General features: G+C 32.1%; 83 protein-coding genes and 2 riboswitches (1 of these 85 cut by a window edge). Of the genes, 10 read left to right on the forward strand and 73 right to left on the reverse strand.

Annotation, left to right across the window (positions count from 1 at the left end):
• The 18 genes from B7R67_RS07850 to B7R67_RS07935 all read right to left on the reverse strand — a co-directional run.
• Window positions 1–582 carry the 5' end (the start) of a tetratricopeptide repeat protein gene (locus tag B7R67_RS07850; RefSeq protein ID WP_088069195.1) on the reverse strand. The gene continues 678 nt to the left of window position 1, outside the view, so the window shows 582 of its 1,260 coding nt (coding positions 1–582); its start codon is at window positions 580–582; its stop codon lies beyond the left edge, outside the window.
• Window positions 583–603: 21 nt separating this feature from the next.
• Window positions 604–1,887: a 3-phosphoshikimate 1-carboxyvinyltransferase gene (aroA, locus tag B7R67_RS07855; RefSeq protein ID WP_088069197.1), complete on the reverse strand. Its 1,284-nt coding sequence runs from the start codon at window positions 1,885–1,887 to the stop codon at window positions 604–606.
• Between the two features lie 191 nt (window positions 1,888–2,078).
• The gene (gene aroB, locus B7R67_RS07860; RefSeq protein ID WP_088069199.1) at window positions 2,079–3,161 is read right to left on the reverse strand and encodes a 3-dehydroquinate synthase; all 1,083 of its coding nucleotides are present in this window, start codon (window positions 3,159–3,161) and stop codon (window positions 2,079–2,081) included.
• Window positions 3,161–4,330, reverse strand: a complete 1,170-nt coding sequence (gene aroC, locus B7R67_RS07865; RefSeq protein ID WP_088069201.1) for a chorismate synthase — start codon at window positions 4,328–4,330, stop codon at window positions 3,161–3,163. The genes aroB and aroC overlap by 1 nt, the downstream gene beginning before the upstream one ends.
• A gap of 98 nt (window positions 4,331–4,428) precedes the next feature.
• Window positions 4,429–5,202 (reverse strand): CheR family methyltransferase, encoded by a 774-nt coding sequence (locus B7R67_RS07870; RefSeq protein WP_088069203.1) that lies wholly within the window; start codon window positions 5,200–5,202, stop codon window positions 4,429–4,431.
• 218 nt (window positions 5,203–5,420) lie between these two features.
• Window positions 5,421–5,867 carry a nucleoside-diphosphate kinase gene (gene ndk, locus B7R67_RS07875; RefSeq protein ID WP_088069205.1) on the reverse strand — a complete coding sequence of 149 codons (447 nt, stop codon included), beginning with the start codon at window positions 5,865–5,867 and terminating at the stop codon, window positions 5,421–5,423.
• Window positions 5,868–6,091: 224 nt separating this feature from the next.
• Window positions 6,092–7,054 carry a heptaprenyl diphosphate synthase component II gene (hepT, locus tag B7R67_RS07880; RefSeq protein ID WP_088069207.1) on the reverse strand — a complete coding sequence of 321 codons (963 nt, stop codon included), beginning with the start codon at window positions 7,052–7,054 and terminating at the stop codon, window positions 6,092–6,094.
• 42 nt (window positions 7,055–7,096) lie between these two features.
• A complete protein-coding gene (locus B7R67_RS07885; RefSeq protein ID WP_088069209.1) occupies window positions 7,097–7,807 on the reverse strand; it encodes a demethylmenaquinone methyltransferase in 711 nt (236 codons plus the stop codon).
• A gap of 41 nt (window positions 7,808–7,848) precedes the next feature.
• Window positions 7,849–8,526: a heptaprenyl diphosphate synthase component 1 gene (locus B7R67_RS07890; RefSeq protein WP_158095054.1), complete on the reverse strand. Its 678-nt coding sequence runs from the start codon at window positions 8,524–8,526 to the stop codon at window positions 7,849–7,851.
• 148 nt (window positions 8,527–8,674) lie between these two features.
• Entirely contained in the window at window positions 8,675–9,247 is a 573-nt protein-coding gene (gene folE, locus B7R67_RS07895) for a GTP cyclohydrolase I FolE (RefSeq protein ID WP_088069213.1), read from the reverse strand.
• Window positions 9,248–9,717: 470 nt separating this feature from the next.
• Complete coding sequence (locus tag B7R67_RS07900) at window positions 9,718–9,990, reverse strand: HU family DNA-binding protein (protein ID WP_056466694.1); 273 nt, start codon at window positions 9,988–9,990, stop codon at window positions 9,718–9,720.
• Window positions 9,991–10,444: 454 nt separating this feature from the next.
• On the reverse strand, window positions 10,445–11,923 hold the full coding sequence (gene spoIVA, locus B7R67_RS07905) for a stage IV sporulation protein A (protein ID WP_088069214.1): 1,479 nt from the start codon (window positions 11,921–11,923) through the stop codon (window positions 10,445–10,447).
• A gap of 195 nt (window positions 11,924–12,118) precedes the next feature.
• Window positions 12,119–12,835, reverse strand: a complete 717-nt coding sequence (locus B7R67_RS07910; RefSeq protein ID WP_088069216.1) for a hypothetical protein — start codon at window positions 12,833–12,835, stop codon at window positions 12,119–12,121.
• Window positions 12,836–12,855: 20 nt separating this feature from the next.
• Window positions 12,856–13,053, reverse strand: coding sequence for a DUF2768 domain-containing protein (locus B7R67_RS07915; RefSeq protein WP_088069218.1), 198 nt, complete (start codon window positions 13,051–13,053; stop codon window positions 12,856–12,858).
• 423 nt (window positions 13,054–13,476) lie between these two features.
• Complete coding sequence (locus B7R67_RS07920) at window positions 13,477–13,746, reverse strand: stage VI sporulation protein F (protein ID WP_088069219.1); 270 nt, start codon at window positions 13,744–13,746, stop codon at window positions 13,477–13,479.
• Between the two features lie 128 nt (window positions 13,747–13,874).
• Complete coding sequence (locus B7R67_RS07925; RefSeq protein ID WP_088069221.1) at window positions 13,875–14,912, reverse strand: NAD(P)H-dependent glycerol-3-phosphate dehydrogenase; 1,038 nt, start codon at window positions 14,910–14,912, stop codon at window positions 13,875–13,877.
• Between the two features lie 41 nt (window positions 14,913–14,953).
• Window positions 14,954–16,264 (reverse strand): ribosome biogenesis GTPase Der, encoded by a 1,311-nt coding sequence (der, locus tag B7R67_RS07930; RefSeq protein WP_088069223.1) that lies wholly within the window; start codon window positions 16,262–16,264, stop codon window positions 14,954–14,956.
• Between the two features lie 133 nt (window positions 16,265–16,397).
• Window positions 16,398–16,988 (reverse strand): YphA family membrane protein, encoded by a 591-nt coding sequence (locus tag B7R67_RS07935; protein ID WP_088069225.1) that lies wholly within the window; start codon window positions 16,986–16,988, stop codon window positions 16,398–16,400.
• 127 nt (window positions 16,989–17,115) lie between these two features.
• On the opposite strand from B7R67_RS07935, the gene B7R67_RS07940 reads away from it, so the two are divergent.
• Window positions 17,116–17,253 carry a YpzI family protein gene (locus B7R67_RS07940; RefSeq protein ID WP_088069227.1) on the forward strand — a complete coding sequence of 46 codons (138 nt, stop codon included), beginning with the start codon at window positions 17,116–17,118 and terminating at the stop codon, window positions 17,251–17,253.
• 70 nt (window positions 17,254–17,323) lie between these two features.
• Here the strand turns inward: B7R67_RS07940 and rpsA are convergent, their stop codons facing one another.
• The 14 genes from rpsA to B7R67_RS08010 form a co-directional block, all read right to left on the reverse strand.
• Window positions 17,324–18,445, reverse strand: a complete 1,122-nt coding sequence (rpsA, locus tag B7R67_RS07945; protein WP_088069229.1) for a 30S ribosomal protein S1 — start codon at window positions 18,443–18,445, stop codon at window positions 17,324–17,326.
• A 110-nt stretch (window positions 18,446–18,555) separates the two neighbouring features.
• Window positions 18,556–19,236 (reverse strand): (d)CMP kinase, encoded by a 681-nt coding sequence (gene cmk, locus B7R67_RS07950; protein ID WP_088069231.1) that lies wholly within the window; start codon window positions 19,234–19,236, stop codon window positions 18,556–18,558.
• A gap of 136 nt (window positions 19,237–19,372) precedes the next feature.
• Window positions 19,373–19,558, reverse strand: coding sequence for a DUF5359 family protein (locus B7R67_RS07955; RefSeq protein WP_088069233.1), 186 nt, complete (start codon window positions 19,556–19,558; stop codon window positions 19,373–19,375).
• Window positions 19,559–19,625: 67 nt separating this feature from the next.
• Complete coding sequence (locus B7R67_RS07960) at window positions 19,626–20,288, reverse strand: flagellar brake protein (RefSeq protein ID WP_088069235.1); 663 nt, start codon at window positions 20,286–20,288, stop codon at window positions 19,626–19,628.
• Between the two features lie 317 nt (window positions 20,289–20,605).
• A complete protein-coding gene (locus B7R67_RS07965) occupies window positions 20,606–21,574 on the reverse strand; it encodes an asparaginase (protein WP_088069237.1) in 969 nt (322 codons plus the stop codon).
• 582 nt (window positions 21,575–22,156) lie between these two features.
• Window positions 22,157–23,134 carry a YpdA family putative bacillithiol disulfide reductase gene (locus B7R67_RS07970; protein ID WP_088069238.1) on the reverse strand — a complete coding sequence of 326 codons (978 nt, stop codon included), beginning with the start codon at window positions 23,132–23,134 and terminating at the stop codon, window positions 22,157–22,159.
• 148 nt (window positions 23,135–23,282) lie between these two features.
• Window positions 23,283–24,563 carry a Glu/Leu/Phe/Val family dehydrogenase gene (locus tag B7R67_RS07975; RefSeq protein ID WP_088069240.1) on the reverse strand — a complete coding sequence of 427 codons (1,281 nt, stop codon included), beginning with the start codon at window positions 24,561–24,563 and terminating at the stop codon, window positions 23,283–23,285.
• A 239-nt stretch (window positions 24,564–24,802) separates the two neighbouring features.
• Window positions 24,803–25,411, reverse strand: a complete 609-nt coding sequence (locus B7R67_RS07980) for a genetic competence negative regulator (RefSeq protein WP_088069242.1) — start codon at window positions 25,409–25,411, stop codon at window positions 24,803–24,805.
• Between the two features lie 76 nt (window positions 25,412–25,487).
• Window positions 25,488–26,396: a MerR family transcriptional regulator gene (locus B7R67_RS07985; RefSeq protein ID WP_088069244.1), complete on the reverse strand. Its 909-nt coding sequence runs from the start codon at window positions 26,394–26,396 to the stop codon at window positions 25,488–25,490.
• Window positions 26,397–26,429: 33 nt separating this feature from the next.
• Complete coding sequence (locus B7R67_RS07990; protein ID WP_142289531.1) at window positions 26,430–27,098, reverse strand: metallophosphoesterase family protein; 669 nt, start codon at window positions 27,096–27,098, stop codon at window positions 26,430–26,432.
• A gap of 374 nt (window positions 27,099–27,472) precedes the next feature.
• Window positions 27,473–28,066: a LysM peptidoglycan-binding domain-containing protein gene (locus B7R67_RS07995; protein ID WP_088069248.1), complete on the reverse strand. Its 594-nt coding sequence runs from the start codon at window positions 28,064–28,066 to the stop codon at window positions 27,473–27,475.
• Window positions 28,063–28,647: a CPBP family intramembrane glutamic endopeptidase gene (locus B7R67_RS08000; RefSeq protein WP_088069250.1), complete on the reverse strand. Its 585-nt coding sequence runs from the start codon at window positions 28,645–28,647 to the stop codon at window positions 28,063–28,065. The genes B7R67_RS07995 and B7R67_RS08000 overlap by 4 nt, the downstream gene beginning before the upstream one ends.
• A 10-nt stretch (window positions 28,648–28,657) precedes the next feature.
• Window positions 28,658–30,175 (reverse strand): RecQ family ATP-dependent DNA helicase, encoded by a 1,518-nt coding sequence (locus tag B7R67_RS08005; RefSeq protein ID WP_088069252.1) that lies wholly within the window; start codon window positions 30,173–30,175, stop codon window positions 28,658–28,660.
• The gene (locus B7R67_RS08010) at window positions 30,162–31,235 is read right to left on the reverse strand and encodes a helix-turn-helix domain-containing protein (RefSeq protein ID WP_088069254.1); all 1,074 of its coding nucleotides are present in this window, start codon (window positions 31,233–31,235) and stop codon (window positions 30,162–30,164) included. Before B7R67_RS08010 ends, B7R67_RS08005 begins: the two co-directional genes overlap by 14 nt.
• A 320-nt stretch (window positions 31,236–31,555) precedes the next feature.
• Between B7R67_RS08010 and B7R67_RS08015 the strand changes: the two genes are divergently transcribed.
• The gene (locus tag B7R67_RS08015; protein WP_088069256.1) at window positions 31,556–31,804 is read left to right on the forward strand and encodes a ferredoxin; all 249 of its coding nucleotides are present in this window, start codon (window positions 31,556–31,558) and stop codon (window positions 31,802–31,804) included.
• 445 nt (window positions 31,805–32,249) lie between these two features.
• Here the strand turns inward: B7R67_RS08015 and B7R67_RS08020 are convergent, their stop codons facing one another.
• The 4 genes from B7R67_RS08020 to B7R67_RS08035 all read right to left on the reverse strand — a co-directional run bounded on the left by B7R67_RS08020 (window position 32,250) and on the right by B7R67_RS08035 (window position 34,003).
• On the reverse strand, window positions 32,250–32,630 hold the full coding sequence (locus B7R67_RS08020) for a VOC family protein (protein ID WP_088069258.1): 381 nt from the start codon (window positions 32,628–32,630) through the stop codon (window positions 32,250–32,252).
• A gap of 120 nt (window positions 32,631–32,750) precedes the next feature.
• Window positions 32,751–33,395 (reverse strand): formylglycine-generating enzyme family protein, encoded by a 645-nt coding sequence (locus B7R67_RS08025; RefSeq protein WP_208615637.1) that lies wholly within the window; start codon window positions 33,393–33,395, stop codon window positions 32,751–32,753.
• Window positions 33,396–33,551: 156 nt separating this feature from the next.
• Window positions 33,552–33,752, reverse strand: a complete 201-nt coding sequence (locus B7R67_RS08030) for a cold-shock protein (protein WP_069032402.1) — start codon at window positions 33,750–33,752, stop codon at window positions 33,552–33,554.
• A gap of 95 nt (window positions 33,753–33,847) precedes the next feature.
• Window positions 33,848–34,003, reverse strand: a complete 156-nt coding sequence (locus B7R67_RS08035; protein ID WP_088069262.1) for a DUF3934 domain-containing protein — start codon at window positions 34,001–34,003, stop codon at window positions 33,848–33,850.
• Between the two features lie 185 nt (window positions 34,004–34,188).
• On the opposite strand from B7R67_RS08035, the gene B7R67_RS08040 reads away from it, so the two are divergent.
• Window positions 34,189–35,562, forward strand: a complete 1,374-nt coding sequence (locus B7R67_RS08040; protein ID WP_088069264.1) for a fibronectin type III domain-containing protein — start codon at window positions 34,189–34,191, stop codon at window positions 35,560–35,562.
• 252 nt (window positions 35,563–35,814) lie between these two features.
• Here B7R67_RS08040 and B7R67_RS08045 read toward each other — a convergent pair whose 3' ends face one another.
• From B7R67_RS08045 to rluB, 12 genes are all read right to left on the reverse strand, one after another.
• Window positions 35,815–36,384 carry an ECF transporter S component gene (locus B7R67_RS08045; RefSeq protein ID WP_088069266.1) on the reverse strand — a complete coding sequence of 190 codons (570 nt, stop codon included), beginning with the start codon at window positions 36,382–36,384 and terminating at the stop codon, window positions 35,815–35,817.
• Window positions 36,385–36,602: 218 nt separating this feature from the next.
• Window positions 36,603–36,738: riboswitch (FMN riboswitch) on the reverse strand.
• 275 nt (window positions 36,739–37,013) lie between these two features.
• A complete protein-coding gene (locus tag B7R67_RS22070; protein WP_158095055.1) occupies window positions 37,014–37,160 on the reverse strand; it encodes a hypothetical protein in 147 nt (48 codons plus the stop codon).
• A gap of 298 nt (window positions 37,161–37,458) precedes the next feature.
• Window positions 37,459–38,031 (reverse strand): cob(I)yrinic acid a,c-diamide adenosyltransferase, encoded by a 573-nt coding sequence (locus B7R67_RS08050; protein ID WP_088069267.1) that lies wholly within the window; start codon window positions 38,029–38,031, stop codon window positions 37,459–37,461.
• Window positions 38,032–38,063: 32 nt separating this feature from the next.
• The gene (locus B7R67_RS08055; protein WP_088069269.1) at window positions 38,064–38,849 is read right to left on the reverse strand and encodes an ABC transporter ATP-binding protein; all 786 of its coding nucleotides are present in this window, start codon (window positions 38,847–38,849) and stop codon (window positions 38,064–38,066) included.
• Window positions 38,846–39,898, reverse strand: a complete 1,053-nt coding sequence (locus tag B7R67_RS08060; protein ID WP_088069271.1) for a FecCD family ABC transporter permease — start codon at window positions 39,896–39,898, stop codon at window positions 38,846–38,848. The genes B7R67_RS08055 and B7R67_RS08060 overlap by 4 nt, the downstream gene beginning before the upstream one ends.
• Window positions 39,864–40,823, reverse strand: coding sequence for an ABC transporter substrate-binding protein (locus B7R67_RS08065; protein WP_088069273.1), 960 nt, complete (start codon window positions 40,821–40,823; stop codon window positions 39,864–39,866). Before B7R67_RS08065 ends, B7R67_RS08060 begins: the two co-directional genes overlap by 35 nt.
• A 126-nt stretch (window positions 40,824–40,949) precedes the next feature.
• A riboswitch (cobalamin riboswitch) is annotated at window positions 40,950–41,122 on the reverse strand.
• Window positions 41,123–41,246: 124 nt separating this feature from the next.
• Window positions 41,247–43,031 carry an ATP-binding protein gene (locus B7R67_RS08070; RefSeq protein WP_088069275.1) on the reverse strand — a complete coding sequence of 595 codons (1,785 nt, stop codon included), beginning with the start codon at window positions 43,029–43,031 and terminating at the stop codon, window positions 41,247–41,249.
• A complete protein-coding gene (locus B7R67_RS08075; RefSeq protein ID WP_088069277.1) occupies window positions 43,031–43,750 on the reverse strand; it encodes a response regulator transcription factor in 720 nt (239 codons plus the stop codon). Before B7R67_RS08075 ends, B7R67_RS08070 begins: the two co-directional genes overlap by 1 nt.
• Window positions 43,751–43,988: 238 nt before the next feature.
• Complete coding sequence (ccsB, locus tag B7R67_RS08080; RefSeq protein ID WP_088069279.1) at window positions 43,989–45,155, reverse strand: c-type cytochrome biogenesis protein CcsB; 1,167 nt, start codon at window positions 45,153–45,155, stop codon at window positions 43,989–43,991.
• Between the two features lie 13 nt (window positions 45,156–45,168).
• Window positions 45,169–46,791, reverse strand: coding sequence for a cytochrome c biogenesis protein ResB (resB, locus tag B7R67_RS08085; protein WP_088069281.1), 1,623 nt, complete (start codon window positions 46,789–46,791; stop codon window positions 45,169–45,171).
• Between the two features lie 28 nt (window positions 46,792–46,819).
• Complete coding sequence (gene resA / locus B7R67_RS08090) at window positions 46,820–47,347, reverse strand: thiol-disulfide oxidoreductase ResA (protein WP_088069283.1); 528 nt, start codon at window positions 47,345–47,347, stop codon at window positions 46,820–46,822.
• 230 nt (window positions 47,348–47,577) lie between these two features.
• Complete coding sequence (gene rluB, locus B7R67_RS08095) at window positions 47,578–48,306, reverse strand: 23S rRNA pseudouridine(2605) synthase RluB (RefSeq protein WP_088069285.1); 729 nt, start codon at window positions 48,304–48,306, stop codon at window positions 47,578–47,580.
• A gap of 222 nt (window positions 48,307–48,528) precedes the next feature.
• On the opposite strand from rluB, the gene B7R67_RS08100 reads away from it, so the two are divergent.
• Entirely contained in the window at window positions 48,529–48,807 is a 279-nt protein-coding gene (locus B7R67_RS08100) for a hypothetical protein (RefSeq protein ID WP_088069287.1), read from the forward strand.
• A gap of 67 nt (window positions 48,808–48,874) precedes the next feature.
• On the forward strand, window positions 48,875–49,147 hold the full coding sequence (locus B7R67_RS08105) for a hypothetical protein (RefSeq protein WP_088069289.1): 273 nt from the start codon (window positions 48,875–48,877) through the stop codon (window positions 49,145–49,147).
• Between the two features lie 148 nt (window positions 49,148–49,295).
• Here B7R67_RS08105 and B7R67_RS08110 read toward each other — a convergent pair whose 3' ends face one another.
• From B7R67_RS08110 to B7R67_RS08160, 11 genes are all read right to left on the reverse strand, one after another.
• Window positions 49,296–49,769, reverse strand: a complete 474-nt coding sequence (locus B7R67_RS08110) for an S-ribosylhomocysteine lyase (RefSeq protein WP_088069290.1) — start codon at window positions 49,767–49,769, stop codon at window positions 49,296–49,298.
• A 29-nt stretch (window positions 49,770–49,798) separates the two neighbouring features.
• Window positions 49,799–50,440: a class I SAM-dependent methyltransferase gene (locus B7R67_RS08115; protein ID WP_088069292.1), complete on the reverse strand. Its 642-nt coding sequence runs from the start codon at window positions 50,438–50,440 to the stop codon at window positions 49,799–49,801.
• A complete protein-coding gene (locus B7R67_RS08120; RefSeq protein ID WP_088069294.1) occupies window positions 50,441–51,595 on the reverse strand; it encodes a bifunctional cystathionine gamma-lyase/homocysteine desulfhydrase in 1,155 nt (384 codons plus the stop codon).
• Between the two features lie 4 nt (window positions 51,596–51,599).
• Window positions 51,600–52,520: a PLP-dependent cysteine synthase family protein gene (locus B7R67_RS08125; protein WP_088069296.1), complete on the reverse strand. Its 921-nt coding sequence runs from the start codon at window positions 52,518–52,520 to the stop codon at window positions 51,600–51,602.
• A gap of 185 nt (window positions 52,521–52,705) precedes the next feature.
• Complete coding sequence (locus B7R67_RS08130) at window positions 52,706–53,236, reverse strand: spore maturation protein (RefSeq protein WP_088069298.1); 531 nt, start codon at window positions 53,234–53,236, stop codon at window positions 52,706–52,708.
• Window positions 53,237–53,830, reverse strand: coding sequence for a nucleoside recognition domain-containing protein (locus tag B7R67_RS08135; protein ID WP_088069300.1), 594 nt, complete (start codon window positions 53,828–53,830; stop codon window positions 53,237–53,239). It abuts the gene before it with no gap.
• Window positions 53,823–54,968 (reverse strand): D-alanyl-D-alanine carboxypeptidase family protein, encoded by a 1,146-nt coding sequence (locus tag B7R67_RS08140; RefSeq protein ID WP_088069302.1) that lies wholly within the window; start codon window positions 54,966–54,968, stop codon window positions 53,823–53,825. Before B7R67_RS08140 ends, B7R67_RS08135 begins: the two co-directional genes overlap by 8 nt.
• Before the next feature lie 145 nt (window positions 54,969–55,113).
• Entirely contained in the window at window positions 55,114–56,037 is a 924-nt protein-coding gene (locus B7R67_RS08145; protein ID WP_088069304.1) for a superoxide dismutase, read from the reverse strand.
• Between the two features lie 104 nt (window positions 56,038–56,141).
• A complete protein-coding gene (locus tag B7R67_RS08150; RefSeq protein ID WP_088069305.1) occupies window positions 56,142–57,149 on the reverse strand; it encodes an aromatic acid exporter family protein in 1,008 nt (335 codons plus the stop codon).
• A gap of 778 nt (window positions 57,150–57,927) precedes the next feature.
• The gene (locus tag B7R67_RS08155) at window positions 57,928–59,187 is read right to left on the reverse strand and encodes a helix-turn-helix domain-containing protein (protein ID WP_088069307.1); all 1,260 of its coding nucleotides are present in this window, start codon (window positions 59,185–59,187) and stop codon (window positions 57,928–57,930) included.
• Between the two features lie 320 nt (window positions 59,188–59,507).
• Window positions 59,508–61,214, reverse strand: coding sequence for a M4 family metallopeptidase (locus B7R67_RS08160; RefSeq protein WP_088069349.1), 1,707 nt, complete (start codon window positions 61,212–61,214; stop codon window positions 59,508–59,510).
• A gap of 265 nt (window positions 61,215–61,479) precedes the next feature.
• Here B7R67_RS08160 and B7R67_RS08165 point away from each other — a divergent pair, with 265 nt between their 5' ends.
• The 3 genes from B7R67_RS08165 to B7R67_RS08175 all read left to right on the forward strand — a co-directional run bounded on the left by B7R67_RS08165 (window position 61,480) and on the right by B7R67_RS08175 (window position 63,366).
• Complete coding sequence (locus tag B7R67_RS08165) at window positions 61,480–62,118, forward strand: DUF4047 domain-containing protein (protein WP_088069308.1); 639 nt, start codon at window positions 61,480–61,482, stop codon at window positions 62,116–62,118.
• A gap of 10 nt (window positions 62,119–62,128) precedes the next feature.
• The gene (sipW, locus tag B7R67_RS08170) at window positions 62,129–62,677 is read left to right on the forward strand and encodes a signal peptidase I SipW (RefSeq protein WP_235822118.1); all 549 of its coding nucleotides are present in this window, start codon (window positions 62,129–62,131) and stop codon (window positions 62,675–62,677) included.
• 74 nt (window positions 62,678–62,751) lie between these two features.
• Window positions 62,752–63,366 (forward strand): TasA family protein, encoded by a 615-nt coding sequence (locus B7R67_RS08175; protein ID WP_088069313.1) that lies wholly within the window; start codon window positions 62,752–62,754, stop codon window positions 63,364–63,366.
• Window positions 63,367–63,813: 447 nt separating this feature from the next.
• Here B7R67_RS08175 and B7R67_RS08180 read toward each other — a convergent pair whose 3' ends face one another.
• On the reverse strand, window positions 63,814–65,541 hold the full coding sequence (locus B7R67_RS08180) for a M4 family metallopeptidase (RefSeq protein ID WP_088069351.1): 1,728 nt from the start codon (window positions 65,539–65,541) through the stop codon (window positions 63,814–63,816).
• 244 nt (window positions 65,542–65,785) lie between these two features.
• Window positions 65,786–66,346 (reverse strand): DEAD/DEAH box helicase family protein, encoded by a 561-nt coding sequence (locus B7R67_RS08185; protein WP_088069315.1) that lies wholly within the window; start codon window positions 66,344–66,346, stop codon window positions 65,786–65,788.
• A gap of 377 nt (window positions 66,347–66,723) precedes the next feature.
• Here B7R67_RS08185 and B7R67_RS08190 point away from each other — a divergent pair, with 377 nt between their 5' ends.
• On the forward strand, window positions 66,724–68,076 hold the full coding sequence (locus B7R67_RS08190; RefSeq protein WP_088069317.1) for an Nramp family divalent metal transporter: 1,353 nt from the start codon (window positions 66,724–66,726) through the stop codon (window positions 68,074–68,076).
• 189 nt (window positions 68,077–68,265) lie between these two features.
• Here the strand turns inward: B7R67_RS08190 and B7R67_RS08195 are convergent, their stop codons facing one another.
• The 12 genes from B7R67_RS08195 to B7R67_RS08250 form a co-directional block, all read right to left on the reverse strand.
• Window positions 68,266–69,189: an alpha/beta fold hydrolase gene (locus tag B7R67_RS08195; protein ID WP_088069319.1), complete on the reverse strand. Its 924-nt coding sequence runs from the start codon at window positions 69,187–69,189 to the stop codon at window positions 68,266–68,268.
• 82 nt (window positions 69,190–69,271) lie between these two features.
• Window positions 69,272–69,658, reverse strand: a complete 387-nt coding sequence (locus B7R67_RS08200; protein ID WP_088069320.1) for a YidH family protein — start codon at window positions 69,656–69,658, stop codon at window positions 69,272–69,274.
• A gap of 465 nt (window positions 69,659–70,123) precedes the next feature.
• A complete protein-coding gene (locus B7R67_RS08205; RefSeq protein WP_088069322.1) occupies window positions 70,124–70,915 on the reverse strand; it encodes a sulfite exporter TauE/SafE family protein in 792 nt (263 codons plus the stop codon).
• 62 nt (window positions 70,916–70,977) lie between these two features.
• Entirely contained in the window at window positions 70,978–71,205 is a 228-nt protein-coding gene (locus B7R67_RS08210; protein ID WP_088069324.1) for a sulfurtransferase TusA family protein, read from the reverse strand.
• A 26-nt stretch (window positions 71,206–71,231) separates the two neighbouring features.
• Window positions 71,232–72,359, reverse strand: a complete 1,128-nt coding sequence (locus B7R67_RS08215; protein ID WP_088069326.1) for an MBL fold metallo-hydrolase — start codon at window positions 72,357–72,359, stop codon at window positions 71,232–71,234.
• A 46-nt stretch (window positions 72,360–72,405) separates the two neighbouring features.
• A complete protein-coding gene (locus B7R67_RS08220) occupies window positions 72,406–72,978 on the reverse strand; it encodes a sulfurtransferase TusA family protein (RefSeq protein ID WP_088069328.1) in 573 nt (190 codons plus the stop codon).
• Between the two features lie 52 nt (window positions 72,979–73,030).
• On the reverse strand, window positions 73,031–73,327 hold the full coding sequence (locus B7R67_RS08225; protein WP_088069330.1) for a rhodanese-like domain-containing protein: 297 nt from the start codon (window positions 73,325–73,327) through the stop codon (window positions 73,031–73,033).
• Window positions 73,328–73,347: 20 nt separating this feature from the next.
• Window positions 73,348–73,824: a DsrE/DsrF/DrsH-like family protein gene (locus B7R67_RS08230; RefSeq protein WP_088069332.1), complete on the reverse strand. Its 477-nt coding sequence runs from the start codon at window positions 73,822–73,824 to the stop codon at window positions 73,348–73,350.
• A gap of 119 nt (window positions 73,825–73,943) precedes the next feature.
• Window positions 73,944–74,204 carry a metal-sensitive transcriptional regulator gene (locus B7R67_RS08235; protein ID WP_088069334.1) on the reverse strand — a complete coding sequence of 87 codons (261 nt, stop codon included), beginning with the start codon at window positions 74,202–74,204 and terminating at the stop codon, window positions 73,944–73,946.
• A 265-nt stretch (window positions 74,205–74,469) separates the two neighbouring features.
• Window positions 74,470–75,945: an aminotransferase class V-fold PLP-dependent enzyme gene (locus tag B7R67_RS08240; RefSeq protein WP_088069336.1), complete on the reverse strand. Its 1,476-nt coding sequence runs from the start codon at window positions 75,943–75,945 to the stop codon at window positions 74,470–74,472.
• A 560-nt stretch (window positions 75,946–76,505) separates the two neighbouring features.
• A complete protein-coding gene (locus B7R67_RS08245) occupies window positions 76,506–77,870 on the reverse strand; it encodes a sensor histidine kinase (protein WP_088069338.1) in 1,365 nt (454 codons plus the stop codon).
• A 1-nt stretch (window position 77,871) separates the two neighbouring features.
• Window positions 77,872–78,567 carry a response regulator transcription factor gene (locus B7R67_RS08250; RefSeq protein ID WP_088069340.1) on the reverse strand — a complete coding sequence of 232 codons (696 nt, stop codon included), beginning with the start codon at window positions 78,565–78,567 and terminating at the stop codon, window positions 77,872–77,874.
• A gap of 168 nt (window positions 78,568–78,735) precedes the next feature.
• On the opposite strand from B7R67_RS08250, the gene B7R67_RS08255 reads away from it, so the two are divergent.
• Window positions 78,736–81,852, forward strand: coding sequence for an efflux RND transporter permease subunit (locus tag B7R67_RS08255; RefSeq protein ID WP_088069342.1), 3,117 nt, complete (start codon window positions 78,736–78,738; stop codon window positions 81,850–81,852).
• Window positions 81,853–81,951: the final 99 nt, after the last annotated feature.

Genomic DNA, 81,951 nt, shown 5'->3' on the forward strand with positions numbered 1-81,951 from the left:
TTTTTCATAGAATGTAATAGCATCTTCCCACTCACCTTCTGCACTTAAACATTCCGCAAGTCTTAAATCTTTATTTACACCATTTACTTCAATATCTAAATTAGACAATTTTTCGTAATATGGTATTGCTTTTTTATAATCGTATTTACTAAAATAATACTCCCCTAATGCAAAATCTACTACCGGTTCATTAGGTAAAATTCTTTTAGCTTCAAATAATTTTTGTTCAGCAACTTCATCAAGACCTTGAACTTGATATAAATCTGCCATTAATAATAATGCTTGGACGCGATTTTCGCTATCCTCATTAATTGCTAACAAAATTTCTAACGCTTCGTCTTCTAAATCAAGGTCTAATAGAATTTCAGCATACATTATTTTAAGGTCATCGTCATCATCATATAGATAAACTAAGTCCTCAATAATCGTTTTTGCGTCTTCTATTAATCCTAATGATTGAAATAGTAGAGCAGCCTCGTATTTTTCTTCATCGTTTGCAGATTTTAAACTCTTTTTTAAAAGTTCTAATCCTTTTTCGGTTTGACCGTTCTCAATTAACTGAACAGCTTCATATAAACTCATTCTTACACCTCGTATTCAACACTACTTTATTAAATCATTTAATTGCTCTTTAAAATTTGGAAATGATACAGCGATACAATTTGTGTCTTCAATCTCTGTTTCTCCATCAGCAAGTAATGAAGCGATTGAAAGCATCATTCCCATTCGGTGATCCCCATGAGATTTCACGTTTGCACCTTTTAAAGAACTATTGCCTTGTATTATCATACCATCTTTTGTTGCTTCAATGCTTACTCCAAGATTTGAAAGTTCTGTTACAACTGTCTGAATACGATCAGTTTCTTTTACTCGCAATTCTTCAGCATCTTTAATAATTGTTTCACCGTCTGCCATTGAAGCAGCTAATGCTAAAATTGGTAACTCATCGATACAAGTTGGGATTTCTGCCCCTCCAATAACAGTTGCTTTTAGTTTAGACGATTTCACTCTTATATTCGCAATTGGTTCGCCATTTACCATTTTTTCATCTTCTAACGTTATATTTGCGCCCATTCTTTCTAAAACTGTTAATATGCCAATTCTAGTTGGATTTACGCCTACATTTTTTAACAAAATTTCACTATTTGGAATAATCGAGCCTGCCACTAAGAAAAATGCAGCTGAGGAAATGTCTCCTGGTACAATTACATCTGTTGCAGTAAGTCTTTGGTTGCCGTTAATTGATACTGTATTCCCATTTACATCTAATTCACAACCAAATGCCTTAAGCATTCTTTCCGTATGATCTCGAGACTTCTCTGGTTCTGAAACAATCGTTGTTCCATCTGCAAATAAGCCAGCTAACAAAATTGAAGATTTGACTTGTGCACTTGAAACAGGTGAATGATAAGAAATACTTTTCAGTGAACCTCCTCTAATTGAGATAGGGGTATATGTAGCATCTTCACGTCCATCTATCGAAGCTCCCATTTGTTTTAATGGTTTCGTCACACGTTTCATTGGTCTCTTACCAATCGATGCATCACCGATTAAAACGGAGTGAAATGGTAAACCACTTAATATTCCCATCATCAGTCTTGCGGTTGTTCCAGAATTTCCTACATCAAGTACAGCATTTGGTTCTTTAAGTTCTTCAATCCCCTTACCATGAACAATGACTTCTTCCTCTAATACATCAATATGTACACCTAATTTTCTAAAACATGCAATCGTGCTTAAGCAATCTTCGCCTAATAGAAAGTTAGTAATCCTAGTTGTTCCATTTGCTAATGATCCAAACATAATTGCTCTATGAGATATTGATTTATCTCCCGGAATTATTACATCACCAACTAAACGGATTTCTTCTAATTGAGAATTTCTCATAACCTTATCTAACCTTTCTATATGTATTTACATTCCATTTTTATTAAATCAAACCTTTTTTTTCTCATAAAATCTATTCGACTAATTACCCGAAGTTTTTTATCTTTCTACTCAATCTACTGATCATTTAGAAAAAGAAAATGATATTTTGACTTATTATTTGATCAAAACACCATTTTCAAATGTATTTACTAATTTAGTTGTATTAAAAAGCGCTCTAAACTATCTTTTATGTAATCTTCATCCAATTCATTGATGATTGGACTACCATAATCCTTTAATAAAATATAGTTTATTTTCAGATCTATATTTTTTTTATCTTGTTTCATTAGATTGACGATCGTATTAATGTCTAAATTTGAGTAAATTGGATATTTAAGTTGTTTGTACCAATTTTGGATATCATTATACTTTAAATCAATTTTAAAGTACTGCTCACTCATATAAATAGCAAATAGCGTTCCAAATGCAATTGCTTCTCCATGAGTTGTTTTAGCATATCCTAAGAAAGCCTCAATAGCATGTCCAAGAGTGTGTCCTAAATTAAGAAATGCTCTAATTCCTGTTTCCTTCTCATCTTTTGATACAATCTCATTTTTGACACTTATTCCCAGTGTCACACATTGTTCAACTAAATCTTTATCAATGTTTTCTAGAGATTGTATATTGTTCATTAACCAATTTAATTGAATTACTGAAGAAATCATGGCTTCTTTACTTATTTCTGCAAAACCTGATCTCCATTCGTGTATTGGTAATGTTTTTAAAAAGTCCAGTTCATAAAGAACAAATTCTGGTTGATAAAACGCACCAATGATATTTTTAGCCTTTGGAAGATTAATCGCGACTTTACCTCCGATTGCACTATCGTGAGCTAATAAAGTAGTTGGCATTTGGATGAAACGAACGCCTCGCATATAGGTTGCAGCTACAAACCCTGCTAAATCTCCAACTACTCCTCCACCTAAAGCAATGACTAAACTATTCCGATCTAATTGGAGATCAAAACAATACGTTAAACATTCTTCATAAGTTGAGAAACCTTTGCTTTTTTCTCCATTTGGAATAATAAAATGTTCTATTTTAATTGAGTTACTACAATTAATCTTTACTTCTTCTAAATAAAGTGGAGCAACTTGATCATCGGTAATGATTAAGATTTTCGAAACTTTAGGCACTAAGTTTTCGAGCATAGACTGTAAATGACTTAAGATCCCGTATCCAATACAAACATTGTATTGCTTAGAGTTTGTTTTTACAGTGATTTCTTTCATTAAAACTCCCTCGCGTACTCACGGTAGTCTTCTATATTCTTTTTTAATCGTTCAAGTTGATCTGATTCAAATTGATCTACAATTGCATTTGCGATTTCCCATGCTACAATATGTTCCGCTACAACTGAAGCTGCAGGTACAGCACAGCTATCTGAACGCTCAATACTTGCTTCGTAAACTTCCTTCGTTTCAATATCAACACTTTTAAGTGGTTTATATAGCGTAGGAATAGGTTTCATAACAGCACGAACAACAATTGGCATACCAGTTGTCATACCACCCTCAAAACCGCCTGCACGGTTTGATAAACGGTAATATCCTAACTCTTCTGAATATGCAATTTCATCATGCACTTCGCTTCCAGGGATTGAACCCGCTTTAAATCCAATGCCGAACTCTACGCCTTTAAACGCATTAATACTGACGATTGCACCAGCAATTTTTGAATCTAACTTACGATCATAATGCACGTAGCTTCCAACTCCTGCTGGCATACCTTCAACAACAACTTCAACAATTCCACCTAATGAATCGCCTTTTTGTTTTGCTTCATCAATTAACGTTTTCATATTTTCAGTTGCTTCAGCATCAATGCATCTAACTTCAGAATTTTCGGCTTTATTATGTAAATCTTCCACATTGTGATAATCTATGTTATTCGCCTTTACTCCACCAATTTCGATAACATGACTGGCGATTGTAATACCAAGTTCACTTAATAATTTTTTGGCAATAGCACCAGCAGCAACTCGAACTGTCGTTTCACGAGCAGATGAACGCTCTAATACATTTCGAACATCTCTGAAGCCATATTTTATCGCGCCATTTAAATCGGCATGTCCTGGTCTTGGCTTTGTTATACTTCTTTTTCCTTCATAATCTGGATTTTCCAATGGTTCAGCACCCATTATATTCGTCCAATGTTTATAATCGTTATTCTCAACAACCAATGCGATCGGAGAGCCTAATGTATAACCATGTCGAACACCGCTTGTAATTTGAGCAGTATCCTTTTCAATTTGCATTCTTCGGCCTCTTCCATATCCACCTTGACGTCTACGAAGTTCAACATTGATTTCTTCTGCTAAAATTGGTATGCCTGATGGAACGCCTTCAATAATTGTAGTTAATTGTGGACCATGTGATTCACCAGCTGTTAAATAACGCATGTCAACACCTTCTCTTATGTAAGATTAAAATTATTTAGTTACTACTATACCACATCCTATTCTGAATTTAATATAAAAAAAGAACCATAATCTGGTTCTTAACGTGATTTTTTGTAAAAAAATGTTTCATTCGATGTAAATGAGTATTTTTCTGCGTGGAAAATTTGTTCTGTACTTCCAACAAATAAAATACCATTATCATTTAATGAATTTGAAAAGTTCATATAAATATCAACTTTTGCTTCTTCAGTGAAATAAATTAATACATTTCTACAAATAATAATATCAACATTTTTTTCATATGGATCGACTAACAAATTATGTTTCTTAAATTGGATTAGTTTTTTTAACTCATCATTTACTTTGTAAATTGAGCCCTCTTGTTTAAAATATCTCGTTAAAAGCTCATTTGGTACATCTTTTACTGCTTTTTCATTGTATATACCAATTTTAGCTTTCGCTAACACATTTTCATCTAAGTCTGTTGCAATGATTTGGAATTGATGTGGCTTTAAATATTTCAATAAAATCATTGCAAGCGTATATGGCTCTTCACCAGTTGAACAAGCTGCACTCCATATTTTTAATTTCGAATTATTTTTAAAAAATGTAGGAAGAATGTTATTTTCAAAAATTTCCCATCTATTTGGATTCCTAAAAAATTCTGAAACATTAATTGTCATCCGATCTAGAAATTCAAAATACAAATTATTATTTTTTTCCATACCCTCAAAAAAATCAACAAATGATCGAAATCCCTTTTTCTCATATAAGGATTTTAATCTTCTTTTCATTTGTGATTCTTTGTATTGGTATAAATCGATTCCTGATTTTTTTTTGACTAATTTAATAAAATCATTATAATCTTCCATTTTATTCCCCTAAAATAATAAATTAGATTTTATTATTTATATCGGCTGTTCACTTAAGTTTGTTACTTATTTTAGACAATGAAAAAAAAAGCCAACACGTATATTGGCCTTTGACTATAGACAAACTTTTTTCAATCAGTCAGATCATCTGATTTAAGGACTTTTTCTACACACTAAAAGCCAGCACGAATGCTGGCTTTTAATTTAAATATTAAATATTAGTATACCCACTCTTTAATAAGCTTTGAGTATTCTACTAATTCATTTTCATTGAAGAAAATACCGATTTCACGTTCTGCACTTGCAGGTGAATCAGAACCATGAATAATGTTTTTACCTACAGTTGCAGCATACTCTCCGCGGATTGTTCCTGGAGCTGAATCTTTTGGGTTAGTAGCTCCCATCATTTGACGAGCTGTAGCGATAACGTTTTCACCTTCCCAAACCATAGCAAATACTGGGCTTGAAGTAATGAAATCTACTAATTCACCAAAGAATGGACGCTCTTTATGTTCAGCGTAATGAGTTTCAGCTTGTTCTTTGCTTACTTGCATTAATTTAGCTCCTACTAATTGGAAGCCCTTTCTTTCGAAACGTGAAACGATTTCACCAATTAAATTACGTTGTACTCCATCAGGTTTTACCATTAAATATGTTCTTTCCATTATGCTCTACCCCTCTTGAATTCAATTATGTATAAACAATACAGTAGAATAGTATCATCAATTTATAAAATTATCAATAGTTTAAAATCTTGTTATTTTGTAAAAATTGCAATCGCTTCCAGTTAACATACAATCTAATCATCATTAACAATCGATTCTTATAAAATAATCGAGCGAAAATGCCAAAAGAGGCAGTTCAAAATGCATGTGCATTTTTGCTGCCTCTAATTTTTTCGATTACCTATATTTTTAGCAATTAAAATTAACATTTCTTTCGCTTCGTTATCAGGTAGGTTTTCAATGCTGTTTAATGACTTTTGTAAATACTCTTCACTGACTCTTCTTGCGGCTTTAATGTATGTACTTTTTCGTATCTCATTAATCAGTGGTTTAACTGTTTCTGGATCTATTCCTTCATGAACAGAAACAATTTTTTCTTTAAGTGTTACATCATTCATCGCTAGCAAAACAGGTAATGTAATATTACCTTGTATTAGGTCACTTCCAGATGGTTTACCTAATTCTTTTTCAGAAGCAGTAAAATCAAGAATATCATCCATTATTTGATATGACATTCCTAAATAATAGCCATAATCCTTTAAACATTTTTGAATAGCAGGTGTAGCACCAGAAGCTATCGCACCAATCTCACAACTAGCAGAAATCAACAATGCTGTTTTACGCTTTATACGTCTTAAATAACATCTTAAATTTTGGTCAAAATTATACTTATCTTTTATTTGCTCAATCTCACCTAAACAAATCTCTAATATCGTTTCAGACAATTTTTGATGGGCTGCTGGAATTTCGATTTCCGACATACATTCTAATGCTTTTGCAAATAAAAAATCTCCTGCATACATTGCAACTCGATTATTATATGTTGAGTTAATCGTCGGCTTCCCTCTTCTTAAGCTAGCCTCATCTATAACATCATCATGAACTAATGACGCCATATGTATAATTTCCAAAGTAGCTGCTACGTTTTTAATAGATTGAAGGTTATATTGTCCAAATTTAGCACTTAGTAAAACAAAAACCGGTCTAATTCTCTTACCACCTGATTTAAGTAACTGGATCGATGCCTTTTTTAAAATCGGCTGCGAAGAATCAACTACTTTATGAAGTGTATTTTCAATTTCATTAATGTCTTTTTTTAAATAAGAATATTTCCATTTAACCTTCATTCCGTTCACCTTACTATTCATCCCATACTATTGCTTTTGTAACTAGCTCTTTGGTTTAACACCTAAATGCATAGCTGCTACACCAAAAGTATAAGGTTTAATTTTAATTTTTTCTAATCCTGCCTTTTTGAAAAGCTGTGCTAGTTCATTCATTCCTGGAAATGTACTTGCGCTTTCTTGTAACCAAGAATATTCTTTAAAGCTTTTAGCGAATATTTTCCCGAAAATTGGCATAATGAATGTGAAATATGCTTTATATACATGTCTTATACCAAATGCTGTCGGTTGTGATGTTTCTAAGCAAACAACAATTCCTCCAGGTTTTACAACTCTTGTCATTTCCTTTAAAACTTGATAATAATCAGGAACATTACGCAAACCAAATCCAATAGTAACGACATCAAAATGGTTGTCTTCAAATGGTAATTCCATCGCATTTCCATGTATTAATTTCACTTGATCTAATTGTAGATTTTTAACTTTTTCTTCACCAATTGAAAGCATGTTTTTACTAAAGTCTAGACCTACTACTTCGCCTTCTTTTCCAACAGCTCCAGCCAAAGCAATTGTCCATTCTCCAGTTCCGCAACAAACGTCAAGCGCTTTCATACCTTTTTTTACATTCATAATTTTCATTGTTTGTTTACGCCAAGCGATATGTCGTCTAAAACTAATAATACCATTCATTTTATCATATTTATTATAAATCTTTTCAAACACGTCATGAACGCGTTCTTCTTTTGATTGAGTCATATAAACCCCCACTAGACTAATTACGATTACTTCTATGTAGATTAATTTTGTAATTGTATGATTATTTTTGATAATTCTTCTTTCAAGAGAGCACTATCATTTTGAATACACATTACTTTCTGAAATTGGGACATAAAATCAGAGCCAGTCTCAAAAGTACGAGAATCAAGTTCTTTTTTCAGTCTGGATTTTAAACATTCTTTTTCAACTTGATGGATTGATTCTTCAGATCCAATAAATTTAGCAAAATGAACAAGTATAGTTGATTCAATAACTGTAATACACTTGAACAATTCTTCTAAAGTAGTAAATTGCTGGTGAACTAAGTTTATTTTTTCTTCATTCATTTCTTTAACTGCAAAAGAAAGTTCTCTAATTAAACCAATTTCCCCAGTTCTAGAAAGTGCATCATAATATAGACCACTATAAAAATCCCCTTCTAAAACGGTCAATTGTTTTTTTTCTCGATCTAATGGCGTACTTTCATATGTTGATACTTTTTCATGGGTATCAAGTGCAATCTGATGAATCATTAATGCTTTACAATAGTGAAGAATTTTGTCGTGCGAAAAATTGTTTTGTTTTAATAAATTTATTAATAAAGTAACCTTTACATCATCTATTTGTGGTGTTGAAAGATGTTTACTTAAATAAGGATGCCTAATCGTTTGTAGGATCTCAGAGATTACTTTATTTTTTAACTCGTGAATACTATTCATTATTTCCATCCATTCCATTAATTACTGACTTTTATCATTATACCATAAGTATTTTAGATGGTATAAGTTGATTACTAGTCAACTTGCATATTTTATAATGAATATTTTCAAAAAAAGCAGGATGTCCTGCTTTTTTTGATCAGTTAATCTATTTAGATGAATGAATCATTGCAAGAATTTCATTTCTACCTTGCACATCTTCTTTTAGTGAACCACGTACCGCAGTCGTAACAGTTTTAGAACCTGGTTTTCTCACGCCACGCATAGACATACACATATGTTCAGCCTCTACAACAACCATCGCACCATGTGGCGCTAGTACTTCCATAATAGCATCTACAACTGATGCAGTAATACGTTCTTGTAGTTGTGGTCTTTTTGCAACAGTTTCAACTGTACGTGCTAATTTACTTAATCCAGTGACTCTACCGTTTCTAGGGATATAAGCTACATGCGCAACTCCGTAAAACGGTAATAAATGATGTTCACACATTGAATGGAATGGAATGTCCTTAACAAGCACTAATTCTTCGTGATCTTCACCAAATACTTTATGTAAATGTTCTTTTTCATCTTGGCGCATACCAGAGAATACTTCAGCATACATTTTTGCTACACGCTTTGGCGTTTCGTAAATCCCTTCTCGATTTGGATCATCACCGATAGCTTCGAGAATTTGACGAACCGCTTGTTCAATTTTTTCTAAATTTACTTCATTCATTAATTGATCCCCCATGCAAAAAAATTCTAATATTCATTTCTATCAGATTCGTTTTATTTTAACATAATTCTTTTTTTATAGGCAAAAAAAAGAAGGATACTTTATTAGCATCCTTTCAGACTGCCCGCCAAACGCTCGCTTTCTTCGTTGCTTCGCCTGGCTGCGGTGCTCATTACCGTCTAGGGTAACTCCGCTCCTCGCCTAGCTTCGCGCCTCGAAAGACAAGCGTTTTCAATCAGTCTGAAAATCAGATAAATAAGACTTTGTCTACACAACTGGAAGGATACTTTATTAGCAGCCTTTTATGTGACTGTTCGCTTTCTTCGTCGCTCCTTTCTGTGTGATACACATTCCGGATGATGAGCATAACTTTGACCCTATAAAGCAATGAGGTCAATCAATTTGAATACAGAGACAAAAAAAGAAGGATGCTTTAATTAGCATCCTTCTTTTTCGCTTAAATTATGTAATTATTTTACAGCATCCTTAAGCGCTTTACCAGGTTTGAAAGCTGGAACTTTACTAGCTGCGATTTCGATTTCTTCGCCAGTTTGTGGATTACGTCCTTTACGAGCTGCACGCTCACGAACTTCAAAGTTACCAAATCCGATTAATTGTACTTTATCCCCGTTTTGTAACGCACCAAGAATTGATTCGAATACAGCGTCTACTGCTAAAGTAGCTTGTTTCTTTGTTAATTCACCAGCTTCAGCAACTGCATTGATTAAATCAGTTTTGTTCATGTCTTTCACCTCCTCCCAAAATTTTAAAAATAGTTTCTTAATTTCATTTGTGGCCAAAATTTAAAATTTTATACAACAAATTCCAATTAATTTCTTTGTCATGCCTTATATTATACGATTCTAACGCATATTTCAATATGTTTTATAAGAAAATGTTGGAATTACTCGAAAAAAAGTAGCGATTTTTCTGAAAAATTGTTTTTTTAGTTGAAATATTATATTAAAATCATAAAAAATAACGGTTAACACTGATTAAATCGGCAATATTTTATTTTTTTTAATAATTTACATTTAAAATATTTTTGTTGATTTATGTCGAATTAAAACTTTTTTTATTTGGCTACGTTAAGAGCAGGAACAAGGAAAAGCAGGATCGAGGAGAAAGGAAAAGTTATTAAAAGAATTAGAAGCAAAAAAAAATCAGATGGTTTTTTGCCATCTGATTCACTAAATATTAAAGGATAATCGCAATTAAGCCGCCACTTCCTTCATTGATAATTCTTTCTAAAGTTTCTTTCAGTTTATATCTTGCATTTTCTGGCATTAATGATAGTTTTGCTTGAATCCCTTCTCGAACGATTGAACTTAATGATCGTCCGAATATATCTGAATTCCAAATTGATAGTGGATTATCTTCAAAATCTTGCATTAAATATTTAACCAGTTCTTCACTTTGTTTTTCTGTTCCAATGATTGGTTCAAAAGTTGATTCTACATCAACTTTAATCATGTGGATAGAAGGTGCCACTGCTTTTAGTTTAACACCAAATCTTGAACCATGGCGTATAATCTCTGGCTCATCTAGACTCATGTCTAATAATGAAGGTGCAGCGATTCCATATCCTGTTTGTTTAACCATCCTTAATGCATCTGACACTTGATCATATTCTTGTTTCGCATGAGCGAAATCTTGCATTAACTCTAATAAATGATCTTTACCGCGAATTTCAACTCCTACAACTTCTTTTAAAACTTGGTCATATAATTCATCAGGAGCTGATAAATCGATTTCTGCAACCCCTTGCCCCATGTCAATTCCAGCAAGTTGAGCATATTCAATAAATTCATAATCACTAAATTGACCAACAACATAGTCAACGTCTCTTAATCGTTTAATATCTTTTACTGTTTCTTGTATTGCTTCTTGATAACTTTGGCGTAACCAATGATTTTCTTTCAGTACTAGTACCCAACTTGGTAAGTTTACATTTACTTCTAACACTGGGAATTCATACAGCGCTTCACGAAGTACGTTTAAGACATCACCTTCGCGCATCGCTTCAACACTTAATGCAATGACAGGTATATCATATTTCTCGCTCAATTCTTGTCTTAAAGCCTCTGTATTAGGATGGTAAGGTTGAGACGAATTAATTACCATAATGAAAGGCTTTCCAACTTCTTTTAATTCTGCTACAACACGTTCTTCTGCCTCGATATAATCATATCTGGCAATTTCACCAATTGTTCCATCTGTTGTAACAACTACTCCGATTGTAGAATGCTCTTGAATTACTTTACGAGTCCCAATTTCCGCTGCTTCATTAAAAGGAATTGGTTCTTCATACCAAGGAGTACTAATCATTCTAGGACCATTTTCATCCTCATATCCTTTAGCTCCTGGTACACTATAACCAACACAATCTACTAATCGAATATTTACATCTAAGCCATCTGCTACATGAATTTTAACTCCTTGATTTGGAACAAATTTTGGTTCAGTAGTCATGATTGTTTTACCTGCAGCACTTTGAGGTAATTCATCATGTGCTCTAGCACGATCGGCTTCATTTTGAATATTAGGAATAACAACTGCTTCCATAAAACGTTTAATAAATGTTGATTTACCAGTACGCACGGCACCTACAACACCTAGGTAGATATCTCCTCCTGTGCGCTCGGCAATGTCTTTAAAAATATCTATCTTTTCCATGTGTTCCCCTCCCGATTTATCAATACATGGGAATAATTGACTTGAAGTAGTATACCTATGACAATATCATTCTATGATGTTGTCCTAGTGAGTTATGACAAGATTTTTTATTTTTCTTTTCATCATCTGGGCTTAAAATAAAAAAATCCTTCGATAAAATGTATTCTTTTATCAAAGGATTATGATTTTATTTATTTAATTTTGTTCTAAAAACACTGGTTGTCCATCCTTAATTGTATAAGGAAGTGAATATGCTGGCACGATTGGTGAGTCTTTTACTAAAATAGATCGGATATCTTCACCATACTTGAAATTCTTTGCTTCTTTAATTTTTGCATATAAGTCAGTTGAATAGTCTACATAGAATTCACCATCATTGCCCATCACAATCGGTAAGTTTTTATTACTATATGGACTTACTACATAAGGATCTTCTTTAAATCCCATCTTTTTGTAGTTTAATAGGAACACACCATTTGCAAGTGTTTTTTTAATTGGAGGATATGAGTGCTTATCTAAATAAATATGTGCTTGTAACGAAACATCTCTTAATTTTTCAGCAATCCTAAGGTCGACTAATTTAACAGTAGGATTTTTCTCTGCATCCATTATTACATACTGAAAAATCCCTCCACTTTCATATGAATTACCAGGTGAGTCACTCAAATAACTAGGAATTAACTTCGTAAAATCGATTGGATATTTAATATAATTTGGTGTTTTCATATCCCTCGTTTTAATAGGTAAAAGACCTGAATTGTTTTCTTTAAATTTATTTACTGCTTTTTGAACAGATTGTAATTGGTCATCATAAGGTATTTGATTTTGTGCAAGTTGATTTTGTGGATATAAACAGCCACTTAATATACTAATTACAAAGCATATTAAAATGGAAAGAAATAGCTTTTTCATGTTAGTCCCCTTTTTTGTCATTAACTAGGCCAGCTTAATACGATATATGTAATTAATATTCCAGAAATAATTAACGACATATATGCGATAAATGCTGTAATCATTCTTAAAAATTTTATCTTTATTTTATGCCTGCTTAAAAAGATTAAAAATAAAGATAAAAGCATTAATCCAATACCAACAAAAGAAATTAGTTCATTAATATGTGACGTGCTCATTATGATCCCCCTATGTAATATCTAACATTATTATAGTAACAAAATAGTGTGATGATTTGAATAAAATCTTTTTTATTCTATTTTGTCAGTATTGACTCGATTATTCGAATACTATACTTGTCCATTATGGTACATGACTTTACTAACAGCTTTTCTCCTTAAATAAAATTTCACATTGAGGTTTTTATCAAAGTATCCGAGCCCTTTTTTTAAAAGGAACTCGGAAAATCGTCCCTTATAAAACAAAATAAAAAGAAAGAAAAAGTAGAAAGTTATACTCCTTCTTTCTCCGAAGCGAACTGGGGCAATTGCTTCGTTAATTCATCGACTAACACCCACCAGAATACATCCGGTAAAAGTCATTCTATATTATGCGTAAATGTATGATTATGCACTAAATACATCGCTGAAGAATAAGCCCAATTATTTTTGTTTAAACATATTTGTTAATGATTGAAAATCTAATGGCATATTATTTGTTACGATTGCTTGAACAATCTTATCTTCTTTTTCTTTTGAAACTTGACGACCAGTCATTAATGCAATTTGGCGTACTAGTTTTCTTACAGTCGCCTCATCTTTAAAGTTTGCATCTTTTACTGAATCAGCGACTTTAAAAATATCTGATCTACTTACATTTGCCTTCTTTTCGACCTTATCAAAAAAACCATTTGGATTATTATTAGTCACCATTCAAACCTCCTTCTTTTCTATACAACATATGCTATGCAAAAAAAGAAAAATGGTGAAACGCCTATTATAGTCCACGCAAGAAAAAAGCATTAAAAACGTTCGTTGTTTTTAATGCTTTTCATCACTATTTACTCTGTAAGATCACTAATAAAATTTGAAGTACTTTCTCCTTCATGTCGTTTATCCCTTGACATAAGTGCATCTACAGCTAATTTTGGATTTTTATTTTCAAATAATACAGCATATAGTTCATTTACGATTGGCATTTCAACATTCGCTTGTTTTGCTAATTGATATGCAGCTTTCGTTGTTCGAACTCCTTCAACAACCATACCCATATTATTTAAAACTTCATCTAAAGATTGACCTTTTCCTAATAAGTTACCTGCGCGCCAGTTTCGGCTATGAACACTCGTACATGTTACGATTAAGTCGCCCATTCCAGTCAGGCCAGCAAATGTTTGTGTATTTGCACCCATTGCTTTTCCTAATCGTATAATTTCAGCAAGTCCACGGGTCATTAATGCTGCCTTTGCATTGTCTCCATATCCAAGACCGTCAGTAATCCCAGCAGCAAGTGCGATGATATTCTTTAATGCCCCTCCAATTTCCACACCAATTACATCTTCATTCGTATAAACTCGGAAGTAACCATTTGAAAATAACTCTTGAACTTCTCTCGCTTCTCCCATATCAGTAGAAGCTGAAGTTACTGTTGTAGGGTGTCTTAATGCCACTTCTTCTGCATGACTCGGGCCAGATAATACGACTACCGATTTTAAGAATTTAGGATCTAATTCTTCGATAATCATCTCTGAAACACGTTTTGATGTGTCTGGCTCAATCCCTTTACTTGCATGGATAATTGTAACTTCATTTGACAATTCATTATTTAATCTTTGACAAACTTCTCTAATTGCTTTTGTTGGTACAACAAGTAAAATGTATCGAACACCTGTTACAGCATCATTTAAATTATTTGTTGCTTTTAATGAAAGAGGTAATTCAATTTCTGGTAAATATTTTTTGTTTATATGATGTTCATTTATTTCATTAATTTGTTCAGAATTATTTCCCCATAGAGTAACTGCATGTCCATTATCTGATAAAACCATCGCTAAGGCAGTTCCCCAACTTCCAGCACCTAATACAGCAATCTTTTCCAAACTGTACACTCCCTTTCATAAAGAATCCTTATATAAATTAGTTATGCACGCGCACGACCAATAATCTTAATAGGAGAGCCTTCAAAATCAAATGCATCTCGAATACGATTTTCTAGGAATCGCTCGTAACTAAAGTGAAGCAATTCAGGATCATTTACAAAAACAACGAATGTTGGTGGTTTGATTGCTACTTGTGTAGCATAATATACTCTTAATCTTTGACCATTATGAGTTGGTGTTGGATTCATCGCAATCGCATCCATAATTACATCATTAAGTACGTTAGTTGGAACACGTAAACTATGACTTTCACATGCTTTATTGATCATAGGTAATAATGTTTGTGTTCTTTTTTTCGTTTTAGCAGATAAGAATACAATTGGTGCATAGTCTAAGAATTGGAAATGAGCACGAATATTTTCGATAAATTCATTCATCGTTTTTTCATCTTTTTCGACTGCATCCCATTTATTTACTACAATCACCACTGATCTACCTGCTTGATGAGCATAACCAGCGATTTTTTTATCTTGTTCAATAATGCCTTCTTCACCGTCTAATACAACTAAGACGACATCTGATCTCTCAATTGCTCGTAAAGCACGAAGTACACTATATTTTTCAGTACTTTCATATACTTTACCTTTTTTCCTCATACCAGCTGTATCGATGATTACATAATCTTGACCATCTTTTGAGTAAGGTGTATCTACAGCATCACGTGTAGTTCCAGCAACATTACTTACAATTACGCGGTCCTGACCTAATAATGCATTTACTAAAGATGATTTCCCTACGTTTGGTCGTCCAATTAAACTAAATTTAATTGTCTCTTCATCATAGTTATCTTCTGTATTTTCTGGAAAATGCTTTACTACTTCATCTAGTAAGTCACCTAATCCTAATCCATGAGAACCTGAGATTGGAAAAACTTCACCGAAGCCTAATGCATAAAAATCGTAAATATCGCTTCTCATTTCAGGATTATCAACCTTATTAACCGCTAAAACGACTGGCTTTTTTGTTTTATAAAGAATTTTTGCAACCTCTTCATCAGCTGCTGTTACACCTTCACGGCCATTTGTTAAGAAAACAATAACGTCAGCCTCATCAATTGCGATTTCAGCTTGTTGACGAATTTGCTCTAAAAATGGTTCATCTCCAATATCAATACCACCAGTATCGATTAGACTGAATTCCTGATTTAACCATTCTGCTGAACTGTAAATACGATCTCGTGTAACACCTGGAATATCTTCTACTATTGAGATCCTTTCACCCACTATTCTATTAAAAATAGTTGATTTCCCTACATTTGGACGTCCAACTATTGCAACTGTCGGTTTAGACATTTTATTTCATCCTTCCTAGCATAACTATGTACCATTTAAATCATGTAAATGAGTTTTGGTTTTCGTATTAATTTTGATTTATTTAAATAACTTATCTATTTTAACAAAAAATGTGGAAAAAGACCAATTCCCTTTAATTTTTTACTAATTTTCTATTTTTGATCGATATTTTCGAAAAATAAATTGTAAGGTATTTGATACCTAATAGCAATATAATTGAGAAAAATAAAGTATCAAACCATTTTAAATCTCCAATTATATAGTTGAATTTTATAGAGTCAAATGTAATATAATTAAAAATTTCTCCTTGAATTAACCCAATTAAAACATATCTCAACTGCTCATTAAATGATCTACTTAAGAATGATGCTAATAACAGTATGAAAAACGAAATAATGATCATTTCATTGATAAAAAAACTTGCTGGATCATATATCGCTAGCATTGTAATTATGCTATATACCATTCCAATTATTAATCCTTTAAAAAAACTGCCAATTTGTTCAATTAAACCTAATAAACTTAGTTTATAACTAATGATTAAAATCATTGCCAAATAGGCTACATTTACTTCAATTTTAAATAGTTCAATCGTATAAACGGAACAACAAATTAAAAAAAGTAATCCAGTTAAATTAATAAAATACATTTTTGATTTCTTTTGACTAAAGAGTTGTATAAAAACAAATACCCAAGAAGAAATAATAAATATACTACCTTGCACACGATAACCTCCTACTAACTCTAGTATGTAACAATTACTACTTAAAATAATCAAATACAAAAGAAAGTGTATAAGAAATTGAAAATATAACGAATCTATAAATGAGTATATTTTGGAGGTGAAACCTGTGGGAAAAGATCGTCAAGAAAAGAAACTAAGAGAATCAAGAAGAGTTGAATCAGATCGAGATCAAAGCATTCATAATAAAGGTGCTACACGCCTTGATACACCTGAAGAAGCTAGAGAAACAAATCAGCATAACTAACTATAGGGTAACCTTTTCATCAGGCAAGTAACAAAAAAAATCCTTCAGCTATTACGCTGAAGGATTTTTTTTATTTTTTAAATTTATTTAATTTCTCACCAAGTAGTTCACTTAGTTGGAAACCACTATTTTCATTCGGTTGAATGTATTTAGAGATTTCTTCTTGAAGTTCAGCTTCACCAGCTTCTTTAATACTTAATGATAATCTTTTTTCGGTAGGATTAATTTCTAAAATTTTAACTTTTACTTCCTGTCCAACAGATAAAATTTCGTTTGGATTTTTAATATGTTTATCAGCAATTTGAGAAACATGTACTAATCCTTCTATTCCATCTTGAACCTCAACAAATGCACCAAAATTTGTTAAACGTCTTACTTTCCCTTCAACAACCGCATTAACTTTTAAATTATCATTTAACTGATCCCATGGTCCTGGTTTTGTAGCTTTCATTGATAATGCGATACGATTCGTATCTGTATCAATTGACAGAACTTGCACTTTTACAGTATCACCAACAGATACAACTTCTTCAGGCTTTGTCACTCGATTATGAGACATTTGAGATACATGAACTAATCCATCTACACCGCCAATATTAACAAATGCACCAAAGTTTGTTAATCGCTCAACTTTACCTTCAACAATTTGGCCAACTTTAATAGAAGAAAATGCCTGACGACGATTTTCTATTTCATTCTGTTGTTCAACTGCTTTATGGGATAAAATAACACGATTTTTTTCACGGTCTAATTCTTCTACGACAACTTCAATTGATTGGCCAACATAGCTAGCTAAGTCTTCAACAAATTTTTTCGAAACTAGTGAAGCTGGAATAAAACCACGAACTCCTACGTCAGCAATAAGTCCACCATTCACTTGCTCTGTTACAATTACCTCAAACACTTCTTTATTTGCTAATTTTTCTTCTAATTGATCCCAAGCTTTAACGGAGTCCACTGCTCGTTTAGAAAATACGACAGTATCTTCCTCAACTTTAATAACTTTTAATTCAATTTCTTGTCCAACACTTAAAACGTCGTTTACATTTTCAATATGTACATTTGAAATTTCTTTAATTGGAAGAATACCATCTGTTTTTCCACCAAAACCAACAATTGCTTGTTTATCTTCAATTTGCTCAATTACACAAGAGATAATTTCCCCAACTTCCGGCATTACTTTTTCAACCATGTCATATTCCTCCTTATGATTTAAAAAATTGATAGACCAATTTATGTATTGTCCTCTTTTACCTTCTAATAAATAAATAGAAAAGTCAAGAAATGTGTAAAAGTATTTTTCTAAATATTATCAATTTTTCCTTTTACAATTGACAAAATTTCATCAACTACATCATCAATATTCTTAGAAGTCGTATCCAATGAGATCGCATCATCCGCTTTTTTTAATGGTGAAACTTCTCGTTCTGAATCAATGCGGTCCCTAGTAGCGATTTCCGTTTTTAATTGCTCTAGGTCGCTCTCAAATCCATTTTTTAAATTTTCAATATGTCTTCTTTGAGCTCTTTCATCGACTGATGCAATCATAAATATTTTTACTTCTGCATCAACTAAAACATGCGTACCAATATCTCTTCCATCCATAACAACTCCACCATTAGCCGCATATTGGCGCTGTAATTCAACCATTTTTTCACGAACTAAACTATGTTTCGCAACAAATGAAACATTTCTTGTAACTTCTGGCGTTCTGATTGGCTCTGTAACATCTACTTCATCAATAAATACTTTTTGAATACCTTCTTCAGGAATAAGTTTTATCTCAATCTTAGAAAGTAATTCGTTTAATTCTTTTTCATTATTAACATCAATATTATTTTGAATTGCTTTAAACGTTAGTGCTCGGTACATCGCACCTGTATCAATATAAATATATCCTAATTTTTTGGCAATAATCTTTGCAACTGTGCTCTTTCCGGCAGCTGCAGGACCATCTATTGCTATACTAATTTTTTTACTCATAAATCCTCCTACATAAAAAAAGTGCTACTTAAATAGCAACTTAATCTTATCATGTCCTAAAAATAATAATTCAAATAAAAATAAAGCAGGCTAGCCTGCTTTACTTTATATTACCACATGATTTAGTTGAATTCATCTATTTACCTATATGATTATAGACTTCTCTTGTTACATCCTTGGCTTTTTGAGTAACTCCTTCATACAATTCAATCTTCGTTAAATAGACTGAAAGATTCGGAATTGACAATAAAAATTGACTCAAGACTAAACAAAATAGTTGAATGATAATTAATTTAAAAAGTATTCGCTCAATTCGTTTCATATATAATTCATACCCTTTTTATTAACAGTATGAAATAATCGAACTAATTTTATACACTATTTAGAATTTAATTTTTTATTCCTTTTCTACGATGCTTCAACTGCTGATCAAATGAAAATTGAATTAAAGATTGTCTTTGAATTGGTGATAAACCATCAAATTCCAATGAAATTTTATGCTTATCTTCTACGACTTCTTCATTTACTCGAATAATATGTGCTTTTGTAGTAATATAGCGATTTGTCTCACCTTCAAAGGGTAAAACTAACCATAATAAAATTGTTTTCCCTAAAATCATCTGCTTATCTTTAGGTGCTAACAATGCGATTCCACCTGCACTTATGTCAAGGCTCGTGGATGTAAACGGTGTAAATTCATCAAATAAAGGATGAACCGCTACATCGATTTGACTTGGAACTCGTACAAATCGTCTTCTTTGAGTTTGTTGAAGTGCATCAACACCTGGAAAAGATATCACAATAACAGGTATTTCGATTTTTTTTCTTCCTAATATTGAAGTATAAAATGTAAATACATTATTTTCCTTTGTCACAATGTAAGCTTTTAGTGTTTGATTATTTAATAAAAATGATGTTTTACCTGTACTCTCATCGAATGGGTAATCAATATAAATTTCTTCATTCTTGACTTCGACGATTTTTGATTTGTATCGTTTTACTTCTTTTGCATCAATATCCTCTAATAAAAGTACATCTCCTACATTTAGCATTGCATCCTCCCAAACTACTTTTCACATTAAATCAATTGCATTTTACAAATATGTATTTAGATATAATTCTAGTATAAAGGAAGATTTTGGTTTAGTATATGTAGATTTTTCATAATTTTTCAACCTTTTAATTTTTTCACGAACGAATAGACCTTATATTCACATGTTTAATAGATAAAATGACTTTATATTTCGATTAGCATTCAATCCGAAGCAAACATAAAGAAAAAACGTGCAATGCACGTTTTTCACAAAATGATCGTTAATAAATCCGGCTTTTTCTTACGAATAAACCGAAAATAGGAACAAAGATCTTATTATTTCGTAAAACCTTCATGAATATTTTCGATATCAGATGCTAGCATAACCGTCAATTTAATTCTTGCTTTTTTACTATCATAATCTTTACCAAGAATAACGCCTTTATTAACTAGATCATAAGCACTACCGAAATAGTCATATGTCGGATATACTTCGCCTTCCTCAGAACTTGTCGTAATCACAACTTTTATGCCCTTTTTAACAGCATTTTCAATTTCTTCAGTCATATAAGGAGATACTTGTCCTCTTCCTACTCCCTCTAAAATGATACCTTTGGCACCATTTTCTACTGCTGCTTTAATTAAATAACCTTTTGCTTCAATATAACATTTTATAATGTCAACTTGAGGTAGATTACTTGTAACTTTGTATTTATCTTTCAAAACTGGTTTTTGATAAATATGGACCTTATCATTATCAATAATCCCTAAGTATCCAAAACCAAATACGTTAAATCCTTGAATATTTGATGCATGTTCTTTCTTTACATATTTAGCAGTGAAAATTCGTTCATTAAAAACTACTACCGTCCCAACATTTCTAGCAGATTCATCAGAAGCAGTATAGATTGCATGTCTTAAATTAATAAAAGCATCAGTACCTAGTTCACCTGGTGATCTTTGCGAGCCTGTGATAACTACTGGACGACTATCATCAATTGTTAAATCTAAGAAGTAAGATGTTTCTTCTAACGAATCCGTACCATGAGTTACAACGATTCCATCGATCGTTTCATCTTCAAAGTATTCTTCAATCTTATTTTTTAGATTCATCCAATGTTCAAAGCCTATGTGCATACTAGGAACTTGGAATAAAGAATCTACAATAACGTTGATATCTTTTGGTAAGTTAAGCATATCTGCAATTTCTTGGCCTGATAATGCTCCAGAATCTAGCTTTCCAGATTCTGCGTTTGGTTTACTTGCGATTGTTCCACCTGTTGTTATTAATACTACTTTTTTCATTTCAGCACACCCCGTTTCACAAATAAAATTATATCATTTAAAAATTATCCTAGTAAACAGAAATCCTTTTTATAAATTAATTTAGCACCAAAAAATTAAAAACAGAAAAAATAAAACAAAACAAAAAAAACGTAGCTTTACTACGTTTTACGCTCTTGAAAAATAATCTTGTCAAATAACTATCAAATTTTTGTAAAGGGAGTTGAGTGATGTTCATTTCCACTACAGTATGCTCGCTTTCCATGGGGCGAAACCTGAGCCTCCTCGGCAAGCCTGCGGGGTCTCAGCCTTTCCACATTTCCCATAGGAGTCGAGCATCCTTTCGTTCCAATCAACTCATTCATCAAGATAAGTATTCATTAAGAAACTATTAAATATCCTTTAAATAGAACAAATTACTAATCAGTTTAAAATTCTTTTTTCTAAAAATTAGTATTTAATATTTTAAACTAATGTGAAAAAAATCATAGTAATGATTTGGGTTTGATAGTGTTATAAATATTGCTCAAAACAGATTAAGTTGACAAAGTGTCATAAAAGAAAGAAAACGAAGTAAAGCCAAGTTTATCAATTAAAATCTTTTCAAACAAATTTAGTTGAAAGATGATTTGCAATTAAATCACCATGGAAACGACCATTTTCTATAAAAATCTCGTTTGCATTATTTCCAGCAGCAATTACGCCTGCAATATAGATCCCTTCTATATTTGTTTCCATTGAGTCTGGATTAAATAACGGGCGTCCCGTTTCATCATCGACTTTAACTCCCATACTTTTAATTAACGTATGATCAGGATGGTAGCCAGTCATTGCAAATACATAGTCATTCTCAATTTCGAATTGTTTTCCATTTTGCTCATATACTACTGATTTCTCTTTAATTTCTATAATGTTTGCATTAAATTCCATTTTTATCTCTTCTGAACGGACAAGTGCTTCAAATTCTGGTAATACCCACGGTTTAATACTTGGTGAATAAGCATTCCCTCGGTAAAGAACAGTAACTTCTGCACCACATTTTTCTAATTCTAGTGCTGCATCGACACTTGAGTTCTTGCCACCTATAACAACAACCTTTTGATTAAAATGCTTATGACCTTCAAAGAAATAATGTGAAACCTTATCAAGTTGTTCTCCAGGTACTGATAAATAGTTTGGTTGATCGTAATAACCAGTTGCAACGATTACTGCATTTGCTTCGTATCGTTTTTCCTGGCCACCAGCTGTAACTGATTCAATCACAAAGTTTTGTTGATTTGTGACTTTCTTCACTTCTTCAAATGAATGAATATTTATATTATTTCGTTTTACAACATCCCGGTAATAAGCTAATGCCTGGTGCTTTTTAGGTTTTCTTCCTTCAATAATAAAGGGTATGTTTCCCACTTCCAATTTTTCACTTGTACTAAAAAATGTTTGATGCGTTGGAAAACGACTGAGGGTATGAACTATATTACCTTTTTCAATAATTAATGCAGATATTCCTTTATTTTTCAGAGCTAAATAAGCTGCAATACCACAAGGTCCTCCGCCAATGATTATAGCTTCAAATTTTTCCATTTGTAACATCTCCAATTAACTCAGTCTTAGTTATATTTACTATTTCTATTTTACGGAAAATATTCTTTTTGTCTAATTTTAGCTAATAAAAAAACAAGATGGGAAAATCCCACCTTGTTTCATAATGTATCATATTGAAAAATTTAGTTTATACCCAGCCTCTGAATCTGCTAGCTTCAGCCATTTTACGAGCACCAACCATATAAGCTGCTAAACGCATATTTACTTTTCTATTTACACTTGTTTCATAAATATTATTAAACGAGCGAACCATTACTTTTTCTAATCTTTCTTCAACTTCTTCTTCAGTCCAGTAATAACCTTGGTTATTTTGAACCCATTCAAAGTAAGAAACTGTTACGCCACCTGCGCTTGCTAATACGTCTGGTACTAATAAAATACCACGCTCTGTTAAAATCTTAGTAGCTTCAAGTGTTGTCGGTCCATTAGCAGCTTCAACTACAATACTTGCTTTAATATTATGAGCATTATCTTTCGTAATTTGGTTTTCAATCGCTGCTGGAACTAATATATCACAATCTAATTCTAATAATTCTTTATTTGAAATTGTATTATTAAATAACTTAGTAATTGTACCAAAGCTATCTCTACGATCTAATAAATAATCGATATCTAATCCATTTGGATCATGAAGAGCACCATATGCATCAGAAATGCCGATAACTTTCGCACCAGCATCATGCATAAATTTCGCTAAGAAGCTACCTGCATTACCAAAACCTTGGATCACTACACGTGCACCTTCTAAGTTAATACCTTTACGCTTTGCAGCTTCACGAATTACAATTGTTACACCTTTAGCTGTGGCAGTTTCACGTCCGTGAGATCCACCTAGTACTAACGGCTTACCTGTAATAAAACCAGGAGAGTTAAATTCATCTATTCTAGAATATTCATCCATCATCCAAGCCATAATTTGCGAGTTTGTAAATACGTCTGGAGCTGGAATATCTTTAGTTGGTCCAACAATTTGGCTAATTGCACGAACATAACCGCGGCTAAGTCTTTCTAACTCACGGAATGACATATCACGTGGATCACAAATGATTCCACCTTTACCTCCACCATACGGTAAATCTACAATTCCACATTTTAAGCTCATCCAGATTGAAAGTGCTTTAACTTCATTTTCTGTAACATTCGGATGGAATCGGATACCACCTTTTGTAGGTCCAACTGCATCATTATGTTGAGCTCTGTAACCAGTGAAAATTTTCACTTGTCCATCATCCATACGAACCGGAATTTTAACAGTCATCATACGAACCGGTTCTTTTAAAAGTTCGTACATTTCATTTGAATATCCTAATTTTTCTAACGCTTCTTTAATAACTATTTGTGTAGGCGCTAGTACGTCTAAATGTTCTTCAGTGTTGCTATTTTTCTCTGTAGATTTCTCGGCAACCATTGTAAACCCCCTAGAAATTTGAACTATGAAAAAATTCATTCATTCTGAAATTAGTATACAACTTTCAATCCCATTTTGAAAGTTATAAACACATAGAAAACAAAATATAATATTCAATTGTTGTAAGCGTTTTCTAAGGACATTATACTCCTATTTACAAAGTTTGAAAAGGAAAGAATACTAATAAATACCAGATATTAATAAAAAATTTACAAAAGAAAAAAACCTCTCATAGAAATTTATTGAGAGGTCTTCTTTTTAACGAAATAAAAATGTAATTGTTCAATTGCATTTTCAGAGATTAGCTCTTTACCATATTCAATTATACGATAGATCGTTCTAGTGGAAGGATTTCCATATTCCGCTAATATCGCATAAAACGTCTCTCGATCTAGCCTTCCAATCTCATGCTCTTCAAACTTTAAATAAAATGTATTTTCAAACGAAAACAATCTTCCACCAACAGCATTACATGAAACCAATTTCTCAGAGAGTAGGATTAGATCTTCTAAAGTAGAAAACTCGTACAATATATGTTCGCTTTCATCAAGGATTACTTCCATTGAGATAAAATCGTCTTGAAATTCATCTTCTTCCTCTTCAATTTCATCGGATTTTGTTACAATCACAACCATACCTTGAGCTTGAAGGGAAAATACTTCAACCGATACTTTTCCATCTACTTCGAAACCTAGTTCCACGCTAGCCTCATGCATCATATCTTGAAAAAGTTGTTGAACTTTTGGTGCATTGTACCACAAGTCTTCTTTTGTAAGACCACGTTCTGATAAATCATCAGATGTAAGAAAAACTTTTATTTTATTGTAGTTCAACCGTTCCAACCTCATGAACTAGCCTCCTTGCTGCATTTACCATAGTACAGTTTATGTTTTAATATAATTTTGGTGATTCTAAAGTAAGAAATCATTTATAATTAAAATTCTGCTTTAACCATTCATCCCAGTTTGATTGGTGACTTCCTACATAAAAATCTTGAATCGAATCCATTATCGGACTATCACAAGTCGAAACTGCATGACCACCAATTCCAATGATAATATCTGGTTTTATTTTCTTGATCGTTATTGCTAGATCAATTGTTTTCTTTAGATTTTCTTTTAGTGTACATGACATGATAAATCCTGCTGGCTTCACTTCATTCATTACTTGTTCAACCTCATTTGAATCGATAGAAGCTCCTAAGTAAATGACCTGAAAACCAATTCTTCTTAAATAAATCGTAAAGATTAATAAGCCTAATTCATGTTTTTCTTCTGGTCCACAAACTGCAATTAACTTTGGCAAATGTTTATTATTCGGTAGATTTTGGTAAATCATCCCTAATCTTGTTCTTAAAAATGAAGTTGCAAAATGTTCATGCGCACTAGTAATTTCACCGTTACGAAATTTATCCCCTATTAAAATAAAAACCTTAGAAATTATTTTGAATAGTACTTTATCCACCGAAAATAAACTAAATGCTTCATTCACATAGTTATGGGCATCACTTTCTTCAAAAGTTAATAATGAAGAAACAATTTGATTCACAAGTGCATCCGATTGCAAATTTTCATTGAATGATTGATCTTTTGTTGAATTATGCCCTTTTGCTTCATATAAATTAATTGCTTGTCCAATTGTAAAACCTTCATTCACTTTTTGAACAAGCCACTTTAATATAAATACATGTTCTTCTGTATAAAGTCGATGGCCAGCATCATTTCGTACAGGACTTATAATGTTATATCTTCTTTCCCAAGCTCTTAATGTACCCGGTAAAATCCCTACGATATTTGAGATTGCTTTTATATTGTATTTTCCTATTTGGGCCAATTTACTTTCCTCCTGCATGTAAACAAGAAACAGTTACTTTAGTACTTCAAAGTTTATAATTGATACTGTGTTTTGTTTTCGAATTCCTATTTTGTTATGTAGCTCCAAATATATCGTTTTTTGATTTCGATTTCCATTTAATTGACTACTTTCAAACAGATAAACTTGAATACTTTCAAAATTTTTTGTTTTGCTATCTAATACTTCTGAATGACTTACTAAAATATTAAGATGATCATCATAACAACCATCAAGTGCAAAGTTCAAATTATCTCGATTGGTTTTTATATCATCTAAACCAATGATGGAAAATTTTGTGCCATTTTCTGTTTCAAATGAAGCATTCGAATTTTCTAGAATCGCAACTTTACAATCAAGTAATAGAGCATTTAAATCCCTATAATTTCCACTATAATCGATATCACTCCATATAAAATAGACTGGAGCGATTGATGAAAGGAACTTAATATTTTCATCATTATATTTTTTAGACTTCTTTTTTGAATATCCACTTAAAAGGATAATCGTATTATGATTACAAATTGTTTCAATTTCACTTAATTTACGTTGAAAATCACCTATATTTGGAATCCAAATAAATTGGATTGATTTTAATGATTCATCGATTTCGTTTATTTCTATTTTTTTATAGATTATTTCTAACTGTCTATTTCGATATAACATTAGGATCGTTGCGATCACTATCATTAAACCAATAAATAATATCAATACTACTATTTTAATATCCCCCTTGTTTCAAAACCGTGTCTCTTATCTTAATACTCAGAATGACTGTTATTTTAAACGATTCCCTTCCATCTTTCTCTTTTTATTATTATACAAAAACTAATCGGAATTGAAAAATTTAAACGATAAAGAAAACTTACCGTTTGGAAGCAGCCTTTATGCGAAGATAGAGACTTAGTTGCACTTATACTTAATACTTAAAATCGGCACTACGTCGAGTTTTCTAAACCGCTAAGAATCTATACATTCTAAATGTGTTAAAAAAACTTATGCCCTTAGGATAAATGGACATAAGTTTATTAAAATGATTAGATCACTTAAACTATAACCTATTTATCCATGTCTACATTTAAAGGTATTTTTAAAATTTGACCCGGAGTTAATTGGATACTTTCTAAGTGATTAGCATCTTGTATAATTTCTTCTCCATCTCGATTACCATAATATTTCATCGAAATCGTAAATAATGTTTCTCCTCTTTGTACTTGATGGGTTGTTTCTTTTACACCCTCTGTCTCACTAGAATTTTTTATAGGATTTTCTTCATTTTTATTCGTATTTTTTAAAGGTGGGTTAACTTGATTATTGTTATCATTTTTTTTTGATTTTTCAGTGGTAGCAATTTTTACTTTTTCGAATTTATTTGAAGGGACAATTAAGCTACCTTTTTCAGTAAAAATTTTATCATACTTGCTGTCAACGAACTTAACTACTCCAAAAGGAAGTAAGATAAAAATTAAAACTAATATTGTTATTAATGGATATTTTAATTTCCACCATGGTCTTCGTTCATCTTCTTTTCTTTTGATCGACTCACTTCTCGGTGGTAAGTTTAGGATATCTTCTGATTGCCTTTGATTCTTTTTATTTTTTATTTTTCTACTTAATCCTGATGTGCTTTCATCTTGAAGTTTTTTCTTCATACTTCCTCTTCACTTTCTAAACTTAATTTCATATACATTCCTAAAACATAATCTAGAATAAAATGTGCGATAAATACGACGATAATATTATTTGTTCGCATAAATAAATAGCCGATAAAAAAACTTTCAATTAATACAATAATAAATAATATTGGCTTCTTTACGTAGCGAAAATGAACAAGTGCAAAAATGATTGATGCAATGACAAGTCCAAATTTAGCTTGAAAAAATCCCCTAAAAAATAACTCTTCTGATAAAGCGATGAGAATACAAAGAAGTGTCATTTCAAAAATAGAAAGTGACGTAAAAAATCTTTTATTGAATCCTCCATCATCTAATAATCGTTCTGGTATCGTATAATTTAATAAAATATTAAATAAAACAAGAGAAAACCCAGCACCAAATCCATATAAATAAGTTCGATAATTTTTCAATTCACTTAAGTTATTCATAAATTGATCTATACCAATAAAGAATACGATACAAAAAATAGCAATGACTAAAATGATTAATTGTGTCCCATAAACACTTTTCTTTAAGTTGTTTATCGAAATTTCTTTACGGTTTAATTCACTCTCCATATTCGATTCCTCACAGCCCCAATTTATTTCTCAACTCTTCTTCCCATGAATAAACGGTTAGTTTTTCAAATTTCATTTTATGATTTGTACAATATTCATCAAAAGAAATGCCACATATAGAACAACAATTTTTTGGTCTTTCCAGTAATCTCTCATCAAATACCGAAAGATAGTTTTCTCTATAACAAATCGTTGAATTAAGAAAATCAAGCATTGTTTTTAATTTTAGGTATTTCAATTTTTTCCGCTCTGAAATTAATCTTTTAATAGATTCAACTATCGAACGATTCATTCTATCAATAAACAATTGATCATTTTCAATCATATGATATTTAACCATTTCAGAATAAAGTGAAGTCCATTGTATTTCGCTAAATTGAAAAACTGATTTCCAATTCGAAAGTAAACCATCAGTTAATTTTATCGGATTTTCTTCCATTCTATTTATGTAGGTTAGAAAAGACTCGACTTGATTTACAGTAAGTATTTCATCTTCTATTAATCTCAATGGCAATTCATGATCCTCTTCACTAACAAATAAAATAGCTATACTAGCGTCGCCATCTCGACCAGCTCGACCAATTTCTTGCAGGTAGTTTTCAATATTTGATGGATATTGAAAATGAATAATAAAGCGAACATTGGGTTTATTTATCCCCATTCCAAATGCACTTGTACATACAATAATGTCAATTTGATTTAGAATAAACTGCTGTTGAATTAAAATTCTCTGTTCGTGTTCCATTCCGCCATGGTAATAAGCTACTCGACAACTTAACTTTTCACGTATGATATGTGAAATTTTCTCGCACATAGCTCTTGTTCCACAATAGATGATTCCCGGTCCAGATAATTCAGTTAAATATTCCGTTAATTTATTAATTTTCACTTCATCTGATTCAACTTTTTCGATTTGAATCGCAATATTTTCCCTATTTACAGAATTAATATATTTTTGAACATGTTCTAATTGAAGTGTTTCAATTATTTCATCTCGAACATTTTTTGTCGCAGTTGCAGTTAATGCAAGAACAGTTGGATTATTTAATCTTTGCCTAATATCACCTAAACTTTTATACTCTGGTCTAAAATCATGTCCCCATTGTGAAATGCAATGAGCTTCATCAACAACAAATAAGGAAATAGTTACTTCTGAAAGCTTTTGTATTAACAATTGATTTTGTAACATTTCTGGTGAGACAAATATATATTTGTAACTTTTTATATTATTTAATAAGTATCTTTTTTGTTCAAAACTTCTAAAGCTATTTAAAGCGATTACTCTTTTATCGCCAAATGCTTTAATTTGCTCTACTTGATCTTCCATAAGTGATAGTAAAGGGGAAACAATTATAACAACTCCTGGTAATAGAAGACCCGTCAATTGATATAATAATGACTTACCTCCCCCAGTTGGAAGCATAGCTAGTACATTTTTTGAGTTCAATAAATCAATTATAATTTCCTTTTGATTATTCCTAAATGATGTATAGCCGAACTTTTCATATAATACATTATTTAGGTCCATGTATATCCCCCATTCTTGCAAGCGTTATACGAATTTGAAAATAAGATACTTCATTCAACAAAGCCTCTTTAATGATTTTTAATTTCCTTGTATTTAGCTCTAAAATTTTATTTTTTATCATTGTATACTGTTCATTTGTAATAAATTGGTCAATCGGGAAACGTTTATCACTTATTACACACTCAACAATATGATCTTCAATTGTACTAATCTTTAATTTTCGGATATGTGCGATATCTTGAATTGATTTACCCTCTGTAAATAATCGCTTTGTTTCAATTGAAGTATTTGTTATATTTGCATTTTTATCTCCTTGGACAAAACGACTTAAGAAAGGAAAATCATTTTTATTTTCAATTAATATGAAAAGAATGTGATGTAATACATTTATTGATTTTATATAAGTTGTTTCTACATTTATTTTATTTTCTGATGCAATCTGCTCTAATGTCATTCCATATGAATTTGCTCCAGATAATCGATTCACAAATAACAAAGCATCATCGTCACTTAACTGTTTTAAAATTTTATGTAATTCTTCGTAAAAATGATTAACTAAAATATTCTTACTTCCTTTATAACTTAATAATTCCTTCTTAACCCATTCTTGAGTATCCTGATCCTGAATTACCGCTCTAAAATATTTTACATTCATATTCAAATTTGAAATAGTTTGAAAGAATAATGTGAATCTTTTCCAAAAAACTTTTTGAATACTATTAAAGCGTAGTCCGTTTAAATAAGTATATTCATTAAATTGTAAATCCACATTTTCTAAATACTTAATCCCATTACTATTTATTAAATAGGTATTATTATTTTCATATTGAATGATGTATCCATTTTTCTCTAATCGATAAACTAAGTCACTCATATTCTGTTGAGTAAGGAATTGAAAAAGCCCAAAAAATGATGTTACGCGATAAAAATGTGAGTCTTGAATGATTTGTGCACTTTGTTTACCTCTTAATAAATGTGTAATCCCTTGGATTGTTCGTTCTCCATTATATCGATGAATTAAATAGAGTATGATTTCTTCTAGAACTGATAGTTTAATCATCGTAATCCTCTCAAAAACATTATTCTCATTAATATATTTGAATATTTTTCACTTATAATTAATAGTATAAAGTAGTGGTATTAATTTTTTTCTTCATAGTTTTTATTTCTTCTAGCTTATCATATGTATCAATAAGCTAACCATTTTTATCGAATAAAAAAGATTATTTATTTTATTTGAGATTTCATCATTTCTCGTTTTTTTCAAAACCTGGTACAATTATATTGAAAAGTTTTGGAAACCGTTTTAAAATGTTTACAGGTACATTACAAAAATAGTATCTGTAACAAAAACAGGGAATAATTTGGGAGGTCAACACAATGGCAAAATATACAATCGTTGATAAAGACACTTGTATCGCATGTGGCGCTTGTGGCGCAGCTGCACCTGATATCTATGACTATGATGATGAGGGGATTGCATACGTTACTCTAGATGATAACCAAGGAATCGTTGAAATTCCAGACGTATTAATCGATGACATGATGGATGCATTTGAAGGATGCCCAACAGACTCTATCAAAGTTGCTGACGAAGCATTTGACGGAGACGCTTTAAAATTCGAATAGTAAAAACTGCGACGAAGTTATTTCGTCGCTTTTTTTATTTATCTCTTGCCACTTCATCTAAACCATTAATATGGTTCTTAAGAAAGAAGGTTGATTTCCGTTCCAGGATGCTCGATTTCTTAAGAGCAGGAACAAGGAAAAGCAGGAGAAAGGAGAAGATATAAAAAACAGCTTAAGAGATGTCCTTTATGTTTTCCTGTCTTTCCTATCTTTCCTGCCTTTCCTGCCTTTCCTGTATTTAAAATATGAATAGTACGATTCGAATTAGAAATTAAATAATTAAAAAACATAAACAAGCTATTTTAACTTAATTTAATATAAAAGCTTTAAATCTTCTTTTTGAACCGAATACCACTAACCACTTTATTAAATTAAAATTTTCATTAACATAAAAAAATCGACTAAAAGTCGATTGTGATTTCCAACTAAAGCATGCGTAATTGAATTAGATAGTTAACTCTATCATATTACCTTCTGGATCTTCTATTACACTCTCAAAATATCCATCACCTGTGACACGTGGATTACTAACAATGTGGTATCCATCTTCTTTAAGTCTTGCTGTCATTTGATTAACAGCATCCATACTACCTAAAGAGATAGCTATATGAGCCCAGCCCAATTGTTCACTATTATTTTTTTGATCAACACCTACTTTACGCATAATTTCTAATCTTGCTCCTGTTTTAAAAGTTAGAAAATAAGATTCAAACTTTTTTATACGATTGTGATATTTACTGTTTGATTGGCAGTTAAAATATTTTTCATAAAATTCTTTCATCCGTTCCAAATCATTTACCCAAATAGCTACATGTTCTATTTGCATATTTTTCACACCCCATCTGTTACTTATCTTCCAAACTTAATAGTATCTTTCAATTCATTTTTTAAAATCTATTTGCTCATTAGCGAAGAGAAAAATTTTAAAAATATTTATTATAATCAGTTAGAAAGACTGAGCAATACGGAATCCAAGGTCGTCTATTCTAAATGTTGGATGGCTACGACGGCGACATGTGGCTCCACATCCTCTGGCTACCTCAGCCCAGCTACCACCACGAAAAATTCGATAGGAACCGTATACTTCTTCATCATATAAATCCCAACACCACTCCCAAACATTCCCTAACATATCAAATAAACCCCATGCATTTGGTTCTTTTCTACCTACTTCATTGATCGTACCACCTGAATTTTCTTTATACCAAGCAATTTCATCTAGCTCTCCGTATCTATACCCAGTTGTCCCTGCTTTACATGCATATTGCCACTCTGCTTCTGATGGAAGCCTATAGCCATTAGAACTCCAATCACAAATTATGTTTTCACCATCATTACTCATAAAATAACACTCATCCAAACCAGCCTTTTTGGAAAGTAGATTACAAAAAGAAATAGCATCATTCCAAGAAATATTCACAACTGGTTTAAGATCACTGTCAAAAGAAATAGATGAATCATTTAAAATAGCATTATATAGACTCATATTTACTGGATAACGGGCAAGTAGAAATGGCTTTATCTTTGTTTTCCATTTGCTTTTTATACGATCATCTCTTAATTCAATTTCTCCCTCTGGGATTCTTACCATTTGATCGTCAATGAAACTCTTTATTTCAATTGACACTACTTTCCCCCCTAATTATTATATTTTTGATGATTTTTATAACTACTTTCAGAGATATCTAACCATGAAGAAATAAAAAAAGCCAGATTCTACTTGATAGAATCTGACTTTTTTAGTTAATTATGCTTTTTTAACATTCGTTGCTTGTGGTCCGCGTTGTCCTTGTTCTACTTCAAATGTAACTGCTTGACCTTCATCTAATGATTTAAAACCATCAGTTTGGATTGCTGAGAAGTGAACGAATACATCATCACCGTTTTCACGCTCGATGAATCCAAAACCTTTTTCTGCATTAAACCATTTTACTTTACCATGTTCCATTATTGTTACCTCCTTGTGTGATATACACACTATGTAATAATTTAATTTTAACAATAAAAGCAAAGATAATCAAATTCATCTGAAATAAATTTCAATTATTTGTTCACGTCTTTGCTATCTTCCCTATTTTTAGTGCCCTTACTTACATATGGTTTCGCACTTTTTGCTTTTCTAGCACTTGCTTGCCATCTATTCCAACCTTTCTTATCTGTTCCTCTACCTGTTCCGCCCTTACCTTTAGCTTTACTCATCTAAACACCTCAATCATATTATACACTAAGCAATGAATAGGTTTTAATTTTATCCAAAGAAATGAAGTGCTAAACATGAATAATGCTATTGTCCCCAATTACAAAATCACTATTTTTAGATTAAAAATCCATTAAGAAGTTTTAACAAACTCAAGTAGAATTATGATATATTGATGGAGGAGAGGATGATAGAGATGAAAAACATAAAATTAATCACGGCAGCAGCACTTTCATTTTCATTAATTAGTTTCAGTGGTAAAGTTTTGGCAGAAGAGGGAGACTATGTAAACCCTGGACCAATTAAAAATTTACAAGAAACGCACACTGATCATCAAGTAAAGCTTACTTGGGAACCAGCAGAACACCCTGATGGTGGTTATACTATATACCGAGATGGTGTTTTTTTTGCTAGTACAAACGAAACAACTTATGTAGATGATTCATTGAACGAACAATCATCGTATCAGTTTTCAATTTATGCGGTCGGTCCAAATAGTGAAGCTGGTGAAGAAACCAAAATCAATGTGACGACTAATAAAGATATCACAGCACCTAGTAATGTTGTAAATATCAAATATGATACAATTAATAAAGCAGCATACATAACATGGAATGCACCAAAAGAACGTGATTTTGCTGGATTAGCATTATATGATGAAGACGGAGAATTCATTACAGATGTTGATGCACAAGACAATGAAATCTATTTCTATGATTTAGATCGAAATACTCATTATACATTTTATGGGTTCAGTTTTGATAAATCTGGGAATGAACAATCAGAAGAAGACGGAGTAGTTTTTGAATTTGCAACTACTAATGATTCAATTGCACCAAAAGAAGCAATTCAAACAGGTGCAAGTAGAGTTGGCGAAAATATCGTTTACTCTTGGAAAAATCCAACTGATGCTGATTTCGATGCAGTGAAATTAACATTACCAAATGGTAACAAAGTAGTATTAGACAACGGTGAAACAAGTTATACATATAAGCCGACGAATTTTACAACGATTCAAAGTGTTATAATTCAATCAATTGATTGGAATGGCAATATATCAAAAGGTTCAACAATGATTTGGGAAGATCCAAGTCGCCCACCAGTTGAAGCGAAAAATATCAAATTTAAAGATGTAAATGGTGTGATTACAGTGACCTTTACACCAGCAAATGAGTATGATTACAAACAAACAGAAGTAACACTGCCGAACGGAAAACGAATTTTCGTTCCAAAAGGAAAGTCATCGTTTACTTATAGTGACCCTACTTCTGTCGGAAAAACTTATGCTTTTACATTTAAAAGTGTTGATGCAGTTGAAAACAAATCAAAAGGAATCAAAGCAACATTCACACCAAAAGCAATCACTGTAAATAAAACGATGACAATCAAATCAAATGCGAATATGAGAACAACCCCTTCGGCTACTGGAAAGAAAATGATGGTGGTTCAAAAAAGTAAAAAAGTGTATGTATACAGTAAAGGTTATGGCACGAAACGTGAATACTCATACATTAAATACGGTACGAAAAAAGGTTATGTATTAACTTCTTTATTAAAATAACTTTATTAAAATAAAAAAATGAAATAGAAACCTCTAAATGGTTTCTTTTTTTATACATATTTTTTAAAGTGTATTTTCAATTGACTTAATATTAATTTAGAAAGCCCTTTTGCGAACTTTTTATGACGAGGAGGCTCAGGTCCACGCCCCATGGAAAGCCAGCATCCTGTAGTGGAAATCAACGTTCTTATAATTAAAAATAAAGATAAACAAAAAAGCGTCTACTTTAACTAAGTAGACACTTTCATTTATTTATACGTTATGAACATTCATTCTTTGATTTAACCAAACCTTTAATTTAGGGAATAATACTAAGAATAAGATCATAATTAAAAGTCCCTTAATCGCATTAAATGGCATAATCGAAGTTACGATTACTTCATTTGGTAAGCTAAAATTCATGAAATGTGCATATGCAGGTAAGAAAACAAAATAATTTAATAAGCTTAAAATTCCTGTCATCACTACTGTACCAACAATTAAACCAAGTGTTAATCCTTTTACAGTACGATATTTTCTGAAGAAATAAGAAGCAGGTAAAATGTATAATACTCCTGCACTAAAATTAGCAAATTCTCCAATTGGCACACCCGTCATACTACCATTAATAACGTAATGAAGAATGTTTTTAATTAACTCTACTCCTACCCCAGCTAATGGTCCAAAAACAATTGCACCAATTAAAGCTGGAACCTCACTAAAGTCGATTTGTAGCCAAACCGGAAATGCAGGAAGTGGAAAATCCAGCATCATTAATAGATACGAAATACTACTTAGCATTGCTACTACTACCATTTTATTTACTTTGTTACGTTGTTGCATATTACCTCTCTCCTTTTTCCCGATCTTATCAAGAAAAATGAAAGGTTCGCTTAATTAGCGTTAGCGGAATTTGCATATCCTACAATGATTTCTATTTAATTAAAAGTATAAAAATATAATTATGCAAATAAAATAAAATCCCCTATACAGTACATATAGGGGAGAAATTTCAGTACGCCAAATAAGCGTTCAAAAAGTAAACTTTTGAACTTGCGAACCTCCATCTTCTCCCATCCAGACTATACTGTCGGCTCTAGAATCGCACTAGATCCTGCCCAAAAAACAGGCTCGCGGGCTTATAAGCATTACTTAATTACCGCCGGTGGGGAATTTCACCCCGCCCCGAAGATAGATCGTATATTAAATTACATTTTAATGTTACTAAATTAAATACAGTTTGTAAATAAAAATCTATTTCTAATCAATTAGTGCATTATTCAAATTTTCCTGACAAAATGTTATCAATGAAAAACAAATAGGATTATTAACAAATAAAGTGAGAATAAAAATAAAATAGAACTTCTAAAAAGAATAGCACCGATCCAAAGTAATTGGCTAAGTGCATTTTATTTTTGAGAAGTTCTATTTCTTGAAAATTATGTTTTCATGACAAACTTTGAATCAAGCTTCTAATGATTCGAAACGATCTTTAGCTCATGAAAATTCTTATCTGATAAAATATCCTTCAAATTCTCCCTATTTCCACCAATAAATAAAAGTCCAATCGTTAGTACAAACAAAACAATTAACAAACATCTTCTAATAAAATCTAACATCATAATCCTCCTATTACGGAATGTGGTAGGTGTTTGGTCGGAACATACAAACGGAAAAATGACACAAACATCGAGATTTCATCCTTGGTAGCTATGTAAAAAAAACAGAATAAGCATTTAAATTTAAACCTTTTACGCCAATTCATTTCTACTTAATTGGTACTTTTTTACTGTTTTAATGCTTTACATAACCAATAACCCTGTTTTACTTATCACACCCAACCATTCTATGTCTAAAATTATTTTTTAGTACACAAAAAAGCGATAGATTAAAGAATTAAATCTATCGCTAAGTTTGTTATTTACTTTTATCAGTACGAAATACAATAGCTCCTCTTTCGTACTCTACATCTTTAATGTTTAGACGCGTGTTAATTAATCTTGCAAGGGCAAAGAAATAATCTGATAATCGATTTAAGTATAAAAACACAGGTAAATGGATTGTTTCTTGTTTCATAAGTGAAACGACACTTCTTTCTGCACGTCTTGTTACAGCTCTAGCTTGATGAAGGATTGCAGCTGGTTTTGATCCACCCGGTAAAATAAATCGTTGTAATGGTGGTGTTGCTTCCATATATTCATCAATCAAATATTCAAGCTCTTCAACCATTTTTTCTGTCGTTTTAAATGGCATACCTTCTTTTACGATCGCCAAATCGCCGCCACAGTCAAAAAGTTCATGTTGAATTTTTTGAAGTGCATTGTAAATATCTTTCGTATCATCATGTTCTAAATAGGTCATTGCATAACCTACAATCGTATTTACCTCGTCTATTGTCCCGTAAGACTCAACTCTTAAATCATCTTTGTCAACTCGTTTTCCTATTAAGCTAGTTTGTCCCTTATCGCCTGTTTTTGTATAAATTTTCATGAAAAATTCTCCTTTTTCAATTTAAATTTAGTTTATAATACATTACTTTTATAAATGATGACTTTTTTATTTGTTTCAGGATTATCTAAAATTTGAAATGAAGTATCAAATAAATCTTGTAATACTTCTTCCGTTAAAACAGAGTCTGTTTTCCCTTCGATAAAAAGTTTTCCATCCTTTATTCCTAATAATCGATCACAATAAAGACTAGCTAAGTTTAAGTCATGAAATACAGTTACGATTGTTTTTCTTTCATTTCGTTGTAATTCTTTTAACATATCTAAAATTCTAATTGTGTGCATCAAATCTAAATGATTACTTGGCTCATCTAAGAAAATATATGGCGTTTCTTGAGCAAAACATTGGGCAAGAAAAACTCTTTGTCTTTCGCCACCACTTATTTCATTAATGAGATTGTTTGCCATCTTATTTATTCCTGTCATTGACATAGCATTTTTCACTGCATTTTCATCTACAGAAGTCCAAGTTGGAAAAAAGGAGGAAGAATGAGCAACTCTGCCTAGTTTTACTGTTTCTTTTACTTCGTATGAGAATGTAAAAGAATTTTGTTGAGACAAAACGGCAATCTTTTTTGCGATTTGTTTATTAGACATGCTAGAAACTAATTCTCCATCTAACCTGACTTTTCCTTTAGAAGGTTGAAAAAGTCCACAAAGTAAATTTAAAAGTGTAGATTTCCCACTTCCATTTGGGCCGATAATGCCAAGCCATTCTCCTTGATTAATTGAATAGGTAAGTTCTTCTAAATCATTTTGAATTCCATCATATGAATATGAGATATCGTTACAAGTGATCATACTTTCCCTCTGTTTCTTTTCAAACTTAGTAAAATTAATGCAAAAATTGGCGCGCCAATTAAAGAGGTAATTACACCTATTGGTAATTCTCTAGGTGCCAATACAACTCTTGACAATATATCAGATCCAATTAAAAAGATAGCTCCATTTATCATTGACAAAGGAATCAATTTTTTATGTAGTGGTCCTACAATTGTTCTTGTATAATGTGGAACAACTAATCCTACAAAGCCAATTGTTCCTGAAACAGCTACTGCGGCACCTGATAAAATACTACCTGTAAATAAGATTAAATAAGTTGATTTTTTCACGTCAATTCCGATATGTTTTGCATTCGTACTACCAAAGGTCATCGCATCGAGTTGTCTATTTTGACTAAATAAGATGAAAAACGAGACGACTAAAAATGGGAGTAAACTTAGTGAATATTGTATCCCTCTCCCACCAATATTGCCCATTAACCATCCAATCACCGAACGCAATTCATTATCTGAGAATGTAATAAACAACGATAATAAAGCTGAACAAAAAGAACTAATGATGATTCCACCTAATATAATCGTTTCAATACTTAAAGACCGATCTAATTTTCTAACAAATAGTAATAATAATAAAAGCGTACAAAATCCAAATAATATACTGACAACCGGTAAAGTAAAATAGGTAACCACAGGTAAGCTAATTTGGAAAAACAAGACAAATACTGCACCAACAGATGCACCAGATGAAACGCCAAGCGTAAATGGATCGGCTAAAGGATTTTTAAGTATCCCTTGAAATGCTACACCTGCTAATGAAAGACATGCGCCTACTAAACCAGCCAACAATACTCTTGGCACACGAATATTCATCACAATTGTCTGTATATCTGTAGGAACATAATCAGTTTTAAATAGAGAATCTGAAAAGCTTGAAACGACAGAAGAAAAGGGAATCGATGTTGAACCAATCGAAACCCCTAAAATAAATAATAAGATTAATAAAATAGCTGAAATTAAATAGATAAAAATAGAATTATTTAAAAAGCTCTGGGTAAACCGCCTTTGCAATTTCTTCTACTCCCTCTGCAAGTCTAGGACCTGGTCTGTTTGTTTTATCTGCATTAATATCATAAACACGTTTATCTTTAATTGCAGTTACTGATTGCCAATTTTTTCTTGCCATAACGACTTTTTCTAAATTTGGAGTATAATCACCATATGTAGTTAAAATGACATCTGGATTTGCTTTAATCGCAGATTCCTCACTATACTGTACCCAACCTTTTTCTTTTTCAGCTACATTTTTAGCGTGAACAATTGAAATCATTTCATCTAAAAACGTCCCTTTACCAGCTGTATATATTTCAGGTGGGCCAGATATTTCAAGCCAAACTTTTGGATTAGATGATGCTTTTGCTGTTTTCTTACTAATCTCATCTAATTTGGTCTTCATATTACTCACAACTTTTTTAGACTGTTCAGTTTTACTAGTAATTTTACCTACTTGTAAAATTGTATCATAAACATCTTTAATTGTTGCTGCATTTTTTACAACAAAAACATTGATTCCCGCTTGCTTTATTTGTGCTAATCCGTCTGCAGAAATACCCATCCCTGATTCATGTGCTAACACTAAATCAGGTTTTAGTGAAATAATTTTTTCAACATTAAATGTCATATCAGCATTACTTCCGCCAACTTTATCTACCGATTTTACCTCTTTAGGATAATTGTCAAAATCAGTTACTCCGACTACATGCTTACCATCACCAATAGAATATAAGATTTCTGTATTACTAGGAATTAAAGAAACAATTCTTTTTGGCTCTTCTTTAAAACTAACTTCCTTTTTAGTTGCATCTTTTATAGTCATTGGATATGATGCTTGTTCCGTTTTATTCCCTTTTGCGTCTTTTTGAGCTGTATCATTATTACATCCAAACAACCCTAAACTTAATAAAACAACGAGTAAACTAGATAAAAACTTCTTCATTACAGTCCTCCTATAGATTTGGAGAGCATAAAAAACCCCATTCAATTAGTTTGAACGGGGCTGAAACAACATTAATATACAAGATATCTTGCAACTGCTGCTTCAAATTCTCACTCCCCGAAGAATTGAAAACGGATGAGTTTAGCAGGTCTACTGACTTAGCTTCAACCTACTCCGACCTTCCCATTCCTTCGAACAGTGGTTATTCGTTTCGTCCACATTACAGTTGCGGGGACAGTTCTGGATTATCACCAGATTCCCTTTTAAGCAATTATTGCACTAATCTCATCAATATTTCATTAATTCAATCGTAAGATAAATTGAGTAAGAATTCAATTATTTTATTTTTTATTTCTCATTTCCTAAAGTAATAGTGCATTTTTATTCAATATACCAAATACAAATGTTTTATATGAAACAAGATTACTCTACATGTTTTTCATCCAAGTGTAAATTATGAGGTATTTTCACTTTAAATGTCGTTCCTTGTCCGATCTCACTAAAGACTTGAATTGTTCCCCCATGGGCATTTACGATATTTTTAACAATTGATAATCCTAACCCCGTACCACTACTTCCTCTCGTACGAGCTTTATCAGCTTTATAAAAACGTTCAAATACAAATGGTAAATCTTCATTTGCGATACCTGCACCCGAATCAATAAATTTAAATGTTGTTGAAATTTCATTTTGGAAAACTGAAACAATAATTCTTCCATTTTCATTTGTATGTCGAATCGCATTATCTATTAAATTTGTAAATACTTGCTCCATTCGATCTTCATCAATAAAAATATTTAGATGTGAAATATTGTCTATTTCACCGAAAAGCTTAATATTCTTTTCTTTTGCTAATCCTTTAAACTTACGTAGGATTCGATCTACAAATTGTATAACTGGGACATGGTCTCTATTTAATTCGGTAAAACCACTTTCCATTCTTGCTAAATCTAATAAATCATTTACAAGTCTTCCCATTCTTAGTGATTCATCATAAATAATCTGAGATAGTTCCTGCATTTCTTCTTTTGATTCAGCTACTCCATCTACAATTGCTTCGCTATAACCTTGTAATAAAGAGATTGGCGTACGTAACTCATGTGATACATGAGCTATAAAATCTTTTCTCATCTTCTCAAGACGCCTTTGTTCTGTAACGTCTCTGATTACGGCTACAACACCTCTGATCGTTGTTTGATTATATAATGGAGACATTAAAATTTGCCAATTACCTTGGTCAAGATTTAATTCGATAAACTGTTTTTTCTCACTATCTACGACTAAGTGAAATAATTCTAATAAATCCTTTGTTAAAACAAGTGAATTGTTATCCTCCGGAGTATCATCATTGAGCATTTTTAAAAAACGTTCAGCAGGTGGATTTGTAGTAACAATTATTCCTTCTTTATTTATAGAAATAACACCATCTACCATACTCGTAATAATATTAGAGACTTTTTCTTTTTCTTGTTTTAATGCATTCATATTAAAGTTTAATTGCTTACTCATTTTATTAAAGGAAAAAGCAAGTTCTCCAATTTCATCAGTTGAATGAATCGGCACCCTCGCATCAAAATTACCCGAAGTCATACTTCCTACAACTTCTTTCATTTTTCTAAGTGGTGCCGTTATTTTAGACGAAAGGAAAAAAGAGAAAAATGTTGTTAATACAATTCCTATAGAAGCAGCTAGTAATACAAAATTAGTAGTCTGATGAATCATTACTTTTACTGGTTGTAACGTTTGGTAAACAAATACTGATCCACTTACCTTACTATTGCTTATAGGGATTCCGACTACTAATTTTTCTCTTTCACTATTTTCACCGTAGACTAGTCTTTTACTTACCACTAAATTTTCAGAAAATGTTTTATTTAATACACTATCATTTTTTATTTCTTTAAAAGGTAAATCTTGTATTCCATAAGTATTTTTTGAATACCAAGGTTCTTCACCATCAATTGAAATAATCACTCTCGAATATCTACTTACAATATTATTTGATAAATATTCAATATTTGAAAGTGGTTGCCCGTTTTCAATTAATTGTGCAATTTTTATTCCATCATCTTTCATGTTTTGCACTTGAAGATCGATATAAAACTTTTCAAAGAACCCAATTAATACAAATGTTAGGAATGATAAAACAAGTGAAACTAGTAAAATGATTGTAAGCCATAGCTTACCAACTAAGCTTCTTAAAATCATTACTCCTGACCTACCTCAAATTTGTACCCTACACCCCATACTGTAACAATCATTTTTGCAGCATCTTCAGAGCTTTTACTTAATTTTTCACGAAGTCGTTTTACATGCGTATCGACTGTTCTTAAATCTCCGAAAAAATCATATTGCCAAACTGATTTTAATAATGTTTCACGATCGAATACTTTATCAGGTGATTTCGCTAAAAACAGTAATAGTTCATATTCTTTTGGTGTTAAACTGATATCTTCACCTTCTACGATTACTTTGTGTGCATCATTATCAATTGTTAAATGAGAAAAAACGACGACATCCTTTGCAGATGTATTATCTGAAGTAAAAACTGGAATTGGAGACGAACGTCTCAATAGAGCTTTCACACGAAGTACGACTTCGCGAGGACTAAATGGTTTTACAATATAGTCATCAGTTCCTACTTCAAAACCTTGTACACGATTTGTTTCTTCACCTTTTGCTGTTAACATGATTACAGGAGTTGTTTTCGTTTTGCGTAATTCTCTACAAACTTCTATTCCATCTATTTTAGGCATCATTAAATCTAGTACGATTAGTGAGTAATCATTTTTTTGAGCTAAATTAAGTGCATCTTCACCATTTTCAGCTTCATCAATTAGATAACCATCACGTTCTAAGTACATTTTTAATAATCGTCTAATACGATCCTCATCATCAGCTATTAATATTTTTATATTTTGATCCATGTTTACGACCCCCTCTTCATAATTTTACCTAATAAAAATGGTATATTCTACTATAATTTGTGAACATTTTTACATAATTCTTAGAATTTTATTATTTCCTTAATTTAGAAAAAAACTCAACTCATAGAGCAGTATTTATGATATACAGATGATATAAGGGTGTTAGAAAAATAATAAAAGCCCCATATAGGAAAATCCATCTTATACGGGGCTAGTTATGTTATTAGATTTTATCTTTTTATGCGTATGAATGTAATCCGGCAATAATTAAGTTTACGGCAATCAGGTTAAACATAATAATTGCAAATCCAATTACTGCTAACCAAGCTGAGTTCTCACCTTGCCAATTTCTTTTAAAACGCAGGTGTAAGAATACAGCATAAAACAACCACGTAATTAATGCCCAATCTTCTTTTGGATCCCAGCTCCAGAACTTTGTCCAAGCAATTTGAGCCCAAATCATAGCAAAAATTAATCCGCCTAAAGTAAAGACTGGAAAACCAATTGCTACTGCACGGTATCCAATTTCATCTAATAATTCACTATCAACTTTCTGTACAAACGGCTGTAAAAAAGCACCAATTCGTTTTCTTAAAATTAAACGAATAATTGCATATAAGGCAGCACCAGCAAAAATCGACCAAATGACAGTATTTAGTTTTTTTGCATTAACCATAGCTGGTACTTCTGCAATTGCTTCAAATTTACCTTCTGTTTTTAATTCACCTTTATGTGGACCAACAAGTGACGGCAAATTATAGACCATATCTTCTTGTACTTTGTCTTTATTAATCCAAGTATATTTCGCTTCATATCCAGATGCAGTAAATGCAGTTGAGATCACGATAAACCCTACTACAGTTACTAAGAAATATAAAACAGCTTCTAGCCAAAATGTTTTCTTTGAAGAAATCTTTTGATCTACATTTTTAATTAAATAGATTAAACCTGTAATAAAGCTAATTGCTAATATTGCTTCCCCTAAAGCAGCTGTTGTTACATGAATGTGTAACCAATAACTTTTTAAAGATGGAACTAGTGGTTTAACTTCATGTGGAAATACTGTCGCATAAGCAATAATAATGATTGCCATAGGTAATGCGAAAACACCAATTATATTTAAACGATACATAAAGTAAATCATAATAAACGCAAAAATTAACATCATTCCAAAGAATGTAATAAATTCAAAAAGATTACTTACAGGAGCATGTCCAGCAGCGATCCATCTAGTAACGAAATAAGTTAGCTGCGACAAGAACCCGATAATTGTAACAGTAATACCAATTGTACCCCATTTGTTAGGACCACTATCGTTTATTTTCAGCGAGCCGCCAAAAAAGAAAGTAGCTATTATATAACAAATAAACGCGGCAAATAAAAAATTACTACTTAGCTCGTACATATTTTCCCCCTATTTAAACACTTTTTTCAGCTTGTTGATCGATCGGCACTTCAATTTTAGTGTCTCCCAACACTTTCTTCAATTCAAGTTTTAAGCCGTAATAGTTTTTATTAGTAAATGCTGCAACCCAAATTTCCCCATCTTGATTTTGGATCCAAACACGACGGTGGTACCAATACATCCCTTGAATTACACCAATCATAAAGATTGTTCCACCAAGAGCAAGTAACCAAAGCGTTAAATCTTTACGAACCGTTAATCCAGTCGAATCTTTTGTTTCAATTCCTGCAAATGACATTTTATATTTGTTTTCACCGTTCGGTTCAATATTCTGTCTAATCGCAACAAATGCTACCTCACCTTTTGGTGTTTTAGGTGTAGTCATTTTAAATACAAATGCAGGATTGTTAGGTTTTCTTGTTTTTGTATCAGGTTGCCCATCAGAGTTAAAATAAAAATCAGGGAAATAATTTTTTAGTTCAACTTTATATCCATTTTTTAAATCATAAGTTTCTTTTGGATTTTGTAAATCAACTTTTATCGGACCTAATTTTTCGCCCGTTTGTTTATTTTGTAATGTAAATAAAAATGCGCTAAACTCACCAATTCGATAGTCTACTTGATAAAGAGCAAAATTTTTGAACTTTAATGGTTCATTTACTCTAATACTATAATCCTTAACTTTTTTAAGTTTTGGATCTTCTCCCGGAATCAGGTTCCCTTCTCGTTTGTAAAGTGTTACATCAGCCTGATAGTTCTTCGGAATTTTGTCATTTCCAAAACGCTCTATCGCTTTTTTATAAACTTTGTTTTCTTTTTTTTCATCATAAGTTTCCATATGGAAATCTCTAAGTTTAATATAATAGTTTTGATTTGTACCAACGACTGGTTTTAATTCACCTTCTTGTACCCAAAGAGCTTTATCCATATACATTCCTGGTACATATCTCATCATAACGCCAATTAAAAAGATAATTAAACCGATATGATTTACATAAGGACCCCATCGAGAAAAGCGGCCTTTTTCAGCCAATATATTACCATTTTCTTCGCGAATCTTATAACCTTTTTTTCTTAATTTAATTTTAGCTTTTTCAATTTCCTCAGGAATATTATCAACTCTACTAACACCAAACATCTTTTGTCTTTTTAAAAAGTTTGGATGTCTTGTAACAGTTTGTTTGTTTAAAGCTTTATAGAGTGGTAAAATTCGGTCTAAGCTACAAATGACAAGTGAAACCCCAATAGATGCTACAAGTAACATGAACCACCAAGAGTTAAATGTATTATCTAATCCAATTGCATCGTAAATCTTTCCGAAGATTCCATATTCGTCTTGATAGTACGTTGTAGGATTTGCAGTAGGTGGTAATAAATCTCTTTGTGGAAAAATAGTACCTAATGCTGATGCTACTAGCGTAATAAGAATGATAACCACTGCTACTTTTACAGATGAAAAAAACGTCCAAATTTTATCTACAAAAGTTTGATTATTTACAATTGATCTTCTAGCAGTACCTTCATAACGCATATCAAGTAATTCTGTTGATCCTTCATCTTGAGGTTTACCACAAGACTCACAAATAACAGTACCTACATGATTAAGATGACCACATTCACATTTAAAAGTCTCCATTTTATTTCCCCTAACTAATGTACACGAATCATTTTGGTAAAATTTCTTTAATATAACTTTCAAATGAGTCCGGTGTCATTTGACCAGTTACAATTCTTTTTATTTTTCCATCAGGACTAACAAAAAACGTAGTTGGTAATGGATTAACCCCATATATGTTTAAAACCTCTTGATCTTTATCGATTCCAATCGGAAATTTAAGTTTATAATCGCTTACAAATCTTTCTACTGAAAATTTCGATTCATCAGCGTTCATAGCAAGTAATTCGATACCTTTCCCCTTATATTTCGAATATAAATCGTTCATAAAAGGCATTTCACGTTTACAAGGCTCACACCAAGTTCCCCAAAAATTAACAATTACCCCTTTTCCTTTTTCTTCAGAAAGAGTGTATTTTTTACCAGTCTTTAGCTCTGTCATAGCAAAATTTGGTGCTGTACTTCCTTTAGTAATCACTTCATCTTTCTTAAAGAAATTTATGTAAAAAGTATAACCAATTGCTGCAACCAAAACTAATAAGATGATTGTTCGAATTAACGTTCTATTTTTCTTCATATATGTAGTTCCTCCCATATGATAGAATATCATTAATTCCTATTCTTGAATAGAAATTTGATATGTTTCAAAAAAGACTAAATATTCAATTATTTGCATTTTAAAACGAAAAGTTAATCGAAAAGAAAAAACTCGGTTTTAACCGAGTCTCAGTGTGTATACAAAGTCTTATTTATCTGATTTTCAGACTGATTAAAAACGCTTCTTTAAGCATAGAGAGCTCTTATGCATTAGCGAGGCTTTGCAGACGCCATTGCTCTTAATCTTTTCACTTCATGAGGTGATAATTCTCTAGCATCACCTGGAGTTAGTCCACTTAAATCTAAAAATGCATATCGTTCACGCTTTAATTTCATAACTGGTGTTCCAATTGCCTCAAGCATTCTCTTTACTTGACGGTTTCGACCTTCATGTATAACTAATCTAACAATTGCTGTATTCTTCTGTTTATCAAGAGAAATCATTTTTACTTGAGCAGGAGCTGTTTTACCATCTTCAAGCATAATTCCTCTTTCTAATTTACGTAATTGCTCTTTAGATGGTATACCTTTTACTTTAGCAATATACTCTTTATCGATTTCATATTTCGGATGTTGAAGTAGATTCGAAAATTCTCCATCATTTGTTAAAAGAATGATGCCTGACGTATCAAAATCTAATCTCCCGATCGGGTAAATACGTTGTTTAATCATTGGAAAAAAGTCTGTTACAACCTTTCTACCTTTATCATCTGACACACTAGAAATGACACCACTTGGTTTATATAAAAGAAAGTACACTGGTTCTTCTTTATCAATTGGAATTTCATTCACTTCAACTTGGTCATTACCACTTACTTTAACTCCTAATTCAGTAACAACCTGACCATTTACTTTTACTTTTCCTTCTTTAATTAATTCTTCTGCTTTACGACGAGAAGCAATTCCCGCTCTAGCAATAACTTTCTGCAATCTTTCCATTCGATCAATTCACCTCTTCAACCATCATACAGATTTATAACCATGAAAACAAGTGGTAGGAATAAGGTTTTACGGTAAAAGAATAAAGAAGCTCAAAACAGACTTCCGCTTTACCTATTTACTTTTACTATAATTTCTTATCACTCCTATTCTTTTCCTCTTAACATATTTCCAAAAATCTATCATATAATTTACTAGATTTGCAGAAATGAGGTAATAGATATGAATTTAACTTTAAAACATTCTTCAGCATTTGATCGTTCTAGAGTAATAACGCCCGGTAGCGTATTAATTACAAAGAAACATGAGACGATCTATATGCTAGTTTTTGAAGAAAACGAAGACGATTATCCATATGTACTTATCTCTTTAACGGATGCTAGACTTGTACAAAATTATGACATCATGCCAACATTAGGAGATATTGAAGATTGGATAGGTGAAGTTACAATGGTTACACAAAAAAACAAACTTTCTATTACAATCCAGGCCAATTACTAGTTTGCTGTTTAAGCGATTAAAATTCGGTCAATAATATAATAAGTAAATTTATAAAGGAGCTTACTATATGAATTATTCTTTTAATCCTGCAATAAAATATAATTCAGTTGGTTCGTTTAAATTAGGTGATGTATTTTTTACTGCTGATAAACCTGCAAAAGCTTACAAATTAATCTATGATTCTACAGAAACGAATTTCCCATATATTTTATTATGTCTTGATGATGCTATCTCAATTCAGAGCTTCGATGATATTCCTACGATAGAGGATATTGAAGAAAATATTGGTTCAATTAAGTTCACAGTTCCAAAAGAGAAATTATTACTTGTTATAAATTAACAGCAGGAACAAGGGAAGGCAGGATTGAAGGAGAAAGGAAAATAAATGTAATATCCTCCTTTATCCTTTCCCAGACTTCCCTGCACTTCATTTTAAAAGTGGAGAAAACAAAAGAAAAACGTCATCAAGATGACGTTTTTTTATTTCCTTATGCAAATACACTTTCAAGCGTTTCGTCTGATTGCTCGCTCCAATATTTTAACCATTTTTTAGCACCTTCAAGGTCATGTAGTTTCGCTTGACCGCATTGTAGCTCATTTGCAGCAGGCACTTCTTCAACTTCTAAACCAAGTTCAGCAGTTTTACGTAATAAAGTGATAACTTCTGAAATTGATGGTGTGCCTGCAATAATTAAATAAAAGCCAGTTTGGCAACCCATTGGTGATAAATCAATGATTTTAAATGGTTCACCAGCAGGTACTGCTTCACGAACATTTAATGCTAATAAGTGTTCTAAAGTATGAATTGTAGCAGGTTGAAGAGCTTGCTTATTCGGTTGGCAAAAACGAATATCGTATTTTGTAACAACTCCATCTGTACCAACTGCATGTGTTCCACAATGTCTTACATACGGTGCAACAACTTTCGTGTGATCTAATTCAAAACTTTCAACTGATGGCATATTCTTTGTTCCTCCTAAAATTCTTCTCTCTATTTTTTAATAGCTTCAACGATCCATACAAAATCATTATATTGTTCAAACTTCACATCAAAACCATTTTTTTCAAAATGTGAACGAACAGTTGGAATTAATGGATAATATTCTCTTTTTAAATCATCTCGTAAATTTATATAATTTGCATTTTCTGCTTTTGTTATTTCATTTTCATATTCAGTTTCAGTTAAAAACATTGTATCAGCAAACACAATTTTTCCACCTGGTTTTAATAATGAGTTGTATAGTTTAATAGCTTCATATTTTTCTTGATCAGTAAGGTGATGAAAAACATATGAGCTTACGATTGTATCGATTTGAATAGTCGGTTTCGGAAATTCAATTAAATCGCCATCATAAATTTTAATATTTTCACCTAATTTTTTTGAAGCAAGTACTCGCATTTCAGGTGATGGTTCAATTGGATAAACATTTCTCCCTGAATCAAGAAGTAGTTTCGTCAAATTACCTGTACCTATTCCAAATTCAAGAACGTTTTTTCCACTTCTGTTAACAATTTCCCCAAGTATTTCACTGTAGCGACGGAATGCCTCTTTATACTCTGGGTCATGTCCTTGAACAAATGAATCATAACTTTCTGCCCAACCAGTAAAAACATCTAAAAACTCTCTACCCATTTATCTCACCTTTGATGTTTGAAATATTAACGCCTGCTCTAAGTCTTCAATTAAATCTTCTAAATCTTCAAGACCGATTGATAATCGAATTAATTCGTCAGATATACCAGATTGGATTCTTTTATCTCTTGGGATTGAAGCATGTGTCATTTTTGATGGAATGCCTACTAGACTTTCTACTGCTCCTAAACTTTCTGCTAGCGTAAACCATTTTAACTTTTCTACAAATTCCTCTGGATCTAATCCTTCTTTCAATTCAAAAGATAACATTCCACCAAATCCACTACTTTGTTGTTTAGCTAATTCATGATTTGGATGTGTCGATAATCCAGGATAAAAAACTTTATTTACATTTGGATGATTCGATAAGAAAAATACAATTTCTTTCGTATTTCTTTCGTGTTCTTCCATTCTTATTCCAAGTGTTTTAATACCACGTTGTAATAGCCAGCTATCGTTCGGCCCTAGTACACCACCGATTGAATTTTGATAAAATGCGATATCTTCAGCTAAATCATCTCGATTTGTAACAGCAATACCAGCTACAACATCGCTATGACCTCCTAAATACTTCGTACCACTATGCACTACAATATCAGCGCCTAATGTTAATGGTTGTTGCCAATAAGGTGTAGCGAATGTATTATCAACGATTGTTAATAGGCCGTACTCTTTTGCAAGTTTTGCTATACCTTTAATATCAGTAATTTTTAATAATGGATTACTTGGTGATTCAATAAAAATCGCTTTAGTATTAGGCGAAATAACATTTTCAACTAAAGTAATATTACTTGTATCAACAAACGTAGCTGTAATCCCTAAATTCGATAATACTTTAGTAAGTAATCGATAAGTACCGCCGTACACATCATCACCAACAACAATGTGATCGCCTGTCTTGAATAAACTAAATACTGTATGAATTGCTGCCATTCCTGAAGCAAAAGCAAATCCAGCAACACCGTGTTCTAAGTCTTTCATTAACTCTTCAAGAGCATGTCGTGTTGGATTGCCTGTTCTGGAATATTCAAAACCTCTATGTTTGCCAACAGCATCCTGTTTATAAGTACTCGTTTGATAAATAGGAACACTAACCGCACCTGTTGTTTCATCTCTACTAATTCCCCCGTGAATTAACGCCGTCTTTTTCTTCATTTTTTTAACCCTCTCTATAAATATTTTTGCTTAAATATCTTTCGCTACTATCTGGGAAAATCGTTACGATTGTACTCCCTGGTTTTGCTTTTTCAGCTTCTTTTAAGCTCGCATACAATGCAGCTCCAGATGAGCTCCCTACAAGGAGTCCCTCTTTCGTTGCCAGTTCTTTTACTAAACTAAATGCATCAGTATCAAATACTGTATAAATTTCATCAAATAAACTTGTTTCTACAAATTGAGGAATAAACTCCATTCCTATTCCTTCTGTATCGTGAGAACCTGGTTTGCCACCATTTAAAATTGATCCTTCAGGTTCAACAATTACTGTTTTTACATTTGTTAAATTATCTTTTAAGTATTGAGCTGTTCCTGTGAATGTGCCACCGCTTCCAGCTCCAGCAACAAAAACATCAATTTGCCCGTCAAGTTGTTCAACTAACTCAGGACCTAATGTTTTGTAATAGGTTCTTGGATTTGCTTCATTACTAAATTGAGAAGGTACAAATGAGTTTGGAATCTCTTTAGATAGCTCATTTGCTTTTTTGATCGCACCAGTCATTCCATCCGCTGTCGGTGTGTTTACAATTATTGCACCAAGTGCCCGCATTAACGTTTGCTTTTCTAAACTGAATTTTTCAGGTACGACAAATATTACATTTACGCCATATTTTATAGCTGCTAGTGCTAAGCCGATACCTGTGTTGCCAGCAGTTGGTTCGATGACTGTGCCACCTTTACCTAACTTCCCTTCAATGAACGCACTTTCTAATAATTCCATTCCAAGTCGATCTTTCACACTTCCACCTGGATTATAGAATTCTAATTTTGCAAATAATCTAGTTCCTTTTGGTAAAGGGAATGATGTAATTTCAAGTAATGGTGTTGATCCGATCAGCTCGTGTACTGACTTTACAACTCTCATAATTTCAAACTCCTTTATGTCACAAAAAGGTTAGTATCTTCCAATCCATTATATGCAACATGGGTAAAATTGAATGTTGTCTTAATACCAACTATTCTTATTGGTATTATAAGATATAAAACTTTTTACTGCAATAAAAAAATACTTTTATTTCTACCAAACATAGAAATAAAAGTACTTTTTAATTAGTTGAAAAACATCGATACGAAAATAATTGAAAAAATGATACTAAATGCATCAGCAATTAAACCTACTTTTAATGCATCCCCCATTTTACGAATACCGACTGCTCCAAAATATACTGTTAGTACATATAAAGTCGTATCGGTACTCCCTTGCATAGTGGATGCCAGCCTTCCGATAAATGAATCTGGCCCATAAGTTTTAATTAAATCTGAAGTAATACCTAGCGCAGCTGAACCTGAAATTGGTCTTATAATCGCAAGAGGAAAAACCTCTGCTGGAATTCCTAGTGAAGTTAAGAATGGTCTAAGTAGTTCAACACAGAACTCTAATGCACCAGACGCTCTAAAAATTGAAATCGATACGAGCATTCCAACTAAGAAAGGAATTAATTGAACAGCAATCGAAACTCCCTCTTTCCCACCCTCTACGAAAGATTCGTATGTCGGCACTTTTTTCCAAGTGCCATGTATTAAGATCACAGCGATAATAAATGGAATGATATAAAGGGAAAAAGTATTCATATATCCCATTTATTTTCTCCCCCTTCGATTTCTCCTACTTGCAAAAAAACTATTAACAGCGAGCCCAGCAATAAATGAAACGATTTGAGCGAGGATTGTAACTCCTACTATTTCGGTAGGGTTTGAAGAATGATAGGACATTCTAACTCCAATGACAGTAGTCGGGATTAATGTAATGGCACTTGTATTTAATGTTAAAAATGTAATCATGTCATCACTTGCTTCATTACTATTTCTGTTTAATACTTTTAGTTGTTCCATTGCTTTAATGCCAAGTGGGGTTGCTGCATTACCTAAACCAAATAAATTAGCTACCATATTTGACATAATATAACCAAGTGCGGGATGATTTTTAGGTATTCTTGGAAATAAGAATGAAAGGAAAGGTTGAAATAGTTTTGAAAGTATTTTTAATAATCCTGATTCTTCGGCAATGCGCATTAAACCTAACCAAAAAACAAGAACACTCACTAGTCCTATACAGATTGTGATTGCTTGTTTTCCACCATCAAAAACAGCTTTATTTACTTCATCCATCGTTCCGTTGATCATTGCAAAAACAAATCCAATTATCGTAAGTGCAACCCAAATGATATTAACCATCTGAATGCTCTCCCATTAAATTCAAAAATACATGTTTTCCGCTTTGAATCAGTTCTTTCGTAAAGACTTTAACCTTACTGTCACTATAAAAAATATTACGGAAACCAATTTGTTCCCCTTCTAATTCGACAATTGCTTTTCCAACAATCGCATCATTAGCTATTTTTTTATTGGTTGGTTTATTCATCTCAATCGTAATTCTTACTTGATCTCTTTCATTTTTTTGTAATGGATATGAAAAATCATTTTTCAAGTAAACATGACCTTTATATTTCTTATTTGTTACTTCCTTAATTCCACCCTTATATAATACTTTCGTTAAAGGATAGTTTTTAAAACCATATTCGAATAATGACATATGATCTTTCCAATCTTGACCATCATTCAAGGTTACGACAATTAAATCCATTCCATTTTTTGAAGCAGTTGATACAAGTGTTCTTTTCGCTTTTTTCGTAAATCCAGTTTTGCCACCAGTACTATACTTGTACATAAATGTCAGTAACTTATTTTTATTTTTCCAAACGTAATCCCAAGATTCTGCGGTATTAGGTGCTCGATGTACTTTCGTACCTGCTATCTTTGCATACTTAGGGTTTTGCATTGCGTATCTCGTAAGTAGTGCCATATCATATGCAGATGAGTAATGATTTTTTCCTTGCTGATCTAATCCAGATGGATTGCTAAAATATGTATTACTCATTCCAATTTCTTTTGCTTTCTCGTTCATCATATAAACAAAGCCTTCAATACTACCTCCGACTGTTTCTGCTATTGCATTTGCAGCATCATTTCCAGACCGTAACATCAAACCATAAACTAAATCCTCTAATTTAATTTTTTGGCCCGGCTTTAAATAAATAGATGACCCTTCCGTTTGTACTGCTCTAGAGCTAACCGTAACAGTTTTTTTTAGTTTACCTGATTCCACAGCTAAGATAGCTGTCATAATTTTTGTGATGCTAGCAATCCTCTCAGGATCATGCATTGCTTTTCCATATAGGATTCTTCCAGTTTTTTGGTCCATCAATACTGCATTTCTAGCACTAACTCCGCCAAATGCTTTAACATTATTCGTCGGAATAATAATTCCGATAAGAAATAAGCCAATGGTTCCGATAAATAGCCACTTTTTCATATTTCGCATCAACTCCACAGTTAGTCCTAATTAGTACAAGTTTACGAATTGAACAATAAAAAAATGACATTTTTTTAAAGAAAAAAGTGCTGCACTCGTTCAGATACACTTCCTGAACAAATTCAGCACTCTTACGTTTTATCATTTAATAAAATGGTTTCCATTTCAATTGGCTTGCATAATCATATCGATAATTCACATCTGGCCAGTTTACAATGTTCCAAAAATTAGTTATATACGCATCCTTATCAAATTTATATTGTAAATAATAAGCATGCTCCCAAACATCTAAAACTAGTAAAGGAATTGTATCCCATTGGGTAAATAACTGATGTTTTTCAGTTTGTAGAATCTCTAAACGATTTGCTCGCGGTGCCCAAACTAAAATTGCCCAGCCTACTCCTTCCACCTTTTTAGCAGCCTGTGTAAAGTGTTCTTTGAAAGCTTCATAACTACCAAAATCATCTTCTATTTGTTTTAATAATGCACCATGAGGTTGCCCTCCACCTGATTTACTTAAATTATTCCAAAATATTGTATGCAAATAGTGACCAGAGCCATGAAATGCCAGTTCTCGTTCCCAATGCTTTAGTAAATCATATTGATTATTTTTTCGAGCTTTTTCTAATTCAATTTCTGCCTTATTTAACCCATCTACATAACTTTTATGATGTTTATCATGATGGAGCATCATAATTTCTTTTGATATATATGGTTCGAGCGCATTATATGGATAAGGTAACGGTGGGAGCTCATGCTTACCAATTCCAACTTTCTCTTCTACATCCATTACGCGATATGCATAGCTATCATCATACTCTTCTTCATTTAACAATGAAATTAAACGCTCCTGAATATCATCTACATCCATACTAATTTCATCTAAAAAAGAATTTTGATCAACATAATAGCTTTTAGTTCCCATCCTATTTAACAATAATTTTACTTTATATTCTAATAGTTCTTTTTCTTGAATATGGTCATATCTTTCAGCTAGAAGTTGCAAAACATTGCCGCACCAAATTTCTACTTCTTGAAAGTAAGTGACAAGTTCTGATTGATTTAGCATCATACACCTCCATCAGAGAAAATAGATTTCTCTTCTACTCTTCATTGTATGATATTAAATTTATCGGTATTACCGGTATTCGAACGATTCACTCATTGCTACTTTCACATGTTATTTGATTTAATCATTTCATTTTCTTCCAATGCACTTTGATTATCGGAATAAAATTCCAACTTTAATGAAATAATTTTTTCTAGCTCATAAACAATCATCATTAAACTTGCTCTAGTTTCAAATTCATCTCTTGTTTCTGGTAATGGCATCTTTCGAAAATCTTGCATCATATGACTAAACTCGCCTAGAAGTTCAATTCCTGTTGACTTTTCTTTTAAGTAAACGCCTGTGTCTTCAAAAAACTCTGCAACAATTTTTGCATGCGGATAATTTAAATCAACTTTTTTTAGGAGTGGCATAATTTGATTCGATAAGATTTCAAATTGACGTTCTCTCATTTCAAAATAATTAATATAATATAAATTTGTCTTTATAAAACTATTTTCTACCTGTCTGTAAGCTAAAGTTTTTGCTGTATGTAAAAGTTTTTTTGTCTCGATCAATAATTCATCTTGTGAATCTTCATCTTTCCCTTTCATTTTTAAAGCGATGTTTAACAATAACATTTTAAAATTTTGTTCGATTTTCTTTTGTGATTCAATCATCTTCTTCTCAATACTTGGCATATAAGTGTTCATGATTAATGCGATTAAGATTCCAACTGCTAATATTTCAACTTGATTTAACAAAAACGAAATTGACTTATCTTTACTGACATAAATCTGCAAAACGATTACCGAGCTAGGAATAATCCCTTCTTGAAGCTTAAGCGTGACTAATAATGGAATGGTTAATAAAAAATAGATGACAACTGTTAATGGCGAATAGCTTATAAATTCAAACATCATCCAACCAATTAACATTGCAATAACAGAAGCAACGAATCGTTGAATTGCTACCATAAATGATCTGCGTTTCGTATTTTGAATACTTAATAAAGTAACTACAGCAGCAGTGCTGTAATTTTGCAGATTTAAAGCTTCTGCAATCATAAGTGAAATGCCACTGCCAATCGCAGTCTTAATTGTCCTTTGTCCTATTGAATACATTTGTTTCATTTTTTTAATCCTCTTCTCTTGCAAAGAAATTTCATTAGTATTGTAACTTATCTTAAATAGAAAAGACTAGAGTTATTCAAATTTTTAAGACTTCGACTACAAAATAAAAAGACTAGAATTTTTCTAGTCTTCTCACGTTGTTGAAAAATAATCTTGTCAAATAATCACTATATTTTCGTAAAGGAAGTTGAGTGATGTTCATTTCCATTACAGTATGCTTGCTTAAGAGCAGGAACAAGGAAATGCAGGATTAAGGGGAAAGTGAAATGAAAAGATATTAAAAGACTTTAAAGCATTTTATTGAATTCCTCTATATAATATATTTCCTATCTGCTTTTCCTGCTTTTCCTGCCCTTTGAATTCATTTTTATAAAAATTAGTATTTAATATTTTAAACTGATAAAAATCGATCTATCTAATGATTTGAATTTGATGGAGTTATAAATATTCTCAAAACAGATTAACACTTAAATTCATTAATAGATCATCAAAAAATACTAACTTTATCATCAATAATGTTCTCTTAATGGCCTTTTATCATATTGACCGTTATCTATTCAACACGCTGAAAAAGACTAGAATTTTTCTAGTCTCAGTGTGTAGACAAAGTCCTATTTATCTGATTTCAGACTGATTGAAAACGTTTGTCTTTCGAGGCGCGAAGCCTGGCGAGGAGCGGAGTTACCCTTAAACGGTAATGAGCACCGCAGGCAGGCGAAGCAACGAAGAAAGCGAGCGTTTGGCGGGCAGTCTGAAAGAACTGTTTCATATCAGTCCTTTAATTATGTATACTTAATTCATTTAACAAGAGATTGGAAAACTCTATTGCTTTCTCAAATTCTTTAATTTCTAAATAATGATCATAAAGTACTTTACCATAGCGTTTCATTTGAACTGTGTGTTTACGCGACTGAAAGTAAGGAAAAGCTGTCTTTTCTATATACTGTATGTATTCATTCGTGTTATTTTCGATCGAAAGGATTAATAATGTAAACAAAATCTGATAATGACGATTGTTTAACTCTTCAGCCATTGCTAAACCCTTTTGAGCATTGTTTAATAACACAGACTTGCGCATTAACTTTCCTTCGTGAGAACATTTGAGATAATTATTAAGTCGTTGAAGATGAATCACTGAAGGTTTTTTCTCCAATTGTAAAGCAGCCTTATAATACTTTTGTGCTTTTTCATACTCTTGTCTCTTATAGTATTCAAGAGCAAAATTATTTAATAACATTCCTGTTTTATCTGGTGCATTCAAAGCTTCACTGTCATGAATTAGATTTTTATATGCCCGTTTCATACTTTTAAAATCAAGATGTATATCATTGCCAACTTGTAATAACATAATTGATTCTGCATTAATTGCACGTAAAAAATTTCTTGAATCTTTAAAATGCTTAAGTGCTTTTTCTGCATTTACATATGCCATTACTTTAGCATCCACCCAGGCATACGCTACTGCTAAATGATAGTAGTATTCAGGATTCCCGTACTCATTTATATCAATTTTTTTTAAAGTTTGAATTGCTTTTTGATGGTTTTCAGTACTTGAATTATTGTAATTATTTAAATAATAAATCCCTATAACATGTAATAGGAGATTTCTTTCATAAAAAGGTAGGTCATTATAATCTTTTTGGATATTTTGTATAATGATTTGAGCATTTTGATAATCGTTCATCAGTAAATAGTATCTTGCTAAGAGCAGTTGATACTTGGCATCATACTTTGATGAGTTAATAAATGGGCTTTTTTCGAGATCTTTTTTATATTTTTCAACATCATTCATTCTCAGTTTAATAATGGCTGTATGCCAGTTTTGTAGTTTATTTTCTACGTTTTCAAAGTTCAGGATTTCTTTTTGGATATCAATTTGTAATCGCTTAGAAAATAATGAAATAATTTCGGAAGAATATGATGTATTGCCTCTTTCAATTTTCCCTACATGCTTAGAAGAACAAATTCCTTTTCCTAGTTCCTCTTGTGTAAGTCCGGCTTTAATTCGATAAAACTTAATAATCTCTCCCTCAACCAATAAATCTCCCCCCTATCCAAAAATTTATTCTAAATATACAATAGTTCTCACTAGATTCCATGGTTCTTAAAACACAATTTATTAGGTAATTCTAATAGAGAATTAACTAATAAATAGTATTTTTTTACTATTCGTTTAATATAAGTCAGGAGATCGTAAAAAGATGATAAAAAGAAAACTTGTAGAATGGAGAGCCAATACGAATTCCTAAGCTTAGTTAAACTTAAGCATTACATTTGCAACTACGTCAGTTTTCCACTTTCCAAATGTACTATAAAAACCATGAACAGGGAGGCTATTCATGGTCTTTAGTTTATAAATTAATTAACACCTACTGATGAATAAGCATCCATTACTGCTTGTGTTTGAGCAGAAGGTGCACCAGTTGTTTTATTATCTGGGTATAGATCGCGCGCTGCTTGAACTGCCGCAGTTCTCATTTCTTTAAATCCAGAAGAAGCTGTTAAGTATTTCGTTAAAGCACGATAATAAATTTTTTGAGCTACAGTAACACCGACTCCCTTAATTGTGTAACCATTATTTGTTCCACCTTCTGAGATTAAGTATGCAGCTTTGTTGTTGATTCCACTATTAATGTGAACCCCACCATTGTCTTCAGTTCCTAAATATCTTTCATCATACGTATCTGGGTAATAACCTGATGGCATATATTTTGTACTTACACGAACAGACCCTGGATCTCTTAATGAACGAAGGCCGCCATCCCCTGCTTTAGTAGGAGTGTATACATCTTCTCCCATTTCCCACTCATCAACTTTAGTTGTATAAATTTGAACGAATGTTCCAAAAATATCTGCTAAAGATTCGTTTATAGCCCCTGACTCATTTTTATATGTTAAATTAACTCCAGACTTTTCAATAACACCGTGCGTCATTTCATGACCAATTACGTCTAAACCGCCAGAAAGTGCACCTAATACAATTCCGTCACCATCTCCGTATAGCATTTGTTTACCGTTCCAAGCTGCGTTGTTCCATTTTGCTCCAACGTGAACTGTACTAATTAAAGCCATACCTTTATCATCTAAACTGTTTCGCTTAAATACATTTTGATAAAATTTGTTTACTTTATCAGCATTTACATGAGCTGATATTGCTGCAGGATCATAGAAGAAATTAGTTGGACTAGTTGTGGTTACTTCAAAGCCAGTAAAGCCTAAAAGCGCTGACAATAAGATGAATGAAGTTTCAGGCATACGATGGGCATCAAAAGTTGCTAAAGGTACTATATTAGGTGCAGTTGTCGTTCCACCTGCAATTGATCCACCATACATATAGCTAGTACCAGTTGATGTATCCTTTCCGATAGGGAATGACTGCATTTTTCCAAATACATCAAGTCCTTTTCCAACCGCTACTGTTAGTTTTGCTGGATCCGCTAAATTATCAATTGCATCAAAACTATCAATCACATTTCCAGTTGTTGCGTCTACAAAATAATGGAAATATCCTGGTGCAGGAATAGAAGTTGATGCTTTCACTAAGTATGCTAAATAATACTTTCCATTATATGGGTAAATAGTTAATTCAGTATCAATTCCATCATAATTTTTTACTGTACCAATTTGTGATTCAATACTCTCTTTAGCAGTTGCTTCCGCATCCTCTTGAGAAATTGTAGGTTCTGTAGGAATAATTGCACGAGATAATCTTTGAGTAACAATACCAAATGATGCATATACATTGTTGTTTGCATCTAGTGCTACAGCTTGTCCTGTACCATAGATTGGAATTCCTTTATATTGTTCAACTGTTCTTACATGGTAAGTATTTGTCGTACTATCAGCTTCTTCACTAACAATTTTGAATTGTTCCCATGCCGATGCCGATTTTGTAAGGTCATTAACTTTTGAATTAAGATATGATTTTACAATATCATCTTTACTTAAAGCTTCATTTATTGTTTCTGCATTTGCTTTTACATTTACAAATGAAGGTAAAGTCGTTAATCCACCTCCAAAAGCTACAGTTAAAGCCATTACTGCTGGTAATGCTTTTTTCCTCATTCTTTTCTCTTTTTTCTTTTTCAAAACTTTCACCCCTTATTTGAATTGAAATTCGATTACAATTTAAATTATTGAGAAAATTCAAAATTAAATCAATATGTCGAGGGTGGGTTCTCTTTACGTTGGTTTTTAGCTTTTTTCCTTTGGTAATCGTTAATTACGACAAAAAACTACAGTCATTTGACATCAAAATAACCCGGTTTCAATTTTCTGACAATTGAGCAATAATGAATTCCAACAGGGCTTTTTGCAAAGGAGTGAAAATTTGAAACTAGTAATGAAAAAAGTCTCCATTATAGCAAGTTTATGTTCCATTCAATTCTACTTAGCAGTGCAGACAATTGGACAAACAGAGGCATCGTATTCAAGCCAATCCTCATCAGAACAAGTTGTTTCAGCAGCAATTGTTTTTCCTAAAACGATTGATCAACTAGAAACAAATGCAAAAAGCAATGCAGCTAGAGCTAATAATTTATACGATTCAATTATGAATTCAACACTAGATGCTTCTGACTCAGAATTATCTAATTTACTTACGAAAATAATGAACGAAGAACATGAATTAAATAGTGAATTAATAAGCTTACATACTATTCAAGACCAATTACACTCCTATATTAATCAGATTCATGAACTTCCAGAAACAGAACGTAGCAGCTATGATTACGCAATCAAGGGGGAAGAAGTTGTAAATCAACTTCTAATTCAAGTAAATGAAACAATCGACCTTCAAAAGATTGAAACGATTAAGTCTACCATTCATAACAAACTAAATGAGCATGCCGAAAAGGAAAAAAACAGTGCCAATGATCTTCAAAATGATAAAGTTTCAGACCAAAACGGGACATCTGATCCTTCCGAAGATAAGTCTCAAATTGAAGAAAGCACATCTCAAAACGAATAGGTGGTAACGAATGATGAAGAAAATTTTATCGATTATAGGCAGCGTTATTAAGAATATTTTTTTAGTAATCTTGTGCTTCTTGGCCTTTATAGTCATTTCATCAAGATTTACAGGTGGAGAATCTACTATTTTAGGCTATCAATTAAAAGCTGTTTTATCTGGTTCGATGGAGCCTACATTCCACACTGGTTCTGTCATAGCAATTAAATTAGGGGCAAATCCATCATCCTATGAAAAAGGAGACATCGTTACCTTTCATATGGACAACAAGCTAATTACTCATAGAATTTCAGCTGTCCACAATAAAAATGGGGAAATCTCATATAAAACGAAAGGAGATAACAACGATGCCCCAGACTTGTGGACTGTTTATCCACAAAATATTATAGGAAACTATTCAAATTTTACGATACCTTACGTTGGTTATGCATTAAATTTTGTAAGCTCTAAAACTGGTTCAGCACTATTATTAGTCGTTCCAGGTATTCTCTTAACTTTATCAGCATTAAGAAATCTACTTCATTTAAGAAGAGAGTTTGAACAAAAAACTGCAGGATGAAATAGGTTAGTTCTCTTAAGTACTTAATGAGTAAGCTTAAGAGTTTAATAAATATACCTTAAGGGGGAAATGGAATGAGTTTTACTAAGAAAATTGGTCAAGTTGTAATGAGTGGAGCAATTGGTTTGTCATTAATTAGTGGAGGAACATTTGCATATTTCAGTGATACAATTAAAACTGATAATACATTTGCATCTGGTACATTAGACTTAAGTATGAATCCTAATGCAGTTGTAAACATTAGTAACTTAAAACCTGGTGATCAAATCTATCGTGAATTCACACTAGAAAATAACGGTACTCTAGATATTAATAAAGTACTATTAAACACTAAATACAATGTTGAAGACGTAAAAAATAATAATACAGAAGACTTCGCAAAACATATTAAAGTAACTATTATGTACAACACAAGTAGTGCTACAAATGAGATTGTTGAGACAACTTTAGCAGACCTACAAAATCAAACTCCAGATCTGACAGCAATTAATCAATTTGTAGGTAGTACAAAAGATCCAGATGGAATACCAGCAGGTCAAAAGGAAAAGATTTTCGTATTATTTGAGTTTGTAGATAATGGACAAGACCAAAATCAATTCCAAGGTGACAAATTAAAAGTAGACTGGACATTTAATGCTCAAACTGGTGGCGGAACTTACTACGACGATACTGATCCTAACAACAACTAAATAACCAACAAATAACCACCCGTGCGAACGGGTGGTTCAGTGTGTAGACAAAGTCCTACTGTCATAAAAATTACTCTGTGTGCTGCTATTTTGGTTGCCGTACCATATTAGTCTATCATCTAAGCTCTTTGGAACCCCAGGCAGCCTTTGTTTTTTATCTCCATATCAAATAACCACCTATTAGGAAAATAGGTGGTCAGGCTGTCGAAAAAGTCTGGCTAATTACGTAAACATTATACTAAATCATTATTTCGTCCATTATAATTACAGTTTTACTAATTTTAAAATGATTTTTAAATTTTATTTGCAGAGATAGACTTCTAACTTATTATTTTATGAACTGTTGTAGTCCAGACTATCTTGCCACCTTCTCGCCATAAAAAGAGGATGTCCCAATTTTATTGAGCATCCTCTAAGAATAACGACTTAACTTAGAGACTCTGACTATTATTTAATCCCTACAGAAGAATAAGCATCCATTACAGCTTGTGTTTGTGCTGACGGTACCCCATTTTTGTCAGGGTACATATCTCTAGAAGCTCTAATAGCAGCTTCACGCATTTCTTTAAATGTAGAAGAAGGAGTTAAGTAAAGTGTTAGAGCTCTGTACAGAATTTGTTGTAATGTTGCATTTCCTAAGCCTTTTATAGTGTATCCATTGTTCGTACCGCCCTTTGCAATTAAATAAGCAGCCTTATTGTTTATACCACTATTAATATGAACCCCACCATAATCTAAGTCCCCTAAATATCTCTCATCATAAGTAGCTGGATAGTAACCAGAAGACATATAGGTTGTACTAACACGTTTAGAACCAGGATCACTTAAAGAGCGTAATCCACCATCTCCAGCTTTATTAGGAGTATAGATGTCTTCACCCATTTCCCATTTCGGATCAGTTGTTGCAATTGTTTGATATTGTATATAGTCTTGAGCTAATTGTCCAAAAATATCTGCTAATGATTCGTTAAGCGCCCCAGATTCACCTGAATAGGTTAAATTCGCTGTTTTTGAAATAACACCATGCGTCATCTCATGTCCTGTAACATCTAAACCACCAGCTAATGAACCAAGAACGATTCCGTCACCATCTCCATATAACATTTGCTTACCATTCCATGCAGCGTTGTTCCACTTCGACCCAACATGCACTGTACTTGTTAATGACATACCTTTTCCGTCTAAACTATTACGTTTAACAGATTGTTGATAATACTTATTAATTTTATCTGCATTCATATAAGCTGAAATTGCAGCTGGATCATAGAAAAAGTTTGTCGCACTATTCGTTTGTACTTCAAAACCTGTAAATCCTAATAACGCCGAAAGAAGAATAAAACTTGTTTCTGGCATACGATGTGCATCATATGTATTGATTAGAACAGTATTAAGTTCTTTAGGTGATGGACCATATACTGAAGCTCCATGTAAATAACTTGTACCTGCATTAAGGTCTTTTACAGCAGCAAAGGATTGCATCTTTCCAAATACATCTAGTCCCTTACCTGTTACTGGCGTTACTTCCGGTAACGCATAATCAATTGCATCAAAACTATTTACGATTTCTCCATTTGTAGCATCTACAAAATAATGAAAATATCCAGGTGCGGGCACGGATGTTGATACTTTTACTATATACGTTAAATAATACTTACCCTTATATGGATAGATCGTTAACTCTGTATCAATCCCATCATAACGTTTAACTTCACCTATTTCCGCCTCTACTTTTGATTTTGCAATATTAACTGCATCGTCTTCCGTAATTGCTGCTTCTGAAGGAATGATAGAGCGACTTAAGTTTTTTATTACGTTGCCAAAAGAAGCAATTACATTATTATTTTCGTCTAACGCAACAGTTTGTCCTGAAGCATAAATCGGAATTCCTTTATATTGTTCAACAGTTCTAAAATGGAATGAATTGGATGAACTATCGGCTTCTTCACTAATAATTTTGAATTGATCGTTAGTAGATACTGTCTTAGCCAAACTACTATCAAGTTTTGAATTAAGATATGCTTTTACAATCTCTTCTTTACTTAAAGCTTCATTTACGGTTTCTGCACTTGCTTTTACATTTACAAATGAAGGTAAAATTGTTAATCCCCCAAATGCTACAGTTAAAGCCATTACGGCTGGTATTGCATTCTTTCTCATTCTTTTATTTTTTTTCATTCTCAAAACATTCACCCCTCAATTCAATTGAAATACAATTCTAATTATTAAGAAAATTTTAATTCAAATCAATACATCAAGGGTGGGTTATTTTTTTGAAGTATTCTTAATCTTATCCTCTTCTTTATGCTAAATTTCGATAATAAAATCATTAAAACGATCTAAAAATAACCCGGTTTGAATTCTTTAATCTATAGCAACAACTACAAAAACAAAAAGCACCTAATATAAAAATAGGTGCTTTTTACAATGCAAATTCTCTCTTGATAAGATTAGCTACTTCTTCCGCGCTCATATTCGTATTATTAATTTTTAGATAGTTTTCCTTTTTAATCTCACCATCTAATGAATTTAATCTATATGTTTCCATCGTCTTAATTAGATTATTTTCAGACCATTTAATATCTCTTTTTGTCGGTTTATGCGCTAATCTATGAGGCGTTTTATTGCGTGCAAGTCTTTCATCTAAATCGGCTTCTAGTTCTACAAAATAGGTTGTTGCCCCTTTTGATTCAAAAATTTCACAAACTTTCTCAACATATTCCCAATCGGCTTTATGATCAAAAGCCCAAACATATGTAAAAATAATCCCATGTAAATTACTTTTAGAAACTTCTTCAAATATTTCATTTCGAAACAAATTGACTAGTCTACTTCCTTCCTTTGATCCATAATCAAAAAAATTACTGACTAAATCAATCGTCATATGGTTGTGAAACAATTTTAAATTAGTTATTTTTTCTAATTCATGTCCTACAGTCATTTTTCCAACAGCCTGTGGTCCAAATAATAATACAAGCTTCATTCATTTCTCCCCCGACAGTTTAAAATGATTTTTATCTATTCTCTGAAGATTAATTTCGATTTGAAAAATCTGCCTATTTTAAATAGTATAACATACACTAAAAATTTACTTTTCAATCATTTCGAAAATAAACAACAATCCTATTAGTCATCAATATTCCTTTTTAACAGAACTTTAGGATAAAAAATATTCATTCAGTAGAAACCATATTAAAACAGAATTATTCAGTATTGGCGTCATTTATTTGAAAATTTACGAAGTTTTAAAAAAATTTTTATTACATTTATGAACTATTGTGTTAAAATCAGCATATAATTTAAAAACTTTCCCTAGGGAAAAACTATTTGATGTGTACAATAAAACAGGTGGTGGGAAACATGTCACAGAAAACACAAGAAAAAGTTATATATGACGAGGACGGCTGGAGGCAAGAACAGTCACAACCTAGTTTACAAGAGGTCCATCGTTCGTTATCCGTTCCAAAGAAAGCTAGTTCATTTCGTAAATTTTTAGCCTTCGCAGGACCAGGCTATTTAGTAGCTGTAGGATATATGGATCCAGGTAACTGGGCGACATCTATTGCAGGCGGTTCTGCTTTTAATTACACTTTATTATCAGTTATTTTGATTTCAAATATAATGGCCATTATCTTACAAGCATTAGCTGCTAAATTAGGAATTGTTACTGGTAGAGACTTAGCTCAAGCATGTCGAGACCACTTCAGTAAACCAGTATCATTTATGCTTTGGGTACTTTGTGAAGCTGCAATTGCTGCTTGTGATTTAGCAGAATTAATTGGTTCGGCCATAGCCTTAAACTTATTATTTGGTATTCCACTATTTTATGGAATTTGTTTAACGACGTTAGATATATTACTTATTCTACTTCTACAAAACAAAGGATTCCGCTATATCGAAGCATTTGTTATTTCATTAATCATTTTAATTACTGGTAGCTTCGTATTTGAATTAATCATGTCACAACCTGATGTTAAAGCGGTATTTGGTGGCTTTATTCCAAGCTCACAAATTATTTCAGATCCAAAAATGCTTTATATTTCTTTAGGTATTTTAGGAGCAACAGTTATGCCTCATAATTTATATCTTCACTCTTCTATTGTTCAAACTAGAAAGTTTGAACGATCTGATGCTGGTAAGAAAGAGGCAATAAAATTTGCAACTATTGACTCGACAGTGGCATTAATGATTGCTTTGTTTGTAAATGCAGCCATCTTAATTTTAGCTGCTTCAACTTTTTATAAAAATGGTCATACGAATGTTGCATCAATTGAAGATGCATTCCAACTTCTTACTCCGTTATTAGGAACAACATTAGCAAGTACATTCTTTGGATTGGCATTGTTAGCTTCAGGTCAAAATTCTACTTTGACTGGTACATTAGCTGGTCAAATTGTAATGGAAGGCTTTTTAAATATTAAGCTAAAACCATGGATAAGAAGAATGATCACTCGTTTAATCGCAGTTACACCAGCTCTAATCGTAACTTACTTTTACGGTGCAAAAGGAACAGCAGATTTATTGATTTTAAGTCAGGTTATCCTATCATTACAGTTATCTTTCGCTGTTATTCCATTAGTTATGTTCACTAGTGATTCTAAGAAGATGGGGAAATTCGTTAATAAAACATGGCTTAAATCTGTAGCCTGGACAATCGCTTCGATCATTGCAGTATTAAATGTATACTTACTTTGGGCAACTTTCTTTAAATAAAAAATTAAATCAAAAAAAGATTGAACAAATGAATGAAAAAATTTGTTCAATCTTTTTTTATGTTGTTTTATCAACAAAAAATACTTTTATATCAACAAAAAACGTGACTTTATCAACGAAAACCATGGCTTTATCAACAAAGTTCACAACTATATCAATAAAATTCACATAGTGTTCGTGTTCACTAAATTAATCTTTTAAAAATTTCTCAACAATCGAAATTTGCTCATCCGTATTTAACGCAGGAGCATGACCTATTTTCGCTATTGTTTCCATTTGGAAACTTTGTGTATCCTTCATCTTTAATACCACATCTAATGGCAATACGTCCGAAATTTCTCCTCGAATCAGAAAAATCTTAGACTGAATCGCTTCCCAATATCTCCATAAAGTTAAATCCTCAGAATGCTGAAATTGCAATGCAATATTTGGGTCATAATCGGGACTAATTCCTCCTGAATCTCTTCTTCGACAAGAGTTTTGAGTAAACTCATCCCACTCCTTTTCATTGGACAGTCCAAATGAATTATAGATTAGCTTGTAGTAATTCTTTAGTTCAGTAAATGTTCTAAATTGAGGGGGTGTACCAACATAACGAATAATTCGTTTAATTCCTTCGATATCCTGTGGTTGGTTTTCAGATGCCCCCGCCCCTATATCATTTAATACTAAATGTGAAATTCGATTTCGATGCTCTGGTGTTCCAGCAAGACGCATACCAATCGCTCCACCCATCGATGTTCCTACCCAACGAACTTGTTCAATTTCTAAACGATCTAATAAACCAACAGCGATGTTAACATAGTTTTCAAAACAGTAATCACGTTCAGGCGAAGAGCTCCATTGGCTCAAACCTCGACCAATTGTGTCTGGGCAAATCACATGATAATCTTTCGATAAATGTTTTGCTAAAGTATCAAAATCCCTACCATTTCTAGTTAATCCATGCCAGCAAATAACTGTTGGTTTCTTTCTGTCACCCCATTCAGTAAAATGAAGCTCCATTCCATTTATTGATTCAAAGTGAGATTTAGGAGATAAAATAGTAACCACTCCATTCATTTTTGATTCAAAGTGAGATTTAGGAGATAAAATAGTAACCACTCCATTCATTTTTGATTCCCTTTTATGTAATATTCGATTTACATAAAAATATCCCTACTAAAAATAAAAAGTAAGGAAATGTAAGCGCAATTTATTTGAACAATAAAATGGATAGATACATAACAATCATAAAGATTAGTAAAGAAAATAAGGTAGATACTAGAATGATTGAGTTAGTTGCAGGTAAGAATTTTCCATTTTGGATTTCTTTTCGCTTTTTGCTATATTGAATTGTTGCTAATATACCTGTAATTAATCCAATTACACATGCGTAGATTCCAAGAAAGATTGCCAGTGTATTAATAGAATCGTTTGTACTAATTTTTATTGTAAAGTGAAGAGATGTAGTTAGAAATCCAACACCGGTAATTGATATTGCTGTTCGTAACCAAGCTAAGTATGTTCTTTCATTTGCTAAATGTTGTTGTGCATATTTAACACTTTCTTCAGGTAATTCATTTATTTTTTTTAGTTCCATATAAAAATACTCCTTAATTAGCAACCTTGAATAGGGCTATCACTTCATTAAGTTTACACCTTGAAAGTTAAACATTCGTAAAGTTCAGATTACGTTTATATAAAAGTGAAAACTTATCCTTTTAATCAATCTAATAGAACCAAAAATTTAAAACCAGAAAAACAAAGAGAATAGTTTTTCTGGTTTTTTACATGTTTTAGATAATACATTTTTAAAACATCATATGAAAGAAAGTTGCTTCAAAAAGCTTTATAAGAGTAAAGCAAAAATAAAGAAACAGATTGAAACGCAAGGTGCGAGACTCCTGTGGGAAGTGCGGGTAGCTGAGACCCCGCAGGAGCGAAAGTGACGAGGAGGCTCAGCACCTGCCCCACGGAAAGGGAGCATCCTGGAGTGGAAATCAACATACCCCTTCCTTAAAAGCAACTAAGAGTATCCAGCTTTGCTAAGTTCTTTTTATGTTTGTTACATCAGCCAAGATTTTATGATTGTGATCCAAATTTTTATTGCAGTAAAGCCGATTAAGACTGCTAGTATTCCTCGTAAAACTGGTGTTTTTGTCTTTTTCCCCATTTTCGCACCTAATGGTGAAGCAATTAGACTAGCAATTACAACGATGATTGTTGGTAATATTTCAACTTGGCCAGTTGATATTTTTCCGATCGATACTCCTATTGATGAGATAAAAGTAATGGCTAAGGAGGATGCGATTGTAACACGTGTTGGTATTTTTAAAATTGTTAACATAATCGGTACAAGAAGAAATGCTCCACCAGCTCCAACGATTCCCGCACTTACTCCAACAATAAATGCTAAGCTAGCAGCGAACCAAATATTAATCGAAATTTGATCATTAGCTGACATTTCAATCTCTTTCCTAGGTATAAACATTAAGATAACAGCAATTATAGCTAAAATACCATAAACAAGATTAATGCCATGTTCTGAAAGTAAATTTGAACCAAATCCACCTAGAAAACTTCCTACTAGTACACTTATTCCCATACTTAAAATGACAGTTTTATTTAAATAGCCACTTTTCCGGTAGCTTAGTACGCCACCTAAAGTTGCAAACAATACTTGCAATGCACTGATGCCAGACACTTGATGAGAAGTGAACGATGCAAATCCTAAAAGTGGAGGAATAAATAGAAGCATTGGATAGTTTATGATTGCTCCTCCAATACCGACCATTCCCGAAATAAAGGACCCAAGAAATCCGACTAAAAATAGAACTAATATTAAGGTCCATTCCATTTTACGTCCCCCTATAATAGAAGAGGAGTAGAAAACTCCCCTCCCAATCTCAATCTAATTAATTAACCTTTTTTAATCCAAAATTTTAATACTTCGTTTTCATCAATTTGTTTTAATAGCTCATGTCCACCAGATTTTGCCCAAGCTGCAAGATCATTTTTTGCACCTTTATCCGTTACATGAATTTCTAATACTTCTCCAGATTGAAGCTCTGCAATTGCTTTTCTTGTTTTGACAACTGGGATTGGACATGCTAATCCCTTTGCATCTAATAATTTTTTAGATTCCATTTTAAATTCCTCCTAGTTAGTTAAAGTTAGCGTACTGCACAACGGTTTGGACCAATTTCCATTTCACGTTGCTTTTCCTCATTTAAATTAATCTTCCCCATATTCATTTCACGAATTTCTTGATAAGAATTTGGTTGAGGTGGTAAATTCTCTGTTACTAATTTTCTAAATTCATTTTCATTTTCAATATTAAGCCCATGGTTCTCTGCAAATAAATCACCTAATTTTTTAGAAACACTACCATCTTCATTTAGCTCGTCAACAATCATAAAATGTGATGGAAGAACGATTAACTCGGTAGATAAGTTACGGTATTTCTTGTAAAGTGTTTCACGAAGGTCACCAACCCAATCTTCTGCCATTCCAGCTAAATCAGGTCTTCCAATTGAATCAATAAATAAGATATCACCTGAAAGTAAGAACTTTTTATCAATAACAAATGAAGTTGAACCAATCGTATGTCCTGGTGAGTATAATGCTTCAATATTAATTGATGTATTACCAATCTTCACTTCGTTTCCATCTACTAATGGTTCATACTTAAATGTGACTTCTGTTGCATCTTTTGGTGGTAACCAGTAGGTTGCATTCGTAATTTCTGCAATTTTTCTACCACCTGAAATATGATCAGCATGAAGGTGAGTATCAAAAACATGTTTAATTTTAACACCCTTCCTATTTGCAAAATCAATATAGTAATCCGTCATTCGAGTTGAATCGATGATTGCAGCCTCGTCATTTGAAATGACCATATAAGACAAACATCCTTTACCAATTCGGACAAATTGATAGAGTTCTCCACCGTCTTTTAAATCAGCAATTTTTACAGGTTCTAAATGTTCGCTCCATTCTTTCATTCCACCTTGAAGATAGGATACATCTAACCCTTCATCGGAAAGCATTTCTGCTACCATGATCGATGACCCTTCTTTAGCACATACAACTAAAATCTCTTTATTTGAAGGAATCTGATCCAAAATATCTTCGACCCCGTCTAGTAAATCAAAATAAGGTATATTTAAATGTTCAAAATTTAACCCCTCTATTTTCCAATCTTTAAAATCATCATTATTTCGAACATCTAAAATAAATAATTCTTCTTTATTAAAAATCTTTTTTGTAACCTCTTTTGCAGGCATTGAATTGACTGGCATTGTTGTATACCCCCTATAGTATAATTTTAATTAAAAAAAATTCAGCTTAACCAATACTTACCGTTTCGCCAGACCATTGACTCATTCCTGGCACTACATTAAACACTTTTTTAAAGCCGTTTTTTGCAAGTAATTGTGCAGCAAAATCACTACGATTACCAGTTCGGCAAATTATATATATTTCATGATCTTTGTCTAATTCGGATAATCGCTCTTCCAAATCTCCTAAAGGAATAGACTTTGCATTTGGTATATGATTAAAAGCGTACTCCGCTTCTTCTCTTACATCTAAAACAGTCATTTTTTCTTTAGAATTTAATTTCTGACTCAACTCTTCATTTGATGTAGTCGTTTCAAATCTTTTTTCAATTGCATTTTCATCTGAAGATTTTCTTATATAATGATATAAAACTTCTCCATTCTCAATTGTTCCTAAATATTGGTTATTCGTACTTTCAGCCCAAGCTTTAATATCAGCCTTTGAACCTTTATCAGTTGCTTGGACTTCAATAACATGCCCGTTTTCTAATTCTTTCATTGCTTTTTTTGTTTTCACAATCGGCATAGGACATGCTAATCCTTTTGCATCCAGTTTAAAGTTTGATTTAATAAATTCCATTATAGTCCTCCTAATCTACATACCTAATAGGGTATATTTTTGATCAAAAAAATTATTCTACGTTTCCTTCCCAAGAAAGCATTCCACCTACCATATTTTTCACATTAAATCCATGTGATTGAAGGAATTCAGTAGCACGACCACTTCTAGCTCCAGATCGACAAACCATAATATATTCTTTTGATTTATCTAATTCATGTAATCGATATTCAATTAAACCAAGTGGAATATGAACAGCCTCTGGAATTTTGCCAGCCGCAACCTCATCAACTTCACGAACATCTATAATATTTAATCCCTTTCCATTATTTAATTCTTTTTGAAGTTCAATTGCAGTTATTTCTTTCATCACTATCAAATCCTTTCAAATTAAATAAATAAGTTTACTTGACCATCTTCTGCTTCACCTAAATAAGCTGCAACACCTGCATATTGGATATTATCTAATAATTCTTCCTGCTTTAGTCCTAATAAATCCATCGTCATTGTACATGCTACTAAATTAATATCTTGTTCTTGGGCCATTTCAATTAATTGTGGTAAAGGTAACGCATTATGCTTTTTAATAATGTCCTTAATCATTTTTGGTCCGAAACCAGCAAAATTCATTTTTGAAAGTCCCATTTTGTTAGCTCCACGGGGCATCATCTTACCGAACATCTTTTCAATGAAGCCTTTTTTAGTAGCTACATGTTCATCTTTTCGTAAAGCATTTAATCCCCAAAATGTATGAAAAATTGTTACTTCGTGATCAAAAGCCGCTGCTCCATTCGCAATAATATAAGCTGCCATCGCTTTATCATAATCACCACTAAATAAAATGATATTTGTTTTTTTCGTTGTCATATTTGCTCTCCTTTTTTTCTTTATATACCTGTTAGGGTATTTGAGAAACTAAAAAAATATACTGTTATAAATTACCCATATGGGTATATACTAGTTAAAATAAAAAATTGTGTCAACACCTATCTACTTTTTACTAATAGATTTACAGCTTCTTTCATTAAATCTTCTGCAATTTCTCCGTTTTCTTCTGCGTTTCGAACACAATCGATTAAGTTTGAACTTACTATTACACCAATCGTACGATCTAATGCCGATTTTACTGCAGATAACTGTGTTATAACGTCTTTACAATCTTTTTCATCTTCCATCATTTTTAAAATTCCTCGCACCTGTCCTTCTATTCTTTTTACTCTATTTTTAACTTGATCATTGTAGTCCATTAAACCACTCCTTACTCAATTCAACTAGTGTTATCCAACTAGTTAAGAATATGTGTGAAATACTCTTAACTGAAATATATACCCCTTAGGGTATTTTGTCAACAGTAAATGATTATTTAATTTCACCATTCTTTTTATATTAAGAGCAGGAATGGCAGGATCAAGGAGATAGGAAAAGATACTTAAAAAAAATTTAATAATTCTCGTCCTTTATGTTCCTGCTCTTTCCTGCTCTTTCCTGCTCTTTCCTGCTCTCTCCCGCTCCTTATCCTTTCAATGCCATTTCAATTTCAAAATAAGATCCCACTTCAATCGTTGCTGCATTTTTATGGATAAAATCATTTTTCTCTTTTAGATAAAGATAATCTTTACTCCATTCCTCTATATTTTGAATAATTTTGTTTAAGGCATTCGTAAAGATCAACACTTCTTCATTAGTAGTTGTTGGGTGTACACTCATTCGAATCCAACCAGGCTTTACACTTATATTTCCATTATCAATTTCATTTGTAATGGCTTTTGACATTTCTCTTGTAATATTTAAAAGCATATGTCCATACGTTCCTGCACAAGAACAACCACCTCGGACTTGAATACCATATCGATCATTTAATAAACGAACAACTAAATTATGATGAATATCTTTTAAATAAAAAGAATAAAAGCCTAATCGCTTGTGATTTGAATCTTCAAGTAATACGACATTATCAATTGTTCTTAGTTCATTTAATACTAGATGTGCTAATTCTTCTTCTCGATTTATTATATTAGTTGTTCCCATTGCGTCTTTAAGTTTGATTGCAAGAGCTGTTCTTATCGTTTGAAGAAATCCTGGCGTACCTCCATCTTCTCTTTCACGTATATCATTAATATATTTTTTCTCGCCCCAAGGGTTTGTCCACTCTACAGTTCCTCCACCTGGGTGATCTGGTATTTTATTTTTATACATGGCAGAATCAAAAATTAATACCCCACTACTACCAGGTCCTCCTAAAAATTTATGCGGTGAAAATAAGATTGCATCAAGTTTTTCCATTGGATCTCCAGGATTCATATCAATATCAACATATGGTGCTGAAGCTGAAAAATCAATAAAACATACCCCATTATATTCATGCATTAATCTAGCTAGTTTATAATATGGCGTTATTATACCTGAGACATTAGAGCAAGCAGTGAATGAGCCAATTAATTTTCGTTTATTTTTATAAAATTCAAGTCGCTCTTTTAAATAGTTTAAATCAATCACATTTGTTTCACAGTTTGGAATTACTTCAACATCACAAATCGTTTCTAACCATGAAGTATGGTTGCTATGATGTTCCATACTTGTAATAAATACAACCGGTCTTTCTTCATCAGGTAAACTTAATCGAAATTGAAAATTTTCATGTAACTTCAATCCTAAAATTCGCTGAAATTTATTCATTACACCAGTCATCCCTGATCCATCCGTAATGATCGTATCGTTGGCGTTGGCATTCACATGTTCTTTTATCATTTTAAGTGCTTCATGGTAACAATTTGTCATCGTGCTTCCAGTAATATTTGATTCTGTGTGTGTGTTTGCAACAAAAGGTCCGAACGTAGAAATTAATTTCTCTTCAATCGTTTGATATAATCTACCGCTCGCAGCCCAATCTAAGTAAATGATTTTTTGTTCACCAAAAGGTGATAAAAATGATCTTTCATTCCCAATAATCTCTTTTCTAAATTGTGAAAAATGTTTTTCTAAATTCAATTTTATCGCTCCTAATGAGAATATTTTTATACTTTTTGATGTAAAGACTCTGTTGTAATTCTATGGGTCAAATACCCCCATAGGTACAAAAAGAAACGCTAAGAAGCCTATCCACTCTTAAGTGAATGGATTTCTTCAGACTATTAACAGAGCTAATTTAAAAGAATTCTTGCGTCAAAACATCTAAATAGAATACTTGCTTATATATACAAATATATGTCAAATTATTCTGCATTAAAAGAATTTTTTTATTTTTAAATCATTAATAAAATTTTACACTATCTATTTTATTTACATAAAATGTCTTTTTGTAAGTACTCTTTCATCATTTTTTCTGGAACAATACAACCGAATTCCCAAATTAAATGTGTTCGTATTTGATTTCTTTTAACCATCCAATAGAAACTTAACTCCCGAACAAGAACATTATCTATCATCACTTATCAACCAATTCACAATTCGACCAGGTAAATTACTATTAATATATCATGTTTAACAAATCTATTTACTCAAAAAAAAAAAACAAAAAAACCATTATTTTGGCCTTTCTGTTTTCAAATTTATTCTTTAAAATTCTGCTCAAGTGGGAATGTTATTTCTACTTCTGTTCCAATATTTTCTTCACTGTGAACCTTAATTTCTCCATTATGAAGTTTCACAATATTTCTAGCGATTGGAAGTCCCAAACCAGTGCCACCGCTTGTTTCACGACTACGTGCTTTATCAACTCGGTAAAATCTTTCAAAAATATTTTCCAACTCTTCTTCACGTATTCCAATCCCAAAATCTTTAATTTTTAACGTAGCAATCTCTTGATCACTTTCTATTTTTATAATTATTTTCTCAGAGCTGTATTTGATTGCGTTGTCTAAAAAAATAATAATTACTTGTTTAATTTTAAGTTCATTTCCCATCACTAAAACAGATGATTTTTTATTTTGTAATATAATTTCTCTTTTATATACATTTTGAAGCTGCAATAAAGTAGATTTGCATAGCTCCACTAAATCAAAAGTGTCCATTTTCGTATCTTTTAACTGTTCTGATTCTGCTAAACTTAACAAAGTTTTAGTCAGATCCTGCATTCTGTTAGCTTCTGAATAAATTGTTTCAATTGCTTCTTGTGCAATTTCTTCGTTCTTTAGCCCTCTTCTTCTCAATAAATTAGCAAAGCTACTTATGACGGTTATCGGAGTTTTTAATTCATGTGAGGCATCTGAAATAAATTGTTTCTGCTTATCGATGTTTTCTTGTAATTTACTAATCATTCGATTAAATGTACTAGCCATTTGATGTAATTCGTCTTTTGTTTCATTTTGAATCAGAATTTTCTTTGGAACTCCGCTTTGTTCTATATCTTCCATTGTTGAAATCATAGAAGAAATTGGATTCATTATAATCCTTGTTAACCATCTCCCAGCCATTAATGAAAATATACCAGATATGACTGTAACGATTGTCATGATTGTTAATAGCATATCTTTTCTACTTTCAAGACCCGATAATAACTCTCCAATTTCAATTGTCCCTATTACTTTTTGATTTAATTTTATTGGGACTCGGACAACGAGATTTTGATGTTCACTAAAAGGAATTAATTTTGTTTCTTCTTTCTTTGTAAATTTAGGCTTTATTTTATTAAGTAATTTATCATTACTAACCTCAGTAACGATATTTGAATTTGGATCAATTATACGAATATAAGAATGATAAGACATATAAGGGTATAAAAGTTGCTTATTTACGATTAGTGATTCAGGAAAAATATGTTTTTGCAAAATTTCATGTGCTTTTTGATTTACAGTATTCTCTTCCATGTTTACCGTCGTTTTCATAAATAAATAAAACACAAGACCATTAATTACAATTAAAATGACTAGTAGCCATGCTGTAATGATTAAATTAATCTTAGTGGTAATTTTCATTTTAATTTTGCCTCATCGTATAGCCTACTCCACGTATTGTACGAATTAAAGGCGTGTCAAAATCTTCTTCAATTTTCTTTCTAAGATGCCTAATATAAACATCAACTACATTTGTTTCTCCTTCGTAATCATAGCCCCAAACTGTTGTAATAATCCCTTCTCTCGTAACGATTTTATTTTGATTCGTTAATAAATAAACTAATAGATCGTACTCTTTCGGTGTAAGAGTGATTTCTTTCTCGTTACGCTTTACGATTCTTGTATCCAAATTTACTTCTAAATCCTCAACAGATAAAACCGATTCTTCACTTTCTATTGCGTTTTGGATTATATTATTAGATCGTAAGCTTGCTCGGATTCTAGCTAATACCTCTTCAATTTCAAAAGGCTTCGTAATATAATCATTTGCACCATAATCAAGCCCCATAATTTTATCCGATGTTGCATCTCTAGCTGTTAAAAGAATGACAGGGAGATAGTTATTTGACTTTCTGATCCTTCTTAATACTTCAATTCCACTTAATCCAGGCAACATAACATCTAATAAAATTAAATCAATCTCATTATTTAATGCAGCTTCCAACCCTGCTTTTCCATTATGTTCAACGAGAACATCATATCCTTCATACTCAATTTCCAACTTTAATACTCTAGCAATATTAACTTCATCTTCAATTATTAATATCTTCTTACTCACTCTTTTCACCTCTCTCGAAAAGTAAGTTATTTATATATATCAGTCATTATAAATCGTTTATTTACTATTTTTAGCATTTTAATCTATTTTTAATTGATTATTCATTAAAGTTTCAGTTAGAGTTCTTACACTTACTATAAAATCACATAATCATTTAGGAGGATAATAATGAAAAAAATAGTAGAAGGGAGCATGCAACGAGCGGTATTAATGTTGATTTGTGTAGTTATGATTGTAGCTTGGGGTGCGATATCAGCATTTAAAATGCAACGTGATTACTTACCTGGTATCAATAATACAACACTCACCGTTAGCATGCGCCTACCAATGTATCAAGCTGATCAAGTTAAACTGAATATAACTGATAAACTTGAAAGTGCTGTAAGAACGACAGACGGATTACAAGATATTGAAACAAGCTCTTATGATGGTGGAGTTTTCATGAGTCTGTATTTTCCAATGAATACAGATATGAAGCAAGCAGAAATTGATGTAAATCGAGCATTAGAGAATGCTGATATACCTCCAACTATTACATCTAAGCCGTTAGTTACTCGAATCACGACAAGTTCTTTCCCAATTTTATCATATAGTTTAACGAGTGATAAATTAGATGAGAATACTTTAAAATCAATCACGCAAATGGATATTGTTCAGCATCTTAAAACTGTCCCTGGTGTGTCTGATGTTACGGTGTTCGGTGGAGCTAAAGATGGGTATGTACTAACTGTAAGATTGAAGGACTTAGCAAAAAATAAGTTAACATTAGATGATTTAAATAAGGCATTAGCAGTATCGGTTCCTTCTTTACCAGAAGGTTCTATCCTACAAAATCAATTATCTATCCCAGTAAAATTCGATGGATTAACTTTAAGCGCAGATCAATTAAATAAGATTACAGTTAAAAACGCAGATGGGGACAGTATTCCACTTTCATCATTTGGAACGGTAGTTCATGCATTAAATGACGTTAAGACTGTTTCAAGAACAGATGGAAAAACAAGTGTACAATTAAACGTTATTAAAACACAAAGTGCAAACATAACTGATGTAGCAGAAAATGTAAAAAATCGTATAAAGGAACTGCCACAAGTAAAAGATGGTTCAGTAAAATTAACACCTCAGTTAGATCGTGAAAAAGAATTAAACGATTCATTAAATGGTCTAATTCGAGAAGGATTACTAGGCTGTTTATTCTCAATGATTTCCGTGTTCTTCTTCTTCCGTAACGTTCGATCAACACTAGTCATTGCGATTTCTTTACCAATTTCTTTACTAGCAACTACAGCTATATTAAGTTCAATGGGCATTACGTTAAATATTTTAACTGTTTCAGGACTAATTGTTGCTATGGGTCGTATTGTTGATGATTCAATTGTAATTCTCGATAATATGTACCGCAAAAAAGAGCAAAATCAAGATAAACCTTTAATTACTTTATTAGGTTCGGCTGTTTACGAGATGCTACCAGCAATTTTAGCTTCTACTCTAACAACAATTGCGGTATATATTCCAATTGCTTTCGTAGGTGGGGTCATCAGTGCTTCATATAGTGGCTTTGCTTGGTCAGTTGTTATCTCATTAATTATCTCGTTCTTAGTTGCAATCCTTGTTCTACCTGCTCTTGCATTAATGGGCTGGAAAGGTTCGTCTAATAATAAGAAGGCTGTTTCTCTTGAACCAATGATGGAGCCTATTTTAAAAGGAACTTTAAAAAGAAAAAAACTGACAATTATAGTTTCATCACTACTCTTTATTTTTGCAGCAGGCTACGGATCATTTTTACCAGTATCATTCTTGCCAAGCGCTAAAACTGGTCAAGTTGCAGTAAAACTTGAATTACCTCAAGGTAGTACGTTAATTCAAGTAGATAATGAAGTTCAAAAAGTAGAAAATGCATTAAAAGAAAACACAAAAATAAAATCATATACTTCTAATTTTGGTTCAACGAATACACCTCAAAGTGATGATGTATTCGACCAAGGTGGCGGATTCTTACAAAAACCGAATGTTGCCAACATATCTGTTGTTTTAAATAATGCTAAAGATGCAGATAAAGTAATAAATGAACTTAATCAACAACTTCCAACATTATCTAGTAATGTAGCATATACAGTTTCTAGCCAAAATATCGCAGGCGATGATTCACTAATGAAACTAATATTTACAGGTTCTGATCAAGCTACATTAGATAAAACAGCTGAAAACATTCGAACAAAACTTGCTAAAGTTAATGGTCTAAGTGTTGATGGCAAAATTGATTTAACATCTGGTTCACCGAAGTATAAAGTAACATTTAATCAGCAAGCAATTGATCAAAATGGTGTTCAATTAACTGATATTATGAAAGTAATTAACCGATATATGTCCCAAGCTAAGGACGCAACATTTGTAGTTAACCATATTAACCTACCAGTTGATGTATATCTTGATCAAGCTAACACAGGTAATAATCCGAAATTACAATTAAATGCTACTCCAGCCGAAGTAATCAATTCACTTAAAAATGAAACGGTTCCTTCTAAAGGAAACAAAACAGTAAGATTCGATCAAATAGCTAGTATTACAAAAGATAATTCACCTTCTACGATTAATGAACGTAATGGGGAACCTTATTCAATTGTTACAGCTCAAATCACTTCAAATGATATTAGTAAAGTATCTAATCAAGTTGATGACATAATCCATAAGCAAAATCTTCCAACTGGTGTGAGCTATTCTATGGGTGGTATTTCTCAACAAGTTAAAGAAATGATTTATGATATGTCAATCGCTGTTGCTTTCTCTATTCTATTAGTAATGGTCATTACATCATCTTTATTTAAAGGATGGAGAGCGCCAATTTCTGTTCTACTAAGCATCCCATTAGCATTAAGTGGTGTTGTTATATCGTTAGTTATAGTTGGAGGAGAATGGAACCTAGCAGCTCTAATTGGCGTATTGATGTTAACAGGTATTGTTGTAACAAATGGTATTGTTTTAGTAGATAAGATTGAACGAAATCGTAAAAATGGTATGACCATTGAAGAATCAGTTATATCTGGAAGTCTTTCAAGGATTAGACCAATCTTAATTACTGCTGCTACAACGGTTTTAACTTTATTACCACTAGCATTCTCTCATCAAGGTGATACAGTTATTTCTCAAACTTTAGGAATTGTTGTAATTGGTGGGATGATTACATCAACATTAAACAGTTTCTTAGTAATACCGATTATTTATCAGTGGTTGCATAAAAACCAAACAAAATCAATCGCTTCAAATGAAGAAGTAGAATCACTTTAATAAAAAACAGTGTAATTCGTTAGAATTACACTGTTTTTTTACACGCTGTTGAAAAATAATCTTGTCAAGTAATGACCAAATTTTCGTAAAGGAAGTTGA

Source organism: Gottfriedia luciferensis (genome assembly GCF_002156865.1).
GTDB lineage: Bacteria > Bacillota > Bacilli > Bacillales > Bacillaceae_G > Gottfriedia > Gottfriedia luciferensis.

What these genes read in the sequence shown, in the direction of transcription:
- B7R67_RS08255 (WP_088069342.1), top strand. Translation starts at nt 78,736, where the DNA reads ATGAAAAAAATAGTAGAAGGGAGCATGCAACGAGCGGTATTAATGTTG.
- ndk (WP_088069205.1), bottom strand. Translation starts at nt 5,867, where the DNA reads ATGGAAAGAACATATTTAATGGTAAAACCTGATGGAGTACAACGTAAT.
- B7R67_RS08180 (WP_088069351.1), bottom strand. Translation starts at nt 65,541, where the DNA reads ATGAAAAAAAATAAAAGAATGAGAAAGAATGCAATACCAGCCGTAATG.
- B7R67_RS08200 (WP_088069320.1), bottom strand. Translation starts at nt 69,658, where the DNA reads ATGGAACTAAAAAAAATAAATGAATTACCTGAAGAAAGTGTTAAATAT.
- B7R67_RS08030 (WP_069032402.1), bottom strand. Translation starts at nt 33,752, where the DNA reads ATGGAACATGGTAAAGTAAAATGGTTTAATGCAGAAAAAGGTTTTGGA.
- B7R67_RS07885 (WP_088069209.1), bottom strand. Translation starts at nt 7,807, where the DNA reads ATGACTCAATCAAAAGAAGAACGCGTTCATGACGTGTTTGAAAAGATT.
- B7R67_RS08000 (WP_088069250.1), bottom strand. Translation starts at nt 28,647, where the DNA reads ATGGAGAGTGAATTAAACCGTAAAGAAATTTCGATAAACAACTTAAAG.
- B7R67_RS08020 (WP_088069258.1), bottom strand. Translation starts at nt 32,630, where the DNA reads ATGCAAATAGAACATGTAGCTATTTGGGTAAATGATTTGGAACGGATG.
- B7R67_RS08190 (WP_088069317.1), top strand. Translation starts at nt 66,724, where the DNA reads ATGTCACAGAAAACACAAGAAAAAGTTATATATGACGAGGACGGCTGG.
- cmk (WP_088069231.1), bottom strand. Translation starts at nt 19,236, where the DNA reads ATGAGTAAAAAAATTAGTATAGCAATAGATGGTCCTGCAGCTGCCGGA.
- ccsB (WP_088069279.1), bottom strand. Translation starts at nt 45,155, where the DNA reads ATGTACGAGCTAAGTAGTAATTTTTTATTTGCCGCGTTTATTTGTTAT.
- B7R67_RS08015 (WP_088069256.1), top strand. Translation starts at nt 31,556, where the DNA reads ATGGCAAAATATACAATCGTTGATAAAGACACTTGTATCGCATGTGGC.
- B7R67_RS08130 (WP_088069298.1), bottom strand. Translation starts at nt 53,236, where the DNA reads ATGGGATATATGAATACTTTTTCCCTTTATATCATTCCATTTATTATC.
- B7R67_RS08040 (WP_088069264.1), top strand. Translation starts at nt 34,189, where the DNA reads ATGATAGAGATGAAAAACATAAAATTAATCACGGCAGCAGCACTTTCA.
- B7R67_RS08210 (WP_088069324.1), bottom strand. Translation starts at nt 71,205, where the DNA reads ATGGAATCTAAAAAATTATTAGATGCAAAGGGATTAGCATGTCCAATC.
- B7R67_RS08005 (WP_088069252.1), bottom strand. Translation starts at nt 30,175, where the DNA reads ATGGACCTAAATAATGTATTATATGAAAAGTTCGGCTATACATCATTT.
- B7R67_RS08215 (WP_088069326.1), bottom strand. Translation starts at nt 72,359, where the DNA reads ATGCCAGTCAATTCAATGCCTGCAAAAGAGGTTACAAAAAAGATTTTT.
- B7R67_RS08010 (WP_088069254.1), bottom strand. Translation starts at nt 31,235, where the DNA reads ATGATTAAACTATCAGTTCTAGAAGAAATCATACTCTATTTAATTCAT.
- B7R67_RS08225 (WP_088069330.1), bottom strand. Translation starts at nt 73,327, where the DNA reads ATGAAAGAAATAACTGCAATTGAACTTCAAAAAGAATTAAATAATGGA.
- aroA (WP_088069197.1), bottom strand. Translation starts at nt 1,887, where the DNA reads ATGAGAAATTCTCAATTAGAAGAAATCCGTTTAGTTGGTGATGTAATA.
- B7R67_RS07900 (WP_056466694.1), bottom strand. Translation starts at nt 9,990, where the DNA reads ATGAACAAAACTGATTTAATCAATGCAGTTGCTGAAGCTGGTGAATTA.
- B7R67_RS08050 (WP_088069267.1), bottom strand. Translation starts at nt 38,031, where the DNA reads ATGAAAATTTATACAAAAACAGGCGATAAGGGACAAACTAGCTTAATA.
- B7R67_RS08245 (WP_088069338.1), bottom strand. Translation starts at nt 77,870, where the DNA reads ATGAAAATTACCACTAAGATTAATTTAATCATTACAGCATGGCTACTA.
- hepT (WP_088069207.1), bottom strand. Translation starts at nt 7,054, where the DNA reads ATGAAGGTTAAATGGAAATATTCTTATTTAAAAAAAGACATTAATGAA.
- B7R67_RS07910 (WP_088069216.1), bottom strand. Translation starts at nt 12,835, where the DNA reads ATGAAAAAGCTATTTCTTTCCATTTTAATATGCTTTGTAATTAGTATA.
- rpsA (WP_088069229.1), bottom strand. Translation starts at nt 18,445, where the DNA reads ATGGTTGAAAAAGTAATGCCGGAAGTTGGGGAAATTATCTCTTGTGTA.
- B7R67_RS08145 (WP_088069304.1), bottom strand. Translation starts at nt 56,037, where the DNA reads ATGCTAAATCAATCAGAACTTGTCACTTACTTTCAAGAAGTAGAAATT.
- B7R67_RS08035 (WP_088069262.1), bottom strand. Translation starts at nt 34,003, where the DNA reads ATGAGTAAAGCTAAAGGTAAGGGCGGAACAGGTAGAGGAACAGATAAG.
- B7R67_RS07960 (WP_088069235.1), bottom strand. Translation starts at nt 20,288, where the DNA reads ATGCTAAATGTAGGAGATGTACTTTTATTAGAGGATATTGATGCAAAA.
- B7R67_RS07980 (WP_088069242.1), bottom strand. Translation starts at nt 25,411, where the DNA reads ATGAGGTTGGAACGGTTGAACTACAATAAAATAAAAGTTTTTCTTACA.
- B7R67_RS07975 (WP_088069240.1), bottom strand. Translation starts at nt 24,563, where the DNA reads ATGGTTGCCGAGAAATCTACAGAGAAAAATAGCAACACTGAAGAACAT.
- B7R67_RS07995 (WP_088069248.1), bottom strand. Translation starts at nt 28,066, where the DNA reads ATGAAGAAAAAACTTCAAGATGAAAGCACATCAGGATTAAGTAGAAAA.
- sipW (WP_235822118.1), top strand. Translation starts at nt 62,129, where the DNA reads ATGATGAAGAAAATTTTATCGATTATAGGCAGCGTTATTAAGAATATT.
- spoIVA (WP_088069214.1), bottom strand. Translation starts at nt 11,923, where the DNA reads ATGGAAAAGATAGATATTTTTAAAGACATTGCCGAGCGCACAGGAGGA.
- aroB (WP_088069199.1), bottom strand. Translation starts at nt 3,161, where the DNA reads ATGAAAGAAATCACTGTAAAAACAAACTCTAAGCAATACAATGTTTGT.
- B7R67_RS08105 (WP_088069289.1), top strand. Translation starts at nt 48,875, where the DNA reads ATGAATTATTCTTTTAATCCTGCAATAAAATATAATTCAGTTGGTTCG.
- der (WP_088069223.1), bottom strand. Translation starts at nt 16,264, where the DNA reads ATGTCTAAACCGACAGTTGCAATAGTTGGACGTCCAAATGTAGGGAAA.
- B7R67_RS07965 (WP_088069237.1), bottom strand. Translation starts at nt 21,574, where the DNA reads ATGAAAAAAGTAGTATTAATAACAACAGGTGGAACAATCGCAAGTAAA.
- B7R67_RS07890 (WP_158095054.1), bottom strand. Translation starts at nt 8,526, where the DNA reads ATGAATAGTATTCACGAGTTAAAAAATAAAGTAATCTCTGAGATCCTA.
- B7R67_RS08195 (WP_088069319.1), bottom strand. Translation starts at nt 69,189, where the DNA reads ATGAATGGAGTGGTTACTATTTTATCTCCTAAATCTCACTTTGAATCA.
- folE (WP_088069213.1), bottom strand. Translation starts at nt 9,247, where the DNA reads ATGAATGAAGTAAATTTAGAAAAAATTGAACAAGCGGTTCGTCAAATT.
- B7R67_RS08075 (WP_088069277.1), bottom strand. Translation starts at nt 43,750, where the DNA reads ATGGATCAAAATATAAAAATATTAATAGCTGATGATGAGGATCGTATT.
- B7R67_RS08055 (WP_088069269.1), bottom strand. Translation starts at nt 38,849, where the DNA reads ATGATCACTTGTAACGATATCTCATATTCATATGATGGAATTCAAAAT.
- B7R67_RS08175 (WP_088069313.1), top strand. Translation starts at nt 62,752, where the DNA reads ATGAGTTTTACTAAGAAAATTGGTCAAGTTGTAATGAGTGGAGCAATT.
- B7R67_RS08065 (WP_088069273.1), bottom strand. Translation starts at nt 40,823, where the DNA reads ATGAAGAAGTTTTTATCTAGTTTACTCGTTGTTTTATTAAGTTTAGGG.
- B7R67_RS08150 (WP_088069305.1), bottom strand. Translation starts at nt 57,149, where the DNA reads ATGAAACAAATGTATTCAATAGGACAAAGGACAATTAAGACTGCGATT.
- B7R67_RS08235 (WP_088069334.1), bottom strand. Translation starts at nt 74,204, where the DNA reads ATGGACTACAATGATCAAGTTAAAAATAGAGTAAAAAGAATAGAAGGA.
- B7R67_RS08230 (WP_088069332.1), bottom strand. Translation starts at nt 73,824, where the DNA reads ATGACAACGAAAAAAACAAATATCATTTTATTTAGTGGTGATTATGAT.
- B7R67_RS07955 (WP_088069233.1), bottom strand. Translation starts at nt 19,558, where the DNA reads ATGAAACGAATTGAGCGAATACTTTTTAAATTAATTATCATTCAACTA.
- B7R67_RS08185 (WP_088069315.1), bottom strand. Translation starts at nt 66,346, where the DNA reads ATGAAGCTTGTATTATTATTTGGACCACAGGCTGTTGGAAAAATGACT.
- B7R67_RS07915 (WP_088069218.1), bottom strand. Translation starts at nt 13,053, where the DNA reads ATGAGCACGTCACATATTAATGAACTAATTTCTTTTGTTGGTATTGGA.
- B7R67_RS08045 (WP_088069266.1), bottom strand. Translation starts at nt 36,384, where the DNA reads ATGCAACAACGTAACAAAGTAAATAAAATGGTAGTAGTAGCAATGCTA.
- B7R67_RS08070 (WP_088069275.1), bottom strand. Translation starts at nt 43,031, where the DNA reads ATGATTTTAAGAAGCTTAGTTGGTAAGCTATGGCTTACAATCATTTTA.
- B7R67_RS22070 (WP_158095055.1), bottom strand. Translation starts at nt 37,160, where the DNA reads ATGTTAGATTTTATTAGAAGATGTTTGTTAATTGTTTTGTTTGTACTA.
- B7R67_RS08140 (WP_088069302.1), bottom strand. Translation starts at nt 54,968, where the DNA reads ATGAAAAAGTGGCTATTTATCGGAACCATTGGCTTATTTCTTATCGGA.
- B7R67_RS08160 (WP_088069349.1), bottom strand. Translation starts at nt 61,214, where the DNA reads ATGAGGAAAAAAGCATTACCAGCAGTAATGGCTTTAACTGTAGCTTTT.
- aroC (WP_088069201.1), bottom strand. Translation starts at nt 4,330, where the DNA reads ATGCGTTATTTAACAGCTGGTGAATCACATGGTCCACAATTAACTACA.
- B7R67_RS08025 (WP_208615637.1), bottom strand. Translation starts at nt 33,395, where the DNA reads ATGGTAAGAATCCCAGAGGGAGAAATTGAATTAAGAGATGATCGTATA.
- B7R67_RS07920 (WP_088069219.1), bottom strand. Translation starts at nt 13,746, where the DNA reads ATGGTGACTAATAATAATCCAAATGGTTTTTTTGATAAGGTCGAAAAG.
- B7R67_RS08220 (WP_088069328.1), bottom strand. Translation starts at nt 72,978, where the DNA reads ATGGAATTTATTAAATCAAACTTTAAACTGGATGCAAAAGGATTAGCA.
- B7R67_RS08125 (WP_088069296.1), bottom strand. Translation starts at nt 52,520, where the DNA reads ATGAGAGTTGTAAAGTCAGTACACGAGCTGATCGGATCAACACCATTA.
- resB (WP_088069281.1), bottom strand. Translation starts at nt 46,791, where the DNA reads ATGGAGACTTTTAAATGTGAATGTGGTCATCTTAATCATGTAGGTACT.
- B7R67_RS08120 (WP_088069294.1), bottom strand. Translation starts at nt 51,595, where the DNA reads ATGAAGAAAAAGACGGCGTTAATTCACGGGGGAATTAGTAGAGATGAA.
- B7R67_RS08205 (WP_088069322.1), bottom strand. Translation starts at nt 70,915, where the DNA reads ATGGAATGGACCTTAATATTAGTTCTATTTTTAGTCGGATTTCTTGGG.
- B7R67_RS07970 (WP_088069238.1), bottom strand. Translation starts at nt 23,134, where the DNA reads ATGGAAAAATTTGAAGCTATAATCATTGGCGGAGGACCTTGTGGTATT.
- resA (WP_088069283.1), bottom strand. Translation starts at nt 47,347, where the DNA reads ATGAAGAAAAATAGAACGTTAATTCGAACAATCATCTTATTAGTTTTG.
- B7R67_RS08110 (WP_088069290.1), bottom strand. Translation starts at nt 49,769, where the DNA reads ATGCCATCAGTTGAAAGTTTTGAATTAGATCACACGAAAGTTGTTGCA.
- rluB (WP_088069285.1), bottom strand. Translation starts at nt 48,306, where the DNA reads ATGGAAAGATTGCAGAAAGTTATTGCTAGAGCGGGAATTGCTTCTCGT.
- B7R67_RS08135 (WP_088069300.1), bottom strand. Translation starts at nt 53,830, where the DNA reads ATGGTTAATATCATTTGGGTTGCACTTACGATAATTGGATTTGTTTTT.
- B7R67_RS07870 (WP_088069203.1), bottom strand. Translation starts at nt 5,202, where the DNA reads ATGGAAGATTATAATGATTTTATTAAATTAGTCAAAAAAAAATCAGGA.
- B7R67_RS08115 (WP_088069292.1), bottom strand. Translation starts at nt 50,440, where the DNA reads ATGGGTAGAGAGTTTTTAGATGTTTTTACTGGTTGGGCAGAAAGTTAT.
- B7R67_RS08100 (WP_088069287.1), top strand. Translation starts at nt 48,529, where the DNA reads ATGAATTTAACTTTAAAACATTCTTCAGCATTTGATCGTTCTAGAGTA.